This window comes from Actinorectispora metalli (genome assembly GCF_056323685.1).
In genome coordinates this window covers 40,060-153,838 of the sequence record NZ_JBREYE010000002.1, presented here as the reverse complement: position 1 = coordinate 153,838, position 113,779 = coordinate 40,060, and the positions used below count along the sequence as shown (strand labels likewise).

At 69.0% G+C, this 113,779-nt stretch carries 105 protein-coding genes, 1 tRNA gene, 2 pseudogenes and 1 riboswitch (1 of these 109 cut by a window edge); of the genes and pseudogenes, 20 read left to right on the top strand and 88 right to left on the bottom strand.

From position 1 onward, the window contains the following. The 9 genes from ACU6XJ_RS21030 to ACU6XJ_RS20990 form a co-directional block, all read right to left on the bottom strand. Positions 1 to 1,573, bottom strand: the 5' portion of a protein-coding gene (locus ACU6XJ_RS21030) for a class I adenylate-forming enzyme family protein (RefSeq protein ID WP_476314379.1). Its footprint begins 86 nt before the window's first position; only the first 1,573 of its 1,659 coding nucleotides appear in the window; the start codon lies at positions 1,571 to 1,573; its stop codon lies beyond the left edge, outside the window. Between the two features lie 109 nt (positions 1,574 to 1,682). Beyond that, positions 1,683 to 3,167, bottom strand: coding sequence for an aldehyde dehydrogenase family protein (locus ACU6XJ_RS21025; RefSeq protein WP_476314377.1), 1,485 nt, complete (start codon positions 3,165 to 3,167; stop codon positions 1,683 to 1,685). 80 nt (positions 3,168 to 3,247) lie between these two features. Further along, positions 3,248 to 4,918, bottom strand: coding sequence for an NAD(P)/FAD-dependent oxidoreductase (locus ACU6XJ_RS21020; protein WP_476314376.1), 1,671 nt, complete (start codon positions 4,916 to 4,918; stop codon positions 3,248 to 3,250). Positions 4,919 to 4,985: 67 nt separating this feature from the next. Continuing rightward, positions 4,986 to 5,600 carry a flavin reductase family protein gene (locus tag ACU6XJ_RS21015; protein ID WP_476314374.1) on the bottom strand — a complete coding sequence of 205 codons (615 nt, stop codon included), beginning with the start codon at positions 5,598 to 5,600 and terminating at the stop codon, positions 4,986 to 4,988. Between the two features lie 527 nt (positions 5,601 to 6,127). Then, complete coding sequence (locus tag ACU6XJ_RS21010; RefSeq protein WP_476314372.1) at positions 6,128 to 7,276, bottom strand: acyl-CoA dehydrogenase family protein; 1,149 nt, start codon at positions 7,274 to 7,276, stop codon at positions 6,128 to 6,130. Then, positions 7,273 to 8,694 (bottom strand): cation:proton antiporter domain-containing protein, encoded by a 1,422-nt coding sequence (locus tag ACU6XJ_RS21005; RefSeq protein WP_476314370.1) that lies wholly within the window; start codon positions 8,692 to 8,694, stop codon positions 7,273 to 7,275. The genes ACU6XJ_RS21010 and ACU6XJ_RS21005 overlap by 4 nt, the downstream gene beginning before the upstream one ends. 265 nt (positions 8,695 to 8,959) lie before the next feature. Further along, entirely contained in the window at positions 8,960 to 9,424 is a 465-nt protein-coding gene (locus ACU6XJ_RS21000; protein WP_476314368.1) for a hypothetical protein, read from the bottom strand. A gap of 120 nt (positions 9,425 to 9,544) precedes the next feature. Continuing rightward, positions 9,545 to 9,865: a hypothetical protein gene (locus ACU6XJ_RS20995; protein ID WP_476314366.1), complete on the bottom strand. Its 321-nt coding sequence runs from the start codon at positions 9,863 to 9,865 to the stop codon at positions 9,545 to 9,547. Position 9,866: 1 nt separating this feature from the next. Then, complete coding sequence (locus ACU6XJ_RS20990; RefSeq protein WP_476314364.1) at positions 9,867 to 10,718, bottom strand: NmrA family NAD(P)-binding protein; 852 nt, start codon at positions 10,716 to 10,718, stop codon at positions 9,867 to 9,869. Positions 10,719 to 10,800: 82 nt separating this feature from the next. On the opposite strand from ACU6XJ_RS20990, the gene ACU6XJ_RS20985 reads away from it, so the two are divergent. After that, complete coding sequence (locus ACU6XJ_RS20985; protein WP_476314362.1) at positions 10,801 to 11,757, top strand: AraC family transcriptional regulator; 957 nt, start codon at positions 10,801 to 10,803, stop codon at positions 11,755 to 11,757. Positions 11,758 to 12,094: 337 nt separating this feature from the next. On the opposite strand, the gene ACU6XJ_RS20980 is transcribed toward ACU6XJ_RS20985, so the two are convergent. The 6 genes from ACU6XJ_RS20980 to ACU6XJ_RS20955 all read right to left on the bottom strand — a co-directional run bounded on the left by ACU6XJ_RS20980 (position 12,095) and on the right by ACU6XJ_RS20955 (position 17,157). Next, a tRNA-Pro gene (locus ACU6XJ_RS20980) sits at positions 12,095 to 12,168 on the bottom strand. Positions 12,169 to 12,247: 79 nt separating this feature from the next. Next, positions 12,248 to 12,928, bottom strand: coding sequence for a response regulator (locus ACU6XJ_RS20975; RefSeq protein ID WP_476314360.1), 681 nt, complete (start codon positions 12,926 to 12,928; stop codon positions 12,248 to 12,250). A gap of 165 nt (positions 12,929 to 13,093) precedes the next feature. After that, complete coding sequence (gene der / locus ACU6XJ_RS20970) at positions 13,094 to 14,503, bottom strand: ribosome biogenesis GTPase Der (protein WP_476314358.1); 1,410 nt, start codon at positions 14,501 to 14,503, stop codon at positions 13,094 to 13,096. Next, positions 14,500 to 15,186 carry a lysophospholipid acyltransferase family protein gene (locus ACU6XJ_RS20965; RefSeq protein WP_476314356.1) on the bottom strand — a complete coding sequence of 229 codons (687 nt, stop codon included), beginning with the start codon at positions 15,184 to 15,186 and terminating at the stop codon, positions 14,500 to 14,502. The genes der and ACU6XJ_RS20965 overlap by 4 nt, the downstream gene beginning before the upstream one ends. A gap of 15 nt (positions 15,187 to 15,201) precedes the next feature. Beyond that, positions 15,202 to 15,894: a (d)CMP kinase gene (cmk, locus tag ACU6XJ_RS20960; RefSeq protein ID WP_476314354.1), complete on the bottom strand. Its 693-nt coding sequence runs from the start codon at positions 15,892 to 15,894 to the stop codon at positions 15,202 to 15,204. A 90-nt stretch (positions 15,895 to 15,984) separates the two neighbouring features. Beyond that, positions 15,985 to 17,157, bottom strand: coding sequence for a DUF1015 family protein (locus tag ACU6XJ_RS20955; RefSeq protein WP_476314352.1), 1,173 nt, complete (start codon positions 17,155 to 17,157; stop codon positions 15,985 to 15,987). Between the two features lie 89 nt (positions 17,158 to 17,246). Here ACU6XJ_RS20955 and ACU6XJ_RS20950 point away from each other — a divergent pair, with 89 nt between their 5' ends. The 3 genes and pseudogenes from ACU6XJ_RS20950 to ACU6XJ_RS20940 all read left to right on the top strand — a co-directional run. Beyond that, positions 17,247 to 17,729, top strand: a complete 483-nt coding sequence (locus ACU6XJ_RS20950; protein WP_476314351.1) for a cation:proton antiporter regulatory subunit — start codon at positions 17,247 to 17,249, stop codon at positions 17,727 to 17,729. A gap of 13 nt (positions 17,730 to 17,742) precedes the next feature. Then, positions 17,743 to 18,921 carry a cation:proton antiporter gene (locus tag ACU6XJ_RS20945; RefSeq protein ID WP_476314349.1) on the top strand — a complete coding sequence of 393 codons (1,179 nt, stop codon included), beginning with the start codon at positions 17,743 to 17,745 and terminating at the stop codon, positions 18,919 to 18,921. A gap of 152 nt (positions 18,922 to 19,073) precedes the next feature. Further along, positions 19,074 to 19,895 (top strand): annotated as a pseudogene (locus tag ACU6XJ_RS20940) (LysR family transcriptional regulator); the annotation flags it as partial. A 101-nt stretch (positions 19,896 to 19,996) separates the two neighbouring features. Here ACU6XJ_RS20940 and ACU6XJ_RS20935 read toward each other — a convergent pair. The 5 genes from ACU6XJ_RS20935 to ACU6XJ_RS20915 all read right to left on the bottom strand — a co-directional run bounded on the left by ACU6XJ_RS20935 (position 19,997) and on the right by ACU6XJ_RS20915 (position 24,921). Then, the gene (locus tag ACU6XJ_RS20935) at positions 19,997 to 20,494 is read right to left on the bottom strand and encodes a DUF4262 domain-containing protein (protein WP_476314347.1); all 498 of its coding nucleotides are present in this window, start codon (positions 20,492 to 20,494) and stop codon (positions 19,997 to 19,999) included. Positions 20,495 to 20,719: 225 nt separating this feature from the next. Next, positions 20,720 to 21,469 (bottom strand): YebC/PmpR family DNA-binding transcriptional regulator, encoded by a 750-nt coding sequence (locus ACU6XJ_RS20930; protein WP_476314345.1) that lies wholly within the window; start codon positions 21,467 to 21,469, stop codon positions 20,720 to 20,722. 39 nt (positions 21,470 to 21,508) lie between these two features. Beyond that, a complete protein-coding gene (gene pdxT / locus ACU6XJ_RS20925; protein ID WP_476314344.1) occupies positions 21,509 to 22,120 on the bottom strand; it encodes a pyridoxal 5'-phosphate synthase glutaminase subunit PdxT in 612 nt (203 codons plus the stop codon). 69 nt (positions 22,121 to 22,189) lie between these two features. After that, entirely contained in the window at positions 22,190 to 23,542 is a 1,353-nt protein-coding gene (locus tag ACU6XJ_RS20920) for an amino acid permease (protein WP_476318556.1), read from the bottom strand. A gap of 230 nt (positions 23,543 to 23,772) precedes the next feature. After that, complete coding sequence (locus tag ACU6XJ_RS20915; RefSeq protein ID WP_476314342.1) at positions 23,773 to 24,921, bottom strand: trans-sulfuration enzyme family protein; 1,149 nt, start codon at positions 24,919 to 24,921, stop codon at positions 23,773 to 23,775. Positions 24,922 to 25,031: 110 nt separating this feature from the next. Between ACU6XJ_RS20915 and ACU6XJ_RS20910 the strand changes: the two genes are divergently transcribed. Continuing rightward, positions 25,032 to 25,493 (top strand): Lrp/AsnC family transcriptional regulator, encoded by a 462-nt coding sequence (locus ACU6XJ_RS20910; protein ID WP_476314340.1) that lies wholly within the window; start codon positions 25,032 to 25,034, stop codon positions 25,491 to 25,493. A gap of 39 nt (positions 25,494 to 25,532) precedes the next feature. On the opposite strand, the gene ACU6XJ_RS20905 is transcribed toward ACU6XJ_RS20910, so the two are convergent. Further along, a complete protein-coding gene (locus ACU6XJ_RS20905) occupies positions 25,533 to 25,844 on the bottom strand; it encodes an AzlD domain-containing protein (RefSeq protein ID WP_476314338.1) in 312 nt (103 codons plus the stop codon). Further along, positions 25,841 to 26,464: an AzlC family ABC transporter permease gene (locus ACU6XJ_RS20900; protein ID WP_476314337.1), complete on the bottom strand. Its 624-nt coding sequence runs from the start codon at positions 26,462 to 26,464 to the stop codon at positions 25,841 to 25,843. The genes ACU6XJ_RS20905 and ACU6XJ_RS20900 overlap by 4 nt, the downstream gene beginning before the upstream one ends. Positions 26,465 to 26,582: 118 nt before the next feature. On the opposite strand from ACU6XJ_RS20900, the gene ACU6XJ_RS20895 reads away from it, so the two are divergent. Continuing rightward, positions 26,583 to 27,137 (top strand): helix-turn-helix domain-containing protein, encoded by a 555-nt coding sequence (locus ACU6XJ_RS20895; protein WP_476314335.1) that lies wholly within the window; start codon positions 26,583 to 26,585, stop codon positions 27,135 to 27,137. Positions 27,138 to 27,196: 59 nt separating this feature from the next. Here ACU6XJ_RS20895 and ACU6XJ_RS20890 read toward each other — a convergent pair whose 3' ends face one another. The 5 genes from ACU6XJ_RS20890 to ACU6XJ_RS20870 form a co-directional block, all read right to left on the bottom strand. After that, on the bottom strand, positions 27,197 to 28,273 hold the full coding sequence (locus ACU6XJ_RS20890; protein ID WP_476314333.1) for a hypothetical protein: 1,077 nt from the start codon (positions 28,271 to 28,273) through the stop codon (positions 27,197 to 27,199). Positions 28,274 to 28,281: 8 nt separating this feature from the next. Then, the gene (locus ACU6XJ_RS20885; protein WP_476314331.1) at positions 28,282 to 28,725 is read right to left on the bottom strand and encodes a hypothetical protein; all 444 of its coding nucleotides are present in this window, start codon (positions 28,723 to 28,725) and stop codon (positions 28,282 to 28,284) included. 126 nt (positions 28,726 to 28,851) lie between these two features. Next, positions 28,852 to 31,731 carry an AfsR/SARP family transcriptional regulator gene (locus ACU6XJ_RS20880; protein ID WP_476314329.1) on the bottom strand — a complete coding sequence of 960 codons (2,880 nt, stop codon included), beginning with the start codon at positions 31,729 to 31,731 and terminating at the stop codon, positions 28,852 to 28,854. Between the two features lie 287 nt (positions 31,732 to 32,018). Continuing rightward, the gene (pdxS, locus tag ACU6XJ_RS20875; protein ID WP_476314328.1) at positions 32,019 to 32,969 is read right to left on the bottom strand and encodes a pyridoxal 5'-phosphate synthase lyase subunit PdxS; all 951 of its coding nucleotides are present in this window, start codon (positions 32,967 to 32,969) and stop codon (positions 32,019 to 32,021) included. A gap of 184 nt (positions 32,970 to 33,153) precedes the next feature. Further along, the gene (locus tag ACU6XJ_RS20870) at positions 33,154 to 34,362 is read right to left on the bottom strand and encodes an alpha/beta fold hydrolase (RefSeq protein WP_476314326.1); all 1,209 of its coding nucleotides are present in this window, start codon (positions 34,360 to 34,362) and stop codon (positions 33,154 to 33,156) included. 79 nt (positions 34,363 to 34,441) lie between these two features. On the opposite strand from ACU6XJ_RS20870, the gene ACU6XJ_RS20865 reads away from it, so the two are divergent. Beyond that, positions 34,442 to 35,089, top strand: a complete 648-nt coding sequence (locus ACU6XJ_RS20865; RefSeq protein WP_476314324.1) for a TetR/AcrR family transcriptional regulator — start codon at positions 34,442 to 34,444, stop codon at positions 35,087 to 35,089. Here ACU6XJ_RS20865 and ACU6XJ_RS20860 read toward each other — a convergent pair. Beyond that, complete coding sequence (locus tag ACU6XJ_RS20860) at positions 35,086 to 35,583, bottom strand: pyridoxamine 5'-phosphate oxidase family protein (RefSeq protein ID WP_476314322.1); 498 nt, start codon at positions 35,581 to 35,583, stop codon at positions 35,086 to 35,088. The two genes, ACU6XJ_RS20865 and ACU6XJ_RS20860, sit on opposite strands and share 4 nt — an antisense overlap. Before the next feature lie 157 nt (positions 35,584 to 35,740). On the opposite strand from ACU6XJ_RS20860, the gene ACU6XJ_RS20855 reads away from it, so the two are divergent. After that, positions 35,741 to 37,873 carry an elongation factor G-like protein EF-G2 gene (locus tag ACU6XJ_RS20855; RefSeq protein ID WP_476314320.1) on the top strand — a complete coding sequence of 711 codons (2,133 nt, stop codon included), beginning with the start codon at positions 35,741 to 35,743 and terminating at the stop codon, positions 37,871 to 37,873. A gap of 229 nt (positions 37,874 to 38,102) precedes the next feature. Here ACU6XJ_RS20855 and ACU6XJ_RS20850 read toward each other — a convergent pair whose 3' ends face one another. From ACU6XJ_RS20850 to ACU6XJ_RS20805, 10 genes are all read right to left on the bottom strand, one after another. Beyond that, the gene (locus ACU6XJ_RS20850; RefSeq protein WP_476314318.1) at positions 38,103 to 38,618 is read right to left on the bottom strand and encodes an NUDIX hydrolase; all 516 of its coding nucleotides are present in this window, start codon (positions 38,616 to 38,618) and stop codon (positions 38,103 to 38,105) included. Next, on the bottom strand, positions 38,615 to 39,748 hold the full coding sequence (locus ACU6XJ_RS20845; RefSeq protein WP_476314316.1) for a glycosyltransferase family 4 protein: 1,134 nt from the start codon (positions 39,746 to 39,748) through the stop codon (positions 38,615 to 38,617). The genes ACU6XJ_RS20850 and ACU6XJ_RS20845 overlap by 4 nt, the downstream gene beginning before the upstream one ends. Continuing rightward, positions 39,745 to 40,641: a phosphatidylinositol mannoside acyltransferase gene (locus ACU6XJ_RS20840; RefSeq protein WP_476314314.1), complete on the bottom strand. Its 897-nt coding sequence runs from the start codon at positions 40,639 to 40,641 to the stop codon at positions 39,745 to 39,747. The genes ACU6XJ_RS20845 and ACU6XJ_RS20840 overlap by 4 nt, the downstream gene beginning before the upstream one ends. Then, positions 40,638 to 41,246: a phosphatidylinositol phosphate synthase gene (pgsA, locus tag ACU6XJ_RS20835; RefSeq protein ID WP_476318554.1), complete on the bottom strand. Its 609-nt coding sequence runs from the start codon at positions 41,244 to 41,246 to the stop codon at positions 40,638 to 40,640. Before pgsA ends, ACU6XJ_RS20840 begins: the two co-directional genes overlap by 4 nt. 117 nt (positions 41,247 to 41,363) lie before the next feature. Beyond that, positions 41,364 to 41,945, bottom strand: a complete 582-nt coding sequence (locus ACU6XJ_RS20830) for an HIT family protein (protein ID WP_476314312.1) — start codon at positions 41,943 to 41,945, stop codon at positions 41,364 to 41,366. A 42-nt stretch (positions 41,946 to 41,987) separates the two neighbouring features. Then, complete coding sequence (locus ACU6XJ_RS20825; protein ID WP_476314310.1) at positions 41,988 to 43,220, bottom strand: Bcr/CflA family multidrug efflux MFS transporter; 1,233 nt, start codon at positions 43,218 to 43,220, stop codon at positions 41,988 to 41,990. Positions 43,221 to 43,309: 89 nt separating this feature from the next. Then, the gene (gene thrS, locus ACU6XJ_RS20820; RefSeq protein ID WP_476318552.1) at positions 43,310 to 45,319 is read right to left on the bottom strand and encodes a threonine--tRNA ligase; all 2,010 of its coding nucleotides are present in this window, start codon (positions 45,317 to 45,319) and stop codon (positions 43,310 to 43,312) included. A 157-nt stretch (positions 45,320 to 45,476) separates the two neighbouring features. After that, positions 45,477 to 46,406 (bottom strand): pentapeptide repeat-containing protein, encoded by a 930-nt coding sequence (locus tag ACU6XJ_RS20815; RefSeq protein ID WP_476314309.1) that lies wholly within the window; start codon positions 46,404 to 46,406, stop codon positions 45,477 to 45,479. Between the two features lie 160 nt (positions 46,407 to 46,566). Beyond that, on the bottom strand, positions 46,567 to 47,460 hold the full coding sequence (locus ACU6XJ_RS20810; protein ID WP_476314307.1) for an oxygenase MpaB family protein: 894 nt from the start codon (positions 47,458 to 47,460) through the stop codon (positions 46,567 to 46,569). A 10-nt stretch (positions 47,461 to 47,470) separates the two neighbouring features. Next, the gene (locus tag ACU6XJ_RS20805; protein ID WP_476314305.1) at positions 47,471 to 48,622 is read right to left on the bottom strand and encodes a CaiB/BaiF CoA transferase family protein; all 1,152 of its coding nucleotides are present in this window, start codon (positions 48,620 to 48,622) and stop codon (positions 47,471 to 47,473) included. A gap of 128 nt (positions 48,623 to 48,750) precedes the next feature. Here ACU6XJ_RS20805 and ACU6XJ_RS20800 point away from each other — a divergent pair, with 128 nt between their 5' ends. After that, positions 48,751 to 50,091: a cytochrome P450 gene (locus ACU6XJ_RS20800; protein WP_476314303.1), complete on the top strand. Its 1,341-nt coding sequence runs from the start codon at positions 48,751 to 48,753 to the stop codon at positions 50,089 to 50,091. 558 nt (positions 50,092 to 50,649) lie between these two features. Here the strand turns inward: ACU6XJ_RS20800 and ACU6XJ_RS20795 are convergent. Then, positions 50,650 to 52,254, bottom strand: coding sequence for a carboxylesterase/lipase family protein (locus tag ACU6XJ_RS20795; protein WP_476314301.1), 1,605 nt, complete (start codon positions 52,252 to 52,254; stop codon positions 50,650 to 50,652). Between the two features lie 191 nt (positions 52,255 to 52,445). Continuing rightward, the gene (locus ACU6XJ_RS20790) at positions 52,446 to 53,963 is read right to left on the bottom strand and encodes an ArnT family glycosyltransferase (RefSeq protein ID WP_476314299.1); all 1,518 of its coding nucleotides are present in this window, start codon (positions 53,961 to 53,963) and stop codon (positions 52,446 to 52,448) included. Between the two features lie 200 nt (positions 53,964 to 54,163). On the opposite strand from ACU6XJ_RS20790, the gene ACU6XJ_RS20785 reads away from it, so the two are divergent. From ACU6XJ_RS20785 to ACU6XJ_RS20775, 3 genes are read left to right on the top strand one after another with little or no spacing between them, the layout of a single operon-like run. Beyond that, on the top strand, positions 54,164 to 55,378 hold the full coding sequence (locus ACU6XJ_RS20785) for a sensor histidine kinase (protein WP_476314297.1): 1,215 nt from the start codon (positions 54,164 to 54,166) through the stop codon (positions 55,376 to 55,378). Continuing rightward, the gene (locus ACU6XJ_RS20780) at positions 55,375 to 56,598 is read left to right on the top strand and encodes a sensor histidine kinase (RefSeq protein WP_476314295.1); all 1,224 of its coding nucleotides are present in this window, start codon (positions 55,375 to 55,377) and stop codon (positions 56,596 to 56,598) included. Before ACU6XJ_RS20785 ends, ACU6XJ_RS20780 begins: the two co-directional genes overlap by 4 nt. Positions 56,599 to 56,605: 7 nt before the next feature. Continuing rightward, positions 56,606 to 57,256 (top strand): response regulator, encoded by a 651-nt coding sequence (locus ACU6XJ_RS20775; protein WP_476318550.1) that lies wholly within the window; start codon positions 56,606 to 56,608, stop codon positions 57,254 to 57,256. Positions 57,257 to 57,265: 9 nt separating this feature from the next. Here ACU6XJ_RS20775 and ACU6XJ_RS20770 read toward each other — a convergent pair whose 3' ends face one another. The 7 genes from ACU6XJ_RS20770 to nadA form a co-directional block, all read right to left on the bottom strand. Continuing rightward, positions 57,266 to 57,472 (bottom strand): hypothetical protein, encoded by a 207-nt coding sequence (locus tag ACU6XJ_RS20770; RefSeq protein ID WP_476314293.1) that lies wholly within the window; start codon positions 57,470 to 57,472, stop codon positions 57,266 to 57,268. Positions 57,473 to 57,497: 25 nt separating this feature from the next. After that, positions 57,498 to 57,926, bottom strand: coding sequence for a hypothetical protein (locus ACU6XJ_RS20765; protein WP_476314292.1), 429 nt, complete (start codon positions 57,924 to 57,926; stop codon positions 57,498 to 57,500). An 88-nt stretch (positions 57,927 to 58,014) separates the two neighbouring features. Then, positions 58,015 to 58,407, bottom strand: a complete 393-nt coding sequence (locus ACU6XJ_RS20760) for a type III secretion system chaperone family protein (protein ID WP_476314290.1) — start codon at positions 58,405 to 58,407, stop codon at positions 58,015 to 58,017. 91 nt (positions 58,408 to 58,498) lie between these two features. Then, positions 58,499 to 59,146 (bottom strand): NAD(P)H-binding protein, encoded by a 648-nt coding sequence (locus ACU6XJ_RS20755; protein ID WP_476314288.1) that lies wholly within the window; start codon positions 59,144 to 59,146, stop codon positions 58,499 to 58,501. A gap of 81 nt (positions 59,147 to 59,227) precedes the next feature. After that, positions 59,228 to 60,106, bottom strand: coding sequence for a carboxylating nicotinate-nucleotide diphosphorylase (nadC, locus tag ACU6XJ_RS20750; RefSeq protein WP_476314287.1), 879 nt, complete (start codon positions 60,104 to 60,106; stop codon positions 59,228 to 59,230). After that, positions 60,103 to 61,707, bottom strand: coding sequence for an L-aspartate oxidase (locus tag ACU6XJ_RS20745; RefSeq protein WP_476314285.1), 1,605 nt, complete (start codon positions 61,705 to 61,707; stop codon positions 60,103 to 60,105). Before ACU6XJ_RS20745 ends, nadC begins: the two co-directional genes overlap by 4 nt. Further along, the gene (gene nadA / locus ACU6XJ_RS20740; protein WP_476314283.1) at positions 61,704 to 62,744 is read right to left on the bottom strand and encodes a quinolinate synthase NadA; all 1,041 of its coding nucleotides are present in this window, start codon (positions 62,742 to 62,744) and stop codon (positions 61,704 to 61,706) included. The genes ACU6XJ_RS20745 and nadA overlap by 4 nt, the downstream gene beginning before the upstream one ends. Before the next feature lie 175 nt (positions 62,745 to 62,919). On the opposite strand from nadA, the gene ACU6XJ_RS20735 reads away from it, so the two are divergent. Next, positions 62,920 to 63,564: an NUDIX hydrolase gene (locus ACU6XJ_RS20735; RefSeq protein ID WP_476314281.1), complete on the top strand. Its 645-nt coding sequence runs from the start codon at positions 62,920 to 62,922 to the stop codon at positions 63,562 to 63,564. Between the two features lie 52 nt (positions 63,565 to 63,616). Further along, the gene (locus tag ACU6XJ_RS20730; RefSeq protein WP_476314279.1) at positions 63,617 to 64,297 is read left to right on the top strand and encodes an LON peptidase substrate-binding domain-containing protein; all 681 of its coding nucleotides are present in this window, start codon (positions 63,617 to 63,619) and stop codon (positions 64,295 to 64,297) included. A gap of 8 nt (positions 64,298 to 64,305) precedes the next feature. On the opposite strand, the gene ACU6XJ_RS20725 is transcribed toward ACU6XJ_RS20730, so the two are convergent. The 7 genes from ACU6XJ_RS20725 to bioD form a co-directional block, all read right to left on the bottom strand. Beyond that, positions 64,306 to 64,545: a hypothetical protein gene (locus tag ACU6XJ_RS20725; RefSeq protein WP_476314278.1), complete on the bottom strand. Its 240-nt coding sequence runs from the start codon at positions 64,543 to 64,545 to the stop codon at positions 64,306 to 64,308. Beyond that, positions 64,508 to 64,996 (bottom strand): hypothetical protein, encoded by a 489-nt coding sequence (locus ACU6XJ_RS20720; RefSeq protein ID WP_476314276.1) that lies wholly within the window; start codon positions 64,994 to 64,996, stop codon positions 64,508 to 64,510. The genes ACU6XJ_RS20725 and ACU6XJ_RS20720 overlap by 38 nt, the downstream gene beginning before the upstream one ends. Positions 64,997 to 65,110: 114 nt before the next feature. Next, complete coding sequence (locus tag ACU6XJ_RS20715) at positions 65,111 to 65,677, bottom strand: DUF2567 domain-containing protein (RefSeq protein WP_476314274.1); 567 nt, start codon at positions 65,675 to 65,677, stop codon at positions 65,111 to 65,113. Positions 65,678 to 65,734: 57 nt separating this feature from the next. After that, positions 65,735 to 65,923 (bottom strand): biotin synthase auxiliary protein BsaP, encoded by a 189-nt coding sequence (gene bsaP / locus ACU6XJ_RS20710; protein WP_476314272.1) that lies wholly within the window; start codon positions 65,921 to 65,923, stop codon positions 65,735 to 65,737. Continuing rightward, positions 65,920 to 66,945 (bottom strand): biotin synthase BioB, encoded by a 1,026-nt coding sequence (bioB, locus tag ACU6XJ_RS20705; protein ID WP_476314270.1) that lies wholly within the window; start codon positions 66,943 to 66,945, stop codon positions 65,920 to 65,922. The genes bsaP and bioB overlap by 4 nt, the downstream gene beginning before the upstream one ends. A gap of 157 nt (positions 66,946 to 67,102) precedes the next feature. Beyond that, positions 67,103 to 68,083 carry a Ppx/GppA family phosphatase gene (locus tag ACU6XJ_RS20700; protein WP_476314268.1) on the bottom strand — a complete coding sequence of 327 codons (981 nt, stop codon included), beginning with the start codon at positions 68,081 to 68,083 and terminating at the stop codon, positions 67,103 to 67,105. Between the two features lie 80 nt (positions 68,084 to 68,163). Then, positions 68,164 to 68,883: a dethiobiotin synthase gene (bioD, locus tag ACU6XJ_RS20695; protein ID WP_476314266.1), complete on the bottom strand. Its 720-nt coding sequence runs from the start codon at positions 68,881 to 68,883 to the stop codon at positions 68,164 to 68,166. Positions 68,884 to 68,946: 63 nt separating this feature from the next. Between bioD and ACU6XJ_RS20690 the strand changes: the two genes are divergently transcribed. After that, positions 68,947 to 69,198 carry a glutaredoxin family protein gene (locus tag ACU6XJ_RS20690; protein ID WP_476314264.1) on the top strand — a complete coding sequence of 84 codons (252 nt, stop codon included), beginning with the start codon at positions 68,947 to 68,949 and terminating at the stop codon, positions 69,196 to 69,198. Positions 69,199 to 69,228: 30 nt separating this feature from the next. Here ACU6XJ_RS20690 and ACU6XJ_RS20685 read toward each other — a convergent pair whose 3' ends face one another. From ACU6XJ_RS20685 to dnaE, 5 genes are all read right to left on the bottom strand, one after another. After that, the gene (locus tag ACU6XJ_RS20685; protein WP_476314262.1) at positions 69,229 to 70,521 is read right to left on the bottom strand and encodes an adenosylmethionine--8-amino-7-oxononanoate transaminase; all 1,293 of its coding nucleotides are present in this window, start codon (positions 70,519 to 70,521) and stop codon (positions 69,229 to 69,231) included. Positions 70,522 to 70,537: 16 nt separating this feature from the next. After that, complete coding sequence (locus tag ACU6XJ_RS20680) at positions 70,538 to 71,728, bottom strand: cytochrome P450 family protein (protein WP_476314260.1); 1,191 nt, start codon at positions 71,726 to 71,728, stop codon at positions 70,538 to 70,540. 98 nt (positions 71,729 to 71,826) lie between these two features. Further along, entirely contained in the window at positions 71,827 to 72,675 is an 849-nt protein-coding gene (locus tag ACU6XJ_RS20675) for a DUF6346 domain-containing protein (RefSeq protein WP_476314258.1), read from the bottom strand. A 72-nt stretch (positions 72,676 to 72,747) separates the two neighbouring features. Beyond that, on the bottom strand, positions 72,748 to 73,572 hold the full coding sequence (locus tag ACU6XJ_RS20670; protein WP_476314256.1) for a hypothetical protein: 825 nt from the start codon (positions 73,570 to 73,572) through the stop codon (positions 72,748 to 72,750). Next, a complete protein-coding gene (gene dnaE / locus ACU6XJ_RS20665; RefSeq protein WP_476314254.1) occupies positions 73,569 to 77,102 on the bottom strand; it encodes a DNA polymerase III subunit alpha in 3,534 nt (1,177 codons plus the stop codon). Before dnaE ends, ACU6XJ_RS20670 begins: the two co-directional genes overlap by 4 nt. A gap of 278 nt (positions 77,103 to 77,380) precedes the next feature. Here dnaE and ACU6XJ_RS20660 point away from each other — a divergent pair, with 278 nt between their 5' ends. Continuing rightward, the gene (locus ACU6XJ_RS20660; RefSeq protein ID WP_476314253.1) at positions 77,381 to 78,241 is read left to right on the top strand and encodes an AsnC family protein; all 861 of its coding nucleotides are present in this window, start codon (positions 77,381 to 77,383) and stop codon (positions 78,239 to 78,241) included. A 43-nt stretch (positions 78,242 to 78,284) separates the two neighbouring features. Here the strand turns inward: ACU6XJ_RS20660 and ACU6XJ_RS20655 are convergent, their stop codons facing one another. From ACU6XJ_RS20655 to ACU6XJ_RS20605, 11 genes are all read right to left on the bottom strand, one after another. Beyond that, positions 78,285 to 78,872, bottom strand: coding sequence for a hypothetical protein (locus tag ACU6XJ_RS20655; RefSeq protein ID WP_476314251.1), 588 nt, complete (start codon positions 78,870 to 78,872; stop codon positions 78,285 to 78,287). 153 nt (positions 78,873 to 79,025) lie between these two features. After that, positions 79,026 to 79,907: an RluA family pseudouridine synthase gene (locus ACU6XJ_RS20650; protein ID WP_476318548.1), complete on the bottom strand. Its 882-nt coding sequence runs from the start codon at positions 79,905 to 79,907 to the stop codon at positions 79,026 to 79,028. Between the two features lie 41 nt (positions 79,908 to 79,948). Continuing rightward, entirely contained in the window at positions 79,949 to 80,515 is a 567-nt protein-coding gene (gene lspA, locus ACU6XJ_RS20645; protein WP_476314250.1) for a signal peptidase II, read from the bottom strand. Between the two features lie 40 nt (positions 80,516 to 80,555). Then, a complete protein-coding gene (locus ACU6XJ_RS20640; protein ID WP_476314248.1) occupies positions 80,556 to 81,902 on the bottom strand; it encodes an aminotransferase class V-fold PLP-dependent enzyme in 1,347 nt (448 codons plus the stop codon). A gap of 30 nt (positions 81,903 to 81,932) precedes the next feature. Beyond that, positions 81,933 to 82,048: riboswitch (SAM riboswitch) on the bottom strand. A 156-nt stretch (positions 82,049 to 82,204) separates the two neighbouring features. Further along, positions 82,205 to 82,897 (bottom strand): M23 family metallopeptidase, encoded by a 693-nt coding sequence (locus ACU6XJ_RS20635; protein ID WP_476314246.1) that lies wholly within the window; start codon positions 82,895 to 82,897, stop codon positions 82,205 to 82,207. Between the two features lie 134 nt (positions 82,898 to 83,031). After that, on the bottom strand, positions 83,032 to 84,513 hold the full coding sequence (locus tag ACU6XJ_RS20630; protein ID WP_476314244.1) for a potassium/proton antiporter: 1,482 nt from the start codon (positions 84,511 to 84,513) through the stop codon (positions 83,032 to 83,034). A 236-nt stretch (positions 84,514 to 84,749) separates the two neighbouring features. Beyond that, complete coding sequence (locus tag ACU6XJ_RS20625; protein ID WP_476314242.1) at positions 84,750 to 85,037, bottom strand: DUF167 domain-containing protein; 288 nt, start codon at positions 85,035 to 85,037, stop codon at positions 84,750 to 84,752. After that, entirely contained in the window at positions 85,034 to 86,104 is a 1,071-nt protein-coding gene (locus tag ACU6XJ_RS20620; RefSeq protein WP_476314240.1) for a quinone-dependent dihydroorotate dehydrogenase, read from the bottom strand. The genes ACU6XJ_RS20625 and ACU6XJ_RS20620 overlap by 4 nt, the downstream gene beginning before the upstream one ends. Positions 86,105 to 86,119: 15 nt before the next feature. Then, positions 86,120 to 86,731 carry a TetR/AcrR family transcriptional regulator gene (locus ACU6XJ_RS20615; RefSeq protein WP_476314238.1) on the bottom strand — a complete coding sequence of 204 codons (612 nt, stop codon included), beginning with the start codon at positions 86,729 to 86,731 and terminating at the stop codon, positions 86,120 to 86,122. 165 nt (positions 86,732 to 86,896) lie between these two features. After that, entirely contained in the window at positions 86,897 to 90,049 is a 3,153-nt protein-coding gene (gene ileS, locus ACU6XJ_RS20610) for an isoleucine--tRNA ligase (protein WP_476318547.1), read from the bottom strand. A gap of 266 nt (positions 90,050 to 90,315) precedes the next feature. Further along, a complete protein-coding gene (locus tag ACU6XJ_RS20605) occupies positions 90,316 to 91,218 on the bottom strand; it encodes an AurF N-oxygenase family protein (RefSeq protein ID WP_476314237.1) in 903 nt (300 codons plus the stop codon). Between the two features lie 76 nt (positions 91,219 to 91,294). Between ACU6XJ_RS20605 and ACU6XJ_RS20600 the strand changes: the two genes are divergently transcribed. Then, on the top strand, positions 91,295 to 91,948 hold the full coding sequence (locus tag ACU6XJ_RS20600) for a TetR/AcrR family transcriptional regulator (RefSeq protein ID WP_476314235.1): 654 nt from the start codon (positions 91,295 to 91,297) through the stop codon (positions 91,946 to 91,948). A 707-nt stretch (positions 91,949 to 92,655) separates the two neighbouring features. Here the strand turns inward: ACU6XJ_RS20600 and ACU6XJ_RS20595 are convergent. The 6 genes from ACU6XJ_RS20595 to pgeF form a co-directional block, all read right to left on the bottom strand. Beyond that, complete coding sequence (locus tag ACU6XJ_RS20595; RefSeq protein WP_476314233.1) at positions 92,656 to 93,294, bottom strand: hypothetical protein; 639 nt, start codon at positions 93,292 to 93,294, stop codon at positions 92,656 to 92,658. Between the two features lie 71 nt (positions 93,295 to 93,365). Continuing rightward, positions 93,366 to 94,154, bottom strand: coding sequence for a DivIVA-like cell division protein Wag31 (gene wag31 / locus ACU6XJ_RS20590; RefSeq protein WP_476314231.1), 789 nt, complete (start codon positions 94,152 to 94,154; stop codon positions 93,366 to 93,368). A 46-nt stretch (positions 94,155 to 94,200) separates the two neighbouring features. Next, complete coding sequence (locus ACU6XJ_RS20585) at positions 94,201 to 94,491, bottom strand: YggT family protein (protein WP_476314229.1); 291 nt, start codon at positions 94,489 to 94,491, stop codon at positions 94,201 to 94,203. Positions 94,492 to 94,510: 19 nt separating this feature from the next. Beyond that, positions 94,511 to 95,134, bottom strand: coding sequence for a cell division protein SepF (locus ACU6XJ_RS20580; protein WP_476314227.1), 624 nt, complete (start codon positions 95,132 to 95,134; stop codon positions 94,511 to 94,513). Positions 95,135 to 95,193: 59 nt separating this feature from the next. Continuing rightward, on the bottom strand, positions 95,194 to 95,916 hold the full coding sequence (locus ACU6XJ_RS20575; protein WP_476314225.1) for a YggS family pyridoxal phosphate-dependent enzyme: 723 nt from the start codon (positions 95,914 to 95,916) through the stop codon (positions 95,194 to 95,196). A gap of 80 nt (positions 95,917 to 95,996) precedes the next feature. Next, entirely contained in the window at positions 95,997 to 96,701 is a 705-nt protein-coding gene (pgeF, locus tag ACU6XJ_RS20570) for a peptidoglycan editing factor PgeF (protein ID WP_476314223.1), read from the bottom strand. Positions 96,702 to 97,103: 402 nt separating this feature from the next. On the opposite strand from pgeF, the pseudogene ACU6XJ_RS20565 reads away from it, so the two are divergent. Further along, positions 97,104 to 97,222, top strand: a pseudogene (locus tag ACU6XJ_RS20565) (electron transfer flavoprotein subunit alpha/FixB family protein); the annotation flags it as partial. 92 nt (positions 97,223 to 97,314) lie between these two features. Further along, a complete protein-coding gene (locus ACU6XJ_RS20560; protein ID WP_476314221.1) occupies positions 97,315 to 97,467 on the top strand; it encodes a hypothetical protein in 153 nt (50 codons plus the stop codon). Between the two features lie 68 nt (positions 97,468 to 97,535). On the opposite strand, the gene ACU6XJ_RS20555 is transcribed toward ACU6XJ_RS20560, so the two are convergent. The 3 genes from ACU6XJ_RS20555 to ACU6XJ_RS20545 all read right to left on the bottom strand — a co-directional run bounded on the left by ACU6XJ_RS20555 (position 97,536) and on the right by ACU6XJ_RS20545 (position 100,499). Next, positions 97,536 to 98,309: an SDR family NAD(P)-dependent oxidoreductase gene (locus ACU6XJ_RS20555; RefSeq protein WP_476314219.1), complete on the bottom strand. Its 774-nt coding sequence runs from the start codon at positions 98,307 to 98,309 to the stop codon at positions 97,536 to 97,538. 183 nt (positions 98,310 to 98,492) lie between these two features. Further along, entirely contained in the window at positions 98,493 to 99,776 is a 1,284-nt protein-coding gene (gene ftsZ / locus ACU6XJ_RS20550; protein WP_476314218.1) for a cell division protein FtsZ, read from the bottom strand. 225 nt (positions 99,777 to 100,001) lie between these two features. Then, positions 100,002 to 100,499: a DinB family protein gene (locus tag ACU6XJ_RS20545; protein ID WP_476314216.1), complete on the bottom strand. Its 498-nt coding sequence runs from the start codon at positions 100,497 to 100,499 to the stop codon at positions 100,002 to 100,004. A 184-nt stretch (positions 100,500 to 100,683) separates the two neighbouring features. Between ACU6XJ_RS20545 and ACU6XJ_RS20540 the strand changes: the two genes are divergently transcribed. Beyond that, complete coding sequence (locus ACU6XJ_RS20540; RefSeq protein ID WP_476314214.1) at positions 100,684 to 101,391, top strand: AfsR/SARP family transcriptional regulator; 708 nt, start codon at positions 100,684 to 100,686, stop codon at positions 101,389 to 101,391. Here the strand turns inward: ACU6XJ_RS20540 and ACU6XJ_RS20535 are convergent. The 9 genes from ACU6XJ_RS20535 to ACU6XJ_RS20495 all read right to left on the bottom strand — a co-directional run. After that, the gene (locus ACU6XJ_RS20535) at positions 101,388 to 102,173 is read right to left on the bottom strand and encodes a cell division protein FtsQ/DivIB (RefSeq protein ID WP_476314212.1); all 786 of its coding nucleotides are present in this window, start codon (positions 102,171 to 102,173) and stop codon (positions 101,388 to 101,390) included. The two genes, ACU6XJ_RS20540 and ACU6XJ_RS20535, sit on opposite strands and share 4 nt — an antisense overlap. Continuing rightward, on the bottom strand, positions 102,170 to 103,633 hold the full coding sequence (murC, locus tag ACU6XJ_RS20530; protein ID WP_476314211.1) for a UDP-N-acetylmuramate--L-alanine ligase: 1,464 nt from the start codon (positions 103,631 to 103,633) through the stop codon (positions 102,170 to 102,172). The genes ACU6XJ_RS20535 and murC overlap by 4 nt, the downstream gene beginning before the upstream one ends. Then, positions 103,633 to 104,775 (bottom strand): undecaprenyldiphospho-muramoylpentapeptide beta-N-acetylglucosaminyltransferase, encoded by a 1,143-nt coding sequence (murG, locus tag ACU6XJ_RS20525; RefSeq protein WP_476314209.1) that lies wholly within the window; start codon positions 104,773 to 104,775, stop codon positions 103,633 to 103,635. The genes murC and murG overlap by 1 nt, the downstream gene beginning before the upstream one ends. Then, a complete protein-coding gene (gene ftsW, locus ACU6XJ_RS20520; RefSeq protein ID WP_476314207.1) occupies positions 104,772 to 106,214 on the bottom strand; it encodes a putative lipid II flippase FtsW in 1,443 nt (480 codons plus the stop codon). Before ftsW ends, murG begins: the two co-directional genes overlap by 4 nt. A gap of 6 nt (positions 106,215 to 106,220) precedes the next feature. Next, complete coding sequence (murD, locus tag ACU6XJ_RS20515) at positions 106,221 to 107,576, bottom strand: UDP-N-acetylmuramoyl-L-alanine--D-glutamate ligase (protein ID WP_476314205.1); 1,356 nt, start codon at positions 107,574 to 107,576, stop codon at positions 106,221 to 106,223. After that, entirely contained in the window at positions 107,561 to 108,604 is a 1,044-nt protein-coding gene (mraY, locus tag ACU6XJ_RS20510; RefSeq protein ID WP_476318545.1) for a phospho-N-acetylmuramoyl-pentapeptide-transferase, read from the bottom strand. Before mraY ends, murD begins: the two co-directional genes overlap by 16 nt. Positions 108,605 to 108,636: 32 nt before the next feature. Then, positions 108,637 to 110,103, bottom strand: a complete 1,467-nt coding sequence (locus tag ACU6XJ_RS20505; RefSeq protein ID WP_476314203.1) for a UDP-N-acetylmuramoyl-tripeptide--D-alanyl-D-alanine ligase — start codon at positions 110,101 to 110,103, stop codon at positions 108,637 to 108,639. After that, positions 110,100 to 111,635: a UDP-N-acetylmuramoyl-L-alanyl-D-glutamate--2,6-diaminopimelate ligase gene (locus ACU6XJ_RS20500; RefSeq protein ID WP_476318543.1), complete on the bottom strand. Its 1,536-nt coding sequence runs from the start codon at positions 111,633 to 111,635 to the stop codon at positions 110,100 to 110,102. The genes ACU6XJ_RS20505 and ACU6XJ_RS20500 overlap by 4 nt, the downstream gene beginning before the upstream one ends. Before the next feature lie 308 nt (positions 111,636 to 111,943). Next, on the bottom strand, positions 111,944 to 113,779 hold a 1,836-nt coding region (locus ACU6XJ_RS20495), incomplete at its 5' end, for a peptidoglycan D,D-transpeptidase FtsI family protein (RefSeq protein WP_476314201.1).

The window sequence follows — 113,779 nt, the reverse complement described above, 5'->3', positions numbered from 1 at the left end:
AGGGCAGCTGCTCATACCGGCACTGCACCACTGGAGCCATCGTCGGCAGGTCTCGGGTCGCCTCCCGCCAGCGCTCCTCGTCCAGAGGCCGCTCCCCCGTCGTCGCCACCACCGGAATGGGCTCGCCGCGTGTCCCGGCCACGATCACCACTTCACGCAACTCGTCCAGCCTGGACATGAGGATGTCCTCGATCTCCAGGTTGCTTGCCACCGACTCGATCTGGTCGACCTCCCGGTCGCGCAGATGCAGCCTGCCCCACCGGTCCAGGTGGCCCATATCGCCCATCCGCCACCAGCCATCGTGCACCTCCCTGGCGTAGCGCTCCTCCTCGCCGAGGTAGGTCAGGATCTGGCTGGGGCCGCGCACCTCGATATGACCGGGCCTGCCCGCTCGCTGCTTGCGACCGTCGGGGCCGACGATGCGCATCGAGATGAAGCCGAACAGCGGGAAACCGACGCACTGGCCGACGGCGTTGCGGACGCTGCGCCGGGTGTACCAATAGCCGGATACCGGGCCGATTTCCGACTGGCCGTAGAACCGGAAGAACAACGGTTGGGACCGGCGCGACGCATTCAGCATGCGGCTCATCGTCCTCGGGTGGATCGCGTCGAACGCCGCGTTGAAGAAGCCCACGCTGGACAGCGGTGCCCCGGGCGCATCGGCCAGTACCTCCCAGTCGACAAAGGTATTGGGGTGGGTCTCCAGGAATCCCGGCCGTGTCCGGACCAGCAGCGGGCCGATCTTCGCCGGGTCCGGGTCGACCGCCACCACCATCGCGTTCCCCCGGTTCAGGAACATCTCCAGTGCCATGTAGAACCGGGCGTGCACCAGGGTCATGCTCAGCAGGGCCTTCTCCCGGCCGCGGATCGGCCAGGCAATGAGCTTCTGCGGGGCCTGCCGGTGCCAGAAGCCCTCCGGGCAGTGCACGGCGAGCTTGGGCAGTCCGGTGGTGCCCGAACTGTGCGTGATGACCATGGGATCGAGCAGGCCCTGGCGCACCGGCCTGCGCCGAGGTGCACCGGCATGCGAGTCCAGCGAGATCGCGTCCGGCCGCGCCGCTCCCGTGGACAGCAGGATCGCCCGGGTGGTGTCGGCGACCGGCACCTCCCGCAGCTTGCCGTCCAGCGTGTCACCGTCGGTGATCAGCCATGGCCTGCCGATCCGGTCCAGCAGCTTCGCGACAACGTCCCCGTCCAGCGCCGGGGACAGCAGGGCGGGCACGGCACCGATCCGGGCGGCCGCGCAGGCCAGCAGCGCGATGTCGAAGTTGTCGGTCTTGTAGATGGCCACCCGCTCGGCGGGCCGAACCCCCGCCGCCGCGAGCCGCGCGGCCAGTTCCTCGACCAGCCCGGCCAACTGCGTGACCGTGAAGTGCAGCTCGTCCCCGGCAAAGCACTGCAAGGGACGGTCCAGTTCCAAGTCGGTCTCAGGGTGCTTGCGCGCGGCGTCGCTGAAGATCTCGCCGAGCCAGAGTCCTTTTCCGCGGAGAAGCCGCCGAAACATGGCATGCCACAGCCCGCCCAGCCGGATGAATCCGCCTGCCCGGTCGAATCCGTTCTGCTTTGAGTTCATCGCAGGTACTCCTCGAAGGCACAGATGGTGCGACACCGGAAACGTGTCCGGCTCCGTCATAGGTCAGCTTGAGAAATCCGCAGGCCGATGCGTCCGGTCAAGCACAGGGCTAGTCCTCGTCACGCAGTTGCGGGCCGACCAGTTTGGCCGAATGGTCAGGGAATTGAATTGCTTTGAGTTCGCAGAATCCGTCCAACCCTTCGACGCCGCATTCCCGGCCAATGCCGGACTGCTTCATCCCGCCGAACGGTGCCAGGATGTTGAACGCGCCGCCGTTGATGTCCAGTTGTCCGGTGCGCACCCGCCTGGCCACCCGCTGCGCGCGGGCCGACGTACCGGACCAGACCGAGCCATGCAGCCCGTACGGAGTGGCGTTCGCGATCCGGATCGCCTCATCCTCCCCGTCATAGGGCAGCACCGACAGCACCGGACCGAAGATCTCCTCGCGGGCTATCGTCATCGACTCCGTGACATCGCCGAACACCGTCGGCCGCACGTAATAGCCCGCAGGCAGTCCCGCCACCGCTTCCGGTCCCCCTGCCACCAGCCGGGCACCTTCCTCGATGCCTGCGCGGATGTAGCCGCGCACCCGCTCCCGAGCGGCGGAGGAGACCAGCGGGCCAAGGTCGGTGGCGGGATCCCTCGGCGGACCGACCCTGTACTGGCTCGCGGTCTCCGCGGCCAGCTCCAGTGCTTGCTCCTGGAGGTGCGACGGCACCAGCAGCCTGCTCCACTGCAGGCAGGCCTGGCCGGTGTTGAAGCAGACCTGGTCCACCGTGGCGCGCACCGCGAACGCCAGGTCGGCATCGTCGAGCACGATGCTCGCGCTCTTGCCTCCCAGTTCCAGGTGGAGCCGGGTGAACCGCTCCGCGGCCTGCCTGCCGATCTCACGCCCGGCGCGCACCGAACCGGTGAACGACACCAGGTCCACCCCGGGGAGGCCCGCCAGCGCCGCACCCGCCGTCGCGCCGTTGCCGACCACCAGGTTGAACACCCCCGGCGGCAGGTCACATTCGGCGATGACCTCGGCGAGCAGGTAGGAGTTCAAGGGGGCGAGCTCGCTGGGCTTGTGCACCACGGTGCAGCCTGCCATCAGCGCGGGCACGATCTTTTGCAGGCTCAGCAGCAACGGCACGTTCCACGGGGTGATCGTCGCGACCACCCCGGCCGGTTCGCGCACGACCAGCGAGTTACCGACCCGCCGCTCGAACTCGAACTCCGCGGTGATGTCCACAAAGGACTCGGCCATGCCGATGGCAAGGCCGACCTGGGTTCGCCGGGCCACCTTGGTGGGCACCCCGACCTCGGTGACGATGGTGTCGGCGAGTTCATCCGCCCGAGTCTTCAGGCCTGCCACCAGCCGTTCCAGGAAGCGGATCCGCTCCGTCGCGGTGGTTCGCCCCCATGCGTCGGCGGCGGCGCCTGCCGCCGCCACCGCACGCCCCGCATCGGTGGCAGTGCCCGCAGGCACCGTCGCCACCGTGCTTTCATCACTCGGGTCGATGACCGCGATACCGTCCTCGGCGTCGGACGGCGCCCACTCGCCACCAATCCACTGCGAGCTGATCGTCCTGGTGGAGCTGTCCGCGATCATGGCGTCCTCCCGGGTCGCGCAGGCGAATTCGACTCTGAGGTGCGTTCCGTACAAGTGCTCGGCGTAGATCAGGTCCGCGGCTAGTACAGCTTCTTTCCCTTGAGCCGAGCCTTGATCGCCTCCTTGGCGTTGCCGATGGTCAGTTCGCGCAGCTTGGGATCGCCTTCACGCATCGTCCAGCGCAGCGACTTGGCGATCTGGATCGGCGTGGGGCTGATGAAGCGCTGCCCCCGTTCGGTGAAACCGAAGTGCTCTGGGATGAAGGCGGCCGCACGCAGCTGGTCGTAAATCTCGTCGGATGCGTGACGCGGGCTGAGCGTGCCCTCCTCAACCGAGTCGCACAGGCTGACCACGGATTGGAAGAACTTGGCGAAACCGTCATGGTCCGGCCAGTACGACCCCAGATGCGACGGATCCTCCAAGGCCGTGAAGTGCTCGTCGCGGCCGTCCTTGGTGAAGTCGGTGATCGCCTTCTGGAGTCGGTAGCAGCCTGCGTTGGTACCGGCCCCCCAGGTGCGGAACACCGCGGTCCACAGGTCGTAGTCGCACCAGGAGATGAAGGCCGCGTTGACCAGCTCGTCGTTGTAGTCAAGCAGGCCCTGCTGCAACCGGTCGATGTACTCGAAGCGCTCGGCGGAGAAGTCGTCGTCCTTGACGGCGCGTATCAAACGCCAGGACAGGGAGTTCACCGCCTCCGCGGTGTTGGACAGGCCGCGGGAGAACAGCGGGTCGATGAAGCCTGCCGCGTGTGCGAGAAGGCACCACCGGTCACCCACGGTTTTGCTCGAGGAATATTGCAGCCGAGGTGTCGAGACCCATTCCCGCGCGGCCTTGGCGCCCTCGTACTGCCGGGCGATGTCCGGGAACCGAGCGGCATGCCGGTAGAAATCCTCCTCGGGCGTCAGATCGGCGGGCTTGGGATACCGGCGCTCGTCCAGGGTCAGGCCCACACTGCACAGGGGATTGCTCGACACTTTGGTGTTGTCGAAGGCGATGACCCAGAACCAGCCTCGTTCGAACATGTGGTGGACGGTGCCTTCGTACCAGGGCACCGGCGGTTGGTGTTCGCGCGGCCGGTCAAGCACCTTGTCCGTGGGGGTGACGCCGAGCATGTGGGTCCACAGAGACCGGGAATGGTGTTTGAACCGGCAGGGGTCCTCCCGCAGTCCGAACTTCTCCGCGAGGGGAGAACGGAAACCGCTGGCGTCCACCACATAGCGGGCGCGGAACTGCTCGCCGCTGACCGTATCGAGAGTCACGCCCGCATCGTCGAAGTCCACATTGGCCACCCGACAGTTCTGCCGCGCCGTGCAGCCATAGTGGATGGCAACGTGGAACACGTAGGCGTCGGTGTCCTGCCGGTGCAGATGTGCGGCCTGCTCCAGCAGCCCGGGGGTGGCGAACTGGCTGACCTCTCGCGGATCCTGCGGCTCGTTCTCGTGATGCAACAGGAAGCCGAAGTGTTTCTTGACCCCGAAGGTGTTGCCGATGGCACGGCTCGCGTTGGTGAAGGTCGCCAGCGCTTTGATCTCCGGCACGTCATATCGGTCGGCGAGGATCCGCAGGGTGAGCAGAGTGTAGGGAATGGTCGACTCACCGACCGCGAACCGAGGGTGCTGGCCTGCGTCGATAAGCAGCACCTTGACACCGTGACGGGCCAGGATGGCACCGAGCATCGACCCGCCGATACCGGTGCCGAGAATCGCGACATCGTAGGTTTTCTTGCCGTTGCTCTCGCGCTGTGAGATCACCGTTCAACACTCCGTCTGCAATCGTGGTCCCGGTCGAGAAGATGGATAGAGTGACGAGCTGCCGATATCAGGCGATGTTGGCTGTTCTCCCGGTTCCATGTGAACGCCCTGTGTCCGGCCAATTGGAATAGCCGCGGTGCCAATACATGAGAGGCCGGCCGGCGATTCTGGGCTCGCCGCCCACGATCATGCCGACGAGGATGGCGTGATCGCCGACCTCAAGGTCGGCCACGATGCGGCATTCAGCGTGCGCGAGCGTATCCTTGGTGAGCAACGGCAATTTGAGCACGGCGCTCGGCTCCCAGAAGACTTCGGCAAACTTGGTGGCGGAGCGGGAGGCGAACAACTGGGAAACCTGGCTGCGGTTCTCACGCAGTACATTCACCACAAAACCACCGCTGACGCGCAGTGCGTCCAGACTCGCGTTGCGCAAGTTGACACATACCAGTACCAGCGGCGGGTCCTTGGACAGACTGCAGACCGCACTGCACGTCAGCCCGCGCGGTTCGTTGTCCCGGTCATAAGCACTGACCACAGAGACGCCGGTCGGCAGGCTCCCCATAATCGCCATGAAGGTATCGCGGTCGATCGGTTGCACGTCGTCCTCCATCGAGGCCAGCGAGACAGTGCTGGGTCCGATGGGAATAGAAGAATGCCCTGACGGGTCGTCGAGTGCTGGCATGACCCTCCTCTCATGACCTGTCTTCTTCTGCGATGACCGACGGCGGCCGAAGAAGGCAGCTGCACGCCGGCCATCATTTCGAGTACCGCCACGCAGGCTGATGTCGATCTTGATCCCCAGTACAGCGAGCGCTGTTGACAACAAAGAGCAACTCGCCACATCAGGATATCACTCGGGCCGATGAAGACACCCCATTCAGCCCTAAATCAGCCGAAATTTGAAGCAAATATAAATTCACTGACCCTGGAAATATTATTTGCATATCTCCCAGCGTTGACTTTCCACCTGCTCATTCGCTGCGGGCCGATCCTGCTGGCGGACAAGGCTACGCCGCGGAACGGTTCACGCAGTTCAACGAGGCCGTGGAACGGCCACCGCCTGCTACGAACCGTCGGAAAGAAAACCATGCCAACAGCAGCCGAATATTTTGCCGGTGGTCGACTGAGCATTTTGCGCAGTCGACCACCCGACTGCTCTACCGGACCCGCGCGAGCGCTCAAGCCGGATGGGTTCCGGGTTACGGACCACTAACCGACCGGATCCAATCCCAGAGCGACACGGCCGGTGAAGAGATGCTGACGTTTTTCCTGAAGAGGGTGGTACAGACTTCCGTATACATCGCGTAGCAGGCGCTCCAGTCCGACGCTCCGGAAATAGGCACCTCCGCCTGCCACCTCGAGCGCTTTCTCCACAGTCTGGATGCAGGCACTGGCTGCGATGGTCTTGCGGACCCACACGGCGTCGGCGGTCGCGACGGTCGGCGTGAACGCATAGTCGTTACACATTTCCACCAGGTTCTGCACCGTGAGCTGCGCCGTCACCAAGGTGTTTTCCATCTCGCCGATCAGGTACGGCAGACTGGGGTCGAGTCCCCTCTTGCTTTTCTTACGAGCGATGCTGATCGCCATCTCCGAGGCGGTTTCCGCGAGACCGGTGTAAACCGACATGACCAGCGGTTGGGAAATGGTGGCGACGACGGTGAAGAAGACGTGCCACTGACCTTTGGGGCGGCGCTGCCAGATATCACTGTCCGGCACGAAGACATTCTCGAGCAGAATGTCGTTGGAGCCGGTGGCGCGCATCCCCATGGTTCGCCAGTTGTCCAGTACGGTCACACCTTCGGCATCGAGGGGTACTGGAAAGTGCAGCACCGGCAACCCGTCCTCAGGATCCTCACACACAGCGCTGGTGAGAAGCAGCGTGCCTGCTGGAGAACCGCTGCCGAAGATTTTGCGCCCGTTGATGCGGTAGCCGCCCTCGACTTTCGTGGCCGTGCCGGAGGAGTCGATCCAGTCCGAGGCTCCGGTGCCGACCAGGACGATCTCCTCTTGAGCGATCCGTCGCAGCAACGGCTCCACCGGTTCCCCCTGACGCAGGCGCCACAGAACCGTGCCGAGAATGTGAGTGTGCATCGACAGCGCGAGCGCGGTGGAACTGCAGTGCCGGGCCAGCTCGCGCAGCATGGCACTCAGCTCCGGATGTGAGGCACCGCCACCACCCAACTCGGCAGGCACACCGGCGGAGAAGAAACGGTATGCCTTGAGCTCGGCGTAGTTCTCGGCAGCGAATGCATCTTTCTCGTCATAGTCAGCGGCCCGCGCCGCGAATGTCGGCCCGACCTCGCGCGCCAGCGCCACCCAGTCCGTGCGGCGCGACGCCGCCTGCGCTTCGTTCATCGTCGATGAGCCCATGGCCTCTCCAGTCCGTGTGATCGCCCTATGTCTTTGCCGCGGCGCGAGGTGAACAGCTGCATCAGCGGTCCCGTTGTCGCCGTGGTGATCAGTGCCATCAGGACGAGGACGGTGAATCCCAGAGTGCTGATGACCTGAGCCTCCAGGCCGATCGTGGCCACGACGAGTTCGGTGACACCGCGGCAGTTCATCAGGGAGCCCATCTGCAAGGCGTCCCGCGACGGCATTCCCGCCAGCCGGGCGGCACCGGCCGCCCCGGCGAACTTGGTGACCATGGCAACGAGCAGCACCGCGCCGAACAGCAGCCAATGGATCGCGGAGTCACCCAGCAGCCCGATGGACGTGCTCAGGCCCACTCCCGCGAAGAACAGCGGCAACAGGATGAGCACCGTGAATCCGTGCAGCTGTCGACTGATGCGCGTCACCAGGTCGGATCCGCGGGGAACCGCGAGACCAAAAAGGAAAGCCCCGATCACCGCGTGCAGGCCGATGAGATGGGTGGCGGCAGCACACGCGATCGCGCCGGACAACAGCAGCGGAAGCAGAAGCTGGTCGGCGGCCGGGCGCCGCGCCGTGTACCGCAACAGCCAGGCCAGCGTCGGGCGGACGCACAGCACGACAAATGCCGTGAGCGAAGCGGCGATGCCTACCGTGATGATGATCTGTTCGGTGCCGCCCACTCCGGTGGCGGCGAGAATGACAGTCAGGGCCAGCCATGCGATGCCGTCGCCGATCGCCGCGGAGGTCAACGCGACCACACCCAGCTCTTTGCCGTCCAACCGCAGGTCGACCAGGATCCTCGCCAGCACGGGAACCGCCGTGATGGACGTCGCCAGGCCGAAGAACAGCAGATAGCTCACCGAGTGCGAGACCGATCCAGCCAACAGCGGCTGCGCCAGCGCGGCAACGGCCATCCCGCCTGCGAAGGGCAGCGCGATGTTGCCTGCGACGACGAACCCGACGGCCCTGCGGTGAACACGCCCGGAGTGCACCTGAAGCTCACAGCCGAGCACGAACATGAAGGTCACCAGCCCGAGTTGGGCCGCCATCTCCAGTGCTGCCACCACTTCGGGCGGGAACATCAGGGCGCGGCCGCCGGGCCACAGCGCCCCGAACACCGACGGCCCCAGCACGATTCCGCCGAGGATTTCCCCGATCACGCCGGGCTGACCGAGCTTCCGCAGCAGCCCACCCAGCAGGTGGCACAGCAGGACGATCAACGCCAGTGCGATGAAGAACCGCGTGAGCGGGTCGATGCGGGCGACGTCGGCAACCGCCCACGACAGAACCCCGATCGGGATCAGGACTCCCCCGACTATCGCGAGAAGGCGCCGCCCATTACGAGGGCCGCGATTATCGGTCGCGACCTCTTGCCTTGCCGGATCTTGATCGTTTACCAACACGCCGCTGAATCCCCACGTTCGGTGGCGAATGAAATTCAAATCCGTTGCGAATGGCTACTCACCCATACCGTATTCAACCGTGGTTCACGGGTCGAAATTCGCGTCGGAGCCAAAAACCTCGACACGCTCCTCTTCCTTCGAGCGGACACCACCGCATTGAATGGCAAACAGGGAACGAATACTCCCTGCGATTGCGCCCGAGGCGGACACGCTCGTTCGTCAAGCCTTGCCTGCCGGCGGCCAGGCTACGTCGGCTCTCGGACCACTACTCGACGCTCACCTGACCGATGTAGCGCGCCGCTCCCCTCAGTCCTTTCAGATTCCCGGTCGCCTGCAGGTAGCCGGAGGCGCCGGACCATTTTCCGGTGCCGCCGGTGATCTCACAGAGAAAAACAAACTCGCCGTCACTTCCCGGCGCAGTGTTGAGCAGCGAATCCTCGAGACAGGTCAGATCCCCATGCCGGTCATGAATGACGAAGTTTCCATTGATCAACATCATTCCCGGCTGCGAGGTCTCCGCGATGCTGTTCGCGGCGAACTCGGCCGATCCCCGGAGAGTTCCCTTGAAGACAGCGACAAAGCATCTGCCAACGGGCGAATTGCATTCAGGCCCGGTGATGGTCTGACTCGTGATCGTGCCGCCAGCCGAAAGGGTCTTGGAGCCCGCCCCCGCCTGGTCGGCGCGCGCACCCACTCCCACCAGAACAAGAAGAACGACTGTCAATGACACCGAGAGAATCGGATATGCCCGGCGATGGTGTGGCCTTGACATCACAGCTCCCCTCCTCAACCTGGCACAGGTCGGAGTATCGACGCGGTACAGGGATCGGCCCGTGGCCCCTCGCTGCTGCTATGAGCGACCGAGTGTCGGACGAGAGTCCGGCGCATCACGGCTCGCCGGTGACTTGACCTGCGTCACGCGCTTGATCGCATTCGTGACCGCGGGCATCAGCACGTAGACCATGGCGGGCACGAGAACGACGGTCAGGATGAGCGTGCGCAGCGGCAGCGCGAGCTGCGGCAAGCCGAAGCGTTCAAAGATCCACAACACGAGGGTCAGGGCCGGATAGATCGACAACCACATGGCGAGCATCTGCACCAGGCGTTGACGACCGCGGCCGCCGACGGCACTGTCGGGTCCGGTCGAGCTGCCCTTCGGCTTCCCGAACACGTCAGGCTCCACCTCGGGAAGACTCGGTGTCCCACACTCCGGTGGCAGCGGTTTTCCGGGCGTACTCGCCGAAGTCGCGAGGCGGCCTGCCGAGGACGCGCTCGACGGTATCGGTCGCCTGGGACCTGCGGCCGTCGAAGACCTCGACCATGAGACCGGTCAACTGCCTCGCGTACTCCACGGGCACACCTCGGCCGGTCAGCGACGAGATGAACTGCTCGGGCGTAACCGGCACATAGCGGATGTCCCTGCCGGCCGCCTTCGCGATCTCGCCGACGGCTTCGGTGAAGGTGAGCAGCCGCTGCCCGGTCACGTCGTGAATCTGGCCTGCATGGCCGTCCTCGGTCAGCGCCGCGACGGCGACATCCGCGATGTCCTCCGCGTCGGTGAACGGCTCCGTGACATCGCCCGCCGGAAGCGCGACGACACCGGACCGGACCAGCTCCACGAGGAACGCCTCGCTGAAGTTCTGGGTGATGAACCCCGCCCGCACGATGGTCCACTCCGCACCCGAGTCCCGCACCGCCTGTTCGCACCGCTCTGCCTCGGCAGCACCGCGGTCGGCAAGCAGAACCAGGTGCCGCACGCCGCAGGCGACCGCCCGGTCCGCGAAGGCACCCACGGCCTTGGCCGCCCCGGAGAACGCCGCATCCGGGTAGAAGGCCACATAAGCCGCGTCCACGCCTGACAGCGCGGGTTCCCAGGTGGTGTCGTCCTGCCAGTCGAAAGGCGGATCGGCACGCCGCGAACCGATCCGCACCGGCACGTCACGCGCTTCAAGCCCGGACACGACCCGGCTTCCGGTCTTACCGGTCCCCGCGAGGACCAAAGTCGCCGGTTTCCTCATTTCCATGATCTACAGTCAACCGGCCTGCCGGGCTAGGAGCCATCCTCAAGGCTCGCAGCCACATGATGTCGCGTCTTATACTGACAAAGTGGACCCCCTGTCGATCCTGCTCGACGCAGCCAGGGCTAGGGACGCGTTGGCGCTGCGGTCCATTCTGACCCCACCGTGGTCGGTGCAAGTGCGGGACAGAGCCCCACTCAACGTGGTTGCCATCCTGCGAGGACAGCCGTGGGTCGTGCCGAGCACCGGCGATGCGGTGCGACTGGACGCGGGCGACATAGCGATGATGCGTGGCCCGGACGCATTCACCTTCACAGATGATCTCCACACCCCCGTCCAGGTGGTGGTCCAGCCCGGCCCCCGACGCACGAACGCGGCAGGCGCGGAACTGCCCGAGGTCACGGACGCGGGCGTGCGCACCTGGGTCAACAGCATGCAGACCCACCAGGAATGCGCCGACGACTCGTCGATTCTGCTGATCGGCAAGTACCGGGGCCCGGGTGCGATCGCCACCCGACTGCTCAGCGCACTGCCACCGCTGCTGATCATCCCCAGAGCCGCCCACGGCGGATCCGCGCTGGTCTCGCTGCTCGCCGAGGAGATCGTACGAAACGAGCCGGGCCAAGACCTCGTCATCGAACGTCTCCTGGACCTCCTGCTGGTCGTCGCCCTCCGCGAATGGCTGGCCAGGTCCGACACCGATGCACCCGCCTGGTACCGAGCCATCGGCGATCCCGTTGTCGGCCCCGCCCTGCGACTGATACACAGCGACCCGGGCCACCCCTGGGAGGTCGCCGCCCTCGCCCAACGGATCGGGGTGTCCCGAGCGACCCTGGCCCGCCGTTTCACCGACCTCGTCGGCATGTCCCCAATGGCATACCTCTCCAAGTGGCGAATCGACCTGGCCGCCGACCTGCTCCTCGAATCGGACGCCACCATCGACGCCGTAGCCCGCCAAGTCGGCTACGGCAGCGCCTCCGCCTTCAGCGCCGCCTTCAAACGAGCCCGCGGAATCAGCCCCCAACGCCACCGCGACCGAACCTGACCGCAGGCCCCTGCAGCAGTCCTGCCGACGTTCACCACAGCTAGCGGGCCGTTCTTGGTGTTCCTGAGGGGTGCCCCAGGCAGGGCTACATGCAGACGGTCCCGCGTCTGACCAGCGTCGTTCCAGCGGCACAGTGGTGATCGAGGGTAGCTTCCAGGTGGACAACCCCCGGTGGTGACACCTGATGGCCACCGACGGGCACAGCCCGGAGGTCCAGCTTCGACTTAAGCAAGGGAACGTCGCACGGCAGAAGTTCCGGCGGGCCGACAAGCGCACGTCCCAAGAACAACAAAAAGCGGGTCCCTACAGCTCAGAGCTGCGAGGACCCGCTTGGCCGTCGGGCTGACAGGATTTGAACCTGCGACCCCTTGACCCCCAGTCAAGTGCGCTACCAAACTGCGCCACAGCCCGGCCGCACCCGGTGTTTTGGGTGCAGGGGAACTTTACAGGAGGGGTTGGGGCGGGTGTTAATCGGGTGGTCGATCTTGGTTTAGCGGGTGGGTTCGTGGCTGGCTACGCGTTGGGCCAGGAGGGCGGCTTGGACTCGGTTGCTGACGCCCAGTTTGGTGAGGAGGGTGGAGACGTAGCTCTTCACGGTGGCTTCGGTGAGGCGCAGGCGTCTGCCGATGGCGGCGTTGGACCAGCCGTCGGAGAGGAGTTGCAGGACTTGGCGTTCGCGGAGGGAGAGGCCTAGGACCAGGCCCGCTTCTCGGGGGAAGCTGCCTGCGGAGCGGAGTCTTGGCAGGAGGCGGGCGGCGATTCGGGGGTCCAGGACGGCGCCGCCTGCTGCCAGGTCGGATATCGCGCGGACCAGGGAGTCGCGGTCGGCGTCTTTCAGGAGGAAGCCTTGGGCGCCGGCGTCCAGGGCCGCGGAGACGTACTCGTCCAGGTCGAAGGCGGTCAGGATGGCCACGGCGGGGGCGTCTGGGGCGGAGCGGATCAGGCGTAAGGCGTGCAGGCCGTCCATATCGGGGAACTGGAGGTCGGCCAACACCACGTCGGGGTGGTGGTCGGCCACGGCGGTCAGCAGGTCCCGGCCGGTGACGGCCTCGGCGACGACCTTGATGGTGTCGGCGCACTCGAGTACGGCGCGCAGCGGTGCTGGTTCGTGGTCGGCGATGATCAGCCGGACCGGCGAGCCGTCAGTGATGCCAACTTCGATGGTGGACACGTTCACTCCCCGGACAGTCACCCGTTCAGGTGAGGGTAACCCTGGGGATGCGTGACGGAAATGTTATGACAACCAGTCGTCAAGTATGAGCCACTCTGGACGCCAACGGTGGCGCAAATGCGCCAACTTAGGGTGGAGAATCTTAAAGCTAAGCCTTTTTGTTGGTCAACGACGTGGTTTACGCTCGCGGATTCGGACGGAAATCCGTACCGGGGAGCCAATGAAACCAAAGGTCTCACGGAATCTGCGCTCCAGGAACCTTCGGTAGGACGCCTCGAGGAAGCCGGTGGTGAACAGGACGATCGTCGGGGGGCGGGTGGTGGCCTGGGTGGCGAAGAGGATCTTGGGTTGCTTGCCGGAGCGGACCGGGGGCGGGGTCGCGGCGACCAGTTCCGACAGCCAGCCGTTCAGGTGGCCGGTCGAGACGCGCTGGTCCCACGAGGTCAGCGCCGTGCGAATCGCGGGGGCGAGCTTGGCGACCGCGCGGCCGGTGTGCGCGGAGATGTTGACGCGCTCGGCCCAGCGGACCGGCACCAACTCGCGCTCCCACTCCTTGGCCAGGGTGAGCCTGCGGTCCTCGTCGACCAGGTCCCACTTGTTGAAGGCCAGCACGAGGGCGCGGCCCGAATCGACAACCATGGACACCACGCGCAGGTCCTGCTCGCTGATGGGCTCGCTGGCGTCGATCAGCACCACCGCGACCTCGGCGGTCTCGATCGCCGACTTGGTGCGCAGGGACGCGTAGTACTCCATGCCGCTGGCGGTCTTCACCCGCTTGCGCAGGCCCGCGGTGTCGACGAAGCGCCAGACCTCGCCGTCCAGTTCCACGAGCGAGTCGACCGGGTCGACGGTGGTGCCCGCGACCGAGTCGACCACGGCGCGCTGCTCGCCGGTCAGCTTGTTGAGCAGGCTCGACTTGCCCACGTTCGGCTTGCCGACCAGCGCCACCCGGCGGGGGCCGCCCGCGGAGCCCACGGCGTCGCGGGGGGTTTCGGGGAGTGCTTTGAGGATGGCGTCCAGCAGGTCGCCGGAGCCCCGGCCGTGCAGGGCGCTGATCGGGAACGGCTCGCCAAGGCCCAGTGACCACAGGGCGGCGGCGTCGGCTTCGGCGCGCTGGTCGTCGACCTTGTTCGCGGCGAGCAGGACCGGGGTGCCCGAGCGGCGGAGCACCCTGGCGACCGTCTCATCGGTCGTGGTGGCGCCGACGGTGGCGTCGACGACCAGCAGCACGGCATCGGCGGTCTGCATGGCCAGTTCGGCCTGGGCCGCGACGGAGGCCTGGAGGCCGCGGGCGTCGGGTTCCCAGCCGCCGGTGTCGACCAGGGTGAAGCGGCGGCCGTTCCATAGAGCGTCGTAGGCGATGCGGTCCCTGGTCACCCCTGGCACGTCCTGCACGACCGCCTCCCGGCGGCCCAGCAGGCGGTTGACCAGTGTCGACTTGCCGACGTTCGGCCTGCCGACCACGGCGAGGGTGGGCTGTGGGACCGCGCCCGCCGCGTCATCGGCGTGCTCGGCGGCGACCTCGATGGCGTGCCAGTCGGACTCCTCGGACCACACGCCGTCCAGGCTGCTCAACTGGGTTCTCTCCTCAACTGTGTCGGACCGTCGCCGCCGTTGTCACCCGGCGCGCGAAGCCGGTCCAGCTCGGCGACCAATGCGGCGAGCCTGCGGCGGATCAGTTCGGTGGCCTCGGTCAGGCCACGGCGTCCCTTGGTCTGGGGCACCGTGAACGCCTCGCCGAACAACACGTCGACGACCGGGCGGATACCTCGTCCTGGACGGCTCAAGGTACCTCGACACGCCACCGGCAGGATCACCGCATCGGCGGATCGGGCCAGCCAGGCGGCGCCGTCCTGCGCCGCGTCCACATTGCCCTCCCCCCTGGTGCCCTCGGGGAACACGCCGATCATGCCGCCGTTGCGGAGCAGCCGGACACCGGTCAGCAGCGGGGTGCGGTCCGGCTCGCCGCGGCGCACCGGCAACTGGCCGACGCGGCGCAGCAGGAACCCGGCGACACCGCGGAACATCTCGTCCTTGATCAGGAACGACGCGGGCCTGCCCAGCTGGCCAATCAGGATCGGGCCGTCGGAGAACGAGCTGTGGTTGCACACCAGCACCACGGGGCCGGTGGCGGGAATCCTGGTCCGGCCCATCACCCGAAGCCGGTAGCGGCCGCGGAACAACACGACCGAGACCCACTGCGCCAACCGGTTGAGCCAGGACCAGCTGCCCTCGGGCAGCACCGCAGCGGAACCCATGTCGCCTTCCTCAAGCTATGTCGCGCACAACTGCCGCTGGTTGACCAGGTCGAGCATGGCCGCCACGGTGCCCTCAACGTCGAGATCGCTGTTGTCGACCTCGATCGCGTCGACCGCGGGCCGCAGCGGCGAAGCGCTTCGGCCGGAGTCCAGCGCGTCCCGGCGCTGCACGTCGGCCAGGGTGTCGGCGAGGTTGGCGGAGTTCTGCGCCGCCCTGCGCTCGGCGCGGATGCGAGCCGAGGCGGTCAGATACACCTTCAACGCCGCATCGGGCACCACCACGGTGCCGATGTCACGACCCTCCACCACGATGCCACGGCCCGCGGCCAGCGTCTGCTCGATGATCTCATGCTGTCGGGCGACCATCAGCGAGCGGACCTTGGGCACGGCGGACACCGCGGACACCGCGGTGGTGACGGCCGTGCCGCGGATCTCGGTGGCCACGTCCTCGCCGTCGAGGTGGATGGCGGGCAGCTTGGGGTCGGTGCCGACGACGAGCCGCGCCGCGCAGGCGACCTCCCCCACCTTCACGGCATCCTGCGGGTCCACGCCGCGGCGCAGTGCCGCCAGCGTGATGGCCCGGTACATGGCACCGGTGTCCAGATACCGGGCGCCGAGACGGGTGGCGAGCCGCCTGGCCACGGTGGACTTGCCGGTGCCTGCAGGCCCGTCCACCGCGATGACGCCGCGCAGTTCACCGTGAACCACCGTTTCGCCTCCCGTTGACGTATGCGTTATCCGTCATTCTGCCCGGTCGCGAGGCTGGGGCCACCTACCCCCACGTTGGTGTATGCCAGGTCACGCCAGATCGGCCAACACAAGGCCACTTCGCGGCTTCGGCGTGAAATAGGTGCTCTTGCGCGGCATGCGTCCGCCCTGGGCGTGCACCGCGAGCACGTCCGCGTACGGCACCGCCGCGATGATCAACACGGCGTCCGCGCCGTCGGGCAGCGAGTGGGACGGGACCGGGCGAACGTGCTCCCCCGCCGGGTCGACGCCGAGCGCGCGCTCCACCAGCAGTTGCTCCACCACGGAGTGGTCGATGCGCGGCAGCGGCTCCCCCGCGCCGGGCGGGGGCAGCGTCACCTCGTACAGGCCGTCGCGGGAGCGCGCCAGCACCGTGCCCGGCCGCGGTCGGGACGGCTCGGCGCCGAGTGAACGCACCTCGAGCCCGAGTCGCCGCCACGCGGCGGCAAGCCGCTCACCGCTGATGCCGAGGCCGGTGAGCACTCGGTGGATCGGGCCGACCGTCAGCGACGGCCCGCCGGTGACCAGGGCGAGCATGCCCTTCAGCCCCGCCTCGGTGGCGGCAGCGAGGCGGTGGTTGCCGTCGGCCACCAGCAGCGGCGAGGAGGCAGCGTCGGTCAGCAGCCTGCGCTGTTCCGGACCCGCGGGCAGCAGCCACAGCTCGTGGCAGCGGCCCGCCGCATCGGTGCTGCGCAGCCTGGGTTCGCCCAGCGCGGCCATCGCGGCCTCCACACGCTGGGTCAGCAAATCGCCGCCGTCCACCGGGACGAGCAGCGCGGCGCTGGTCGCGCAGCCCAGGCCCGCCAGGACGGCCGCTCGCTCGGCGACCACCGCCGGGTAGACCTCCTCGCTGTGCCGCACCCAGCTCAGGCCGTCGCCGCCGACGGCCACCGGATCGGCCAGGGTCAGCAGGCCGCTGGCCACCCCATCCGGGCCGGTGGCGCGGTACAGCGGGAGCACGTCCTCGTGCGGCTCATAGTCGCGGTCCTTCAGCGCCGCGAGCACCTCGCGGGCCCTGGGCAGCGCCGCGGCGAGGTCGAGACCCGCCTGCCGTGCCTGCGGCGTCCGGTGCGGGTGCTGCACTGCCAGCAGCGAGTCGTCCGCACCGGGTTGCGACAGCGCACGGCTCACCTCTTCCGGCGTGGCGAACTCGTCCACGTCCGGTCCGCTCAGTTCGTCGGCCGCCACCCACGCTCTCGGCAGCGCCGTGATCCACCCAGTCATAGCGCGATAGTGCATGCGAGGCTCCGCGAACTCCAAGTGAACCCGGTCGACCTGCGACCTCGCGTGATCTCACGACTAGACTTGGCGGCGTGAACGTCGAGGTGACTCCGCTTCCGGGTATCGGTACCCGACAGGACTTCGTCATCGCCGAAGGCAGGCGGATCGGGGTCGTCACGCACAGAGACGGCCACTACGAGCTGATCTTTTCGCGCAAGGACGATCCGGACGCCTGCACGGCCTCGATTCCGCTCACCAACGAGGAGTCGAACACGCTGGCGAGCCTGTTGGGCGCCCCCAACCTCGTCGCGCAGCTGTCCGAGCAGCAGCGCGATGTCACGGGCATCACCACCAAGCAGTTCCCCATCGTGGCGGGTTCGCCGTTCGAGGGGAAGACGCTGGGCGACACCGCGATGCGCACCAGGACCGGTGTATCCGTGGTGGCCGTGGTGCGCTCGGGCATCGTCTCGCCATCGCCCGCACCGGACTTCGGGTTCGAGGCCGGGGACTTCGTGGTCGTGGTCGGCACGCCGGATGGGCTGCGGGGGGCGGCCGAACTGCTGAACAACGGATAAGGGGCTCTTTGGCGTGCAGTCGACCGCAATCGCGTTGATCGAACTCGGCGCGGTGTTCTTCGGCCTGGGCATTCTGGGTCGACTGGCATGGAAGATCGGCATTTCTCCGATCCCCCTCTATCTGCTCGGCGGCCTGGCCTTCGGCACCGGCGGCCTGGTGCCGCTGCACGGCATCGAGGAATTCGCCCATCTCGCCTCCGAGATCGGCGTGGTGCTACTGCTGTTGCTGCTCGGGCTGGAATATTCGGCGTCGGAGCTGGTGGTGGGCCTGCGGCGGTCGTGGCTGGCGGGTGTGTTGGATCTGGTGCTCAACGCCGCGCCCGGCGCGGTGGTGGGGTGGCTGCTGGGTTGGGGTGTGGTCGGCGCGCTAGCAATGGGCGGCGTCACCTATATCTCGTCCTCCGGCATCGTGGCCAAAGTGCTCGGCGACCTAGGACGACTGGGCAACCGGGAGACACCGGTGATCCTGTCGATCCTGGTGTTCGAGGACCTCGCGATGGCGGTGTACCTGCCGATCCTCACGGCGGTGCTGGCAGGCGTTGGCCTGGTGGGCGGGTTCACCGCGGTGGGCGTCGCGCTGGCGGCGGTCACCGTGGTGCTGGTGATCGCGCTGCGCTTCGGCCGGTATGTGTCGGCGATCGTGGACAGCCCGGAGCCAGAAGTGTTCCTGCTACGCGTGCTTGGCGCGGCGCTGTTGGTGGCGGGCTTGGCCGCGCAGTTGCAGGTGTCGGCGGCGGTCGGTGCTTTCCTGCTGGGCATCGCGATCTCCGGGTCCACAGCGGAGAACGCGACGCGTCTGCTGGAGCCGCTGCGGGACCTGTTCGCCGCGCTGTTCTTCGTGGTGTTCGGCCTGAACACGGACCCGTACGCGATCCCGCCCGTGCTCGGCATCGCGGTGGCGCTGGCGGTGATCACCACCATCACCAAGGTGGCCACCGGGTGGTTCGCCGCGGCCAAAGCCGGGGTGGGCAAGGCCGGTCGGCTGCGGGCGGGCGCCGCATTGGTGGCTCGGGGCGAGTTCTCCATCGTCATCGCGGGGCTGGCGGTCGCCTCGGGTGCGGTGGACGGTGAACTCGCGGCGTTGGCCACGGCGTACGTGTTGATCATGGCGATCATGGGGCCGGTGGCGGCGCGGGTGGCGGAGCCGATGGGCCGCGCCATGCTGCGGCTGCGGCCCCGCCCCGCAGTGTGATCAGCTAGTCGACTCGGCCGTCGTTGGTTGTGCACTCAGCACCCTGCTGCACTTCGTCCCCCCTGAATGAACCGGTGATCCGAATTCAGCTTGCCGGGCCGCGGCGGCGCCGAGAAGGTACGTCTGCTTAGCCCAGGGGAAAGGAACGCTTCATGCTTGATGAGCGACGACTGCGGGTCTTCGTCACCGTCGCCGAGGCAGGTTCCATCGCCAAGGCCGCCGAACGGATGTCCTTCACCCCGCCCGCGGTGTCCCAGCAGATCGCCGCACTGGAGCGGCAGGTCGGCACGAAGCTGCTGGAACGCGGTTCCCGGGGCGTCCGGCTGACCGAGGCGGGCAAGAGCCTGGTGACGATGTCCAAGGACATCCTGGCGCGGATGGACATCGCCAAGGCGACCATGCGCTCATGGCACGCCGCCCCGCGCGGCACGCTGCGCATTTCCGGGTTCACCACGGCGGGGATGGTGTTGGTGCCGATGGCCATCGCAGGTCTGCGCAGGCGGCAGCCGGACCTCGACGTCGTCTACAGCGACGGCGACATCCCGACATCGCTGGCTCGGCTGCGCGGCGGCGAGGCCGACCTCGCGATCATCTACACCTTCGACGACCTGCCCACCGAATCCGATCAAGCCCTGGAGGCGGAGCAGTTGACCGTGTGCCCGCTGCGGGTCGTGCTGCCCGCGGGGCATCGGCTGGCGGGCCTGCCCCAGGTCCGGCTCGCCGACCTTGCCGACGAGGACTGGATCGCGCCCACCGCGGGCAACGCATGCGCCGATGCGATCGTCCGCCAGTGTCGGGCGGCGGGTTTCGAACCGCGGGTTCGCGCCAACACGGGCAGCTACTCGACGACCTACGGCTTCATCGGCTCAGGGCTCGGCGTCAGCATGCTGCCGAGCCTGGGCTTGGTGAACCTGCCGGAAGACCTGGTGTGGCGACCCGTCGCAGGCCTTGCCGTTCACCAGCGGCTGTGGGCGGTCTACCACCGGTGGGGTTCCGACGACCTCCGGCTGGCCAAGCAGCACGTCGTCGCCGAGTTGCACGCGGCCGCCGAGGTGGTGGCCGCCGCGCATGCGGCTCAGGGGCCGTCTTTGCCGGGGGTCCAGCTCTCCGGACGGCCGCTGTCGGTGAGCACGGGTTGCCAATCGGCGAAGCCTGCCGGGGCGTCGGAGTCCCAGGGCCAGGAGCCGTCCGGGGTGGACACGATCAGCTGAAGCGCCGGGAAGCCTTTGGCGCCGTAGAGCAGGAAGCCGTGGCCGAGCCACTCCGGGTAGAACTGGTGCGCCACATGCTCGAAGGTGACCTTGCAGTTGTCGAAGAACTCACCGTGGCATTCGCCTGCTTCGAACCGCTCCCCTGTCGCCGCACGGGCGATGTAGACGTTGACCACCTCGTGCGCCACGTCGGGCGGCAGGCCGATCACGATCACCTCGGGTTTGCCGAACCGACGCCAGCAGCCGACGGAGAAGGCGAACGGCGCGGTCAGCTCCGTTTCCTCGATCTGGATGACGGCAGCGCCGTGCTGCTCCGCGGTCCGCAGCATCCACTGCCGCAGATCTTCGTCGGTCTGGGTCATCACCAACTCCGCTGCGTCGCCGGTCCGATCCTGGCTGTCGCCAGTCTCGACCCAGTTAACAGGAAGATCGAGCACCGAACGGCGGCATGTCGCGACTCCGCGTGTCCGCACCCCGCCGCTATGGGCATTAATTTCATTTGACACTGAAGTCATCATCGCCACAGACGTGTGTGGGGTATAAGAGAACCCGGCGGGCGGACCCGCCGGGTTCCTCGAAGAGGTGCCTCAGCCGACCTCGGCCATGACCTCGTCGGAGACGTCGAAGTTGGCGTAGACGTTCTGCACGTCGTCGCAGTCTTCGAGGGCGTCGATGAGCTTGAAGATCTTCTTCGCGCCCTCGGCGTCCAGTTCCACGCTCACCGACGGCAGGAAGTTGGCGTCCGCGGAGTCGTAGTCGATGCCCGCGTTCTGCAGCGCGGTGCGGACGGCCACCATGTCACCGGCCTCGGAGACGACCTCGAAGCTGTCGCCGAGGTCGTTGACCTCCTCGGCGCCCGCGTCGAGGACCGCCAGCATCACGTCGTCCTCGGAGAGGCCTTCCTTGGGCAGGATGACCACGCCTTTGCGGGAGAACAGGTAGGCCACCGAGCCGGGGTCGGCCATGTTGCCGCCGTTTCGGGTCATCGCGGTGCGCACCTCGCCCGCGGCCCGGTTGCGGTTGTCGGTCAGGCACTCCACCAGCAGCGCGACGCCGTTGGGGCCGTAGCCCTCGTACATGATCGTCTGCCAGTCGGCGCCGCCCGCCTCCTCGCCGCCGCCGCGCTTGCGGGCGCGCTCGATGTTGTCCAGCGGCACCGAGTTCTTCCGCGCCTTCTGGATGGCGTCGTAGAGCGTCGGGTTGCCATCAGGGTCACCCCCGCCGGTTCGCGCGGCGACCTCGATGTTCTTGATCAGCTTCGCGAACAACTTGCCGCGCTTGGCGTCGAGGGCGGCCTTCTTGTGCTTCGTGGTGGCCCACTTGGAGTGGCCGCTCATCTCTCCTCCGTCTTTCCGAGTGCCCTCTGCTGCGCAGGCTCAGGCCTGGCGCACGAGATCGGTGAACAGCCGGTGCACCCGCCCGTCACCGGTCAGTTCCGGATGGAACGAGGTGGCCAGTACGGGGCCTTGCCGGACCGCAACGATCCTACCCGCGGCCTCACCTGCCTCGGGTGTATCCGGCACGGTAGCGAGTACGTCGACCTCGCCCGACACCGACTCCACCCAGGGCGCCCTGATGAACACGGCGCGAACGGTGCCGTCGATACCGCGCAGGTCCAGGTCCGATTCGAAGGAGTCGACCTGCCTGCCGAAGGCGTTGCGGCGCACCACGATGTCCAGCGCGTCCAAGGTCTGCTGATCGGACCTGCCATCCAGCACCTTGCTCGCGAGCATGATCATCCCGGCGCAGGAGCCGTAGGCGGGCAGGCCGCCGCGCAGCCGCTCCCGCAGCGGCTCCAGCAGCTCGAAGGTCTCCAGCAGCCTGCTCATCGTGGTCGACTCGCCACCGGGCAGGATCAGGCCGTCGACCTCGGCCAACTCCTGCGGCCGACGCACCGGGCGGGCGATGGCGTCGCATTCGGCGAGCGCGACGAGATGCTCCCGGACGTCGCCCTGCAGGGCGAGCACTCCGATGACCGGCTGCGACAAATCGCGACCTCCTGATCAGGGGTCGTGGGCGCCGCGTCGAACGCGGCGCCCACGACCTGTTCTACCTGTTCAGGATAGGTCCTTGGCCGTCGGCACCGGCACGGCGGCTCGCGCCTTGGCCCGCTTGGCCACCTGCCAGCCGATGACCAGCAGCACCGCCAGGACTGGCACCAGCGCCATGGACAGCTGTTGCGTCCAGTCGTCCGAGGCCACCGCGAGCAGCGGCATCAGCACCAGGAAGAACAGCGTGGCCCACGCCGTGTACGGGGCACCCGGCAGCCGGAAGTCGGGCCGCTTCACCTCACCGCGCAGCGACTTCTTGCGCAGCTGGATCTGGCAGTACAGCAGCGTGATCCACGTGGTGAGCACGCCGACGGAGGCCACGTTCACGGCGATGTCGAATGCCTTCGCGGGCAGCACCGCGTTCAGCACGACGCCGAGCAGGTAGACGAAGGCTGTGAGCAGGATGCCGCCGTAGGGCACCTGCCGGGAGCTCATCAGGCCCGCGAAGCGCGGCGCCTCCTGCTTGTTGGCCAGCGAGCGCAGGATGCGACCCGTCGAGTAGAGGCCGGAGTTGCAGGAGGACAGCGCCGCAGTGAGCACCACGGCGTTCATCACGTCACCGGCCATGGGCACGCCGAGGCGGGAGAACACCGTGACGAACGGGCTGACGCCGCCTTCGTAGAAGGTCCAGGGCAGCACCATGACCAGCAGCAGCACCGAGCCGATGTAGAACACGCCGATGCGCCAGACGACGCCGTTGATGGCCTTGGGCAGCACCTTGCGCGGGTTCTGGGTTTCGCCCGCGGCGATGCCGACAAGCTCGATCGCGGAGTACGCGAAGATCACGCCCTGCATGGCCAGCAGCGCGATGGGCAGGCCCGCGGGCAGGAAGCCGCCGTGCGCGGTCAGGTTGGAGACGCCCGCGTGGGCGCCGTCGCCCATATCGGCACCCCACATGACCAGGCCGATCGCCGTGAACAGGAAGACCACGATGGCCAGCACCTTGATCACGGAGAACCAGAACTCCAGCTCACCGAACAGCTTCACCGAGAGCAGGTTGATGGCGAGCAGCACGACGAGTGCGATCAGCGCGCTCAGCCATTGCGGCACGTCGGGGAACCACTTGTGGATGTAGAGCGCGGCGGCGGTGATCTCGGCGATGCCCGTCATCGCCCAGTTCACCCAGTACATCCAGCCGCTGGCGAAACCCGCCCAGGGGCCGACGAACTCACGGGCGTACTCGACGAAGCTGCCCGCGGTGGGGCGGTGCATGACGAGTTCGCCGAGTGCCCGCATCACGAACAGCGCGGCGATACCGCACAGGGCGTAGGTGATGATCAGGCCGGGTCCTGCGGCGGCGATGCGACCGCCCGCCCCCAGGAACAGGCCGACGCCGATCGCCCCGCCGATGGCGATCATCTGGACCTGTCGGTTTGTCAGTGATTTGGCATAGCCCTCGTCGACCTCGGCGCCTGTGTTCGCCGGGGTCGGGGGCTGCGGTTGCAGCGTCGATTCCACGTGGTCAGATCCCTCCCGCTCCCACGTCGGGGCAGGGTTGCGCGCCGACGCGGGAAAGACTCATAGCCGAGGGACCATAACCAGGGTCGAGAGCGTATTCACACTCAGGGCAAGCGTTATCCACGTCACATTCACATGGCGCCGCGGAGTGCCCCGTCTAGATCGGCCCAGATGTCCTCGGCGTTCTCCAAGCCGACGGACAGCCGCAGCAGGTGCGGGGACACGCCACAGGCCTGGCGGGTTTCCGCCGGGACCAGGCGGTGGGTCAGCGAGGCGGGGTGCTGGATCAGGGTATCGGCGGAGCCGAGGCTGACCGCCGGGGTGATCAGCCGCAGCTTGCCGACCACGGTGATCGGGTCGCCGACGGTTTCGAAGGCGAGCATGGCGCCGGGTCCGCGCAATTGAGTGCCGAGCAGACCGTTGGGGTCGGCGAGGCTGGGGTGGCGCACCGAGCGCACCTGCGGATGGTTCGCGAGCATCCGCGCCAGCTTGGTCGCGGTGGCCTGGGCGGCCTCGACCCGCAGTGGCAGGGTCTGCAACCCGCGGTGCAGCAGGTAGCCGGCGAGCGGGTGCAGCACGGAGCCGGTGAGGATGCGGGCTTGGCGCAGCGCGGCGGCGCGTTCGTGGGAGCAGGCGACGACACCGCCGAGCACGTCACCGTGGCCGCCGAGGTACTTCGTTGCGGAGTGCAGCACGTAGGCGGCGCCGTGCCGGGCGGGGTTCTGCAGGACCGGGGTGGCGAAGGTGTTGTCCACCAGTACCGGAGCGTGCTTGGCCTGGCGGACCACCGAGGCGATGTCGATGAGGTCCAGGCAGGGGTTGGTCGGCGACTCCAGGATGACCAGTCCGGTGTCGGGGCGCACGGCGTCGGCCACGCCGTGCGGGTCGACGTAGCTGACCTCCGCGCCGAGCATCCCGCTGGCCAGCAGGTGGTCGGTGCCGCCGTAGAGCGGGCGGACGGCGATCACGTGGCGGCGGCCGGTGGCCAGCAGCACCGCGGTCATGGCGGCCATTCCGCTGGCGAACGCGACGGCGGCGCCGGTGTTCTCCATGGCGGCCAGCGCCTGCTCGAAGCGGGCCACCGTCGGGTTGCCCAGCCGCGCGTACACCGGGGAGGCCGCGGTCTCGGCGCCCTCGGCGAGCATTTGCAGCGCCTCTCCACCCGCGTGCTGATCAGGCAGCGGGTAGGTGCTGGACAGGTCCAGCGGCGGCGCGTGTACGCCGAGTTCGGATAATCCCTGCCGTCCCGAGTGCACCGCCAGCGTGCGAAGACCCGTCATTGCGCCCTCCTTGTTCGCCCTTCCTGACAAATTGCACCCTGATCTGCGGTGATATAGGGTTATTGTCGAATCAAATACCAGTTGATCGGCGGTTTTCCGTGCTTGATTCGGTGGATGCGGCCATCGTCAGGGAGTTGCAGAAGGACGCTCGGCTGCCCAACAAGGATCTGGCCGACGCGGTGTCGGTGGCGCCGTCGACCTGCCTGGTGCGGCACCGGGCGCTGCGTGAGCGCGGGGTGATCACCGGCTACCGCGCTCAGGTGAGCCTGCCCGCGCTGGGTCGGCCGCTGCGGGCCGTGATCGCGGTGCGGGTGCGGCCACACACCAGGGCCATCGTGGCACCGTTCATGGACTACGTGTTGTCGCTGCCGGAGACGGTCTCGGTCTCGCATGTCGCGGGTCCTGACGACTTCCTGGTGCAGGTGGCGGTGGCCGATCCGGATCACCTGCAGCGGTTGGTGCTGGACGGCTTCACCAACCGCCGCGAGGTGACCCAACTGCACACGCAGCTGATGTTCGCGCATGTGGAGAAGGACGTGATTCCGCCTTCGCCACACGTGCTGTCGGACTAGCGGCGCAGGGAACCGCGTTCCGTTCCGCGCGTGCGCCGGTCAGGAGATGCCCAGTGCCCGGAGGCCGGCGGTGGTGCCCGCCGCGAGCAGGACCACGAGGACGAAGGGCGCGCGGCGCCAGGCGGCGATGCCGCCCGCGGCCACGCCCGCGAGGCGGGACCAGCCGCCGAAGCCGCCATCGGAGTCGTAGACGGTGGCGGTGACCACCAGCGCCAGGAGCAGGGTGGTCGCCGCGGTGGTGAACAGCGCGGCGGTCCGGTCGGACAGCTCGATGCGGTCGCGCAGCAGCGGGCCCGCCAGCCGGGTCGCGTAGGTGCCCGCGGCCAGCAATAGGACGGCGTAGACGGTCATGCGCGAGCCTCCTTCGGCGTGCGGATCTGGGTGATCAGGGCGAGCAGCGCGATCAGTACGGGCAGACCGGGTGGCAGCAGCGGCACGGCCGCCACCGCGAGCGCGGCGCCGAGCAGCGGTGTGCGCAGGCCTTGGCGCAGCGCGGGCAGCAGCAGCGCCAGCAGGGCGGCGGGGAAGGCCGCATCCACGCCGAACACCTGCGGGTCACTGACGGCGTTGCCGAGCAGCGCACCGAGTACGGATGCGATGTTCCAGCAGATGAAGATGGCGAGGCCGCTGCCCCAGTAGGCGGCCTTGGCCCGTACCGGATCACGTTGGGCCACGGCGAAGGCGACGCTTTCGTCGAGGAGCAGGTGACTGCCGATGAGGCGGCCTGCGGGCCCGCGGCCGAGCACATCGGTCAGCGCCAGTCCGAACGGCAGGTGCCGCAGGTTGAGCAGCAGTCCGGCGAGCACGGCGGCCAGCGGGGCGCCACCCGCGGCGATCACGCCGACGGCCATGAGCTGGGAGCCGCCCGCGAAGACCAGCAGTGACATCATCATGATCAGGTAAAGCGGTATGTCCGCCGCGGCGGCCATGGCGCCGAAGGAGACCCCCACGAGCCCCACGGCGGCGGCCATGGCGGCGATGTCTCGTTGGAGCGCTTTGTCCGCCCCAAGTGTTCGAAGTATCGAACGAACCATAGTCTATGGTGAACACGCCACGCCCGTGTTCGTCAAGGAGAACGGTTGGATCGATATGTCGAACGACTCTCCCCTGCGGATCATCGCGGCCGCCCTGCGGCGTGAACGGGAGCGCATCGGGGTCTCGTTGAGCGAACTGGCCAAACGTGCCGGCATCGCCAAGTCCACCCTGTCCCAGCTGGAATCGGCGGTGGGGAACCCGAGCGTGGAGACGCTCTGGGCACTGGCCGTCGCCCTCGGGGTGCCGTTCAGCCGCCTTGTCGAACCGCCACGTCCAACCGTCAAGATCGTCCGAGCCGCCGAGCGAGTGGAGCTGAGGTCCGACCAGTCGGAGTTCACCGGAACGCTGGTGGCGTCATTCCCCTCGGGCGCGCGGCATGAGGTGTATCTGATGGAGATGCAGCCCGGTGCGACCCGGCATGCCGAACCGCATATCCCGGGTTCGATGGAGCACGTCGCCGTGGTGCACGGCAGGGTCCGCACCGGCCCGTCGGACGATCCGGTGGAACTGGACGAGGGCGACTACGCCTGCTTCTCCGGCGAAGTCCCCCACCTGTACGAGGCGCTCGCCGAGAACACGGTGGTCGTCTTGATCATGGAACACAGCTGACACACGGGCTGATGCGGATCTGCCTGGCGTCTCGAGGACAGCCACGAACCGCGTGCCGCTCATGGCCGGGCGGTGAACGACACCGTGTCTCGTTGGACCCGTAGGAATCGGTTGTCACGAGTGGCGTACAGGTAGCCAGGCCCGGCGACCTCCTGGATATCAGCCCCCTGCACGACCATGGCGCGTCCTGGAACGCTCAGTAGCACACCGCCGTCGGCGAGATCGGATACCTGCACGATCGCGGAGAAGCTCAGGGTATGCAGTCGGTGTAGTTGGGGGTCGAGTATCGCCACGTCGGTGCGGTCGCCGCTGCTGTCGGACGTCCGCCGCATCAACACGAGGTGCCGATCGGACAGGTGCATATCGCTGAACTCGAGCCTGGCAGCCAGAGACCGAGAGCCACCAGGCTCATGCAGGTGGTACTTCTCGTCGACAGCGGTGACATAGCTGTCGCGGTCGCGCACGAACACCGCCGTGACAGGTTGGCTCGGCCGTTGCTTGCCGGTGATCTCCCATCCCTGGGGACCGCGGGCCGCGGTGACCAGCGTGCCGCGGTCGTAGACCACAGCCGCCTCGCCGTCGGGCGACAGGGCGAAGTTCAGCTCACTCGCGGACAACTGTTCGGTGGCCCCGGTGAAGTGGCCATCGCGTTGCACGCGCAGCGTGGCGACATCACCGTCGGCGGTCACGACCACCCCGCTGCCGATACCGGTCGCGGCCACGACCAGAAACTTGGCGGTGTCTCCACCCGTCGGCCACGGCACGGTGCTCCCGTCTGCCCTTCGAACCTCGGGGACGGCATCACGCGACGAAGCGTCCCGCCAGCCGGTGATGGATGAGGACGACACTTGGGTCGTGCAATCCCCGATGGCCGTGGTAAACCGCTCGGCATCGGCGGTATGCCACCGTTGTGCTCCAGCCGGGTCGTAGGCGCGCATTCCGGGTTGGTCCTGGGTGATCACCACCGCGCCTGAGGCGTCCGCGCACAACGGGAGCGCATTCGGGTCGGCAGTGTCGGGCGCGGCCGCGCACCCGGTGAGCACGAAAGCCGCGAGGAGCGCCGCCCAGGCCGGGCGCCCGCCCGGCACGGTCGATCGACCGTGCCGGACGAGGCCGCTGGTGCGCGGCGTGGTCATCGAACTCATCAGAAGTCGGCGGTCCGCGCCGTGCAGCTGGGGTCGGGGCCGGAGACGTCGAAGATGAACTGGGTCTTGGTGAACAACTTCTTGCTGGCCGGGTACTTCAGCGGTGTCGCCGGGCGGTAGCGGTACGGCGTGTTGTGCTCGGCGTTGTCGTTCCGATACGAGTGGAGGTTCGGGTCGCTGCCGCCTGACCTGTTCTCCTGAAGATTGATCAGGACATTGCTCTCCCCGCCCGTCGTACCTCCCGTGATTTGGTACCTGAACATGACGATGGTCTTCACGCCGCCGCTGTTCGTGTACTCCGTCGAGCTGATCCCGTTGTGCCCCTTGCTGTCGGTGCAATCCTTCTTCGCGTAGGCCGCGCTCGCGGGCGTTGCCATCAGCACACCCCCCGCCAGCATGAGGGCGGTGGCGCCGCCCACCACGAGATTCCTGATCCTGGTCATGCTCGTTACCTCCCTGAACGAGACGGTCTTCGTGCGGGAGCAACGGTCTCGCACAGCTCGCCCAAGCCCCGCCCAGATCTCGCCCAGACACCTCCCGGGTAACGGCCTGCTCGCGAATCCGTCGGGTTACCGAGGGGCGGGTGTCGAAGGGGTCAGTGACGGCAACCGCGCCAGCTGTTCGCGGGCGCGCCAGGCCCATCGGTCGTTGTGGTCGGATTCGACCGCTGAGAGTCCGCTGCGGAGCATGTCCTGGGCCAGTCGATAGTCGCCCCGGGATAGGTGGATCTCACCGAGGACGATCTCGGTGCAGGCTTTGCCGAAACGATCCAGGGTCTGGGAGTAGAGATCGCGGCTGCGGGTGGCGTGGGTGAGTGCGGCGTCCACGTTGCCGGATCGCAGGTGCAGCAGCGCGAGGCTGCGCCAGGCCCCGGCTTCGCGGCGCCGGTCGCCGAGCTCGGCGAACGTGGCGCGGCTGGCGTATAACAGGTTCGCCGCGCCCGCCGTATCGTCCTGTTCCCAGCGAACGATGCCCAGTTCACGCAGCGACGCGGCGAGCCAGCGGTGGTCGCCGAGCTGGGTGAAAACGTCGGCGGCCTTCCGAAGGTATCTTTCGGCTCCCTGCCAGTCGCCGCGGTACCGGTGCAGAACACCGAACTCGCGCATTGTGTAGCCGTACCAGCGGGGTAGGTCGAGCTGTCTCAGCCGTGTCAGGCAGTCGTCGAAACACCGCGCGGCCTCGGGAAGTCTGCTTTGCAGGCGCAGGCCAACACCGACAGCCAGCCGGACCAGCACGTCGAGCCGTGCGTCGTCGGCTTCGGGCAACAGTCGCAGGCACTGCTCGAACAGTTCCGCGCTGTGTGCCAGGTCCCGTCGTTCACGTGCGGCGAAGCCCATCGCGAACAACGCCAACGCTGTCCAGAGGGGGCTGTTTATCCGCCGGGCGGCCAGCAGGGACAGGTGGCCTGCTCGCCGCAGATGGTCCCACTGGGCGCGGAACTCCAAGTAGGCCATGAGATACCCGGTCAGCTGACAGGCGAGCTCGTCCTGTCCGGTGCGCTCGGCGTTTTCCTGGATGGCCAGCAGGACGGGGAGTTCCTCGTCGAACCAGGCAGGCGCGTCGGCGATCAGCTCGTCGAGGAGCCCCGGTGCACCGAGATCCACGACCGGCGGGTGGTGGCGCGCCATCCCACCGAACTCCAAACGCGCGTCAGCATGGCGCGTCACGTGTAGATACGCGGCGTTCAGCCGATGCGCGGCGGCCGCGCGCTCATTCGAGGTGCTGTCCGACCGGACACGTTCCCCGGCGAACAGCCGCAACAAGTCGTGGAAGTGGTACCGCACCCGGCCGGTGGCGCCCCACACGCATTCCACCAGGTTCGCCTCGACCAAGTGGTCAAGGAGCCGCTCCGCAGCGCGCAGGTCGCAACCGCAGACGGCCGCGGCAGCCCACGCGGGGAAGCTCGGGCCCGGGGCCAAGGACAGCAACCGGAACGCCCGCTGGGCAGGCGCGGGCAGGCTTGAGTAGCTGAAGTGGAAGCTCGCACGCAGTCCACGGTCACCACCGACGAGTTCGTCCAGGCGGTGCCGTTCTTCGTCCAGGCGACGCGCCATGCTCGCGGTGCTCAAGTGCGGCAACGAGCGCAGTTTCGTGCCCACGATCCGCAGCGCCAGCGGTAGCCCGCCGCACAACTGCGCCACCCTCATCACCGCGGCCTTGTCCGTGTCCACGGTCCCGGCGAGGCGGTCGAGGAGTCGGACCGCCGTCGCCGGGCCCAGGGCGTCCAGCCGGATACGTGCCGTGGTGTCCAGACCGGTCAGCCGACTGCGACTGGTGATGAGTACCGCGCTGCCAGGGCAGTCCGGCAGCAGTGGCCGGATCTGCGCCTCGGTGGCTGCGTTGTCCAGCACCAGCAACACCCTCCGCTCGGCCAGGTGCGCCCGGAGAAGAGCCGAGCGTTCACGGATTGCCAGGGGTACGTCCACCCCGGCCACCCCGAGATCCCGGAGGAACCGGGCCAGTACGTCGGCCGGTTCTTCCGGGTCGTGATCGGCACCGCGCAGGTTGACCCACAGTTGCCCATCCGGGAACTGTCCGGGCAGCCGATGAGCCACCTGGGCTGCGAAGGCGGTCTTGCCGACACCGGGCGGCCCCGTCGCGATGACGATGGCGCCTGCCCGCAGCAGCGCCTCGGCCTCGGCGAGTTCGGCCGTCCTGCCCAGATAGGGCCGCACGAGCGCGGGGAGCTGACGTGGCAGGCGAGTGACCTCTTGGACCGGGTCATCGGTCAGCAGCTGAGCGTGCAGTTCGCGCAAGGCCGCGCAAGGCGCAACGCCGAGTTCGGTGTCCAGCAGGTGGTAGACCTCCTGATAGGCCAGCAGCGCGTCGGCCCGCCTGCCACTGCCGTGCAGGGCCCGCAGCAGATGCACCCACAGCTGCTCGCGCAGCGGATACTCGGCGACCAGGGTGCGAAGTTCACCAACGAGCTCACCGTGCAGGTCCAGTGTCAGGCGGGAGTCGATATGTCGTTCCAGGACACTCAGTCGCAGCTCGGTGAGCCGGGTGACTTCGGCAGCGAGGGGCGCACCGAAAGCCAAGCCGCCCAACGGACTACCCCGCCACAGCTTCAGGGCACATCCATACTCCTTGGCGGCGAGGCTGACGTCTCCGGCCTGTCGTGCCGCATCCGCGGCGACGATGTGTCGCTCGGCGACGGCCAGATCCAGCTCATCCTCTGCGGCCACGAGCAAGTAACCCCCCGGCCGGGTCTGAATGCGGGCACCTCCGTCGGGCAAGCACTGGCGCAGCCCTGAGATATAGGTCCGCAGATTGGACGCAGGTCTGGCGGGCGGAAGTTCCCAGACCGCCTCGGCGAGATAGTCGACGCCGGCGACGTGATTGGCACGCAGGAGCAACGCCGCCAGGACCGCCTGCTGGCGCGACCCGCCCAGCGGGAAGTCGACGCCGTTGTGGCGCACGGTCAACGGACCCAGAATTCGGAAGTCCATTCACCCACTGTGCCGGATCATTCACATATTGTGTTACTTCATCGAAAGAACGCCAAGTAATGAGAAACCCGCGACAGTTGATAACTCCCAGATGAATTGGCACAAGATCGGCCGGCCTTTGTGCCGACCTACTGATCGAATGTTCACAGCCGAACTCATTCAGTGCGAGTGTCAGCCCGAGGATTTCCGGCAGGTTCCAAGAAATCGATGGAAGACCTCTCGAGCAGTGAACAGCTGTGTGCCGACGGTCCTGGCTGGACCGCCGGCACACCTGAGAGAGAGGCGGATCACCAGCCGCGGCCTGCGTAGCGCTGGGATTCCGGGAGTTCGGTGACGTTGAGGCCGACCATGGCCTCGCCGAGACCCCGGGAGACCTTGGCGATGACGTCGGGGTCGTCGTGGAACGTGGTGGCCTCGACGATGGCCTCGGCGCGCTTGGCGGGGTCACCGGACTTGAAGATTCCGGAACCGACGAACACACCCTCGGCACCCAGCTGCATCATCATCGCGGCGTCGGCCGGGGTGGCGATGCCGCCCGCGGTGAACAGCACCACCGGCAGCTTGCCCAGTTCGGCGATCTCCTTGACCAGCTCGAACGGCGCCCGCAGTTCCTTGGCGGCGGCGAACAGCTCGGTCTCGTCGAGCACGGTGAGCCTGCGGATGTCGGCACGGATCTGACGCATGTGGCGGGTGGCCTCGACCACGTTGCCGGTGCCCGCCTCGCCCTTGGAGCGGATCATGGCCGCGCCTTCTGCGATGCGGCGCAGGGCTTCACCGAGGTTCGTGGCGCCACAGACGAAGGGAACGGTGTAGGCCCACTTGTCGATGTGGTTCGCCTCGTCGGCGGGGGTGAGCACCTCCGACTCGTCGATGTAGTCCACGCCCAGGGACTGAAGGACCTGGGCTTCGACGAAGTGGCCGATGCGGGCTTTGGCCATGACCGGGATGGACACGGCACCGATGATGCCCTCGATCATGTCGGGGTCGCTCATCCTGGCCACGCCGCCCTCGACACGGATATCGGCGGGCACCCGCTCCAGCGCCATGACCGCGACCGCACCGGCGTCTTCGGCGATCTTGGCCTGCTCGGGGGTGACCACGTCCATGATCACTCCGCCCTTGAGCATCTCCGCCATACCGCGCTTTACACGCGCGGTACCGGTGGCGTGGGTGGTCCCGGCCTGTTCGGGGGTGGCCGGGGCAGCGTCGGGAGCAGTCACTCTGGAGCCTTTCCTCATGGGGATCACCACCCGTTCGGTGGTTGCCTGGGGACGCGCGGCGGTTCCGCGCGGTTCCAGAGTACGTCCGGCGTGGCCTGGTCAAGCATGCCAATGTGGCCTACTTCAAGCAGGCCACTTGGCTTGACAGCCCACAAAATGGCCTGCATGTGACGGCAGCGACAGGGGGGTGGTTGACGAGGCTTCAGAGCATGGCAGGGTCGGCGAGAGCCTGGGCTGCGGCGTCGGGGGCGTAGACCGCCAGCAGGGCGATGAGGGTTCGGATGTCGCGGCGGGCTTCGCAGGTGAGTGGAGCGGTGCGGGCGACGTCGAGTTCGTTGGCGATGGTGAGGAGAGCGAAGTCGGTGAGGTCACCTGCGGCCAGGGCGACGACCTCACCGGTGAAGCGGTCGGTGAGCGGGAGCGGTGTCGCGCCGAGGCGGGCGTAGGTCTTGGTCCGGTCGCAGGCGTCGTAGAGGTAGACGAGTGCCTCGGCCTCGTCGCCGATCGCCTCCCGCAGGCGGGCTCGCCGGTCCAACGGCAGCAACGCGGGTGGGAAGCCGTCGGTGCCGTATGCGGCGTGGCAGAGCGCGGCGAGGCGTACGCGTCGGCCTCCACCCCAGTCGACCACCAGTCGGTGCACCCGCTGGAGGTGGTCGAGAAGGTGCCCGCCGGGATGGCCGACCTGACCCGCGTCGAGATCACGCAGGAGCGCCAGCGCAGGCCACTCGGTGGTGACGGCGGCAATGGTCTCGGCCAACGCCGACGGTCGGTCCCGGGCGATGAGGTGTCCGGCATCGCCGATGCGGGTCACCGTGGCGTGCGGAGCCAGGCGCAGCAGTTGGTCGACGTCCTCGTCTTCGACTGGTGACCCGCTGCCGCCGCGGACCAGCAGGAGGGGCAGGTCGAGCTCCGTGGTGGCCTGCCGCAGCCGCGGCACCTGGGCGAGGATGTCGTCGAGGATCTCGGTGTGGGTGTCCTGGAGGCCGATTGCGGCGAGGAAGCGGCGGACCCGCCGGGGCTCGAGGTCGGGTACGACGTCCACCAGCACGAGGCCCGCCACCCTCGTTCGCACCGCCGCATCGCCAAGAGCGGCGATGGCGGCGAGCCCGCCCAGCGAAGCGCCGACGACCACGCATCCCGGTGGCTCGGCGTGGAGCATGGCGGCGACGTCGTCCGCGTAGGGCGCGAGCGCCCGCGGCGAGCCGCCGCTGTCACCGTGGCCGCGCTGATCGAAGGCCACGCACCGGAATCCGGTACCGACAAGGACGTCGATGACCGGCGTCCACACCTGGCGGCGTTCACCACCGGCGTGGAGCAGCAGAACGGTCGGCCCGTCGCCGACCTCCATCCCTCGCAGGACCGCATCCGGGCGGGCGATGCGCCGTTCCCGAAGGACGAGCGGGTCGACCATACTGGCTCCTCGTTACCTTGTGGGGTCAAGGTAGGACGGTAGGGACTCTTGCCTTGGCCTGTCAAGGTAAGGTTGGCGGGTGACACGTTCGCGGGTGCGCCGTCCTCCCGACGAGGCACGGCGCCTGATCCTGGACGCCGCCGAGAGGCTCTTGGCCGAGGGCGGGGTGGCCGCCGTCCAGGTCCGGGCCATCGCCACCCGCGTCGGCATGACCGATGCGGGGGTCAATCACCACTTCGGCACCCGTGACCGTCTACTGGAAGCTCTGCTGCGCCATGGCGGCCGGAAAATCCGGGCTGGCGTGGAGGAGGTGCTGGGGTCCTGGCTCGACCGCGGCGCCGATCTCGGTGAGCTGGTCGAGGCCTTGGCGGACTTCTACCGCCAGGGCTACGGCGAGTTGGCCGCGGCGCTGCACGCCGCCGGATGGCGGGACGAGGGATCGGGGATGCTGGACCCGATCGTCGACGCGCTCCACGCCCTGCGGCCCGACCCCGCAGGCATTCCAGTCGAGGACACCCGACTTGCCGTCGCCGCCCTCCACCAAGCCCTCGCCACCGAGCCCCTGTACGGCCCGGCCTTCCGCCGCAGCGCAGGTCTCACCGGCCAGGCAGCCACCACTTCCGCCTCCCAACTCCGCTGGTGGACCACTCACCTCACCCGCACCCTCGGCCTCCACCAGTCCCCTTCGGGTATCCCGGCCGGAGAGGATCAGGGGAGGCGGGGCTAGGACGCGAATCGCCAGCGGGTGGTGCGTTCGAAGTCGCTGCCCCAGCCGAGGACGCGGAGGGGGCGGACGTGGATTACCGGACCCTGGTTGCCTTCGGTGTCGGCTACTTCAGCGGCGGTGACGTGAAACTGGACGTCGTATTTGGTGTGGAAGGCCGTGACGAATTCGGCCAAGTCGGTGGGGTCGGTGCTGCGGCGGGCGGTGCCTTCGACGATGACCACCTCGTCGGTGCTTTCGGGGTGGACGGTGACGGGGGCATCGGGTGGGAGGTTCTGAATGAGGGAGGAAGCGGTCGAGAACCAGAAACCGGCGGGTGTCCAGATGCCCCAGACCGGGCGGGTGTAGGGGTGGCGTGCGGGGGTGGCGGTGGCGATCCAGTAGCCGCGGGCGGTGTGCAGGAGGTGTTGGGCCCAGGACCAGTCGAGGGGTTGGCCGGTGACAGTGCGGCCTGCGTGCCGGGCGGGTTCGGCTTGGGGTGCGGCAGGCCTGGACATTCGTCCTCCTGGTTGTGAGTTCGCCGATGGGGTTGTGACGTGGCTCATATGGGTGTGGGATCGGCCAAGGCTCAGTTGTACCCAGGCCGGGCGTGGGTGTCGCGCGAAACCCGGAGCTGGCCGACATCGGTTGAACAACTCATGCGGAGGTGGCCCGATGGGGTCGAAGAACACCGAGAACGGTGGTGCCGGAGCCGCGGTCGCTGTATCCGACCCGGCCATGATCAGGAATGTGGTTCTGGTGGGGCCGTCTGGAGCTGGGAAGACGTCGTTGGCCGAGGCGCTTCTCGCTACCGCGGGGGCGATTGGGCGGGCTGGGTCGGTGACCGACGGGACCACGGTGTGCGACCACGATCCGGCGGCTGTCCGGCAGCAGCGGTCGGTGGCACTGGCGGTCGCTCCGCTCGCGTATGAGGGTTACAAGATCAACCTGATCGATACGCCGGGCTACGCCGATTATGTTGGTGAGTTGCGGGCGGGGTTGCGGGCGGCGGATGCCGCGTTGTTCGTCGTCTGCGCGGCGGAGGGTGTCGATCCGGCGACGGTGGCGCTGTGGCAGGAGTGCGCTGCTGTCGGGATGCCGCGAGCTGTCGTGGTTTCCCGGTTGGATCATCACCGGGCGGATGCGAATGCCGAGTTGGCTGCCTGTCAGGACGCCTTTGGCAGCGGGGTGCTGCCGTTGTACTTGCCGGTCACGGGCGCGGACGGCGCGGTGACCGGACTGCTGGGGTTGTTGTCGCAGCAGCTTTTCGACCACAGCACGGGGCCGATTCCCGCGCAGCGTGATCCCGATGCCGGGGACCGGGAGCGGATCACGGCGGCGCGCAATGAGCTTATCGAGGGGATCATCGCGGAGAGCGAAGACGAGTCGTTGATGGAGCGGTATCTGGCCGGTGAGGACATCGACCAGCAGACACTGATCGCCGATCTGGAGAAGGCGGTGGCCCGGGGGGCGTTTCACCCGGTCCTGCCGGTGTGTGCGTTGACCGGGGTCGGCATGGCGGAGCTGTTGGAGTTGATTACCCGCGGTTTTCCGTCGCCGCTGGAGCACCCGCTGCCCGAGGTGACCACGCCGGACGGCAAGGCGGTCGAGCCGCTGCGGGCCGATCCTGCCGGGCCGCTTGCCGCGGAGGTCGTGCGGACGACGGTGGACTCCTATGTCGGGCGGGTGTCGTTGGTGCGGGTGTTCTCCGGGACGCTGCGCCCGGAGGGGTCGGTGCATATCTCCGGTCACGGGCTCGCCGATCGTGGGCATCAGGATCACGACGCCGACGAGCGGGCGGCGCACGTGTACTCGCCGCTGGGCTCGAATTTGCGCGAGGTGGAGTTCTGCGTGGCGGGCGATATCTGCGCGTTGACCAAGCTGACCTCGGCGGAGACCGGGGACACGATCTCGGCGCCGGAACGTCCGCTGCTGATGGCGCCGTGGGATATGCCGGAACCGCTGTTGCCGGTGGCGGTGGTGGCCCGCAGCCGGAGTGACGAGGACACGCTGGCTCGCAACCTGGCTCGGCTCACCGCGGGTGACCCGACGCTGCGGATGGAGCGCAACCCGGAGACGCACCAGCTTGTGTTGTGGTGCATGGGCGAGGCGCATGCCGATGTGGTGCTGCACCGGCTGCGGGCAGGCGGGGCCGAGGTGGATACGGAGAACGTCGAGGTTCCGTTGCGGGAGACGTTCAGCAGCGGGGCCAAGGGCCACGGGCGGCATGTGAAGCAGTCCGGCGGGCATGGGCAATACGCCGTGTGCGACATCCAGGTGGAACCGCTGCCCAGGGGCAGCGGTTTCGAGTTCCTGGTCAAGGTCGTAGGTGGGGCGGTGCCGAACCAGTTCATTCCCAGCGTGGAGAAGGGTGTCCGCGCGCAGATGGAACGCGGGTTGGCCAGTGGTCGGCCGGTGGTGGATCTGCGGGTGACCTTGGTGGATGGCAAGGCGCACAGTGTCGATTCCTCGGACGCCGCGTTCCAGACCGCCGGGTCTCTGGCGCTGAAGGACGCCGCCCAGAACGCGCGGCTCTCGGTGTTGGAGCCGTTGGACGAGGTAGCGGTGAACTGCCCTGATGACCACCTCGGCTCGGTACTGGGCGACCTGTCCAGCCGCCGCGGCCGGGTACTGGGCACCGATCCGGGATCGCCGGGCCGCACGATCGTGCGGGCGGAGGTTCCGGCCACGGAGCTGCTGCGCTACGCGGTCGACCTGCGGGCCCTGACCTCGGGCACCGCGACGTTCACCCGCAAGTTCGTCCGCTACGAACCCATGCCGGAAGCACTGGTCACCAAGGCAACGTGAGGGACTACCTCAACCGCTCGCGTTCGTCCTGACCTGAACGCGAGCGGCTTGGTCTGGCGTGCATGGCAATGCGCCAGCACAGCGATACGCGGCTTGCGAGCGAAACCGCCACCACGAAGCGTCCGATACTTGGCGACGTGTTCGCTGAGCGACCCTGAACTCGATCTCTGCGGTGTCGACGTCCACCAGCGTGGCGGCGAACATGGACCGCATGTAACAGGGAGAAGCCTCAGGCGGAGCGAAGTCCCGGTTCCGGCGGTGGTTCCGCTATTTCGAAGTACGCCGGGCGGGGGGCGGTGCCCGCGAGGTGGAGCCAGCGGACTCGGCGGCGTAGACGCAGATGCAGGGTGTCGCGGACGGCGTCGTTGTAGACGCGGCGGGCCAGCACCACGCGTTGTTCGGCCGCGATGAGCTCGTCGCGCAACGCGATCGGCAGCACTGATCTGTCCACTTCGGACAACTGGGCCGTGAGTTCGTTCTCGGCGGTTTCGCGGTCGGGTCTTGGCGCTGCCTCGGCGCGGTCGGCGGCGGCGCGGAGTGCGTGCAGGCGGGTCAGCCTCGTCAATGGCGACTGGGCAGTGCCTGCGATGAGGCGGGCCACCAGGGCACGCCTGGCCAGCGCTGCGTCCAAGGCGGCCCAGGCGGCATCCGTTCTGATGTGCAGGCGGTCCAAGCGGTTGGCGGTGATCAGGAGCCAGGCGCCGAGCAGGGCGACGACGGCGAGCAGCACCAGCAGGAGGTTCACGCGGCGGGGCCTTCGCGCACCTCGTGGACGGGATGTGCGGCTATCGCGGCCTCGTACACCTGGATCACCTTCGCCGCCACCACGTTCCAGTCGTAGCATTCGCGGACTCGGTGGCCCGCCGCCTCGGTCAGCTTGAGGCGCTGGTCCGGGTCATCGAGCAGAGTGCCCAGGGCGGTGGTCAGCTGCGCCGCGGCGCCGACGGGGGTGAGCACGCCCGCCGCTCCCCCGTCCAGGACGCGTTGGAAGGCGGGCAGATCGCTGGCGATCACGGGGGTGCCTGCTGCCATCGCCTCGGTCAGCACGATGCCGAAGCTCTCACCGCCGATGTTCGGGGCGCAGCAGACCGTGGCGGAACGCAAAGCGGCGGCCTTGGTCGCGTCGTCGGTCTGGCCGAGCAGGACGATCCGATCGGCCAGCGCGCCGCCTGCCTGGCGGCGCAGGGCCGCCGCGTCGCCGCGGCCGACGACGAGCAGGCGCAGGTCGCGGGGTTCGGCGAGCGGGCGGAGGGCTTCGATGAGGACGGGCATGCCCTTGCGGGGCTCGTCGTAGCGGCCGACGAAGACCAGAGTGCGGCCATCCGGTGGGTAGAGGGGGGCGGCGTCGGCGAAGAAGCCGACGTCGACGCCGTTGGGAATCTCCACCGCGTCGCCGCCCAGGTGTTCGACCTGCACTCGGCGAGCCACGGCGGACACGGCGATGCGGGCGGTGATCTTCTCCAGGAATGGTTGCAGTACGCCCTGCATCGCGGCCAGCGCGCGGGACCGCGGGGTGGCGGTGTGGAAGGTGGCGACCACGGGGCCGTCGGCGATGGTGAGGGCGAGCATGGAGAGGCTGGGCGCGTTGGGTTCGTGCAGGTGCAGCACGTCGAAGGAGTGCTCGCGCAGCCAGCGGCGGACGCGGGCGTAGGTGACGGGGCCGAAGGCGAGCCTGGCGACCGAGCCGTTGTAGGGGATGCCCAGGGCGCGGCCCGCGGGGGTGACGAAGTCGGGCAGCATGCTGTCGTCCTCGGCGGGGGCCAGCACCTCCACCCGGTGGCCCCGGGCGCGCAGGGCTGCGGCCAGGTCGAGCACGTGGGATTGCACTCCGCCGGGCACATCGAAGGAGTACGGGCAGACCAGGCCGACCCTCACGACACAGCCTCCAGGCTGGCCCGCGGGGCGCGGTCGGCGAGCCAGATGGGCTGGGTCATGTGCCAATCGGCGGGGTGCTCGGCGATCTCGGCGGCGAAGACGTCGGCTAGTCGCTGGGTCGCCTGGCGCACGCCGTCCCGGCCTGGCGGCACGGATAACGGTGGGTGGATGCGCAGGCCCCAGCCGTTCTCGGTGAACCAGCAGCCCACCGGGAGCAGCGCGGCGCCGGTGCTGCGGGCCAGCCGGGCCGGACCCGAGGGCATGGTGGCGACTTCGCCGAACAGCCGCACCTCGACGCCGCCCGCGGTGAGGTCGAGGTCGGCGAGCAGACAGACCGCGCCGCCGTCGCGCAGGCGGCGGGCCAGGGTGCTGGCGGGGGCTCCGTCGCCGGTCAGCGGGAGCACCTCGAAGCCGAGCGCTTCGCGGTAGGCGACGAAGCGGCGGTACAGCGACTCGGGGTTCAGCTTGGCCGCGACGGTGCTGAACGTGCCGATCCGGCGGGCGAGCCAGACACCCGCGGCGTCCCAGTTGCCGCAGTGCGGCAGTGCCAGCACGATGCCGCGGCCCGCGGCTCTGGCGGCGTCGACGTGCTCGGCGCCCTCGGCCACCGCGTCGATGCGGCGGTGCACCTCGGCCAGGTCCATGGCGGGCATGCGGAAGGCCTCGGCCCAGTAGCGGCCGTAGGACCGCATGCCCTCCTCGGCGAGCGCGTCCGCGTCGGCGTCCGGGCACACCCTGGCCAAGTTGCGGCGCAGTTGGTCCGCTCCCCCGCGGCGGGCGGCCGCGGCGGCGCCGGATTCGAACAGGCGGCGGGTCGCGGTGGCGGGCAGCAGCGGAACGGTGCGCCACGCCGCCGCGTAGCCGAGGTCGAGCAGGCGGTCCCGGGTGGTCATCGCCCGGCGTCCCGCGCGCTGGCGTGCACGGCGGCGAAGCGCTGGCCGATGGTGATCACGGCCAGCACGGCCAGCAGCCACAGCGCGATGTGCAGGGCATAGGGCACGCCGAGGCCGTGCAGGAACATGCCGAGCAGCGCGATGATGAACCGCTCGGCGCGCTCCACCAGGCCGCCGTCGGCCTGCAAGCCGGTGGCCTGTGCTCTGGCGCGGACGTAGGAGATGACCTGGGCGGCGACCAGGCAGATCAGCGCCGCGACGGCCAGCGGGCGCTCGTTGTGGGTGAAGCACCACCAGACCAGCGCGCCGAACAGGGCGCCGTCGGCGATGCGGTCGCAGGTGGCGTCGAGCACGGTGCCGAAGGCGCTTCCGCCGTCGCGGGCCCTGGCCACGGCGCCGTCGATCAGGTCGAACATCGCGAACACGGTGATCGACAGTGAGGCGGCGACCAGCTGGTCGGCGGGCACCAGCCACACCGAACACGCCACCGTGCCCGTCGTCCCGACCACGGTGATGGCATCGGCCGTCACCCCGCGGCGCACCAACCAGGCGCCAACGGGCTCAAGAGCGCGAGAGACCGATTCTCGGGCACGCAGGTTCAACATCGTCTTCTCGGGCACCTACCGGCAGCAGTGGCATCACCGTCGAGCCTAACCGTCCGATGCGGACCCGCCGGTAACGACAGCCCACCCAAAAGATGATCTTTCTTTAGGTTCCCTGTCTCAGGAGACCTTGCGCCAGGCTTCGGCAAGGAGGTCGCGGGTCTCGCCAAGGAGTTGGGGGACGACCTTGGTGTGGCCGACCACCGGCATGAAGTTCGCGTCGCCGCCCCAGCGGGGGACGACGTGCTGGTGCAGGTGGGCGGCGATGCCCGCACCTGCCACCGTGCCCTGGTTCATGCCGATGTTGAAGCCGTGCGGGGCGGCGGCGAAGCGGATGGCGCGCATCGCGCGCTGGGTGAACTCGGCGAACTCCACCGTCTCCTCGGGGGTGAGGTCGGTGTAGTCGGGCACGTGGCGGTACGGCAGCACCATCAGGTGGCCGGGGTTGTACGGGTAGAGGTTGAGCACCGCGTAGACCAGCGCGCCGCGGGCCACCAGCAGCCCGTCGGAGTCGTCCAGCGCGGTGACCGCGCAGAACGGGCAGCCCGCGGACTCGGCGCCCTCGGGTTTGCCCTCGCCCTTGATGTAGGCGAGGCGGTGCGGGGTCCACAGCCGCTGCAGCGGGTCCGGAATGCCGACTCCTTCTTGGCCGACGAATTCCGGTCCCGCCGCGAGGTCCGTGTTCAGGCGTGGCTCACCCATGACCCGATCCTAGAGGTGCGCCGTCACCGGGGGTGATGCCTCTCAGCCCGCGGGCAGCGGGCGTGTCCTGCTGAGCAGCACGTGCAGCGCCACCGCGGCCGCCAGGCACACCGCGATGACCACCGCCATCGGGATGGCGGCGGGTGCGTCGATCAGCCCGACCAGCGGCGCGATCAACGCACCGACGAGGAACTGCGCGACGCCCATCAACGCGGCCGCGGTGCCCGCGGTCTCCCGGTGCGCGGCCAGGCCCAGCGCCGAGGTGTTGGGCGCCACGATGCCGACCATGGCCACGGCCAGGAACAGCGGTGGCAGCAGGAACACCAGGCCCAGCCCGGCGGCCGCCGCGCCCAGCAGGGCGAGGCCCGACACCAGGCTGACGCCGAGGCCGATCACCAGCATGCGCTGCACGTCGACCCGGCCGACCAGCCAGCCGTTGAGCTGGCCTGCCAGCATGATGCCGAGCGCGTTGGCGCCGAAGGCCAGGCTGAACGCCTGCGGGCTCATGCCGTACACCTGCTGCAGCACGAACGGGGAGCCCGCGATGTAGGCGAACATCGCGGCGAGCACCAGCGAGCCGGACAGGGTATAGCCGACGAATCGGCGGTCGGAGAGCAGCATCCGGAACGTGCGCAGCGTCTGACCGAGGCTGCCCGCGCGGCGCCGTTCGACGGGCAGGGTCTCCGGCAGGGCCACCGCGACGGCGACGATCAGCAGCACCGCGTAGACGGCGAGCGCGATGAACAGGCCGGGCCAGGTCGTGATCCGCAGCAGTTGGCCGCCGATCATCGGGGCCAGGATCGGCGCCAGCCCGGTGATCAGCATCAGCATCGAGAAGAACTTGGCCGCCGCGACCCCGTTGTAGCGGTCGGCGACCACGGCGCGGGAGATCACCATGCTCGCCGCGCCCGCCAGGCCCTGGGCGAAACGCAGCACGATGAGCATCTCCACCGACGGGGCCAGCGCGCACAGCACCGTGACCAGGACGTAGGCGGCCAGCCCGATCATCAGCGGCTTACGCCTGCCGTAGGCGTCGCTGAGCGGGCCGGAGATGATCTGGCCCAGCGCCATGCCCACGAGGAACGCGGTCAGGGTGAGCTGCACCTGCGCGGCCTGGGTGTGCAGGTCCAGCGCAAGCTGGGGGAACGCGGGCAGGTACAGGTCGATCGACAGCGGGGTGGACGCCACCAGCGCGCCGAGCAGGACCGCCAGTTTCACCCGCGCCTTCCCGGTGATGGCATCGGGCGCGGTTCGCTGCTCTAGTCCTGCCGTCATCTGCTCCCCCAATTCACCAGGTCATCCGACCAGTGGTGAACCGGGGGGCGCAGTGCGGTCTTCCCGCTCAGCGGCAACTGAGCAGCACGTCACACGGGGAACGTCTCCGCGGTGGGTGAGGTGTTGTCGCGGCGGGCGATCCAGGTGGTGATGGCCTCCACCGCCTGCTCGGCGGGGATTCCGTTGAGTTGGGAGCCGTCGCGGAAGCGGAAGGAGACCGCGCCCGCCTCGACGTCCTTGGCGCCCGCCATCAGCAGGAACGGGACCTTCTGCAAGGTGTGGTTGCGGATCTTCTTCTGCATCCGGTCGTCGCCCGCGTCCACTTCGACCCGCACGCCCTTGGTGCGCAGGGACTTGGCGACCGACTGGAGGTGCTCGACGTGCTCGTCGGCGATCGGGATACCGACCACCTGCACCGGCGCCAGCCACGCGGGGAAGGCACCCGCGTAGTGCTCGGTGAGCACGCCGAAGAAGCGCTCGATGGAGCCGAACAACGCGCGGTGGATCTTGACCGGGCGCTGCCGGGAGCCGTCGGGGGCGGTGTAGGTGAGGTCGAACCGGTCGGGCAGGAAGTAGTCGACCTGGATGGTCGACATCTGCCAGGTGCGGCCCAGCGCGTCCTTGGCCTGCACGGAGATCTTCGGCCCGTAGAACGCCGCGCCGCCCGGGTCGGGCACCAGCTTCAGGCCCGAGGCCTCGGCGGCCTCGCGCAGTGCCTCGGTGGCCTGCTCCCAGCTCTCGTCGTCGCCGACGTACTTCTCCTCGTTGCGGGTGGACAGCTCGAGGTAGAAGTCGTCGAGGCCGTAGTCGCGCAGCAGGTCGAGCACGAAGCCCAGCAGCGACTTCAGCTCGTCCTGAAGCTGCTCGCGGGTGCAGTAGATGTGCGCGTCGTCCTGCGTCATGCCACGCACCCTGGTCAGGCCGTGGATCACGCCGGACTTCTCGTACCGGTACACCGAGCCGAACTCGAACAGCCGCAGCGGAAGCTCGCGGTAGGACCGGCCGCGGGAGCGGTAGATCAGGTTGTGGAACGGGCAGTTCATCGGCTTCAGGTAGTAGTCCTGGCCGGGCTTGCGGACCTTGCCGTCCTCGTCCAGTTCCGCGTCAAGGTGCATGGGCGGGTACATGCCGTCGGCGTACCAGTCCAGGTGGCCGGAGGTCTCGAACAGGGCGCTCTTGGTGATGTGCGGGGAGTACACGAACTCATACCCCGCCTCCTCGTGGCGGCGCCGCGAGTAGTCCTCCATCGCCATCCGCACCACCCCGCCCTTGGGGTGGAACACGGCGAGGCCGGAGCCGATCTCGTCGGGGAAGCTGAACAGGTCAAGCTCGTTGCCCAGCCTGCGGTGGTCGCGGCGCTCGGCCTCGGCCAGCAGCTCGAGGTGCTGCTCCAGGGCCTCCGCGGACTCCCAGGCGGTGCCGTAGATGCGCTGGAGCTGCGGGTTGCGCTGGTCGCCGCGCCAGTACGCGGCGGCGGAGCGCATCAGCTTGAACGCGGGGATGTGCTTGGTGGTGGGCACGTGCGGGCCGCGGCACAGATCGCCCCAGACCTGTTCGCCGCTGCGCGGATCGAGGTTGTCGTAGATGGTCAGCTCGCCGCCGCCGACCTCCATCACCTCGGAGGTGTCCACATCGCCCTTGATGTCGACGAGCTCCAGCTTGTACGGCTCGGCGGACAGCTCGGCCTTGGCCTCATCCAACGAGGAGAACAGGCGGCGGGAGAACCGCTGGGAGCCCTTGATGATCTGCTTCATGCGCTTCTCCAGCGCCTGCAGGTCCTCGGGCGTGAACGGGCGCGGCATGTCGAAGTCGTAGTAGAAGCCGTCCTTGATGGGCGGGCCGATGCCCAGCTTGGCCTCGGGGAACTCCTGCTGCACGGCCTGGGCCAGCACGTGGGCGGCGGAGTGGCGGAGCACGCTGCGCCCGTCGTCGGTGTTCGCGGCGACGGCCTCGACCTCGACGTCCTCGGCGGGCGACCAGGACAGGTCGCGCAGGCGGCCCTCGGGGTCGCGGACCACCAGGATCGCGTCGGAGCCCTTGCCGGGCAGCCCGGCCTCCCGCACCGCGGCGCCCGCGGTAGTCCCGGCGGGCACCTTCACGCGCGAGATCAGCTCGGCGGGGGTACTCGAAGCCTGGGACACGGTCTCTCCTTGCGAAGTGGTGGTCACACGATCGGCCCTGGACGGCCGCAACGCGTCGATGCTAGCCGTCCGGCGCGGTGCGCTTCCTCCCGGTTTCCGCCGCGGGGGTCGCCGCTCAGACGGTGACTCGGCCCAGGGGTGCCCAGCCGTCGCGTTCGGCGGGGAGTTCGCGCCAACCGACCGGCCACCGGCGGACGGTGTTGCCGCTCTTGCGGGTGCGGGCGTCGAACAGCTGGACCGGCAGGCAGTCGGCGAGGTTGACGTCGGCGTGGAACCAGGCCTGTTCGAAATCTGCGGACCGCACGAACCGGGCGCCGTCGAAGTGGGCGGGGCCGAGGAAGCGGGCGCCCGCGAAGGTGGTCTCGTCGGCGAAGTCGGCGCCCGCGAACCACGCCGGGCAGCGGAAGGCGGTCTCGGTGAACCAGGCGGGTCCGCGGAAGGCCGCCCAGTCGACGGCGGCGTGCCCGGTGAAGCGGGCGCCGCTGAAGCTGGTCACGCCGCGGAACTCGGCCTTGGTGAACACCGCGTCGCGCACCGTGCAGCCCGCCAGGTCGAAGTCCATCAGGATGGCCCCGGCCAGGTCGACGTCGATCTCCGGGCCGTCCGGGTCACAGCGGAGCTGACCTGCCAGCACCTGCTGGGCCGCGAGGCGCACCTGCGGCTGGTCCGGCAGCGCGGTGCGCAGGTAGGAGCAGACGATGTTGACCACCGTCTGCCGCAGCCCCGGGTTGTCCGCGGCCAGCCGCTCCAACGCGTAAGGCGCGGCCAGCCGGGGTGCGGAGCCCTCGACGCCGAGTTGGCCCGCGATGGTCGCGCACAGCTGCGCGCCGCGCTGGCGCCGGGCGATGTCTTCCTCCGCGTCGAGTCTGGCCTGCACCACGCGGAGTCGGTGCGCCGCCAGCAGAATCGCGCAGAGCCCTGCCAGGTCGGCGACCAGGCTCGCGGAGATCCCGACCGAGTCGGCCTCGTCATGTGGGGCGACGAGCAGCTGCGTCGTCAACCAGACCAAGGGGATGAGCAGGAGCGAGCCCGCGGCGAGCAGCATCCATCGGATGGGAAGTGCCGTGCGGGCCGGGCGGAGCTGATTCCACACTGAACCAATCACAGAAACGCCTCCCGATCTTGCCCCACGGGGATACGTCCTAGAACGGTTCAGGGTTCACGTCACGGCGCGATCACAAATCGATAACGCGGGCACGCCGCAATCAAGCGTCTCGTTTGCGCCGCAACCATCTTTCGTCGATTCCGCTGGCAGGAGCCGCGCCGAGGTCGGCGGGTGAATATCCATTCGGATAGCCCGGATAGGTACGATTTCCCGGATCGGCCGTCAGCCGGGAGACGCGGCGCGGCGGCATCAGGCGCACGACCCGCGCTCGTGCCAGCAGACCCGCCCGGGCGGCGGGGCCGATCCACGAGGGCACCGCGGGGAAACCGAACGCGGTTCGCATCCGCTCGTCGAGCATGCCCACCGCGGCCTTGGCCACGCCTGGCCGCAGCGGCTTGGGGTACCAGGAGCAGAACAGGTCCAGCGTGTAGCGGCCGATCTCGGCATTCGTTGCGCTGTAATGGAAATTGCGCTGTTCGTAGTCTCGTTTGAATGCCGCGAACCTGTCATAGTCGGCAGGCAGGTCGGTGATGCCCATGCGGGTGCCGACCGCGCGGTAGAAGTAAAACGCGGCGAGCTTCTCCTGCTCGGACAGCGGACGCCAGCCGTAGCGGTCGATCCAGTCGATCGGGTCGTAGATGAACGTGCTCAACACGTACACCATGTCGTCGTTGGAGATGTCGAACTGGTTGTGCATGCGGTTGACCATCCGCAGTGATTCGCGGCCGCGTTCGGAGTCGTAGCCGTGTTCGGCCAGTTCGGCCATGAGCAGCACGGTGTCGTCGTAGCGTTTCTGAGGGCGTTTCGCGAATTCCCCGGTGGCCGACAGCAGCGCCGAAATGGACGGCACACAATAGGTCCGGAACAACGCGAACTCCAGCGCCCTGGTGTAATCCCAGGGGAATTCATAACCCGCGGAAATGCGGTAGATGCGGTGGTGGTCGCGTTCCGGGTCGAGGCGGCGGATCTCCGCCAGCCGGTCGTAGCGTCCCATTATCCGTGCCTCATGACTGGATCACCGCGCCCTTGGCCACCAGGTCCTCCGCGCCCTCGATGCTCCAGTCTGACAGGACTTCGGTGCTGTGCGAACCCGGTGTCGCGGGCGGGGTGCGCAGGCTGCCCGGTGTGGCGGAGAACCGCGGGGCAGGCGCGGGCTGCACGACTCCCCCGTGTTCCACGAAGGTCTGCCGGGCGGCGTTGTGCGGGTGCCGGGGCGCCTCGGCCAGCGACAGCACCGGCGAGACACAGGCGTCGGTGCCCTCGAAGATCTTGGTCCACTCCTCGCGGGTGCGCTCGGCGAACGCGGCGGCGATCCGCTCGCGCAGCGCGGGCCACTCCGGGATGTCGTACTGGAACGGCAGTTCACCCTCGATGCCCAGCAACCGGATGAACTCGGCGTAGAACTGCGGCTCGATCGGGCCGACCGCCATGTGGCCGTCGTCGGCGGTGCGGTAGACGTCGTAGAACGGCGAGCCGCTGTCCAGCAGGTTCTCGCCGCGCCGGTCCTGCCAGATCCCCGCGGCGAACAGGCCGTAGATCATGGTCGCCAGGTGCGCGGTGCCGTCGGTGATCGCGGCGTCCACGACCTGGCCGGTGCCGTCCTGCCGGGCGCGCAGCAGTGCGGCGAGCACGCCGACCACCAGGTACATCGAGCCGCCCGCGTAGTCACCGAGCAGGTTCAGCGGGATCTGCGGCGGACCGCCCGCGCGGCCGATGGCGTGCAGGGCGCCGGTCAGCGCGATGTAGCCGATGTCGTGTCCCGCGGAGTGCGACAGCGGGCCCTGCTGGCCCCAGCCGGTCATCCGGCCGTAGACCAGCTTGGGGTTGCGGGCCAGGCACTGCTCGGGACCGACGCCGAGGCGCTCGGTGACGCCGGGGCGGTATCCCTCCAGCAGGATGTCGGCGCGCTCGACCAGCCGCAGCAGGGTCTCGGGCCCGTCGGCGTTCTTCAGGTCCACCACGATGGAGCGCTTGTTGCGGTTGGTGAGGTCGCCCGCGGGGTCCATGGCGATGGGCCCGGCGCCACCCACCCGGTCGACTCGGACCACGTCGGCACCGAGGTCGGCCAGCAGCATCGCGGCGAACGGGGCCGGTCCGATGCCTGCCAGTTCGACAACCCGCACCCCGGCCAGGGGCCCACCGACGCTGTCTGCCATTCCCGCACCTCGTTCCAACGGCGTCAATTTTGATGTGACAGTAGCAGTGTCATATGGACTGCGGTAGCCCGTCGCAAGTCCACTTCTGGCGGATATACACCGTTTAGTGAACGTCGTACGCTAGCGATATGACCGATCTGCCCCCTTTGGTGTCCGGCGGAAAACCTCTGATCGGCCACGCGGCGGAATTCCTTCGTCGCCCGATGGAAGTATTGGAGCGGGGCAGGCGGGAATGCGGTGAGATCTACCGCCTGAACATGGCAGGGCAACGCGCGATGGTGTTGCTGGGCAGCGAGCACACGCGCTTCTTCTTCAGCGAGACGGACAAGCGGCTGTCCATTCGCGCCGCCTACCCGTTCTTCATCAAGATGTTCGACCCCGACTTCTACTTCTTCGCCGACACCGATGAGTACAAGCGCCAGCGGGCGGTGGTGTTGCCGCGCTTCCAGGGCCGGGTGCTCGACTCATACGTGGAGGACATGGCCAGGGAGGTCGCCGACCTGGAGCGCACCATGGGCGGCCGGGGCGAGTTCGACCTGGTCAAGACGCTGGGTCCGCTGGTGATGCGCATCGCGGCCAGGGCATTCCTCGGCGAGCGGTTCGCCGCCGGACTGGGCAACGGTTTCTTCGAACGCTTCCGCCGTTTCTCCGCGGGCATGGAAATGGTGCTCCCGCAATGGCTTCCGCTACCGCACCTGCTGCGTTCCCGGGCGGCCAAACGGGAACTGCACACGATTCTGGGCGCGGTGATCGCCGACCGTCGGCGGGAGCCGGTGGAACCCGCCGACTTTCTGCAGACGCTGATCGGCGCGCACTATGACGACGGCGAGCCGATTCCCGATAACGTGCTGATCAACATGATTCTGCTGTTCACCTGGGCGGGTCATGAGACGACCACCGGCCATGTCAGCTGGGCGATGATCGACCTGCTGCACAACCCCGCGGAACTGAACCGCGCGGTGGCCGAGGCGCAGTCGGTGCTCGGCGGTGTCGACCAGGTGCGGATGGAACACGTCAAGCGGCTCAACCACCTCGACCGCTGCCTGCACGAGTCGGAACGGCTGCATCCGGTGGCCTACATGATGGTCCGCGAGGCCGCGGCGGACTTCGACTACGCCGGGTACCGAATCGGCAAGGGCGACCGGGTGTTCATCTCCCCCGCGCTCACCCACCGCCTGCCGGACCTGTACCCGGACCCCGAGCGCTTCCATCCCGATCGCTATGTCGCGCAACCGAAGTCGAAGGCGCTGCTGGCGGGCTTCGGCGGCGGTGTGCACCGCTGCCTCGGCGTGCATTTCGCCTACCTGGAGATGAATGTCATCCTGGGCATGCTGTTGCGGGACTACGACTTCGAACTGGTGGACAAGGACCCCGGCCCGGTCCCCGGCACCAAGACCAAGTGGCCCGCCAGCCCCTGCCGGGTCCGCTACACCCGCAAGCAGCCGGTCAGCGGCGCCTCCGCGGCATGAGCCGACGCCTGCTTGCGGGCGCACACAAATGCCTGGTGGAGGCGGTGATCCAGGTTGTGTCCTGAACGGGTGATCAGGGTAGATCACGGAAAAGTCAAGATTGTGTATTGATCAAGGTTGGTAGATCATCTTCTGGTAGCACACAGCGCATGACGTTTGCAGACCGGATGTTCACCACCGACCTTGCGGAGACGGCTTGACAGTCTTCACTGCCATTGAGCTCGGCTGGCCGCTAGTGATCCTTGTGGTCAGCACGACGCTCGGCATCACCTTGCACCGCTGGTTTCACTCGCACCGGGAGAACCGCGAGATCCGCCAGGAGTTCGCCAGATACATGTACCGCCTGGGGTGCAACGTCCGGCTTTCCGGAACCGGAGGAGCACACCGGCTGTGACGACTTCGACCGCGCCCGCCCTCGTCTTCGACCCATTATTACCGGTTCGCGTTCCGCTCCATTCCCCGGGGGTGCCTGCGATTGCGTTGGCACCTCTTGTCTTTCGGTCGCAACGGCGCAGGGGCGCCGACCGTGGTCGACGCCCCTGCGTAGTGCCGTGGTGATCAGCCGAGGCCGGCGAAGAACGCGCAGTTGTGCTCGGCGCCTAAATCGATCGGGCGGATGCCGTCCTGACCGGTGTCCAGACGCAGTGTCTGGAGGGTCTTGCCCTGGCGTGGCCAGTGCGGGCGGTCGTCACCGTTGGGGTTGCCGGTGGCGGCGAACCTCGTCCAGTAGCCGATCATCTGCCGGGACAGGCGCTGCTGCTCAGGTGAGAGCTTGAGGTCCATGCCCTCGATGTCGAAGAGGCTCAGCAGCTCCGAACCGTGGTAGGCGCCCAGCGGCATGTCCGGCGGCGCCGGGAACAGCGGGGGAACCTTGCGGTCGGCGAACTCGTAGCTGAACGCGGGTACCCGCTTGGCGAGGTAGCCGTCCTGCTTGAGCTGGCTGCACGACCAGATCAGGTCGGTGGTCACCGCCGACCAGGCCAACGCGGGCGAGCCGTGGGCGCTGCTCGGGTACTTCGCGGCGACCTTGGCGGCGTCGTCCTTGAAGGCCTTCTTGAGGAAGTCCTGGTAGATCTCCTCGGTGAACGGCTTCGGGTACGTCATCGCGACGAACAGGCGCTGCTCGTCGCGGGTGGTGCCGGACATCACCGGCATCTTGTGGGTGCGGCCCTGCTCGTAGACCTTCACCGGGTTCTCGGGCAGCACCTCGGAGCCGTAGGCGGGTCCGAACTGCACCTGCTGGGACAGCTTGAGCAGCGCCGCCGGGGTCAGCCCGCGCAGGCAGGCCAACTGGTCCGGCTTGTCCGCGCACCCGGTGACCTTGGCGGCCTGCTCGCCGGACTCCTCGGCCACCGAACGAGGCGGGAACAGCGTGCCCGCGGGTGCGCCAGGGACGAACGTGTCATCGAGCCATTCGAACGTGCAAGGCCCGCTTTGGATGATGGCGCGCTGGAACAGACCCGCCGCGGACGGCGAGGTGAGCTGGGCGCAGGTGCTCATCCCGCCCGCGGACTCGCCGAACAGCGTGACCCGGCGCGGGTCGCCGCCGAAGGCGCTCGCGTTGCGCTGCACCCAACGCAGCGCCTCCTGCTGGTCGGCGAGGCCGAACGCGGCTCCGCCGCGCAGGCCGTCCTTGGCGAAGAAGCCGAAGATGCCCAGGCGGTAGTTGATGGTGACGACGATGACATCGCCCTCCTCGGCCAACCGCTTGGCCCCGTACATGCTGCCCGAGCCCGTGGTGAAGCCGCCGCCGTGTGCCCACACCATGACCGGCTTGGGCCTGCCGCGCTCGGCCGAGCGCGGCGTGGTCACGTTGAGGTACAGGCAGTCCTCGGCCTCGCTGGGCACCCCGCCGTTGAACGGGCTGGCCTCCTGAGCGCAGATCGGTCCCGGCTTGGTGGCATCGCGGACCTGCGACCAGGGCTGCGGCCGCTTCGGGTTCTGCCAGCGCAGTTCGCCCACCGGCGGTGCGGCGAACGGGATGCCCTGGAAGCTGCGGTGCTTCTCGGTCACGGTGCCGCGCACCGGACCCAGGTCGGTGCGCACCACGGCGGGGTCGCCGTGGCCCGCCTGCTCGGCGGACGCCGGCACCGCGACCGTTACGGCGGCGGTGGCCAGCGCCAGCGCCCCGAGTAGCGGGCGCCAGGCTTTTCGTACTGTCATGTGCTTGTCCTCCCCTGTGTTCGTACTGCCCGGTGAGCAGGTTGAACAACTCCATTTCCGACTTGGCGCCGCAATGGCATCGCCCCGGCGCTCTGCATTGGTGTTCCCCCAAGTGGTCTACACGTCAGTTCTGGTTGTCCACTGTGGACATCAACCGGGCGTCGGCAGCTGGTGGTGCCCCGACGCCGGGGTCACTGGTACTCCAGCCGGTACAGCCGGGGCCACAGCTGCGACCACGGCAGGCGCGGGTTCTCGCAGCGGAAGATCGGCGTGTGGGTGTTGAGGATTTGCACGCTCGTGGGGTTGTGGACGGTGGTCAGCTGCACGCAGCTGCCGAAGTCGTCGCGCAACCGGTCCGCGGTCCCGCCGACGTAGAGCACGGTGCGGGCGCTGTCCGGCGGGGTGGCCAGGGCGTGGTAGCCGCGGTGCGGGCTGTAGACCGGCGGCAGGCCGGTACCCAGCACCTCCAGCGCGCCCGCGACGAAGTAGCTGTCGCCGATGATGACCGCCGTGCGCTGCTCCTCGGCGGGCAGCGCACGGTATTGCGCGCCAACACCTTCGGCCAGCTCCGGCCAGCCGGTGGAGAACCTGCCGAAGAAGTCGCTCGGCGGGATGTCCTCCTTGGGCAGCACCGGAAGCTGGGTGACCGCGAGCGCCGCGGACACCACGAACACCGGCCAGGTGGGAATCCACCGCCACCAGATCCGCGGCCTGCGGTGCTCGATCTCCACCGCGGCCGCCGCCCACAGCAGCGAGAGCATGCCCGCCGCGTAGTAGAACCGGCCGCTGCTGAGCATGAACACCACGACCAGGATCAACATGGCCCAGCCGAGGAACCGGTAGGGCGCCAGGTCCGGTGAGCGCAGCAGCCGCACCCAGCCGTACACGGTGAGCACCGCGCCGACCAGCAGGCCCGAGGTGATCACGAACAACGGCACGAACAGCAGCCACGGCGGCGGCCCCATCAGCGCCTGCTCCTCGCCGATGATCTTGGCCATGGTCAGCTGCGGCCAACCGTGGCGGTACTGCCACCACAGGCCGGGCGCGGCGGAGACCAGCGCGATGGCCGCGCCCGCCCACAGCATCGGTCGGCGCAACAGTTCACGCGGCCCGCTGACCAGCACCGCCACGCCTATCGCCAGCCAGAGCGCGACGATCAGCCACTTGTTCTGCACGCCCACCGCCGTGACGACACCAGCCCACAGCAGCAGTCGGTCGTTGCGGGTGCGCACCCAGCGGACCAGCAGGAAGGTGATCGCCGTCCAGCAGAAGATGTCCACGATGACCGTGTGCAGGATGTGGCCGAAGACCAGCGTTCCGGGCGAAACCGCCGCGGTCGCCGCCGCCAGCACCTGCGCCTTGCGGCCGCCGCCCAGTTCTCTGGCGATGGCGGCGGTGAGCAGGATCAACCCGAACACCAGCAGCGCCGCGGGTACCCGCAGGGCCGCGACCGACTGCGGGAACATCGCGTCCATCGCCGCGGCGATCAGCGGCACCAATGGCGGCTGGTCGGCATACCCCCAGTCAAGATGCCGTCCAGCCGCCACGAAGTACAGCTCGTCCCCGAAGTAGCCGTACCTCCCGCTCAATGCCAGCAGCAACAGCGTGGCGGCCGATGCGATCATCAGCACCGGCCGCCACGCAGGCGGCGCCGAAGCGCCCCGCTCCCCCGAACGGTCCCGCGTATCGTCAGCAATTTCGGCCAGCATCGCCATTTCCCCCCAGGTCGATCGCCGTGCGGGTCCTATTCGATCGCGATGGGACGCTTGTGCACGAGGGCACAAGGTCGAGAGGCGGTAGGACCAAAGTCCTGACCCCGCACCCCGGCATGCGACTTTCGTATGTTTCTGCTCCTCCGGAGGTTCCACGCCACGCCGGGCCCTGTCCGCTCCTGGCATAACGTGTCCCTGTGCAGCGACCTTTGTGGCGGTCGAGGCGCGAGGCGATGTTCGACGTGACGCTGGTGATCGCGATCGAAGTGCTGCTGATCGCGGCGATCCTCGGCTACGCGCTGACCCTGCCCGACTCGGACTTCAACACGGTGGGCCTGACCCTGGAGCTGGTCCTCGGCCCGATCCTCAACGCCGTGCTGCTGGTGCGCCGCCGGTTCCCGCTGACGGTGCTGTCGGTGATGGTGCTCATCGCGCTCGGCCTGCTGGGCACCACCCTGGCCTATCCGGGGCTGCTGCCGACCACGAACATCGAGGCCAATTCCTGGGCACCGATCGGCACCGCGATCGCCGTCTACAGCGCCACCGTCTACACCGAGGGACGGTGCCGCCGCCTGTCGGCCTTGGCGCTGATCACCACCCTGACGTTGATCATCATGCGGCCGTGGGAACCGCACTACACGGTGGTGGTCGGCGCGCTGCTGTTCGGCGCGGCGCCGGTGCCGCTGGGTCTGTTCGTACGGGCCCGCGGCAGGCTCATCGAGGCCCTCACCGAACGGGCCGATCGGGCCGAACGCGAACAATGTCTGCGCATCGAGCAGGCCAGGGCGCAGGAGCGGATTCGGCTGGCGGGCGAGATGCACGACGTGGTCTCGCACAAGGTCAGTCTGATGGTGTTGCAGGCCGGTGCGCTGTGGACCACCACCGCCGATGCCGAGGTTCGGCGCATCGCCGAGGAACTGCGGGCCACCGGCTGTCAGGCGTTGGAGGAGCTGCGGGACCTGGTCGGCGTGCTGCGGACGGTGCCGCAGGAGCCGGTCGGGCCGCAGGAGCCCGAACCGCTCGGCGCGGAGCTGGCCGAGCTGATCGCCGACGCGAAGTCCATCGGCACGCCGGTGGAGTACGTGGAGCAGGGCGGTGCCACGCTGCTGGCCCCCGCGGTCGCCAGGACGGCCTACCGGGTGGTGCAGGAGGCGCTGACCAACGTGCGCAAACACGCACCCGGGGCCCCGGCGGAGGTGCTGGTGTGCCGCCGTGGGGAGCGGATCGAGGTGACCGTGCGCAACGCGGCCGCCGCCCAGCCGATGCGGGCCGATCTGACGGCTACCGGTTCCGGCAGCGGGCTGCTGGGACTGCGGCAGCGGGTCGAACTGGTCGGCGGCACGTTCGCCGCACGGCCGCGGCAGGACGGATTCGAGGTGACGGCCATGCTGCCGGTGCAGGTGGAGATATGAGGCGCCCCCAGTGGATGGCCGATCCGAAGACGCGTTTCGACGTCTTCCTGGTGTTGGGCGTGGTGGCCTGCGACTGGGTGCTCACCACGGTGCTGTGGTCGGTGGACGAGGCGCGCTGGCCGTGGGAGTGGCGCAACTTCCTGTTCCACCACCTGCTGTTCTGGGCCCTGCTGCTGCGCAGGCGACACCCGCTGACGCTAGGCACGATCATGCTGTTCGCGCTCGGTGTGCAGACCTGGGTGGAGCTGGTCGAACCCGGGGTGCTGGTGTTTCCCGCCGACGCGAACACCACCTGGCTGACGCTGTCCGCGCCGTTCGCGACCTATGCCCTCGGTGCGTATGCGGGCAACAAGCCGCTGGCCTGGACCCAGGTGGGGCTGATGACCGCGGTGACGGCGCGGCCGTGGGACACCTCGGTCGACATCACGATGGGTGCGCTGCTGCTCATCGCGACCCCCGCGCTGGTCGGCCTGTACGTGGGTTCGCGGCGGCGGCTGATCGAGGCGCTGGCCGACCGCGCCGAGCGGGCCGAACGCGAGCAGCACCTGCTGGCCGAGCAGGCCAGGGCCGAGGAGCGGGCGCGGCTGGCGTTCGAGATGCATGACGTGGTGACCCACCAGGTGAGTCTGATGGTGCTGCAGGCGGGCGCGCTGGCCGTGACCGCCGCCGACGAGCCGACCAAGCGGGCCGCCGAGGATTTGCGGGTCGCCGGGTGCCGGGCGCTGGACGAGCTGCGTGACCTGGTCGGCGTGCTGCGCTCGGAGCCGGGCGATGAGCACCTGCCCACCGAGCAGGCGCCGTCGGTGCCCGAACTCGCCGACCTGGTCGCCGAGTCGGAGGCAGGCGGGATGCGCGTCGAACTGGTGGAGAGGGGTGTGCCGACGGCGGTGTCGCCGACGGTGGGCCGGACCGCCTACCGGGTGGTGCAGGAGTCGCTGACCAACGTGCGCAAACACGCGCCAGGCGCGCAGGCCAGGGTGCGGGTGCAATACGGCGGCGACCAGGTGCGACTGGTGATCGACAACGAGGCGGCCTGCTCCCCCGCCGACGCGCAGCTACAGGCGAGCGGTTCCGGTACCGGCCTGCTGGGACTGCGGCAGCGGGTCGAGTTGGTGGGCGGCACGCTGCGAGCCGGACCGCGGCCCGGCGGCGGGTTCAGCGTCGATGCGATACTTCCGGTCTACGTTCCGACGGCGGAGGCACGGCATGGGGGACGCTGATCCAGCGGTGATCCGGGTGCTCGTCGTCGACGACGAGCCCATGGTCTGCGCGCACCTGCGCACGATCCTCGGCGCGGCGCCGGACATCGACGTGGTCGACCAGGCCCACGACGGGGCCGCCGCGGTGGAGGCGGTGATCCGGCACCGGCCGCGGGTGGTGCTGATGGACCTGCGAATGCCCGACGTCGACGGCCTGACCGCGATCGAGCGGATCAACAAGCTGCCCGACCCGCCCGCGGTGGTCGCGCTGACCACCTTCGACGCCGACCAGTTCGTGATGCGCGCGCTGCGTGCGGGCGCGGCGGGCTTTTTGGTGAAGTCGACGCCGCCGGAGGACCTGATCGGCCTGGTCAGGGTGGCGGCGGACGGTCACACGGTGCTCTCGCCCGCAGCGGCGCAGCGGCTGGTGGCGGCGGGTTCGGACGAGCAGTCGGCGCGGGAGAAGGCGCGGGCGCTGGTCGCGGAGTTGACCGAGCGCGAGGCGGAGGTGCTGGCCTGTCTCGGCGAGGGCCTGTCCAACGCCCAGATCGCGGGCCGCCTGCACCTGTCGGAGGCGACTGTGAAGGGCTACGTGTCCCGGATGCTGGTCAAACTGGACTGCGCCAACCGCACCCAAGCAGGCCTGCTCGCCTACGACGCGGGCTTGGTGACCCGCTGAGGAGTGGCGCTAGATAAGGGTGATTCTCAAGTCGACCACAGACAGCTGCCGCTCCGAGTGGCGAATTGTGTAATAAACCCGGTAACCAGGGCCGCGAGCCTCGTGCCGTCGGTGGGCGCCGCACTCGACGTTCGCGGCGAACGCCGCCCGACGATCGATGTCCGCTTTGATCTCGGCACGAATATCGGGCGGAGCGTCGTCCAGCGTCTTCTGCACGATCGGAATGAAGATGACTCTGTAGCTACTCAACCCACACCAGCTCTCGGCCATCCCCATCGAAGACCCGGCGCTCGGCCGGGCGGCGCGCAGCCGCAGCCTCTTCAGGAGTTATGGGCGGCATCGGCTGTGCACCCTCATAGATCCGGTCATCCCCGGCCGCCAGCAGCGCGAGGCGCTCCTGGACACCCTCTGAGTGCAGGTCCAAGGCGAAGAACAACCATGACTCCACGACGAACGTCAGGTCGCGCAACTCGGTGTTCTCCATCGCCTCGGTGAACACGGGCGACAGTTCCGCAGGCAGCAAGCGCCGGATGTCCGCGAGTGTCCACCCCGATTTCTTGCCGTCCAGACCCGGCGGCGTGGGTGGCAGGTCGTAGTCCTTCGCCCACTCGCTCAGGCCATAGGTGGCCGGGAACTTCAGCGGCGGACGGTCCAAGTAGATGTACGGCACGGCCCCCAAGATGGCAGGGAACCGACCGGTAACCAAGCGCAGTCACCCTGCCGGGCAGGTGATTGCGGCCTGCCCGGCGCGGTGGCGGTCAGTACTCGTCGCCGCCGGTGAACATCTCCTCGATGTGATCGGCGGTGCCCGCGAGCATCTCCAGCGGGTCCTCGAACTCGTGCAGGTCCAGGTCGGACAGCGGTAGTGAGTGGCGGAGCACCACGAAGTCGCCCATGATCGCGGCGCCGCAGGCCACCGTGCTCTCGCCGACCTCGGTGAGCAGTGCCTTGAGGTCCACCTCGGCGACCTGCCCGCAGGGAGAGGCGATCTGCACCCAGTCATGCTGGCGGTCCAGCACCTCGTGCGACAGCACGATCACCTGGCTGCGCTCATCGTCGAACTCGTAGAGGATGCGGAGCTGATCGACCTGCTCGTCGACCACCTCGTACTCCTGCTTGACATACTTGATGAGATCTTTCCAGCTGGCCATGCGCGCCCTTTCAGCCAGTGATCGACAGCGCCCGAGCATAGCGGGCGACCCGCTGCGCCGGTTGGCCCAATCCGGTTGCGCGGAACGGGGATCACACGGAGGACAGGGCCTTCTCGATCGGGAGGTCGCCCGCGACCACCTCGAACTGCTTGCGGATGGTGGCCGGTTCGTCCAGGCAAGCCAGCAGGATCGCGGCGACGTCGGCTCGGCTGATCTCGTCGTAGGCGCTCTCCGGTCCGACCGCGACCCGGCCGGTGGGCGGGCCGTCGGACAGCCTGCCGGGCCGCACGATCGTCCAGTCGAGGTCGCGGCCGCGCAGATCGGCGTCGGCCTCGGCCTTGGCGCGCAGGTAGACCTGGAACACGTCCTCGGAGTGCGGGTCCGCTGCGTCCACCCGGAAGGCGGACACCATCAGGTAGCGCCGGACTCCACTGTGGACGGCGGCCTCGGCGAGCAGCGCGGCGGCGTCGCGATCCACGGTGAGTTTGCGGGCGGCGCCGCTGCCCGGTCCGGCGCCCGCCGCGAACACCACGGCGTCCGCCCCGGCCGTCACCGCGGCAAGCTGGTCCACGGTCGCCTGCTCCAGGTCGAGCAGTACCGGGTCGGCGCCCGCCGCGATCAGGTCGTCGCGGTGCTCGGCCCGTCGGATGATGCCGACCGGGGTGTCACCCCGTTCGGACAGCAGCTTTTCCAGCAGCAACGCGATCTGACCATGGCCACCGGCGATGACGACCCGCATGCGTCCTCCTACACGATGTGTGGTTTTCCCTTACCCACGGTTACCACAGTGCGGAGGAATCGAACGGGCATTTCGAGGGGTTCAGAGGTCGAGTCCCAGATCGAGTACCGGTGCGGAGTGGGTGAGGGCCCCGACGGCGAGGTAGTGCACGCCGGTCTCGGCGTAGGCGCGGGCCACGTCCAGGGTGAGGCCGCCGGAGGCCTCCAGCCTGGTCGCGGTGCCCTCGACGCGGCGGACCGCCTCGGCGCAGTCAGCCACGCTGAAGTTGTCCAGCAGCACCAGGTCGGGGCGCAGGGGCAGGAGTTCGTCCAGTTGGTCGAGACTGTCCACCTCGACCTCGCAGAACTTCTCCGGCGCGTGGGCGCGGGCCGCCAGCAGCGCGGCGCCGACCGAGCCCGCGGCGCGGACGTGGTTGTCCTTGATGAGCACCGCGTCCCCCAAGCCGAGGCGGTGGTTGATGCCGCCGCCGCAGCGCACCGCGTACTTCTCCAACTGCCGAAGTCCGGGCAGGGTTTTGCGGGTGTCGCGGATGCCGCAGCCGGTGCCCGCCACCGCGTCCACCCAGGCGGCGGTGGCGGTGGCGATGCCGGAAAGGTGCCCAACGAAGTTCAGCGCGGTGCGTTCGGCGGTGAGCAGCCCCCTGGTGGGCGCCTCGATGCGCAGCGCGACCGAACCGGGGGCGAGCCGGTCCCCGTCGGCGAGCCGTTCGGTGACGGTGTGGTCGTCGAGCACCCGGTCGAAGACGGCTAGCGCCACGGGCAGACCGGCCAGCGTGCCCGGTGTGCGGGCACGCAGTTCGGCGGTGGTGCGTGCAGAGGCGGGCACGGTGGCCTCGGTGGTGGCGTCCGGCCCGTACCGCAGGTCCTCGTCCAAGGCGAGGTCGATCAGCCGAGACAGCTCCGGTACGTCGAGTCCGGCGTCGATGAGCTCGGTGAACACCGGCTGCGAGAACTCGATCACCGCAGTCCTCCCCACGCGCAGACCAGCTCCGACACCTCGGGGCGGCCGTTGGCGCCGAGCCGCAGCGAGATGCTGCGCCGCCAGCGCAGGTCGTCGGTCCGCGGGTGGTCGGTGCGGACATGCGCGCCGCGGCTTTCGGTGCGTGCCTCGGCCGCGGTCAGCACGGCGCGGGCCGCCAGTGTCAACGCGGCGTCCTCCACCGCCTCGGTGGTCTTGAGCGGCCGGTCGGCTGTGCATTCGGCGAGGATGGCCGCCGCGGCGGCCAGGCCGTCGGCGCTGCGTCCGACGCCCGCGTGCCTGCTCATGGCGAGTTGCAGGCTGTCGCGGTCGGCGGCGGGCGCCACCGCCTCTCCCGTCCACACGGGCGCACCGACGGAACCCGCGTCGGAGCGGGCCATGGCGATCGTCGCCGCGGCGCGGCTGCCTACCACCAGGCCTTCCAGCAGGCTGTTGGACGCCAGCCGGTTGGCGCCGTGCAGACCGGTGCGGGCGACCTCGCCCGCGGCGTACAGGCCGGGAACCTCGGTGCGTCCGTACACAGTGGACACGACGCCGCCGCAGGAGTAGTGCGCGGCCGGGGCCACCGGGATCGGGTCGCGGGCCGGGTCGATGCCGACCACGGCGCAGGCCGCGTGCACGGTGGGGAACCTGCGCCGGAAGTCGGCCAGCCCGGTCGCGTCGAGGTAGACGTGGTCGCCGCCGAGTTCGGCCATCCGGCGGGTGATCGCGGCGGCCACCACATCACGCGGCGCCAGGTCCGCCAGAGGGTGGATGCCGGTCATCACGCGGCGGCCCGTCGAGTCGACCAGCACCGCGCCCTCGCCGCGGACCGCTTCGGTGACCAGCGGGCGCCTGCCCCTGGTGCCCGCGACGTAGAGCACCGTGGGGTGGAACTGGATGAACTCCAGGTCGGCCACCTCGGCGCCCGCGCGCATCGCGAACGCCAGCCCGTCGGCGGTGGCGACCGCCGGGTTGGTGGTGGCCGCGTACAGCTGGCCGAGTCCGCCGCTGGCCAGCAGCACGGCGGGTGCGGTGAAGGCTCCCGCTACGCCGTCGGGGTCCAGCACGGACAGCCCCGCGAGGCGGCCGTCGGCCGACCACAGCGGGCTTACCGCGGTGTGGTTCTCCAGCAGCGGGATCCGCGCGTCGCGGCGCGCGGTGAGCAGCGCGCGTTCGATCTCGGCGCCGGTCGCGTCGCCGCCTGCGTGCACCACTCGGAACGCCGAGTGGCCGCCCTCGCGGGTGCGGGCCAGCCGCCCGTCGCGCCCGGGGTCGAACACGGCGCCGTTGCGACGCAGCCACTCCACCGCGCGGGGGCCGTCGGCGATGATCTCGCGGACCGCGGCCTCCTCGCAGAGTCCGGCACCGGCGATCAGGGTGTCTTCGGCGTGCCGCGACACCGTGTCGCCCGCGTCGTGTTCGGTGGGCAGCACGACCGCGACGCCGCCCTGGGCCCACCGCGTGTTGCCTTCGGCGGCATCGGCCTTGGTGACCACCACGACGTCCAGCCCGTAGGAGCGGGCGTGCAGGGCCGCGGTCAGCCCCGCCACGCCCGATCCGACCACGACCAGGTCGGCTTTGGCTTCCCAAGCGGGTCTCATTCGTCGCCGCCAGGCTGGCCGATCTCGATCATGCGCTGCACCGAGGCACGGGCCCGGCGGGCGGTCTCGGCGTCCACGTGGACCTCATCCTTGCCGTGGCGCAGCGCCCGCAGCAGGGCCGCGGGGGTGATCATCTTCATGTACCGGCAGGACGCCCGGTCGTTGACCGCGCGGAAGTCGACGCCCGGCGCCGCGGCGCGAAGCTGGTGCAGCATGCCGATCTCGGTGGCCACCAGCACGGTGCCCGCCGTGGTCTGGCGGGCGGCGTCCACCATGCCGCCGGTGGAGAGGATCTTGACCCGCTCCGCGGGCACCGCACCCGTGCCCGCGAGGTAGAGCGCCGAGGTGGCGCAGCCGCACTCGGGGTGGATGAACAGGTCGGCGTCGGGGTTCGCGGCGGCGCGCTCGGCCAGTTCGGGGCCGTTGATGCCCGCGTGCACGTGGCACTCGCCCGCCCAGATGTGCAGGTTCTCCCGGCCGGTCACCCGCTTGACGTGGGCGCCGAGGAACTGGTCAGGGCAGAACAGGACCTCGCGGTCGGCGGGGATGGAGGCCACCACATCCACGGCGTTGGAGGAGGTGCAGCAGATGTCGGTCTCGGCCTTCACCTCGGCCGTGGTGTTCACGTACGACACGACCACGGCGCCAGGGTGCTGGGCCTTCCACTCGCGAAGCTGCTCGGCGTTGATGGAGTCGGCCAGCGAGCAGCCCGCCCGCGCGTCCGGGATCAGCACCCGCTTGTCGGGGCTCAAGATCTTCGCGGTCTCGGCCATGAAGTGCACGCCGCAGAAGATGATCTCGGTCGCGTCGCTCTCCGCGGCGATGCGGCTCAGCGCCAGCGAGTCGCCGGTGTGGTGAGCGATGTCCTGGATCTCGGGAAGCTGGTAGTTGTGCGCCAGCAGCACCGCGTCCCGCTGCCGCGCCAGCTCCCGGACCTCCTCGGCCCAGGCGGCGTCGGGCACGACGCCCGTGTACGGCGAGAGATCATCGGTCCGCTCCGCCTGTAGTACCCCAGACGTTCCAGCAGTAGCGGCCATAAGTCCTCCTCGTGGTGGCCTCCGGGTGACGATTGGCCATCCGGTGGGTTTTCGCCTTAGAATCGAAAACGTGGTGAATCATAACAGCCGATCGGGCGAAACCGAGCACGAGGTTCTGGCCGCCGTGCTCCAGGTGCGCCCGGCGCCAGCGCAGACCGGACGCGGAAAAACCCGCATGACGCTGCAGGTTTTGCTGTGGCAAAGGGCCATGGAGCCGCATGCGAGACGCTGGTCACTCCCGGGTGGACGGCTGGGGTCCGACGAGGACGTCGAGTCCTCGATCCGACGGCAGCTCGCCGAGAAGGTCGACGTCCGACAACTGGCCCACGTCGAGCAGTTGGCCGTGTTCAGCGCCCCGGACCGGGTGCCGGGCCCGCGGGTGGTGGCCGCCGCGTTCCTCGGGCTGGTGCCATCGGACAACGACCCCGAACTGCCCGAGGACACCGCCTGGCACCCCATCGACGGGCTGCCCGAGACCGCCTTCGACCACGAGGCGATCGTGCGGCGGGCCCGCAACCGGCTGCGGGCGAAGCTGTCGTACACGAACCTGGGCTTCGCGCTGGCGCCGCCGGTGTTCACCGTCTCGGCGCTGCGCGAGCTGTACTCGGCGGCGCTGGGCTACCAGGTGTCGGCCACCAACCTGCAACGCGTGCTGTCCCGCCGCGGCCAGCTGGAGGCCACCGGCGACACCACCCGCTCCGGGCCGTCCGGCGGCAGGCCCGCCGCACTATTCCGGTTCACTGGCAGCGGAATGCTCGTGACAGACCCGTTCGCGGTGCTCAGGCCACCCGCCGGTGGCAAGACGGCGACGGAACGCTGATCAACGTCGAATTCGTTCGGCACGCACGCGTGGACCGTCGTAACGTGAACGGGTGGCCGAGACCCTCCCGCTGTTTCCGCTCAGCACGGTGCTGTTGCCGGGGACCTCGTTGCCGCTGCACATCTTCGAGCCCCGGTACAGGCAGCTTGTGGTGGACCTGATGACCGGTGAACTGCCCGGCAGACGGCTGGGCATCGTGGCGATCCGGCCCGGCTGGGAGTCCGGCGACGCGGTGGGCGAGACCGTGCACACCATCGGCTGCACGGCGGTGCTGGACGATGTGGCGCGGCTGGAGGACGGCCGGTTCGACATCGTGGTCACCGGCGAGGACCGCTTCGAACTGCTGGACGTCGCCGACGCGGCGTCGCCGTACCTGATGGCCAAGGTCGACTTCGTGCCCGACACGACCCCGCCGGCCGACTTGGACGATTTGATTCCGCTGCTGGATACCGCGTCACGAGCGGCACACCGCCGCTACTGCGATACCGCCTGGGAAGACTCCGAGTGGCAGGAACCCGCCGCCGATGTCGCCGCGGGACGGCTCTCCTACCTGCTGGCCGCCGACTGCCTGCTCAGCCTGGAGGACCGCCAAGCCCTCCTCGGCGAACTGTGCCCGGCCCGCCGCCTCCGCCTGATCCGGTTGGTGCTGGCTCGGGAATCCGAAATCCTCCGCACCCTCCGCGCGGTCCCTGTGCCACTGGCCCAGTTCGCGGAGCAGCCGGGACGGAACTAAGAGCGGTCTCAGAAGATGGTGATCTCGATTTCCACCACGTGGAGTTGCTCGTTCATGTGACGCACGCGGTAGGTCGCCCTCCAGCCAGGACCGTCCGTCGAGCGCTCGTAATGCGCGCCGCCCGACATGTTTGAAGCAAAATTCGCCAACTGGTCGAGCTTCTCCTCGATAGCCTTTTGAATGTCGGCAGGCGCCCTACCCAGCTCCAGTTCAGCCTGGGCCGAGTATGTGATCCTGTACTTGCTCATCGTCATCAACCCACACCAGTTCACGACCGTCAAGAAAAAGACGATCTCTCATTTCAGGAGGAGTAGCAGAAATCTGAGCAGCAATCTGAACCAGTTCTTCATCGCTCGGCGGTGGATTTCCCGGTATCACGCCAAGTTCGTCTCCGCGACCTTCCTCGACCATCCTGGTGATTCGCTGGGAGGATCTACTGTGCAGTTTGCGCACAAAGAAGTGCCAACTCTGCCAGACAAAATTGAAGTCAGACGGATCAGTTGTTATCTCTACAGCTTCATTGAAAAGCGGGACGAGTTTCTTTGGCAAGAGGCTACGAATTTCTTCGAGACTAAGCCTTTTCCTGTCTTCCTCGAAGCCTTCCGGCGTAGGCGGTAGGTCATAGTCCCCCGCGTGTTCACTGAGGTAGTAATTGATGGGGAACGGCAGCAGTGGTTTGTCGGAGAAAACGTACGGCACGGCTCATGAGGATGGCAGAGCCGAGCAAGCTGCGTCCATCTTGACCAGGCTGCTTCACCCGAAGGGAATTCGAGTGAAGCGCTTGTGAGGGAAAGCTGTTGCCGCGCTGAAAGGTCAGGTGAGGCGGCGGCCTAGGTCGTCGGTGCCGTTCCAAGCGGCCGCCGCGCCGTAGGAGAAGGCGGCGCCGAGGGGCATGGCGAGCAGTGCCCAGGGGGTGTCCAGGATCGGTGGGCGGGCGAAGACGGTGTCCTTGGCGGGATTCGCGGGCTCCGGGTAAAGCGACTCGGCGAAGGAGACGCCGCTGCGGGTGGCCAGCCAGCCCGCGACGAGGCAGCCGAGCACCATGCCGATCATCACCACCGGGCCGCGCCTGCGGCGCAGCATCCACACGATGGCGCCGACCAGCAGGCCGAGGCCGATGCTGAGCAGCAGGAACAACGCGATGCCGTCGAAGCGGTGGTAGCTCTCGGTGGGCAGCGCGACGATGCCGTCTTCCTTCGCGATCATCCGCTGCGGCGGCGCCAGCCGAGACCACACCCAGGCGAGCGGCAGGCCGAGCAGGGCGATGGTGGACAGCACGCTGATCGCGGGGAGCAGGTCGGCCTTGACCACGACCTTGGGGCGATGGGGTGCGAAGAACAGCAGCGGGTCGATCTCCTGCCGCACCGCCTGATCCGCCACGCCGCCCTCCCCTGTGCCTTGCGGGACACCCGCACCCCCGTGCGCGCCGCGCATAGGTTACCGCGCCTGCGAGGACGAGATTTCGCCGTGGCGGCTGCACCGCGCCAACCACCCGGTCGGGACGATCTGCACGACCATCCGCCGGGCGCATCCCTCGCAGTAGCGGGGCGGGTCGTACTGGCGACGGCGAGCACACGCCTCGTGCTCGCCGTCGGCGGATTCGCCGCACCAGCCGCAGAAGCTCACAGCGAGTCCGCGAGCGCCTTGATCGGCATCTTCAGCTCGTCCAGCATCTGCAGGTCGTCACCGGGGTTGCGGCCCAGGTTGGTCAGGTAGTTGCCGACGATGATCGCGTTGATGCCGCCCAGCATGCCCTGCTTGGTGCCCAGATCGCCGAAGGTCAGCTCGCGTCCGCCGGAGAAGCGCAGGATCGCGGTCGGCATGGCCAGCCGGAACGCGGCCACGGTGCGCAGCGCGTCCTTGCCCTCGACGATCTCGTAGTTCTCATACGGCGTGCCGGGCTGCGGGATGAGGAAGTTCATCGTGCACTCGTCCGGCCCGACCTCGGCAAGCTGGGCGGCGAACTCCGCGCGCTGCTCGATGGTCTCGCCCATGCCGATGATGCCGCCGCAGCAGACCTCCATGCCCGCCTCGCGCACCATGTTCAGGGTCTCCCAGCGCTCCTCCCAGGAGTGCGTGGTGACCACGTTCGGGAAGTGCGAGCGGGCGGTTTCCAGGTTGTGGTTGTACCGGTGCACGCCCATCGCGACCAGTTCGTCGACCTGTTCCTGGGTGAGCATGCCCAGCGAGCAGGCGATCTGGATGTCGTTGCCGTCCTCGCGGATGGCCTTGATGCCCGCCTTCACCTGCGACAGCAGCCGGGCGTCCGGTCCGCGGACCGCGGCGACGATACAGAACTCCGTGGCGCCGGTCTCGCGGGTCTGCCGGGCGGCCTTGACCAGGCCGGGGATGTCCAGCCACGCCGCGCGCACCGGCGTGGGGAACCGTCCCGACTGGGAGCAGAAGTGGCAGTCCTCGGGACAGCCGCCGGTCTTCACCGACACGATGCCCTCGACCTCGACCTCGGGACCGCACCAGCGCATCCGCACCTGGTGGGCCACCTCCAGCAGTTCCTCCAGCCGCTCATCGGGCAGCCGCAGCACCTCCAACACCTGCGCCTCGGTCAACCCCTCGCCCCGCTCCAGCACCTGGTCACGGGCGATGGCCAGCACATCGGTCAGCACTGGGGTCTCCGGAGCTGCGGTCACTGCGCCTCCTCTGATCGCGGTCAATCCGCCCCATCCTGCCTCAGACCGCTCGATGATCGATGCGTCGTTCATCACCACAGATGGGCGTCGAATTTGGAGGTTGCCACCATTGGAGCATCGGCGACACGGTGAGCCCCGATGACCAGAGGTCCGCTCCTTAGGAACCGATGGAGGGAAGCCGAGGAAGAACGGTGACGTGCGGCGAGCCCACCGAGCCGTCCCCGACGAGATCCACCCAGCGGCCTTCGCTGGCGATGGGGTCGACCCAGGTCGCAGACTCCAGGTGCTGGAGCAGCAGCCCTTCCCGCAACGCCCACGGGCAGATGTCCACCGATGCCACGCCGAGCATCTTCATCAGGGTGTGCGCCACGACCGCCCCGGCCAGGGACTGTCGGGCGCGCCCCGGTGAGATGCCGGGGAGTCGGGCGCGGTCCGCGGGTGGAAGCTGCGCCAGCCTGCTGATCCACGGACGCAGGTCGCCGCGGTGCAGCGTGCGGCGGACGAACTCCCCGTCCCGCTGGGGCGCCGCCCCGGCGAGCCTGGCCAGCTGCTGGAACGTCTTGGAGGTGGCCACCACCCGCAGCGGCCGTTCCCAGCGCACCCTGGCCGCGACCTCCCGCAGCTCATCCCGGATGTGGTGGCGCGCCAACGTGATCGAGCGCGTGTCGGGCAGATCGGCGCTCAGGAACTGGCGGGTCAACCGCCCGGCACCCAGCGGCAGGGACACCGCGTAGTCGGGTTCCAGGTCTGCGCCGAAAGCGACCTCGAGCGTGCCGCCGCCGATGTCCAGCATGAGCAGCGGTCCGGCCTGCCAGCCGAACCAGCGCCGCGCCGCGCGGAAGGTCGCGGTGGCCTCTTCCACTCCGGACATCACCTGGAGGCGAACGCCGCTGCGGGCGCGGATCGTGGCGAGCGCCTCCGCCGCGTTCGGCGCGTCCCGGATGGCGGCGGTGGCATAGGGCAGCAACCGCACCACTCCCTTGGCGCGAGCGGTCTGGACCGCGGTGGCCACGGCCGCCGCGACCCCGTGCACGGCGTGCGGCGGCAGGGCGCCCGCGGCATCACAGACCTCGGCGAGCCTGCTGCGCTCCTTCAGCGAGTACACCGGCAGCGGCAGCCCGCCGGACCCGCCATCCACGATGTGCAGGTGAACAGTGTTGGAACCGACGTCGAGAACCCCTAATCGCATCGCCAGGAGATACCCTCCGTTGCTTTTTGTTAATCGTTTGTACGCCTCCCGTTAACCTTCTCATGAGGAGCTCCCTCATGGCGGAGAGTTTCGAAACTCAAACACTTTTCTGACACGGCAAGGAACTCCGAGCGGCTGAGCGCACCGGCGTTCGCGGGCAGTCTGCCGAGCAGCGGGGCGATACCGGCCAGGTCGGTGAGGTTGCAGCGCATCGCAAGGTCCGGCTCCGCCTGCCAGCTGCCGATCACGATGCCCTGCACGGTGATCCCGCGGCGCCGCAACGCCTCCACGGTCAGGGCGGTGTGGTTCAGGGTGCCCAACCCGGATGCCGCGACGACCACCACCGGAGCGGCCAGCGCCTGCGCGAGGTCGGCCAGCGTGCCGCCGTCGGGGTCGAAGCGGACCAGCAGCCCACCCGCACCCTCCACCAGCACCAGGTCGTGTTCCGCTGCCAGTTCCTCGGCGGCCCGCGCCGCCTCGGCCGGGCGCACCGGCGGCAGCCCGCTCACCCGCGCCGCGGCCTCCGGCGACAGCGGATCGGGATAACGCCGCAGTTCGCGGGTGGTGACCTCGCCCGCGAGCCGCACGATGTCGGCGAGGTCGCCCGGCTCGTCCGCGGCGACACCGGTCTGCGCGGGTTTGAGCACGGCCACCCGCAGGCCCGCCGCCCGGGCCTGGGCCGCGATGGCCGCCGTGACGACGGTCTTGCCCACTCCGGTGCCGGTCCCGGTGACGATAAGAATGCACACGAAAAGCCACCTTAAGCTGCCACTCCCCCTGACCGGCGGCCGCGGACCTGCGAGGATTCGGGCATGAGCACAGCAGCGCGGATCGTGGTGTACGGCGCCGAGTGGTGTGGTGACTGCCGCCGGGCCAAGAACTGGTTGGACGGCAACGGGATCACCTACACCTATGTCGATGTCGAGCACGACGAACAGGCCAGGGACCACGCCATCTCGCTGGCCGACGGCAGGCGCAACATCCCGGTGGTTGTCCTGCCGGACGGCACGGTCCTCGTCGAGCCGACCGGCGCCGATCTCGAACGGGCGCTGACCCGGCAGTAGGCATAGCGGTCGCTACCGCACCGGCCGACCTCAGCCCGCGGCGGCGGCAGCCACGGCACCTGCCGCAGTTCGGGCCACTTCGGTGTCGGTGCTGATGTAGGGCGGCATGGTGTAGATCAGATCGCGGAACGGGCGCAGCCACACGCCGTGCCGCAGCGCGGCGTCGGTGGCGGCGGCCAGGTTCACCGGGTGGTCGAGTTGGATGACGCCGATCGCGCCGAGCACCCGGACGTCCGCGACGCCGGGCAGCGCGGCGGCGGGCGCGAGGCCGTGGTGCAGGCCGGTCTCGATGCGCTTGACGTCGTGCCGCCAGTCCCGTGAGGTCAGCAGGTCCAGCGAGGCGCAGGCGACGGCGCTGGCCAGCGGGTTGCCCATGAACGTGGGGCCGTGCGCGAGCACCGGCAGTTCGCCGCGCGAGATGCCCTGGGCGATCTCCGAACTGCACAGTGCGGCGGCCATCGAGAGGTAGCCGCCGGTCAGTGCCTTGCCGACGCACATCACGTCGGGGCTGATCCCGGCGTGGTCGGCGGCGAAGAGCGCGCCGGTGCGGCCGAAGCCGGTCGCGATCTCGTCGAAGATCAGCAGCACATCGTTGGCCAGCGTGAGCTCCCGCAGCACATGCAGGTACCGGGGGTTGTGGAACCGCATGCCGCCCGCGCCCTGCACAACCGGCTCGACGATCACCGCGGCGAGCTCATCGGCGTGCCGCCCAACGAGATCCGCCAGGCTCTGCACGTAGTCGGTGTCGATGGGCGCGTCGAAACCGGCGGGCGGCGGCGCGTCGGCGAAGACCTGGCTTGGCAGGATGCCGTGCCACAGCGAGTGCATCCCGCCGTCGGGGTCGCAGACGCTCATGGTCTCGAAGGTGTCGCCGTGGTAGCCGCCGCGCCAGGTCAGCAGCCGGTGCTTGCCGGGCTTGCCGAGGGACCGCCAGTACTGCAGGCACATCTTGATGCCGACCTCGACGGCCACCGACCCCGAATCGCAGAGGAACACGTGTTGCAGCGGCGCCGGGGTGATCTCCACCAGCTTGGTGGCCAGCCGGATCGCGGGCTCGTGGGTGAGCCCGCCGAACATGACATGGCTCATCCGCCCCAACTGCTCGCGCACCGCGGCGTCCAGCACGGGGTTTCGGTGTCCGTGGATCACCGCCCACCAGGAGGACATGCCGTCGATGACCTCGTGGTGCCCGTGCACAGGCTCGGCTGGCCGCAGCCACACCCCGTTCGCCGACTCGATGAGCAGCGACGGGGCGCCCGGCATCGGACCGTAGGGGTGCCAGACGTGGGCGCGGTCGGCGGCGCGCAGCTCCTCGGGGGTCACATCGCGTGACCGTAATTCACAGGTGCACGGGCAGCGCGGACAGCCCCCGCATGAGTGCGCTCGGCCGCCACTGGAGCTTCTCCACCGGCACCGCGAGCCGCATGTCCGGGTAGTTGTCCAGCAGCGCGGTGAACGCGATCTCCGCCTCCAGCCGCGCCAGCGGCGCCCCGAGGCAGTAGTGCACGCCATGTCCGAAGGCCAGGTGCCCGCGGGCGTCGTTGCCGATGTCGAAGCCCTCGGCGAAGTGCCCGGCATCGCGGTTGGCCGAACCGAGGGCGACGGTGACCATCTCCCCCGCCGGGATGGTGACGCCGCCAAGCTCGATCTCGTCCACTGTGTACCGCGCCGTGGCGCAGTGCACGGGCGCCTCGAAGCGGAGGAACTCCTCGATGGCACCGGGCAGCAGCGACCGATCCGCCCGCAGCCGGGCGAACTGCTCCGGATGGGTCAGCAGCAGCATGGTGCCGGTGCCGATCAGGTTGACCGTCGTCTCGTGTCCGGCGACCAGCAGCAGGAACCCCATGCCGATCAGCTCGGTGTCGCTCAGCGAGTCCTGGTGCACGAGCGAGGCGAACATGTCAGCGTCCGGGCTCTCGGTGCGCTTGAGGTCTATCAACCCCTGCAGGTATCGGGCGAGCTTGGCGGAGGCGGCGCGCATCTCCTCGATGGTCGTGTTCGCCACGATCGCCTGCGAGCAGGCCCGGAACTCGTCGCGGTCGCTGTAGGGCACGCCGAGCAGTTCGGTGATCACCTGGGTCGGGAGCGGGAACGCGAACTCCTCGACGAGGTCGACGGTGCGGCCGTGGCCCATGCCCGCGATCAGTTCGCCGGTGATCTCCTCGATGCGGGGCCGCAGCTGCTCGATGCGTCCCGCGGTGAACGCCTTGTTCACGAGCTTGCGCTGACGGGTGTGATCAGGCGGATCGCTGTTGAGCATGTTGCGCGACAACTGCGCGCTCATCGCCTCCTCCGGCCCGATCTGCGCGGCGATGATCTCGACGAGCCGGGCGTTGTCCTTGCCGACCCTCGGGTCCATCAACGCGGCCTTGACGTCCTCGTACCGCGTGATCAGCCAGCTTCGCAGTCCGTTCGGCATCGTCACCGGACAGACCGGCTGCGACGCGCGCAGTTCCCCGAAAGTCCTGTGTGGATCGACACCGAAGTCGCCCGCGGACAGGTTCAAGCTCTCAAGGTGCTCGGTACCCATACCCGTCCTCCCCCGTGCGGCCACCGCCGATCGCGATGCCCCCTGCTACGTGCTTACTACGCGGCGGGCATAGCGGACAAGCCGCACGGGAATGTTCCTCACTCCTTTCCCGCGAATGCCACGGCGCAGGCCAGCACGAACATCAGGATGAGGAACGCCGCCACGGCCATCGCCACCGCTCGAGCGGGTGACGGGCCGGTGCCGAGCACAGCGACCGCGAGCAGCCCCAGAGCGGGCAGCGCGAGCAGCGGGGCGGCCACCACCAGGCAGCCGGGCCCGGTGCCGTCCCGCAGCGGCAGGCCGAGGCCGAGCAGCACGGTGCCGATGAAGAGTCCCGCCGCGGCGAGGAACAGCGGCCAGCCGCGTTGCGGCTGTTCGAAGACGCCCTGCCACAGCCACCAGACGGCGGGCCCGAGGAACACCGCGATGGCGATGACCAGCAGCGGGATGACGGTCCGCCGCGGCGCGGATGTCCGCGGCCGCGCCCGTTCCCTTGGCCGGGTTCGCCGCAGGAGCACCGATCCGGCGCCGAGCAGGCACAGCAGGGCCAGCAGCCAGTAGGAGACGAGCCCGACGATGCCGGTGACCGGTGACCGTGCGTACTCGGCGGGCACCACCGCGGGATCGTCGTCGAACACCGGCTGGACCTCCGCGATCCGCCGGGTGCCGCGGTCGGCTTGCCCCACGAGCAGTTCGCGGTGCTCCGCCGAGCCGTCCTCCCAGGCGATATCGGCCTCGCAGGCCTCGAACCAGCCAAGGCCGTGGCCGCTGATCGGGCCGATGGTTCGGCAGGACACGGCTGAGGCGGTACCCCAGCGCGTCGACTCGCCGGTGGGTCCGGCCAGCGTGAGCACCGAGAGCCCGACGGCGATCAGCGCCGCGGCCAGTGCGACCAGCACGGCGGCAAGCACGGCCCTGCCCGCCATGCTGTCGTGATCTTGCGCCACAGGTCGACGTTAACAAGGGTATGCAAACTTTTCGCATGCCCGTGGTGTGAATGTTGTCTTTGTGCGGGCCGCTCAGGCCGGGTCTTGAGGTTTGGTGAGTCGCTCCTGGTGGGCGAGCCTGCGGCGTTCGATGATCTCGGCGGCGGTGACGGCGTCCGTCACGGGCAGCCGCCACTGCTGTTTGATCACCTTCAACTCGAGGCCCGGTCCGGGGCTGATGTCCACGACCGCGCTGCGCGTCGATCCGCGCAGCCGGAACTCGCCGGGTTCGGTGAAGTCGGTGGCGGCGACGGCGCGGAGGTGGTGCAGCCCATGGGTCACGCTCACCCGGTGCCGCCCGGTGCTGACGCTCAGCGTGATCGAGTCCACGCCGATGATCAGACGACCGTTGGTGCCGCGCAACGGCACCGGCACGTCGATGGGGGTGTCGGCGAGTTGCGGCGTCAGGGGCCCTAAGGCCATCCGCCGGGCCGCGAACCCGAGTGCCAGGCCGACCGCCGCGCCCACGATCAGGCAACCCGCCACCAGGTTGGAGCCGAACGGGAAGGACAGCGCGAGTCCGCCGAAGGCTCCCGCGCCGAGCCCGACGAGCGCGGCGTTGCGAGGCCAGTCGTCCGGCCGGTCGCGCCGGGTGGAGGCGGCCACGGCACCGGCGACCACCATCGCGGCGGGCATGACCAGGCCCGAGAAGCTCGGGGGCCTGCCGTCCGGGTAAAGGCGCCGGTACCAGTCGGGCAGCGCGAAGCCCAGCAATTCCGGGCGGAACTGAGCGATCAGCACCAGCACCAGGAACACCAGGGCGGGCAGCAGACACGCCACCCACAGCAGCACCCGCGCCCGCCGCAGCCTCACCGCGAGCACCTCGGCGGGATCGGGCTCCTGGAGGTAGAAGGTCATCCGCTGAGGCAGCTTGGTCCGAGGAGTGCCTTCAGATCACCCATCAGCGACGGCGACGGCGTGACCCGGTGGGCGTGACCCAGGCGCAGCGGCGTCGAGCGCCTGCCGTTGACCAGCGTCAGGTGCACCTCGGTGGTGCCGTTGTGGGCGCGCAGCACATCCTTGAGCTTCGCCACGATCTCCGGCGTGCAGCGGGTAACCGGCATGCTGACCTTCATCGGTTTGCCAGAGCCGGTGTCGCTGAGGTCCGGCACCGCGAGGTCGTTGGCGATCAGCGAGACCCGGTCGTCCCGCTTGGCGACCCGCGCCTTGATCAACACGATGGCGTCCTCGGCCACGCTCATACCGTGGATGACGTAGCTTTTGGGGAAGAACAGCACCTCGATGCCACCGGTGAGGTCCTCCAACTGGCAGGACGCCCACGGTTCGCCGTTCTTGTTCACCCGCCGCGTCACCGATGCCAGAATGCCGCCCACCGTGACCTGGGCGCCGTCGGCGACGTTGCCCTCCAGGATGTTCGGGATCGGCGTGTCGACCTGCGCCGACAGGATGTGCTCCACCCCGTCGAGCGGGTGGCCGGAGACGTAGAGCCCCAGCATCTCCCGCTCCAGCGCAAGCTGGTGCTTGGTCTCCCACTTCTCATCCGGCACCTTGACGTCGAAGACGCTGTCGGTCTCCTCGGCGTCCCCGCCGCCGAACAGGTCGAACTGCCCGACCGCCTCGGCGCGCTTGGTGTCCATCACCGCGTCGATGGCCTCCACGTGCACCAGGTGCAGGCCCTTGCGCGGGTGCCCGAGCGAGTCGAACGCCCCGGCCTTGATCAGCGATTCCACGACCTTCTTGTTGCAGGCCTGGGCATCGACCTTGCGCAGGTAGTCGGAGAAGTCGACGAAGGCGCCCTTCTCCTTACGCGACCTGGTGATCGAGTCGACCACGTTGGCACCCACGTTGCGCACCGCGCCGAGACCGAAGCGGATGTCGGTCCCGACCGGGGCGAAGTTCTTCTCCGATTCGTTGACATCCGGCGGCAGCACCGTGATGCCCATCTTGCGGCACTCCGACAGGTAGACCGCGGCCTTGTCTTTGTCGTCGCCGACGCTGGTCAGCAGCGCGGCCATGTACTCGGCCGGGTAGTTCGCCTTGAGGTAGGCAGTCCAATACGAGACCAGCCCGTATCCGGCGGTGTGCGCGCGGTTGAAGGCGTAGTCGGAGAACGGGACCAGGATGTCCCACAGCGTCTTGATCGACTCCGGGGAGAACCCGTTGGCCTTCATGCCCTCGGAGAAGGGCACATACTCCTTGTCGAGGATCTCCTTTTTCTTCTTGCCCATCGCGCGGCGCAGCAGGTCCGCTTGTCCGAGCCGGTAGCCCGCCAGCTTCTGCGCGATCGCCATGACCTGTTCCTGGTAGACGATCAGGCCGAAGGTCTCACCCAGGATTTCCGACAACGCGTCGGCGAGATCCGGGTGGATCGGTTTGATCTCCTCGCGACCGTTCTTGCGGTCGGCGTAGGAGATGTGCGCGTTGGCGCCCATCGGACCCGGCCGGTACAGGGCGAGCACCGCGGAGATGTCCTCGAACGTGGTGGGCACCATGCGCCGCAGCAGATCGCGCATCGGACCGCCGTCAAGCTGGAACACGCCCAGGGTGTCGCCGCGGGCCAACAGCTCGTAGGCGGCCTTGTCGTCCAGCTCCAGGTTCTCGATGTCCAGCGGCGGCTTGCCGTTGATCACGATGTTCTGCAACGCGTCGTCGATGACGGTGAGGTTGCGCAGGCCCAGGAAGTCCATCTTCAGCAGGCCGATGTTCTCGCACGCGCCCATGTCCCACTGGGTGATGATCGCGCCGTCGGACTCGCGCCGCTGGATCGGCAACACGTCGATCAGCGGGTCCTTGGACAGGATCACGCCCGCCGCGTGCACACCCCACTGGCGCTTGAGGCCCTCCAGGTCCCGCGCGGTGTCCAGGATCTCCTTGGCCTGCGGGTCCGTCTCGTAGATCGCGCGGACCTCGGCGGCCTCGGAGTACCGCTTGTGGTCGGGATCGAAGATGCCCGACAGCGGGATGTCCTTGCCCATCACGGCGGGCGGCATGGCCTTGGAGATCTTGTCCGCCACCGCGTAGCCCGGCTGCCCGTAGAGGACGCGGGCGGAGTCCTTGATCGCGGCCTTCGCCTTGATCGTGGAGTAGGTGATGATCTGAGCGACCCGCTCCTCGCCCCACCGCTCGGTCGCGTAGCGGATCATCTCGCCGCGCCGACGTTCGTCGAAGTCCAGGTCGATATCGGGCATCGAGATGCGGTCGGGGTTGAGGAACCGCTCGAAGATCAACTTGTGCTTCAACGGATCGAGGTCTGTGATGCCCATGGCGTAGGCCACCAGGCATCCCGCCGCCGAACCACGCCCTGGACCGACCCGGATGCCGACCTTCTTGGCGTACTGCACCAGGTCGGCGGTCACCAGGAAGTAGCCGGGGAAGCCCATCTGGAGGATCACGTTGAGCTCGTAGTCCGCCTGCTTACGGTGCTCCTCCGGCACGCCGCCGGGGAACCGGTTGGCCAGCCCGCGGTGGACCTCCTTGCGCAGCCAGGTCTCCTCGGTCTCCCCTTCGGGCACCGGGAACGCGGGCATCAGCTTGCGGGAGGCGAAGACCTCTTCGTAGCTGTCGACCATGTCCGCGACAAGCAAGGTGTTCTGGCAGCCTGCGATCCACAGCTTGTCGTCGCTGATGGAGTACATCTCGTCGGCCGACTTGACGTAATAGCCTTCGCCGTCGAACTTGAACCGGTTGGGGTCATGGATCGTCTTGCCGGTTTGCACGCACAGCAACACGCCGTGGCCGTGCGCCTGCTCCTTGTGCGTGTAGTGCAGGTCATTGGTCGCCAACCAGGGCAACTGCAGCTCATCAGCAAGCTTGGCGAGGTCGTCTCGATACTTCTTCTCGATGTGGAGGTTGTGGTCCATCACCTCGGCGAAGAAGTTCTCCGGGCCGAGGATGTCCTGCAACTCGCCCGCCACACGCTTCGCGCCGTCCCAGTCGCCACCCATCAGACGGGTGGGGATCTCGCCGCTGGGGCAGCCGGTGGTGCCGATGATGCCCTCGGAGTACTGGGCGAGGATCTCCCGGTCCATTCGGGGCTTGCGGTAGTAGCCCTCGAGGCTCGCCAGCGAGGACAGGCGGAACAGGTTCCGCAGACCCTCGGCGTTGCGGGCCAGCAGGGTCATGTGGGTGTACGCGCCACCACCGGAGACGTCGGCGTCCTCGTTGATCTCCGCCCAACGGACCTTCTTCTTGACGAAGCGGCTCTCGGGCGCGAAGTAGGCCTCGACCCCGATGATCGGCTTGACCCCGGCGGCGACCGCCTTGTTGTAGAACTCATAGGCGCCGAACATGTTGCCGTGGTCGGTCATGGCCACCGCGGGCATCTCCTGCTTGGCGACCTCATCGAACAGCTGCCCCAACCGGGCGGCACCATCGAGCATCGAGTACTCGGTGTGCACGTGCAGGTGAACGAACGAATCGCCAGCCACAGGTAGGTCGCCTCCCAGGGAACGAGTGGTCGTCGCGAGGCCGCAGAACGCGACCCGTTGATCCTGCTACACCCGAAAAGCCCAGCGGCGCTGTGGTTCGGGTTTTTCACCATGATTCTTTCACGCTCGATAAATCCGCAGGTCAAACAAGTCCACTTCGGACTCGGGGAGCCGGTCGGCGTGTCATATTTCAGTGATGACTGAATCAGCAGAACGCGGCGAACCTAGATCGACAGCCGACAACGCGGGGATTTCGGAGACCCGGTAGCGTGCGGGACGTGGTGGCGCCTGATCCCGTTGACATTCGACTGCTCCAGCTGCTTGCCGAGGTGGGGCGGGCGGCGGTGCAGGATCTTGGCCTCCGGCTGGGTATGGAGCCCAAGGAGGTGGCGGCTCGGCTGACCGCGTTGTCGGCCACGGGGCTGCCGCTGGTGGTGGGCGTGGAGTGCGATCAGCAGCGGATCAGGGCGGCCGTCGCGAACGCGTTGGCCTGGCAGCAGCAGTACGGGGCACCGCAGCCCGGATACGGAGGCAGCGGGCCGGTGCAGGTCGGGCCGCAGAGCGGGCCGTTCCCCGCGCAGCAGCCCGGCTATCCGCCGCCGGGGTATCCGCAGGCGCCGCAGGCCGATCCGGCGACCACGTGGGGGCCGCCGCAGAGCGCGGGCTGGGCCCGTGGGGATCAGCCGCCCGCCCCGGCCGCGCCCGCACCGCCGGGGCCGCGGACCGGCAAGGTGGGTGACTCGCTGGAGCTGACGGGCGGGCCGGGCGAGCGGGTGTCCATCCAGCTGGTCGAGGTGGTCGACCCCGCCGACTTCCTGTTCACCGCCGCGGGCTACCGGCTGCAGGAGGGCGAGCGATCGGTGATCGTGCACACCGAACTGCAGAACAAGGGCACGGTGCCGTTCAACGCGCTGCCCGACCTGTACTTGGTGCTGGTCGCACCCGACGGTCAGACCGTGGCCAAGGCGCCGGTTTCGCTGTCGTCCCGCCCGCCGCACCGGATCGGTGTGCAGCCGGGTGAGACCGCGGGCGGGCATACCGTCTACGTGCTGCCCGAGTCGCAGGAGATCATCACGGTGCGGTGGAGCATCGGTTCCGAACCAGAGGCCCCCCAGCTGACCTGGTCCGTCCTGGACTGAACGTCCCGTGGGCGCCCCTGCCCGGGCGCCCGCGGGTACGCGATTACTTCGGCAGTTGCAGGCCGTTGTCGCCCAGCTTGACCTCGTGGCCTGCCAGTTTGACCGCGACCGCCGGGTTGAAGGTGCCGTTGTCCTCGAACTTTCCGCAGTAGGCGCCCAGGCCGACCAACTCGCCCGCGCCCAGCGTGACGTCGGCGCACATCGCCTTCTGCTCGGGCTTGAGGACCAGGTGCGGCTGGATGGTGGACAGGGGGCCCTTGCCCTTGCCGATCAGACCCACCTGCTCTTGGCCGAGGTGGCCGCACAGGATGGTCTGGCCAAGGTCGAGGCCCGCGAGCCCGCCGGTCACGCCCGCGCAGCTCGCGCCGGGCTGGGTGCCACGAAGCTGCGCCTTCACCTCGGGGCCGTTGGGGAGCTTCGCGGTCGCGCCGAAGCTGCCGTCGGAGGCGTCCTTGTCCAGTTCGATCATTCCCTCGGCGCCACGGTTGCCGAGAGGAATCACCACCTTCTGGGTCGAAACGTCCTCGGGTGCCTTCTCCTGCGGAACCTCGGGGGACGCCTCGGAGGCCTCGGCGCCCGGATTGAAGACGATCGCCGCGGCCGCGGCGAGCAAGCCGGCCCTGAGGGCCATCCGGAATACAGCCATCACGTACCTTTCGCATCCGACAGGCGGTTTCGCAGTGCCATCGAGGGCAGCACTGGCGGGGGTGAAACCGGCCTACAGTCGCAACGAGATACGGACCTAGGCGTTACTCATCAGTGACCTGAAATCTATTCACCTTGGTCAGTAATCGCGGAGGCGGTCCAGGGCCGAGGCGAGGTCCTCCGGGTACTCGCTGGTGAACTCCACCCATCGGCCGTCGGCGGGGTGCTCGAAGCCCAGCGAGTAGGCGTGCAGCCACTGCCGGTTCAAGCCCAGCTTCTGCGCGAGCACCGGGTCGGCGCCATAGGTGAGGTCGCCGACGCAGGGGTGCCGGACGGCGGAGAAGTGCACGCGGATCTGGTGGGTTCGCCCGGTCTCCAGCTTGATGTCCACCAGGGACGCTGCGCGGAATGCCTCGATCACCTCGTAGTGGGTGATGCTCGGCTTGCCGCCCGCGACGACCGCCCACTTGTAGTCGTGACGCGGGTGCCGGTCGATGGGTGCGTCGATGGTGCCACTGGTGGGGTCGGGGTGACCCTGCACGATGGCGCGGTAGCGCTTCTCCACGGTGCGTTCCTTGAACGCCCGCTTCAGCACGGTGTAGGCGTGCTCGCTCTTGGCCACCACCATCGAGCCGGTGGTGCCGACGTCCAGTCGGTGCACGATGCCTTGGCGCTCGGCGGCGCCGCTGGTGGAGATGCGGAGGCCCGCGGCGGCGAGCCCCCCGATCACGGTGGGGCCGCTCCAGCCGGGGCTGGGATGCGCGGCCACGCCGACGGGCTTGTCCACCACCACGATGTCGTCGTCCTGGTACTTCACCACCAGGCCCTCGACGGGGACAGCCTGCACGGTGACCGGCTGCGCCGGGGCGGGCAGCGTGACCTCCAGCCAGGACCCGGCGACCAGGCGGTCGGACTTGCCCGCGGGGCGCCCGTCGAGCAGCACGTCGCCGGACTCGGTCAGCGCGGCCGCCGCGGTGCGGGACAGGCCGAGCAGCTTGGACAGCCCGGCGTCCACCCGCATGCCGTCCAGCCCGTCGGGAACGGGCAGGGTGCGCAGGCCGCTCACTTGGCCCCCTTGACGGTGCGGGTGCCGTCGTACTCCCGGCCCAGCAGGGTGAGCAGCACGATCAACACGCCGCCGCACATGATGCCGGAGTCGGCGACGTTGAAGACGGGCCAGTAGCGGCCGTCGGGGGCGAACAGCGACAGGAAGTCCACCACGTGGCCCTGCAGCGGGCCGGGCGCCCGGAAGAAGCGGTCCACGAGGTTGCCCAGCGCGCCGCCGAGCACCAGGCCGAGGCCGACGGCCCAGCCCGGGGAGCGCAGTTTGCCGGACAGCCGGATGATCACCACGACCACGACGACCGCGATCAGCGTCAGCAGCCACGTCATGCCGGTGGCCAGCGAGAACGCCGCCCCCGGGTTGCGGTACACCGCCAAGTACAGCGCGCCGCCGAACAACTCGACGATCCGCTTTCCCTCCAGGTAGTGCACCACCGCGATCTTGGTCGCCAGGTCGAGCAGCAGCGCGGCGGCGGCGATCACGGCCAACAGCCCCACCCGCCGCGCGGGCAGCGGATCGGACGCGACGACACCGGCCCCGGCGGGCTCTGCACTCTCCTGGCTCACCCCGCCATTCTCCCCTACCCGGCTTGGCGCCCTGAACCCGCTAAGCCTGGGACAGGAACGAGGGCCACTCGCGGGGATCGTTGAGAGGCTGGTGGCGGCCGTCCACGACGTGGTACCCCCAGCGGGGGCCGTGGGTGAGCAGCGTGCGCAGGGCGGTGATCAGGCGGTCCACATGCTCGGTGGTGGTGCCGAGGCCGACGCTGGCGCGCAGGGCCTGGGTGCCGTCGATGCCGTTGCGGCGCAACAGCCTCGCGGTGGCGACGTGGGCGCAGAAGGCGCCGTCGCGGAGGCCGATGCCGTGCTCGGCGGACAGCGCCGCGGCCAGCAGCCCGGGGTCGCTGCCAGCGATGGCGAAGCCGACCACGCCGACGCGGGGGTGGTCTGGGCCGAACAGGTTGAGCTCCACCAACCCGGGGATGGTCGCCAGCCCGGCGCGCAGGCGCTGCACCAACGCCCGCTCGTGGGCGCCGATGGCGTCCCAGCTTGAGAGCACCCGGCAGGCGGTGGCGAGCGCGTGCACGCCCACGACGTTCGGGGAGCCGCCCTCGTGCCGCTCCGCGCCGGGCTGCCAGGACACGGTGAGCGATTCGCCGAGTTCCCCGACGCGGCGGGACGCGCCGCCGCCCGCCAGGTAAGGCGCGGCGGCGCGCAGCCAGTCGGCGCGGCCGACCAGGGCGCCCGCGCCGAACGGCGCGTACAGCTTGTGCCCGGACAGCACCACGTAGTCCACGCCGAGCGCGGCGATGTCGATCGGCCCGTGCGGGGCGAGTTGCGCGGCGTCGAGCACGGTCCTGGCGCCGTGGCGGCGTGCGACGGCGGCGAGTTCGGCGACCGGCAGCAGTTCGCCGGTGACGTTGGAAGCGGCGGTGAGCACGACGAGCCGCGGGCCGACGGGGGCCTCGCACAGGGCGGCGTCGAGCGCGCTCACCGCCGCGGGCGGGGTGGTCGGGGTGCGCAGGCGACGCACCCACGGGCCGCGCCACGGCAGCAGCGCGGCGTGGTGGTCGGTGTCGAAGTGGATCACGGCGGTACCCTTGGGCACGGCCCTGGCCAGCAGGTTCAGCGAATCGGTCGTGTTGCGGGTGAAGACCACCGCGTCCGAGGCGTGGGCGCCGGTGAAGGACCGGAGCACCCCGCGGGCCTGTTCGTAAACCCTGGTGCAGACCTGGGAGGCGAAGCCCGCCCCGCGGTGCACGCTGGCGTACCAGTCGAGCAGTTCGTCCACGGCGTCCTTGACCGGACGCAGACAGGGAGTGCTGGCGGCGTGGTCGAGGTTGGCGTAGCCGATCTGGCCGCCGGTGACCAGCGGCACCCGCAGGTCGGCGCCGACCACCTGGGGCAGCCGGGTCGCCTGGGCGGGGATGGAGTCGACGAGGGCGAATGACACAGGGCGCTCCTGTGATTCCGGGACCTCAGGGGTCCGCGCTTGCCCGTCGCGCTGCTGCGACGGACCAGGTCTTCACCCGGGGCACCCCACCGCGGAAGGAGGGTTGCCGGCCAGCAAACCGGGGTTTGGCACTGGCACTCATGACCTTGCGTGGCAGACGTTAGCCGAGCGCCGCCACGGCGCGGAAGTGATTTCCGCTCACGTCACACACTCGGCGCCATGACATGTCCGGATAACGACAGGCCCCCGCCTGGTGGGGCGGGGGCCTGTCGTGGACTGCGCGGCAGGTTCGCGCGCGGCCTTCAGGAGGTGAAGCGGCCGGGCAGGCTCACGTGTTCGCCGTCGGAGACGTTCTGCAGGCTGCCGGAGTACTGGTTGTCGCCCGCGCGGACCCGCCAGTCGCCGACGACCTGGTTGTCCAGGTCGACGCCCGCGAACTCGCCCATGGCCTCCAGCGCCTCGAAGGACTTGCCTGACCAGTCGCGCTCGGCCGCGGAGACGCCGCCGAGTTGCCAGAGGGTGAAGTGCACGTGGGCGCCGGAGGAGCTTCCGCCGCAGGGCAGTGCGTTGCCGGTGCGGCCCAGCGCGGTTCCGGTGTCGACCTGTTGGCCGTCCTGCACCTGGATGCCCTCCAGGTGGTAGTAGCCGGTGCGCCAGCCGTCGGCGTGGTCGACGGTCACCCACGGCCCGCCATCGCACTGCTGGAGCCGGACGGTGCCGGGCGCGGCGGCCCTGGCCACGCCGTCGGACGGGGAGAAGTCGATGGCGTTCTTGACGCCGGAGGAGCCGTTGTTGGAGTGCACCCCGGCGGAGTAGACCCGCTGGCCGTCGGTGAAGGGCAGGGCCAGTGTCGGCGCGGCCGTGGTCCTGGTGGCGGCTTGGCCGCCGCCGGCGGCGCCCGCGGCGCCCGCACTCTGGAGCACGGCGACCGGGGTGCTCACGACCAGACCGAGGCTCAGCAGCACACCGGCCGCTGTTCTGACTCTGCGCAACATGCGCGCTCCCTTACAGGGGAAGGAGCTGGCGCAGAGGAGCCAAAACGGCCGACTCACGCCACCTGACGCCACGCAAAGTAACCGCTATCCGCCGAATGGGGCAATAGCTGAGCTAAATTTGTTCGTAACCTTCGCTACGGCTTGCCCACTTCGCCCCTCCACCGTGCGTACCGGCCCGCGCGGTCGACGGCCCGCAGCCGCCGTTCGGCAGCCTCTCGCACCTGCTGGGTGGCGACCACCAGCAGCTCGTCGTGCTCCTGCAACCGGGTGTTGTCCGCCGGGGTGAAGCCGTCGCCGCCGCGAACCACCAGGCTCACCGAGGCGCCCGCGGGCAGGCGAAGCTCGGAGAGGTACACGCCGTGCAGCCGCGAGCCCGCGGGGACCTTGACCTGGAGAAGCTCGGCGTTGACGGTGTCCAGCGGGGCGGCGTCGACCTGGATCTCCTCGGGTTCGACAGCCTTGGCCAGCCCGAGCCTGCGCGCCAGTACCCGCAGCGTGCCGCCCTGGATCGCGGTGAGCAGGACGACCAGCACGAACACGACGTCCACCAGCTGCTGCGCGCCTGGCATGCCCGCGGTGAGCGGGACCAGCGCCAGCACGATGGGCACCGCGCCACGCAGGCCCGACCAGCCGAGGAACACCTGATCTCGCCAGGGCACCCGGAACGGCGCCGCCGCCAGCAGAATCGACACCGGCCGGGCCAGCAGCACCAGCACCGCGCCGACGAGCAGCGCGGGCACCAGCACCCCAGGCAGCCGGTCGGGCGAGGCGAACAGGCCGAGCAGCACGAACAGCCCGATCTGCGCCAGCCAGCCCAGGCCCTCGGCGAAGGAGATCGTGTCGGAGCGGTGCGGCAGCCGGGCGTTGCCCAGCGTGAGGCCCGCGACGTAGGTGGCCAGCAGCCCCGAGGCGTGCGCGCCCTGCGCGGCGGCGAAGGCCAGCACACAGACGGCCACCGTGGCCAGCGGGTAGAGGCCGCTGGCGGGCAGCGCGGCGCGGCGGAGGGCGGCGCCGCCGAACCAGCCGAGCAGGATGCCGATCACCGCGCCCGCGGCGAGTTCGTAGAGCACCAGTCCCGGGGTCCACCAGCGCACGGGATCACCGGAGGCCAGCAGCACGACCATGATGTAGGCGGGTGCGTCGTTGAGGCCCGACTCCAGCTCCAGCGCCCCCGCCAGCCGCCGCTTGACGCCCGCCCCGCGCAGCACGCTGAACACCGCGGCGGCGTCGGTGGAGGCGAGCACCGCGCCCCACAGCAGGGCGATCCGCCACTCCAGGTCCAGCAGCAGGTGCAGCGCGCCGCCGGTGATCGCGATGCTGGTCGCGACCGACACAGTGGACAGTGCAACGCCAAGGCCGAGCGAGGGGCGGACCGTCTCCCAGCGGGTGGTGAGACCACCCTCGGCGAGGATCAGCACCAGAGCGGCCAGCCCCAGGGACTGGGTGAGCCCGGCGTCCTCGAACTCGATACCGAAACCGGACTCGCCGAGCAGCAGACCAATGGCCAGGTAGACCAGCAGCGAGGGCAGTCCGAGGCGGACCGAGAAGCGGACCGCCAACGCGGCGAGCAGCAGCACCCCGGCACCGATGCCGAGCACCACCGCCAGCTGGTCCACCGGCAACCTCCTCGTGAGGGATTGGTCTGCATAGTGTGACCCAGGCCTCAGGCTTCCCAGCCAACGGGATCACAACAAAACCGCTGGTAACGGCAGGCTGTGGAGATCGGTTCCTGACGGTCGAGTGGAGCATTCGGGCGGCCTGAGAATACCCGAGTGGCTCACGCGTCCCGCCCGCCGCACGCTCATGGACGGACGGGTCGTCCCGAGGATTTGCTTGGCCCGCAACCCGATTCTCAGGGCCTCTGAAGTGCGGAGAGGCGGGCGGCGGCGTCGGTGGGGGCCGGGTTGAGCTCGACGATCTTGTCGCGGCCGTGGTCGCCGGTGACGATGCTGACGGCTTGGCGGCGGACGCCGAAGGCCTTGGCCAGCAGAGCGCGTACGGCGTCGTTGGCCCTGCCTTCCACCGGCCTGGCCGATACGGACACGACCAGCGCCAGGCCGGTGTCGGCGGGCCAGATGCCGCCGACGGCGTCCCTGCGGGCACCGGGCTTGACCCGGATGGCGAAGCGGAACGCGGTCACCGGCGGGCCAGGTCGCCGACGCCACTGTACCCGGCGGCGCGGAGACGGGCGGCGAGTTCGCGGTTGACGCGGGCGGGCCACAGCGGCCCTTGGTAGATCAGCCCGGTGTAGGCCTGGACCAGCGTGGCGCCCCCGGCGAGACGGTCCCACACGTCGTCGGTGGTCTCGATGCCGCCGACGGAGATCAGCGTGAGTCGATCACCGACGCGGGCGGCGAGCCTGTGCAGCACCTCCAGGCTGCGCGCCCGCAGCGGCGCCCCGGACAGCCCGCCCGTCTCGGCCGCCAGCGGCGGCTCGGTGCGCAGGCCTTGGCGGCCGATCGTGGTGTTGGTGGCGATGATCCCGTCCAACTCCAACTCGACGGCGAGGTCGGCGACGGCGTCGATGTCCTCGTCGGCCAGATCGGGTGCGATCTTGACCAGCAGCGGAATCCTGCGGTCGGTGCCGCGGTCGCAGGCCGCGCGGACGGCGGTGAGCAGCGGGCGAAGCTGTTCGGTGGCCTGCAGGTCGCGCAGGCCCGGGGTGTTCGGTGAGCTGACGTTGACGACCAGGTAGTCGGCGTGCCGCGCCAGCAGTTCCGCACTCGCCACATAGTCGCCTACCGCCTCGGCCTCCGGCACGAGCATGGTCTTGCCGATGTTGACGCCGACGACGTCCTCACCGCGCCGGGCGAGCCTGGCCGCGGCGGCGGTGGCGCCGTGGTTGTTGAAGCCCATGCGGTTGATCAGGGCGCGGTCGGCGGGCAGCCGGAACAGCCGGGGCCGCGGGTTGCCGGGCTGGGGCCGCGCGGTGATCGTGCCGACCTCGACGAACCCGAAGCCCAGCGCGGCCAGCGCGGCGGTGCCGGTGGCGTCCTTGTCGAAGCCCGCGGCCAGGCCCAGCGGGCTGGGGAAGTCGATGCCCAGCGCCCGCACCCGCAGCGCCGGATCACGCGGCGACAGCAGGCGGCGCACCAGCGGCAGCACACCGGGCAGCGTCGCGAGCAGGCGCAGCAGCCCGAAGCTGACCTTGTGCGCCAGTTCGGCGGGCACGCGCGTGAGCACGAGGGAGAACAGCAAGCGGTACACCGGCAACGGTCCTTCTCAGTCGGTCGTCTCTGCCGACGGTCCGGCCAGCAGCACCCGCATGGTCTCTTCGAGATGGAGTCGAAGCGTGCTCCGGGAGCGGGGCAGCACCTCCATCGCACAGTGCGCCAACTGTACGTGCCCGAGGTAGCTGGTGTAGGCCAGCAGGGCGCGTCGGCGTGCCTGCGTCTTGCCGAAGCCAAGCTGGGTGAAGACCCATTCCAGGTAGCTCACCCGGTGCTTGGTCACCCGCTGCAGCACCGCGGTCACCAGCGGATCGGCGGAGGAGGCCAGCAACGCGACCTCGACGGCGTTGCCTTCGGCGTGGGTGGAGACGGAGGAGAACAGCTTGCGCAGCCGGTACTGCGGGTCGACGTCGACCTCGCGCAGGCGGTTGATCGCCTCGACGTGTTCCTGCTCCCAGCGCCGCAGGGTGGCGGTGAGCAGTGCCTCGCGGTTGGGAAAGTGCCAGTACGCACTGCCTTTGGTGGCGCCGAGCCGATTCGCGAGGTTTTCCACTGCCACCGCGGCGACGCCGCCCTCGGCCAGCGACCGAAGCGCCGCCGCCGTCCAGTCGTCCCTGGTCAAACGGCGCCGCGATCGGCGTGGTGAGTCGCCTGTGGCCGCCATGCCGCAATACGCTAATGGTTGGAGGCGCAAATAGTCCGACCGTCCGGACGAATGTCTCCGTCACATCTTCAACATCGCCACGGCCTGATCGACCACCGGGTTTGACGACCGAGACTCCCCGGAACCGGTGTGGCTCAGGGGAGTTTCGGTCGTCAATGCCCGGTTTCAGGCCTTGCGGACTCCCACCAGCACAGTGGAGCCCTCGCCGACGGGGCCGGTGTGGGGGTTGTCACCGGCGTCGCCGAACTCCATCGAGGTGGCCAGGGTTTCGCCCGCGATGAACTCGCGGTGCCGGTCGACGGCGGCGCGCACCTCGTCGTCCACCTGCAAGGTCAGCCGGATGCGGTCGGCCACGTCCAGGCCCGCGTCCCGGCGGGCCTGCTGCACGACCCTGACCACGTCCCTGGCCAGGCCCTCGGCGGCCAGTTCGGCGGTCACCTCGGTGTCGAGCACCACCAGTCCCGCTCCGCCGGGCAGTGCCGCGGCGGCGCCGGGGTCGCTGGAGACCAGCCGCTCGGTGTACTCCTCGGGCAGCAACTCGATGCCCGCGGCGATCACCTGGCCCTCCGGTCCGTGGGTCCACTCCCCCGACTTGACCGCCTTGATCACCTTCTGGGTGTCGGCACCCAGCCGCGGCCCGCAGGCGCGGGCGTTGACGGTCAGCTCGAACCGCCCGTGCGCCGCGACATCGGCGGTGAGTTCGACGGCTTTGACGTTGACCTCGTCGCGGATGATCTCGGTGAACGGCTCCAGCAGCGCGGTGTCCGGGGTGGCCACCACGAGCTTGGCCAGCGGCAGCCGCACGCGCAGTTTGTTGGCCTTGCGCAGCGACAGCGCGGTCGAGCACACCTGGCGCACCTCGTCCATGGCGGCCACCAGGCCGTCGTCGGCGGGCAGGTCGATGGCGTCTGGCCAGTCGGTGAGGTGCACCGACCGGCCGCCGGTCAGCCCGCGCCACACCGCCTCGGTGACCAGCGGCAGCAGCGGCGCCGCCACCCGGCAGGCCACCTCCAGCACGGTGTGCAGGGTGTCGATGGCGTCCTGCTCACCGGCCCAGAACCGGTCCCGGGACCGGCGCACGTACCAGTTGGTCAGCACCTCCAGGAAGTCCCTGACGTGCCCGCACGCACCCGCGAGGTCATAGGAGTCCATGGCCTGCTGCGTCACGGTGATCAGGTCGTGCGTCTTGGCCAGGATGTAGCGGTCCAGCACGTGGGTGCTGTCGGTGCGCCAGCGCCCCTGCACCCCTTCGGCGTTGGCGTAGAGGCCGAGGAAGTAGTAGGAGTTCCACAGCGGCAGGATCGCCTGCCGCACGCCTTCCCGGATGCCGCGCTCGGTGACCGAGAGGTCGCCGCCGCGCAGGATCGGGCTGGCCTGCAGGAACCACCGCATGGCGTCGGCGCCGTCGCGGTCGAAGACCTCGTTGACGCTCGGGTAGTTGCCGGTGGACTTGGACATCTTCAGCCCGTCGTCGCCCAGCACGATGCCGTGCGCGACGCAGTTGCGGAATGCCGGGCGGTCGAACAGCGCCGTGGCCAGCACGTGCATGGTGTAGAACCAGCCGCGGGACTGGGCGATGTACTCCACGATGAAGTCGCCGGGGTAGTGGTGCTCGAACCAGTCGGCGTTCTCGAACGGGTAGTGCACCTGCGCGAACGACATCGAGCCGGACTCGAACCAGCAGTCCAGCACCTCCGGCACCCGGCGCATGGTCGACTTTCCGGTGGGGTCGTCCGGGTTCGGCCTGGTCAGCTCGTCGATGAACGGGCGGTGCAGGTCGGTCGGGCGCACGCCGAAGTCGCGCTCCAACTCGTCCAGCGAGCCGTAGACGTCGGTGCGCGGGTAGTTCGGGTCGTCGGAGACCCACACCGGGATCGGCGAGCCCCAGAACCGGTTGCGGGAGATGTTCCAGTCCCGCGCGTTGGCCAGCCACTTGCCGAACTGCCCGTCCCTGATGTGGCCGGGCACCCAGTTGATCTCCTGGTTGAGCTCCACCATGCGGTCCTTGAACTTGGTGACCGCGAGGAACCAGGACGACACCGCCTTGTAGATCAGCGGGTTGTTGCAGCGCCAGCAGTGCGGGTAGGAGTGGTTGTAGGACTCGTGCCGCAGCACAACGCCGCGCTTCTTGAGCTCGGCGATGATCGGCTTGTTCGCGTCGAACACGTGCTGACCGGCGTAGTCGCCCACCATCGGCTCGAACCGGGCGTGCGAGTCGATGGTCTCGATGATCGGGATGCCGTGCGCGCGGCCGAGCAGGTTGTCGTCCTCACCGAAGGCGGGCGCGATGTGCACGACGCCCGTACCGTCCTCAGTGGACACGAAGTCGCCCGCGAGCACCTGGAACGCGTTCTCGGTGCCGAAGGTTTCGGTGTCGGCCAGGTAGCCGAACAGCGGCTCGTACCGCTTGCCGACCAGGTCGCGGCCCTGCTGACGGGCCAGCACCGTGGGCTCCTCGCCGAGTTCGCGGGCGTAGGCGGGCAGCCGCGACTCGGCCAGGATGTAGCGCTCGCCATCGTGCTCGACGGTCACGTAGTCGACGTCGACACCCACTGCCAGCGCCAGGTTGGACGGCAACGTCCACGGCGTGGTCGTCCAGGCCAGCACGTTCTCGCCGGACTCGAGCCGGAACGCCACCGTCAGCGCCGGGTCCTGGCGATCCTTGTAGACGTCGTCCATCCGGGTCTCGGTGTTGGACAGCGGCGTCTCGCAGCGCCAGCAGTAGGCCAGCGTGCGGTGGCCCTGGTAGATCAGACCCTTGTCCCACAGCGTCTTGATGGCCCACATGACGCTTTCCATGTAGTCCAGGTCGAGCGTCTTGTAGTCGTTGGCGAAGTCCACCCAGCGGGCCTGCCGGGTGACGTATGCCTCCCAGTCCTTCGTGTACTGGAGCACCGAGGTGCGGCAGACCTCGTTGAACTTCTCGATGCCGAGCGCTTCGATGTCGGCCTTGGTGTTGATGCCCAGCAGCTGCTCGGCGCGCACCTCGGCGGGCAGGCCGTGGGTGTCCCAGCCGAACCGGCGCTCCACCCGGCGCCCGCGCATGGTCTGGTAGCGCGGCACGGTGTCCTTGGCGTACCCGGTGAGCAGGTGCCCGTAGTGCGGCAGGCCGTTGGCGAACGGCGGGCCGTCGTAGAAGACGAACTCGTTGTCGCCGTTGTCCCCCGCGGGCCGGTTCTCGACGCTGGCCTGGAAGGTGCGGTCGGCGGCCCAGTAGGACAGCACGTCTTTTTCGATGTTGGGGAAGAACGGTTGCGCCGGGACCCCGGCGTTGCCCGCCGGTTCGGACGATGTCAGCTGGACCTTCGGGTAGGCCATCGGGTACTGCTCCTCGCGTGTCTCGCCTCGCACAGGGCGGTTGCGCCCACGTGCGGGGACGAGACGCTGCCGCGTCCCGCGGTACCACCCCGCTTGCCGGTATGCACCGGCCGCTCGTTCGTCGGCTGTGACGGGCCGGACCCGTCCGGTTCTACTGAGGCTCTCGCCCGTTCTTCCGGAGGCTCCCCGGTGATGGCCGGATCAGCGCCTTGTGGTTTCCAGGGTACTCACCTGGCGCAAATCACTTGCCGACGACCCCGGCTCGGTCAGCGGACGCCGTCCGGGTGGACCCTGGCCAGGCGCCAGAGCATCCTGCTCGGTCCGCGAATGACGCCCTGCTCGTGCAGGAAGGAGCGCAGCTTCTCGAAGGAGTCCGCCCACATCGCGTGCAGGTGCTCGCTCTCGCGGACCGCCTTCCGCGCCTGCCGCACATCCAGCCCGGCTCGCCGGTACACCTCGGGCCGGGTGAGGACGGTCTTGAGCAACAACGCGCCGATGCCCGCCACGATGCGGGAGAACTCGCGCGCCCACCACGGCGCCCGCTGGAGCCTTCGGACGAGGTCCTCGCGGGCGTAGCGGATGTGCCGGGACTCCTCGGTGACGTGGATGCGCATGACCTGCCGCATCAGCGGCTGGATGCGGTCGTCGTTCATGTACTTGCGCTGCGCGGCGTCGAAGATCTCCTCGCCGACCAGCGCGGCCACCCACAGCGAGGGCCCACGCAGCAACAGCGGCACCAGCTTGCCGAGGTTGTGCAGGAAGAACCCCTGGGGATAGGCCCGCCCGCCCACGCGGTCGATGACGCGCCCGAACATGGTCATGTGCCTGCACTCGTCGGCCAGTTCGGTGAGGGCGTAGTGCACGTGGCTGCGGCCGGGGTCCATGTTGTAGGTCATCCGCAGCAGGAGCTGGTTGAGGATGTTCTCGAACCAGATGCCCACGCTCAGGGCGTTGATCATTTCCTGCCGCGACAGCTCGACCCGCTGCTCGGGGCTCATCCCCTCCCACATCGGAGTTCCGTACAGGGACACCGTGACCGGCGGGACATAGAACTTGTCCGCCGCCAGCGGTGCGTCCCAGTCGATGTCCAACTCGGGATCGTAGGAGCGCCGGACCGAACCGCTCAGCAGTCGCTGCGCCGTCTGCTCCCGTTCCCCGACCTTCACCATGACGAACTCCTCACATGTGGGGTCGGCAACAGCAGAACACGTGAAACAAAGAGAGTCAACCTGTAAAGTCTGTAAGATGCGCGTTGTGGCAGGTAACAGCGAAAACCTCCTCCAGCGGGCGCTGGCGACGGACCTCCCGGTGGACGAGACCACCGAGCGGATCATGGGCGCCGCCCTGCAACAGGCGGAGGACTTCGGCCTGCGCCGCTTCACCATCGACGACGTGGCTCGCAGGGTCGGCCTGTCCCGGGTGACGATCTACCGTTACTTCCCCAAAAAGGACCAGCTGCTCAACGCGCTGATCATGCGCGAACTGCGCCGCTTCCTGACCAAGGTGGACAAGGTCATCGCCGACCAGCCCTCCCCCGAGGCGAAGCTGTCCGAGGGCGTCATCTTCTGCCTGACGTTCCTGCGCAACCACCGCCTGCTCAACCGCCTGCTGCGCACCGAACCAGAACTGATCCTCCCCCAACTCACCACCAAGGCAGGCACCCTCCTGGCCGCCTCCCGCGAGTGGATCGCGGGCCACATCCGCGCCGAGATCACCGAAGGCCGCCTGTCCCTCCCCGACGAGGACATCGACGGCGCCGCCGAACTCATCGCCCGCTGCGTCCTGTCCCTGGTCGTCACCCCCGACACGGTCCTCCCCGTGGACTCCCCCGAAGGCCACCGCCGCCTGATGGACCTCTACATCGCCCCCCTCGTCCAAACCCTGCGCCCAAAGGCGTAAGCCAGAGGCCGACGTGGTTCCGGACAATCACAGCAACCGCTGCGCAAGGTCGAGAGGCGCGGGCACCTCCTGGCCCTGGTGATGGACACATGAGTGCGCAGTCCCTTCGAACGGAACTGCGCACTCACGACGTGGACGACCTTTGACCCACGCGAACGGCCGCCGACCCCGCACGGATGCTCCAACGCTGTCGTCCCTGACCACGCTGTACGGGAACGGCCGCATCCACTGTGTTTCTCGGTCCGCACTCAAGATCGTTGCGGAACTGGCCGGACGGGAACGGCCACGTCCACCGTGCGTTTCCCAGTCAGCACTCAAGACCGTTGCGGAACTGACCGGACGGGAACGCCGCGTCCACCGTGTGTTCCTCGGTCAGCACCCAAGATCGCTACGGAACACGTCGATAGGGACGGGGCTGGTCGACCGGGCGCGGGCCAGGCCCGCCGGGCGGCGCCAACCACGAATTTGTCGGTCCGCAGCCCTAGGCTGTGTATCGGGGGCTGCTGCGCCAGATCCCGCCGCAGGGCGTCATCATGATCTCCCAGGGCGTCATGATGTCGACCCAGGGGCGCATGATGACGGTTCAGGGAGCCTTGGCGAGAATCGCCGCCGATCGCGATGTCACACATTCGGTTGATCAGGCGTCCCGGAGAACCGCCGATCACGAAACCTCATCCGCGCATGCGGCTCAGGAGCGAGCGCGGAGATCAGCGTGATGCGGTAGGGCGGTGCGCGGCCGCGGTGACCCGGTCGGGGGTGCAGCGGGCGCAGGGGGTGAAGCCCAAGTGCCGTGCCTCGCGCAGGGGAAGCGGAAGGGCGGGCCTTCCCGCGAGCCAGCCGCAGACGCGGAGGTGGTAGCGGGGGTGCTCGTCGACGACCAGCACCTCATCCGATGCCTCGGAGATCGCGATCAGGTCGGCGGCGTCGGTGTCCTCCTCGGGAGGCTCCAAGTCCAGCGGGCCCGTCGCGGAGGCCTCGCCGTTGCCGAAGACGACCATGGTGTCTTCGGTGTGCCGGTCCCCGCGATTCACGGGGCCGGCACCACCGGAGTGCGCTTGCTGGTCGATGGGTCCGGTGGCGGGCTCCCGGCCGACTTCCCCTTCGGCCTGGGGTCGCTCACCGACTACGGCGGTCTCCTCGGAGTCGGTCACCGCAGGCGTCTCGAGTGCCCCACTCCCTCGGGCACGTTGCTCCCGCCTGCGGAGCACCCACTCCACGGCAAGCACGATGGCGGCGATGACGCTCAGTCCTACCGAGAGCCATGCCCACACCGTGGTCGCCGTACTCAAGGCCACCACGAGCAAACCGAACGACGCCAGTACCAGCAGCAGAACGATCAACAGCACGCGCTACACCTCGCACTGGCTGTACCGCCTCGTCGCGGTACCGCCGCTCAATGCCCGTGACGGACCTGGTTTCAACCTGCCTCGGCCCGAGCGCCGAAGCTGTAGCCCTGCCCGCCTTGTCGGCCTTCCGAAGGCGCCGCCGAACCGCGACCCTCCAGTTCCCGAAGCTGCGACTCCAGGTAGGTCTTGAGGCGAGTACGGTACTCCCGCTCGAAGGTGCGCAGTTCGTCGATCTTCTTCTCGAGCGTGTTCTTCTCCTGGGTGATGGAGCCCATCACCTCGGCATGCTTGCGCTGAGCGTCGCGCTCGAGCGCGGAAGCCTTCTCCCTGGCCTGCCGCTCCAGTGTGTCGGAGCGGGTGCGGGCGTCGTTGAGCATCGTCTCGGCACGCGAGCGCGCCTCGTTGACCATGCTGTCGGACTTGGCCCGCGCCTCGGAGAGCAGCTGCTCGGACTTGGTCCGAGCCTCCGAGAGCATCCCGTCGGCCTCGGCCTTGGCCTCACCGGTGAGCCGGTCGGCCATTTCCTGGGCGAGCCCGAGGACCTTGGCGGCCTGCACGTGGTGATCACCACCCGGCGAGGTCTGCTCCATGGCCGTCGGCGGCGGCACGGGTGCCAGCCTGGGCCGCTCCTCCAGCGCACGGGGCGCCGGCGCGGCGTCGAGGTCGGAGCGGGCGGCGTCCAACTGGGACTCCAACTGCTCCACCTGCTGGCGCAGGTCGTTGTTCTCCTCGATCAACCTGGCCAGCTCGGTCTCGACGAGGTCGAGGAAAGCATCAACCTCGTCCTCGTTGTAGCCGCGCTTGCCTATCGGCGGCTTGCTGAACGCGACGTTATGAACGTCGGCGGGGGTCAACGGCATCGGATCACCTCACGCACTCCTTCGCTGCGGATCCCCGGGTTCCCCGTTACCCAGGAAGAGCAAGCACCACTCGCATCAATATGAACACGACCAGCAACAGCACCATAATCGATAGGTCCAGCCCCACGCCCCCGAATCGAACCATCGGGATGATGCGGCGGACCACTCGAACAGGTGGGTCCGTCACTGTGTAGATGGTCTCCAGCGCCACCGCAACCCCTCCTGCGGGTCGCCAGTCCCTGGCGAAGGCGCGAACAAGCTCGACGACGATGCGCGCTGTCAGCAGAATCCAGAACAGGAACAGCGCGTAGTAGATGACCAGCCAGACCACTTGCACAACACAACTCTGCCATCGTTCAGCTCTGGTTGAAGAACTGGCCCTGTGCGAGGCGCTTCTTGTCCTCGGCCGTAACATCCACGTTCGGCGGTGAGAGCAAGAACACCTTGCTGGTGACCTTGTCGATCGAGCCGCGCATAGCGAAGGCGAGCCCGGCGGCGAAATCCACCAGTCGCTTGGCGTCCGAATCGTCCATCTCGGTCAGGTTCATGATCACCGGGATGCCCTCCCGATAGTGCTCACCGATGGTGCGCGCCTCGTTGTAGGTACGAGGGTGCAGTGTGGTGATCCTGCTGAACGGCAGGGACACCTGTTCGGTCATCGGACGGACTCTGGTGATCGGCTCGCGCTGCGGTTCGACCGCGAGCGCGCCGCGGACCGGTGCCTCTCGGGACCAGTTGCGACGGACGACGGGGCGTTCGGTGTCGGTTTCGTAATCGTCGTCCTCGGTCAGTTCGGCCCGGTAGGAGCCGGGGTAGCTGCCGAAGGAACGCCGCCTGCCGGTCACCCGGTCGGGGAAGGCGTCGTACTCCTCGGCCTCGTACCCGGCTCGGTAGTCGGACCGATAGCCGTCGTCATAACCGTCGGCATCGTCGGCAGGGACCATCCCGAAGTAGGCCTTCAGCTTGTGCATGACGCTCATGGCCAGCCTCTCCTCAAGACTCCCTCGACCACCGCCGGACAGACCGGCGACCTGCTGCCTTATCGACTCTCCGGCGAGGCTAACCGCCTGCTGCCCAGCAGTCCGGTTCCGACACGCACACACGTAGAGCCGTTACTTATTGCGCTTTCCAGATCTCCACTCATACCAGCAGAGATCATGGTCGCGTCCGGATTAACGTCACGGACGCGATCCGCGTTACGCCTTAGGGTGGTAAAAGCCACAGCCGGATCTACGCCAAGCGGGGCAACAGCCATTACGCCACGTAGTCGCAGGCCGGGGCTGTCGTCGACCGCCACGGCGAGGGCGGGTAGTTCTGCCGCCGAACATCCACCTCTTTCGGGGTCTTCGTCCAAGCTGAGCTGCAGCAGAACGCCCAGCGGTTCGCTTCGGGAACCGTCGGCCAGCCGGGCGGTCGCGGCGCTGTCCAGTGCGGTGATCAGACGCAGGCTGTCGACGGCGTGCACCAGGTCGGCCCAGCCGGTGACCGAGCGGGCCTTGTTCCGCTGGAGCCTGCCGACCATGTGCCAGCGCAGGTCCGGCAGGGCGACCTCGGCGATCTTGGCCGCGGCCTCCTGGTCGCGGCTCTCGGCGAGTTCGGTCAGCCCGAGTTCGGCCAGCAACGCGACATCGCTCGCGGGAAAGAACTTGGTGACCGGCAGCAACGTGACCTCGGCCGGGTCCCGGCCCGCCGCCCGGCAGGCCCGGTCAATCCGCCCGCGGATCGTCTCCAACCCGGCCCGCAGCTCCGCCAGCCTGCTCATCGCCCTCCCTTTGTCGCACCGCTTTCCCGCGCAGACATCATCATGCGCGTTCGCGGGCGGTCAGGCAGCTATGGGCGTGATCACGGTTCGAGCCAGGTGAGCGCGGCAAGCCTGCCGGTGGTCCGCTCGCGGCGGTGGCTGAAGAGGGTGTCGTCCTCGATGGTGCAGCGCGGGTCGGCGCCGATCCTGGCCACCCCCGCGTCGGCAAGCTGCCGCCACAGGCCCGCCCGCAGGTCCAGTGCCGGGGTGCCGCCGCGGGTCTTGCCCGCGCTGCCGGGCAGGTGCTGCTCGACCTCGGTCTGCATGGCCTGCGGAACCTCGTAGCACTCGCCGCAGACGGCGGGTCCGAGGAGCACTTCGACGCGGTCGGTGTGGGCGCCGAGCTTCTCCATGGCGGCCAGTGTCGCGGTGGCGACACCGTCACGGGCGCCGACGCGGCCCGCGTGGCAGACGCCGATCACGCCATTGTGGGTGTCGGCCATCAGCACCGGGACGCAGTCCGCGGCGAGCGCCGCGAGCGCGAGGCCCGGCACATTGGTGACCATGCCGTCGGTGTCGGCGACCGGCTCGTCGCGCGGTCCGTCGATGATCTCCACGTTGGCGCTGTGCACCTGCTCCATCCACACGAGGCGGTCGGCGGCAAGGCCAAGCTCGCTGGCCAGCCGCGCGCGGTTGGCCGCCACCGCGGCGGGATCATCGCCGACATTGTGGCTGAGGTTGAACGACTGGTAGGGCGCCTTGGAATGGCCTCCGGCCCGAGTGGTCACGACCCGACGAACACGCACAGTGGCCTCCCAAGCACCCGGCTGCGATGCCATCGGACTCTAACCCCGCCCCCGACAACCACCTCCGCTGCCCCTGGCGTCCGCCCGCGGGCGCTCCGTACGCGGGAATGTCACGCCCACCACGGATCGAATGGCCGAAACCTGTGTATCCATGTCGAAATCCGGACACCAGCCGATGGGAAGGGGTGCGAGAAAGATCACCACGAAATTCACCGCACAGCCCCGACGCCGGGCAGGCGAAACTCCCCGGAACGTCATGATGTCGACCTGCGGCGTCATGATGCGCCCCTGGGGCGACGTCACGACGCCCTGGAGCGAGATCTGGCTGAGCAGCCCCCGATACACAGTCTAGGGCTGGGGTCCGACAAATGCGGCGGCTGAAGACGTAGATGCGGACGGCGGTTGCGGGACGGTGAGATCACGAAGGTCAGCCTCGAACTGCTGACCGCGAGAAGAAGCTGGGCTCGCCGTCGGCCGTCGTGGTCGGCGCCCCCGGCACTGCCGCCAAGCTGAAGGACTCGCGATATTCGCGGCCACGGGTGGACGTCGGGGCAGAGGAGCGCTGACCAGGTCCGGCCGGGCTCGGTGGGGAGTCTGTACCCCGTAGGCCCGGGTGCCGCGCACCACCACGTTCGGCGGCTGCTCGGTGTGGTCGCGCACCACCAGGTTCGGCGACTGGGTCGGGGTGGTCACGCACCGCAGGTTCGGCGACTGGGTCGGGTGGTCGCGCACGCAGGTCGGCGGCGAACGCGGCAGGCGCCGATGACGCGAAGTCGCTTCGGAGGTTCGGGTCGCCGGTGGGGGCTGTGGTCCGTGCGGGTGCTGGGGTGTGGGTCAGGATCTGAGGTGGGAGGCGCCGTTGAGGTCGAGGATGGTGCCCGCGGCCCAGGTGGCGTGTTCGGAGGCCAGGTAGGTGACGGCGGCGGCGATCTCCTCGGGGGTGCCCACTCGGGAGAAGGGGCTTTCGGCGCGGAGGGCGTCGCCGAGGTCTCCGGCCAGGCGGGACTCGGTGCGTTCGGTGGCGACGAAGCCGGGGGCGACGGAGGTGACGGCGATGTTGTGCGGGCCCAGTGCCAGGGCCAGGGACTGGCCGAGGGCGTGCAGGGCGGCCTTGCTGGCGCCGTAGGCGGGGTGGTCGGGTTCGCCGCGGAAGGCGCCGCGGGAGCCGATGTTGATGATGCGGCCGTGGACGCCGCGTTCGACCATGTGGCGGGCCACGCAGTAGGAGACGTTGGCGGCGCCGAGGAGGTTCACCGCGGTGATCTGCTGCCAGGCGCGCTGCCAGTCCTCGTAGGAGGTGGCAGCCACGGGGTGGGCGCTGGCCGCGGAGGTGGCGGAGGCGGCGTTGTTGACCAGGACGTCGATCGCGCCGAGGCTGCCGATGGCGGTGTCGACCAGGCCGCGCACCGATTCGGGGTCGCTGATGTCGGCTTGGATCAGGCGGTGGCCGCGGCCGGGCAGGTCGGCGAGGGTGGCCTCGGCGTCCTCTCGGCGGGTGGAGTAGTGCACCGCCACTCTGGCGCCCTCGCGGGCGAAGGCGGCGGCGATGGCCCGTCCGATTCCTCGGGACGCGCCGGTGACCAGTACTCCCCTGCTTCGATCAGCCACCCTGCCAGCCTAGTGGCCTGAGTTGGAGGTGTGCTGCCCGGATTTCGTGATCCGGATGGTTGCAGGCAAGGCGGCGAAAAACCGCCAGTACCGGGTGTACCAGGGTTTTTCGCCAACGCCGCCTGCGGCCATCTGGGCGCGGAAGACGGGTGACGCACCTCCAACTCAGGCCACTGGTGGGAGCTACCTGCGCATGAAGGGCGGAACGTCGACCTCGTCGTCGGGGTCCTCGGTCACCGGCACCGCCCGGCTGGGCAGCGAGCCGCCGTAGCCGACGGCCTGCTGGGCGGGTGGGGACGGGTGGCGCGGCATCTGCTGCTGTGCGGCCGGGCGCTGCTGCGGGCTGCCGCCGTTGTGGCTCGGCTGCGGGGCCGCCGCGCGGGTCTGGGTCTGCGCGGCGGGCGCGGGCTGCTGCTGAGGGTGCTGCGGAGCCGCGGATTGCGGGTTCACCTGACCCGACTGGGCCGAGGCGACTTTGGAACGGCCAACCGGCGCCGGGTCCAGCTTCTTGTGAGTCGGTTGGCCTCCGTCAAAACCCGCGGCGATCACCGTCACTCTGACCTCGTCGCCGAGGGAGTCGTCGATGACCGTGCCGAAGATGATGTTGGCTTCCTGGTGGGCTTCCTCCTGGACGAGCGAGGCCGCCTCGTTGATCTCGAACAGGCCGAGATCGGAGCCGCCCGCGATGGACAGCAGCACGCCGTGCGCGCCCTCCATGGAGGCCTCCAGCAGCGGCGAGTTGATCGCCTTCTGGGCGGCCTGCACCGCGCGGCCCTCGCCGCGGGCCGAGCCGATGCCCATCAGGGCGCTGCCCGCGCCGGACATGACGCTCTTGACGTCGGCGAAGTCCAGGTTGATCAGACCGGGGGTGGTGATCAGATCGGTGATGCCCTGCACACCGGAGAGCAGCACCTCGTCGGCGGAGCGGAACGCGTCCATCAGCGAGACGCCGACGTCGCCAAGCTGGAGCAGGCGGTCGTTGGGGATCACGATGAGCGTGTCGCACTCGTTGCGGAGATCCTTTATTCCGTCCTCCGCCTGGCCCGCCCTGCGCTTGCCCTCGAAGGAGAACGGCCTGGTCACCACGCCGATGGTGAGCGCGCCGAGCTTGCGGGCCACCGAGGCGATGACGGGCGCGCCGCCGGTGCCGGTGCCACCGCCCTCGCCCGCGGTCACGAAGACCATGTCGGCGCCCTTGAGGACCTCTTCGATCTCTTCCTTGTGGTCCTCGGCTGCCTTGCGGCCGACCTCGGGGTTGGCGCCCGCGCCAAGGCCACGGGTGAGCTCTCGGCCGATGTCGAGCTTCACATCGGCATCGGACATCAGCAGTGCCTGGGCATCGGTGTTGACCGCGATGAACTCGACGCCCTTGAGCCCGACCTCGATCATGCGGTTCACGGCGTTAACGCCGCCGCCACCAATGCCGACGACCTTGATCACCGCAAGGTAGTTGTGCGGGGGAGTCATCGGATCGATCCGCCTTCCTGATTTCGGTCCTTGCTCGTACTGGCGTGGCGCTCGCCGCGCCTGCTCCCTTCCCGAGACTGATCGAGAAGCGGAACCAGCGACCTCAAGCTGAGGTCAAGAGTTTTGTCAACTCCCTATTAGATGGGGACGTTAAGCACCGGCAGCGTTCGGGTCCAGACGCCACGCCGCGTGTTGTCCGAGCTCTTAAACACTGTCCTCGGCTTCTCACGTGCCGGTAACTCCATCGAGTAGTTCACGCACGATGTCCAGATGACCGGCGTGGCGACCGGTTTCCTCGACCATGTGGACCAGCACCCACCGCACCGCGACATTCCCCAGCCTCGGATGGGTCAATTGCCGATTCAGGTCGATCTCCGCCAGCACCTCCCGGCTCACTGCGCATTGTGCCGCATAGTCCGCGAGCACCTCCGCGAGAGCCTGCTCCGGGGGCGGGCGGAAGTCCGCATCGGGGTCGGTCTCGGTCCACGGCGCCCGCAGCTCGCGGCCCGCGACCACCGCCTCCCACCAATAGTGCTCCACCCACCGCAGGTGGGAGACGATTCCGATCGGGGTCATCAGCTTCGACGGCAGCACCGACCGCCGGGCGTCGGTCTCCGACAGCCCTTCGCATTTCACCGCGATGCTCGCGCGCAGGTAGTCGAGGAACCCGTTGAGCATGCCCCGCTCGTCGGCGACGGGCGGCGGTTCGATCCGTGTCGTCATGGCCGCAGTCTGACCGCCCATTGGGAACGCGTCAGGTGAATTTCGTTCGGGGCGAGCCACTGTCCCCGCGTTATGCGTGCATTTGCTCGTCAGCGCACGGCCCTTGCGGCCCAGGGAAATGCCAGCAACCCGGTCTTGTGCCTGGTCGTCTCACTGAAGTGCCGGGAGACAGGGGGATCTGGCAATGGATTTCCGGGTATTGGGCCCCGTCGAGTGTTGGCATGACGGGCGGATTGTCGACCTGGGCACCGCCAAGCAACGCGCCGTCCTCGCCGTGCTGTTGTTCTCCGCGGGGCGGCCGGTTCAGGTCTCCGCTCTTGTCGACGCGGTGTGGGATGACAACCCGCCGCGAGCGGTCAGGGCGGGCGTGTACAGCTATGTGACCCGGCTGCGGAAGATTCTTCAGCCCGCCGGGATATCCGTGGTGCGGCGCTCCGGCGGATACGCCGTCGATGTGCCCGCCGATTGTGTTGACCTGCACGTGTTCCACCAGCTGTCGCGTGATGCGGACCGCCGTGTCGGGGATTTGGATCGGGCGTTGTCACTGTGGCGCGGCGAGGCGTTCGCCGATCTCGATTCGCCGTGGGCCGACGGGGTTCGGATCACCCTTGAGCAGCAACTCGTGTCGACAGCGGTGGAATGGGCGGAGTTGGCGGTGCGAGCGGGTTCGACATCGGCCGCCGTCGAGCGGTTGTCCTGCTTCGCTTCGTGGCGCCCGCTGGACGAAGCCTTGGCGGCCGCCCTGATCTCAGCGCTGTGCGCCGACGGGAGGCCCGCGGAAGCCCTGACCGCCTACGCTCGGATCAAGGGGCGGTTGCGGGACAAGCTCGGCGTCGACCCCGGCAGGCGACTGGCCGCGGTGCACCTTGACGTCCTGCGCAGCGCCGCCTAGGGCGTGATCGTCGGCAGGTCGGGTGTCGAGACGTTGAAGATGCGCCCAGGGCGGGTCATCAGCGGCACCAGGACGCGAGCCTTGCGGTCGGACTGGTCCGCGCTCCCCCACCGGACTTCCCGCCCGCCCGCGAGCAGCAGGCGGACGTTGCCGGGGGTCTCGGCGATGACGGTGAGGATCTCGGGACGCAGCTTCTCCGGCACGGCACGCAACACCGCCAGCGCGGCCTTGGTCGAGGCATCCTCGGGAGCGACCCGGTGCACCTGAAGCTCGGGCAGCCCGGCGGGCGGGGTCGGCACGGTGGCGAAGCCGAACCCGGTGGCGTCCACCAGGACGACACCGTCGGGAGCGCGCAGCATGAGCGCGGGTTGGCGTTCGGTGATCTGCAACCGCACGGTCGACGGCCACTCACGCACCACCGAGACCGCGGAGACCCGGGGCAGCGTGCGGACCCTGGCTTCGATCGCCGGGACCTCCAGCCGGAACATCGGGGTGCCGCGTTCGATGTCCGCCGCCCGGCGGACATCCTCGGCGCTCAGCGCGGTGGTGCCGTCGACCTCGACCGAGCGGACGCCGAGCAGGGGCGTGAAGTAGATCAGGTAGCCGACGCTGACCAGCACGGTGACGATGAGCATCACGCCGACGGGTCGCAGCAGCCAGTGGCGGCGGACCCTGCGGACCGGGCGACGCCGTGGCGGGGCCTGCGGGGCGGGCCTGCTCACCCGCTCCCGCTCGACGTAGCGCGTCGCGCCGCGCCGGGGCGGCCCGCCCGGCCTGGTCATACCCCGCTCAGCGGCTCATCCGCCGCGCCAAGCCGGTCGATCTCCGCGAGGATCTCGGGGCCGAGCATGGTCACATCACCCGCGCCCATCGTCACCACCAGGTCGCCGGGCCTGGTCAGCTCCGCCACCAGCCCCGCGGCCCGGCTGACGGACGGCTCGAACCGGACGGCGCCCTCGGGCAGGTTCACGGCGTCGGCGATCAACGCGCCGGTCACGCCGGGCACCGGCTCCTCGCGGGCGCCGAAGACATCCAGCACCACGACCTCGTCCGCGAGCGCCAAGGCGTCGGCGAACTCCGCGGCGAAGGTCTTGGTGCGCGAGTACAGGTGCGGCTGGAACACCACGACCAGCCTGCCCGCGCCCTGGCCGACCAACGGGCGGCAGGCCCGAAGCTGTGCCGCCACCTCCGTGGGGTGGTGGGCGTAGTCGTCGTAGACCCGCACCCCCGCCGCGGTGCCCTTGTACTCGAAGCGGCGGCGCACCCCGCCGAACGCGGCCAGCCCGCCCAGCAGGCAGTCCAGCGGCGCACCGAGTTCCAGTCCGGCCAGCAGCGCCGCGACCGCGTTGTCCGCCATGTGCTCGCCGGGGGTGGCGACGTTGATCGTCACCTCGCCGTGGTTGGCGCCCTCCAGCACCACCGTCACGGCGCCGCCGGAGTCGGTGGGGCGGTAGTCGACGACCCGCGCGCCCGGGACGCCCTCGGGCACCGTGCGGCCGTAGCGGAGCACGGTCAGGCCCGCCTTCTCCGCGTGGTCGGCCAGCGTCGCCGAGCCGGGGTCGTCTGCGCAGGCGATCAGGGTGCCGCCGGGTTCGATGCGTTCGATGAACTCGTTGAACACCGACACGTAGGCGTCCACGCTGCCGTGGTGGTCGAGGTGATCGGCCTCCACGTTCGTCACGACGGCCACCGAGGGCGCGAAGAACAGGAACGAGCCGTCGCTTTCGTCGGCCTCCGCCACGAAGATGCCGCCGCTGCCGTGGTGGGCGTTGGCGCCGGACTCGTTGAGGTCGCCGCCGATCGCGAAGGACGGGTCCAGCCTGCATTTCTGCAACGCCACGGTCAGCATGGAGGTGGTCGAGGTCTTGCCGTGGGTACCGGCGACGCACGCGACGCGGTGGCCGCTCATCAGCGCCGCCAGCGCCTCCGCCCTGCGCAGCACCGTCAGACCGCGGTCGCGGGCCCCCGCGAGTTCGGGGTTGGTGTCGCGGATCGCGGTGGACACCACGACGGCGGTGGGCTCGCCGTCGAGAAGCTCCAGGTTGGCGGACTCGTGCCCGACCGCCACCTGGGCGCCCTGGGCGCGCAGCGCCAGCACCGTGCGGGAGTCCTTGGCGTCCGAGCCCGACACCGCCGCTCCCCTGGCCAGCAGGATCCGCGCGATGCCGCTCATCCCGGCGCCCCCGATGCCGACCAGGTGGGTCCTGGCCAGCCGGGGGTCCAGTTCGGTGGGTGCCACCATCAGGTCGCCTTCTTGTCGATCAGCTCGAGCACCATGTGGGCGAGCTTGTCGGCGGCCTCGCGGTGGCCGCTGTGCTGCGCGGCGAGGCTCATCTGCGCGAGCCGCTCGCGGTTGGCGATCATCGGGATCACCTCCGAGGTGATGCGCTGCGGGGTCAGCGCCGCGTCCTCGATCAACAGGCCGCCACCGGCGTTGACCACGGGCAGCGCGTTGAGTGCCTGCTCGCCGTTGCCGTGCGGCAGCGGGACGAACACCGCGGGCAGTCCGACCGCGGAGACCTCCGCGACGGTCATCGCGCCGGAGCGGCACAGCACCGCGTCGGCGGCGGCGTAGGCCAGGTCCATGCGCTCCAGATAAGGCACCGTGACGTAGGCGGGTGCGCCGGGAACCTGCTGCACCGCAACGGTGTTCTTCGGGCCGTGGGCGTGCAGCACGCCGATCCCGGCCTCCGCGAAGGCGGTCGCCGCGCCCGCGGCGGCCTCGTTGAGGCTGCGGGCGCCCTGGGAGCCGCCGAAGATCAGCAGCGTGGGCGCGTCCGGGTCGAGGCCGAACTCGGCGCGGGCTTTCGCGCGCAGCGCGGCGCGGTCCAGGCTGGTGATCGACTCGCGCAGCGGGATGCCGATGACCTCGGCCTCCTCCAGGCCGCTGCCGGGAACGGCGGCGGCGACTTTCGCGGCGAACTTGGCGCCCACCTTGTTCGCCAGGCCCGCCCGCGCGTTGGCCTCGTGCACGACGATCGGCAGCCTGCCGCGGGCGGCCAGGTAGGCGGGCAACGCGACGTAGCCGCCGAAGCCGACCACGATGTCGGCGCCGTGGGTTTCGAAGATCTCGCGCGTGCGGCGGATCGCGTCACGCACCTTCAGCGGCAGCTTCAGCAGGTCGGTGGTGGGCTTGCGGGGCAGCGGCACCGGCGGGATGAGCTCCAGCGGGTAGCCCCGCGCGGGGACCAGCTTGTTCTCCAGGCCCCGCTCGGTGCCCAGCGCGACGACCTTGGTGCCGGGTCGGAGCCGCTGGACCGCGTCCGCGAGGGCGAGCGCGGGCTCGATGTGTCCCGCGGTGCCGCCTCCCGCGACGACGACGCACTGCTGCTTGTGTGGCGCGGGTGCGGGCGTCCCGCTGAATCCCGGCTGCCCGGTGGTCACCGATGTCCTCCTTGGGCACTCCGCCACGATCCGCGGCGGCGGTTCTGGTCGCTGGGTGGAGCGCCCCGCCGCTCCCGACGCGAGTCGAGTTGCGACACGGTGCTGCCACGACCTGATATTCCCGTAGTCCGACCGGCGGCTCGCGGCGGGGTCGACGGTCTGGCGGGCCTGCGCCGCGCCGCCGGGTGGTATGGCTCCGGTGCCGGCAGGTGCAGCAGCCGCCCGACCCGACCGGGGCCCTGGGTGCGCAGCGCGGCGACCGCCTCCGGTTCGTGGCGGGCGATGTTGGCCAACACCGCCAACGTGATCATCGTGGTGACCACAGAGGTTCCGCCGGAGGAGATCAGGGGCAGCGGCAGGCCGGTGACCGGGAGCAGCCCGACCACGTAGCCGATGTTCAGCGCGGCCTGGCCGACCGTCCACACCGTCAGCGTCGCGGCCACCATGCGCAGCCACGGGTCGGTGTTGCGGGAGGCGATGCGCAGGCCGACGTATGCCAGGATCGCGAACAGGCTCAATACGACGAAACAGCCGATAAAGCCCAGCTCCTCGCCGATGACGGCGAAGATGAAATCATTGTGGACATTGGGTAGATACTTCCATTTGGCGCTGCCCTGCCCGAGTCCCTTGCCGAGGAAACCGCCGTCGGCCAACGCGTAAAGCGCCTGTCTTGCCTGGTAGCCCTCGGCGGAATTGTCGGCGGCCTGCGGGTTGAGGAACGTGGTGACGCGCTCCCACCGGTAGTTGGCGACCAGCGCCAAAGTGATCACCCCGGTGCCCGCTCCGAGCACCAGCATCGCGAACAGCCGCAGCGGGGCGCCCGCGAACCACAGCAGCGCCAGCAGCACGATGCCGAGCGTGATCGTGCTGCCCAGGTCGGGTTGCAGCATGAGCAGCGCGAACATGATCAACGTCACGGGCACGACCGGCACCAGCAGGTGCCGCCATTGGTTGAGCAGCGCCCGTTTGGTGACCAGCACGTGCGCGCCCCACAGCGCCACCGCGAGTTTCGCGGGCTCGACCGGCTGGAACGACAGGTCGCCCAGTACGAACCAGCTTCGCGCGCCGCCCCGCACGGTGCCGATTCCGGGGACCAGCACCAAGACCAGCAACAGCAGGGAGACCATCACCGCGGTGAAGCTGACCGCCCGCAGTGTCTTGGGCCGGATGCGCAGCAGGATCCAGAACAGACCGAGGCCGATGACGCAGTAGATGATCTGCTTGCGAAACGTCGCGTAGGTGGCGTTGGGCATGGTGCTGGACGCCGAGAGCACCATCACCAGCCCGAACACCGTGAGCAGGCCGGTCAGCGCGAGCACGAGGTGGAACGAGCTCAGCGGGCGGGCCAGCCACGCCGTCAGCGCGGAGCGGAATTGCGCGAGCCGGGACAGCACCCTGCTGCTCGCGGCCGTGTCAGGAGCTTTGCCGCCGCCCGACACCGCCGCTCACCGCGCCTCGGGATAGTGCGCCCGGACGGCTTCGACGAAGGCGTTTCCGCGGTGGGAGTAGTTGTCGAACATGTCCCAGGACGCCGCGGCGGGCGCGAGCAGCACGACATCGCCGGGCCGCGCGAGCCCGGCCGCGGTGCGCACGACCTCCGTCATGGCGCCATGGTCTCCCGCGGACACCTGTCGCACCGGCACATTTGGGGCGTGTCGCGCGAGTGCGGCCGCGATCACTGCGCGATCCTGGCCGATCAGCACCACCGCGCGCAGCCGGTCGGCGGCGTCGGCGACCAGTTCGTCCACCGAGGCGCCTTTGAGCTGGCCGCCCGCGACCCACACGATGTGCGGGTGCGCGCCGAGCGAGGCTGCTGCGGCGTGCGGGTTGGTGGCCTTGGAGTCGTCGATGTAGGTGACCCCGCCGAACTCGCCGACCACGACCGCGCGGTGCGCGGCGGGCTGGTAGGTGCGCAGCCCCTGCGCGATCTCCGCCGGTGTCACCCCCGCCGCCCGCGCCAGCGCGGCGGCGGCCAGCGCGTCGAACCGCCCCGGCGGGCCTGCCGGGCGCACGTCGGCGGCGTCGATCAGCGGTGTGCCCGCGTCGTCGGTGAGCACACCGTCGGAGATCCCGAACTGTCCTGGTGCGGGCGCGCCGAGCGTGATGCCGATCTTGCGGTCGGCGGGCGATTTCGCCAGCAACTCGGCGACAACCGGGTCGTCGGTGCCCGCGACTGCCACGGCGCCACTGAGGATGCCTGCCTTGGCCTGCGCGTAGGCGTCCATGCTGCCGTGCCAGTCGAGGTGGTCCTCGGCGAGGTTGAGCAGCACGCCCGCGTCGGGGCGCACCGAGGGCGACCAGTGCAGTTGGAAGCTGGACAGTTCCACCGCGAGGTCGGTGTAGCCGCCGAGCACCGCGTCCATCGCGGGCAGCCCGATATTGCCGCAGGCCACCGCCTTGCGGCCCGCGGCGAGCAGGATCGACTCCAGCATGCCCACGGTCGTGGTCTTGCCGTTGGTGCCGGTCACGCACAACCAGCGCCGCTCAACGCCGTCCGACTGCGCGACCCGCCAGGCCAGTTCGACCTCGCCGATCACCCCGATGCCCGCCGCGGCGGCGGCTTTGAGCAGCGGCGCGTCAGGTCGCCAGCCGGGACTGGTGACGACCAGGTCGGTGCCCGCGGGCGGTTCGGTGAGGCCCACGGCCGTGTCGAACTTCGTGCAGGCGGTCAGGCGGTCGGCGTTGGCGTCGGTGATGGTGACCTCGGCGCCGAGGGTGCGCAGCGCCTTCGCCGCGGAGACACCGGAAACCCCGGCTCCCGCGACGATGACGTGCTTGCCGCGCACTAGGTGGACAGCCATTCGCTGTAGAACAGACCGATGCCGAACAGGCAGCAGATGCCCGCCATCAGCCAGAAGCGGATGATCACCGTGGTCTCGGCCCAGCCCGCGAGTTCGAAGTGGTGGTGGAAGGGCGCCATCCGGAACAGCCGCTTGCGGGCGGTGCGGAACACCGCGATCTGCAAGCTCACGCTCAGCGCCTCGACCACGAACAGGCCGCCGATGACGACCATCAGCAGTTCGGTGCGGGTCACCATGGACAGACCGGCCACCAGGCCGCCGAGCGCCAGCGAGCCGGTGTCGCCCATGAAGATCTTGGCGGGGGCGGCGTTCCACCACAGGAAGCCGACACAGCCCGCCATGGCCGCGGCGGCGACGATCGAGATGTCCAGCGGGTCGCGCACGAAGTAGCAGTTGGGCGCGGGCACGTTGGCGCTGCACTCGTATCGGAACTGCCAGAACGCGATCAACACGTAGCTGGCGAGCACCATCGCCGAGGAGCCCGCGGCCAGACCGTCGAGGCCGTCGGTGAGGTTCACGGCGTTGGACCAGGCCGACACCGATGCGTAGCAGAAGACGATGAAGCCGACCGTGCCGAAGGACACCGCGGTGATGTCGCGGATGAACGACAGGTTGTCAGAGGCGGGCGTGAGGCCCTTTTCGTCGGTGAATTGCAGGGCCAGCACGGCGAACAGCACCGCGGCGAAAAGCTGGCCGACCAGCTTCGCGGTCTTGTTCAGGCCGAGGTTGCGCTGTTTGCGGATCTTGATGAAGTCGTCGAGGAAGCCGACCAGGCCGAGCGTGGAGGTCAGCAGCAGCACCAGCAGCCCCGACATGGACGGCCCGCTGTAGTTCGGGCTGGTCAGGTAGGAGTACAGGTGGCTGACGCCGTAGCCGACCCACAGCGCCAGCAGGATCGCCACACCGCCCATGGTGGGCGTGCCGCGCTTGCTCTGGTGGTGCTGCGGGCCCTCTTCGCGGATCTCCTGGCCGAAGCCCTGACGGGAGAAGATCCGGATCAGATAGGGCGTGAGCAGGATCGAGACCATCAATGCCACCGCGGCGGCAATGAAGATGCCCTTCACGGGGCTCCTCCGTCTTTCTGTTCCAGCAGTGCGTCAGCCACTCGCCACAGCTCGACTCCGTTGGACGCCTTCACCAGAACGACGTCTCCGGGGCTGAGTTGGTTGCGTAGCAATGTGACGGCGGCATCGGCGTCGGGTACCAGTACCGACTCGTCTGCCCAAGAGCCTTCCAGACACGCCCCCTGGTGCATCGGGCGGGCATCCTCCCCGACGACGACCAGCCGGTTGATGTCCAGCCGCACCGCGAGACGGCCGATCTCGTCATGTGCCGCAACGCTGTTCTCGCCCAGTTCGGCCATGGTGCCGAGCACCGCCCAGCTGCGCCTGCGGGTGGCGCCGCGGCTCATCCCGGCCAGCGTCTTCAGCGCCGCGGCCACGGATTCGGGGTTGGCGTTGTAGGAGTCGTTGATCAACGTCACGCCGTCGGCGCGGTCGGTGACCTGCATGCGGCGAATGGACCGGCTGGTCGCGCCGGAAAGCCATTCGCCGAGCTGTGCGGGCGTCGCACCGAGTTCGAGTGCGACCGCGGCGGCGCACAGGGCGTTGTTCACGTGGTGCGCCCCATACAGCCCGAGTCGCACGTCCGCCTCGCCCCGCGGCGTGACGAGCCGGAAGCTCGCCTGCGCGGCGTCGTTGAGCGTGATATCGACCGCGCGGACGTGGGCGGTGGCGTCCTGGCCCGCCAGCACCACCCGCGCCTTGGTTCGGGAGGCCATGGCACGGACCAGCGGGTCGTCGGCGTTGAGCACCGCGACACCGTCCTCGGGCAGTGCCTCGACCAGTTCGCCCTTGGCCTGGGCGACGCCCTGCCGTGAGCCGAACTCGCCGAGGTGCGCGGAGCCGACGTTGATCACCACACCGATGCGGGGCGGGGCGATCTGGCAGAGCTGGGCGATGTGGCCGGGGCCGCGGGCGGACAGCTCCAGCACAAGGTGCCGGGTGTCGGTGGTGGCGCGCAGCGCGGTCCAGGGATGGCCGAGTTCGTTGTTGAACGAGCCGGGCGGGGCGACGGTGTCCCCCATCGGCTCCAGCAGCTGCGCCAACAGGTCCTTTGTGGACGTTTTGCCCGACGAGCCGGTGATACCGACGACGGTGAGCCCGTCGAGGCTGGTCACCACGTGCCGGGCGAGCCTGCCCAGCGCGGTCAGCACGGCCAGCCCGGAGCCGTCGGTGTCGGCGGCCAGCGCGTAGGCGGCGCTCTTGGGGGCTTCGGCGCGCGGCACGATCACCGCCGGGGCGTCGACCTCCCGCGCCGCCAGCACCGCGGTCGCGCCCTGTGCGACGGCCTTGGCGGCGAAGTCATGGCCGTCGACCCGAGCGCCGGGGACCGCCACGAACAGCCCGCGCTCGGTGACCTTGCGGGAGTCGAACTCCACGGTGCCGGTGACCACCTCGTCACCGGTGGCGTTGTGCACCCGGCCGCCGACCGCCGCGGCGATCTCGGCCAGTGTCAGCGGGATCATCCACCGACCTCCACAGCCGGGCGGCCGCCCTTGGCGAGGTGCGTGCGGATCGCGGCGGCAAGTTCCTCCCGATCGGAGAACGGGTGCACCACCCCGTTGATCTCCTGCCCGGTTTCATGGCCCTTGCCCGCGATGATCACCAGGTCGCCGGGTTCGGCCCGCCGGACCGCCTCGGTGATCGCCTTGCGGCGGTCGCCCTGCTCGACCACTTCACCGCGCTGGTCCGCGGGCACGTCCAAAGCGCCGGTCAGCATCGCGCCCCGGATGGTGGCGGGGTCCTCGGTGCGGGGATTGTCGTCGGTGACGATCAGCAGGTCGGCCCGCCGCGCCGCGGTGTCCCCCATCAGCGGACGCTTGGCGACGTCGCGGTCGCCGCCGCAGCCCAGCACGATGATCACCTTGCCGGTGGCCTGGGCCCGAGCGGCGTCGAGCACCGCGGCCACCGCCCCCGGCTTGTGCGAGTAGTCGACGACCGCCGTGAACTCCTGGCCCAGCGCCACCCGCTCCATGCGGCCCGGCACGTCCACCTCGGCGAGGCCGCGGGCGATGGCGTCGGTGGAGATGCCGACCGCGCGGAGACAGGCCAGCGCCACCAAGGCGTTGCTGACGTTGAACGCACCGGGCAGCCGCAGCCGCAGCGGCAGCCGCAGCCCGTCCGGACCGTTGGCGATGAACGACTGGGTGCCGGTGGGCTCGGCGCGTAGATCGGCGGCGGTCCAGGTGGCGGGTTCCCCGCCGGTGCTCACCGTGATGGTGTCGGGTTTGACCAGCTTGCGGCCCCACTCGGTGTCGGTGCAGACGACCTCGGTGTCGGACCGCCCGTCGAAGAGGCGGGCCTTGGCGGCGAAGTAGTCGTCGAAGTCGGCGTGGAAGTCCAGGTGGTCTTGGGAGAGGTTGGTGAACGCCCCCACCGTGTAGTGGGTGCCCGCGACCCGCCCCAGCGCCAGGGCGTGGCTGGAGACCTCCATCGCCACATGCGTCACGCCGCGCTCGACCATGATCGCGAACAGCGCCTGTAGGTCCGGCGCCTCGGGCGTGGTGAACGCCGAGTCGAGCCGCTCGTCGACGATGCGCGTCTCCACCGTCCCGATGAGCCCCGTCGTGAGGCCGGCGGCCCGGAGGGCGGATTCGATCAAATAGCTGGTGGTGGTCTTGCCCGAGGTGCCGGTGACCCCGATGATCCGCAGCCGGTCGGAGGGGTTGCCGTAGATGTGCGCGGCCAGCCTGCCCAGCACCGAGCGGGGGTCGTCGTGCAGCAGCACGGGGACGATGGCCTCGGAGACCTCTTCGGCGCCCGCCTTGTCGGTCAGGATCGCCGTCGCCCCCGCCTTGATGGCCTGGTCGGCGAAGGCCGCACCATGGGCGCGCGCCCCCGGCAGCGCCGCGAAGATGTCGCCAGGCCTGACGTGCTGGGCGCGGAGCGTGATGCCCGTGGCCGCTCGGTCACTCGGCTCCAGCACGGTGGCGCCTACGAGATCGGCCAGCGTGTCGATCCTCTTGGGCTCGACGCGCTGCGGACGTGGTGGGGCCATGCTGGCCTTGCTTACTCCAGGCACGCCGAGAGGCTACCCGCGCTGCTCCTGATGGCTCACACCTGTCCTCTGTGGCCGGTTCCCCATGCCCGCTGCCCGGCATTTCGGGTCTCGGTTCTGAATTCACCGCACGGTGAAATCACGCTCTGCCAACCCCCGCGTACTTCGTTTGCCCAGCGGCTGCCGATCAATGGCGGATTCTCGATTTGTCAGTCCCCGCAGGGTGTTTCTCTGTATTCTGCGATGAGCTTCGAGGCCTGCATTCCCTCCGCGTCGGAAATGCTTCCTGGCGGGTCCGGCAACCGGTTCTAGCCGACGTTCAACGTCAGCACCGGGGTCTGCTCCTTCGACAGCGGGATGCGGTAGCGCTGCGCGATGTAGTTCGCCACGTCGTGGAACAGCGGGGCGGCGGTGACGCTTTCCGGAGTACCGCCGGAGGGGGCGTCCAAGACGATGCCCACCACGTACTGGGGGTTATCGGCGGGGAGGATGCCCGCGAAGGTGATCCAGTACTTGGAGTTCGAGTAGCAGCCGCAGGCCTTGTCGACCTGCTGGGCCGTGCCTGTCTTGCCTGAGATCTGGTAGCCCGCGACCGCCGCCTGCGGGCCGGTTCCGCGCTGGCCGGGGGCGTCTTGGACCACGCCGCGAAGCATGTCCCGTACGGTTTTCGCCGTGTCGGGGCTGATCACGCGCACGCCTTCCGGGCGGGGCTCGGGGGTGCGTTTGCCGTTGGCGTCCTCGGTGGACTTGATGATTCTCGGCGGGATGCGCATGCCGTCGTTGGCGATCGTCTGGTACATCGCGGTCATCTGCAACGCGGTCATCGACAGGCCTTGGCCGATGGGCAGGTTCGCGAAGGTCGAACCGGACCACTGGGCTCGGGCGGGGACGATGCCGCCGCTTTCACCGGGCAGGCCGAGTTTGGTTTTCTCGCCGAGGCCGAATTTGTCGAGCATTTCGGCGTAGCGCTGTTCGCCGATCTTGTCGGCCGCCATCAGGGTGCCGACGTTGGAGGATCGGGACAGCACGCCGGTGAAGGTCATGTCCAGGGGGCCGTGGTTCCAGGCGTCGTTGATGACGCGGTCGGCGATTTTGATTCGGCCGGGCACGTTCAGCACGCTGTCCGGCTTGAGCAGCCCGTATTCGATGGCTGCGGAGGCCGCTACGACCTTGTTCACCGAGCCCGGCTCGTACGGGGACTGGATCGCGTAGTTGCGCTGGAGGTCCAGTCGGTTCGGGTCGAACTGGTTGGGGTCGAAGCTCGCGCTGTTGGCCATCGCCCTGACCTCGGCGGTCTTGGCGTCCAGCACGACGACGCTGGCGGTGCGGGCGTTGGCCTTGGCGGCGTACTCCTGAAGCATGTTCTGCACGGCGTACTGCATGTCCGCGTCGATGGTGAGCTGGATGCTGGAGCCGTCCACGGCGGGTTCGATCAGGCGCTCGCTGCCGGGGATGATCTGGTTGCTGCCCTGGACGGTGCTGGCGACCCGCTTGCCGTTGCGGCCTGCCAGGAAGTCGTCGCGGTAGTTCTCCAGGCCGATCAGGCCGCCGGTCTTGCGTTCCTCGTCGCGCCAGTTCGCGTAGCCGATGATGTTGGAGGCGACCGGACCGCCGGGATAGTGACGCACGGCCTCGTACTCGGCGCCGATCACCGCGTACTTCTTGGTGATGCGATCGGCCTTGGCCGGGTCGATGGGGCCGGTCAGCTTGGTGTAGCCGCCGCCGGAGTTGAGCTGGTTGAACAGGGTGTTCTCATCGACCGCGTCGCCGAGTTCGTGCTTGATGAACGCGGCGATCTCGCGCTTGTAGACGGCCGGGTCCTTGTTGGTGATGGTCGGCGCCTTGCGCACTTCCTCGTCGATGTTGCGCGGGACCGCGTACAGCCTGCGCGCGTCGGAGCTGAAGGCCAGCAGACGTCCCTCGACGTCGGAGATCGAGCCGCGCTTGGCGTACTGCGTCCGGTGCTCCACCTGCTGCTTGGTGGCGGCCTCCGCCAGCGTGCCCGCGTCGAAGGCCTGCACCTGGAGCAGCTTGAGACCCGCGGCGACGAGCATGGCCACCAGGAAGATGCGGCCCATCACCAACCGGGCGCGGTTGGCGCCCACATCCGCGGGTCGAGGTGCGCGGACTCCGCGCACCTCGAC

Coding starts and splice junctions, on each gene's coding strand:
- ACU6XJ_RS20920 (WP_476318556.1), bottom strand. CDS start 23,542: ATGATCGCCATCGGCGGGGCGATCGGCGTCGGCCTGTTCCTGGGGGCG.
- ACU6XJ_RS20650 (WP_476318548.1), bottom strand. CDS start 79,907: ATGCGGGTGGACGCCGGGCTGTCCAAGCTGCTCGGCCTGTCCCGCACC.
- ACU6XJ_RS20825 (WP_476314310.1), bottom strand. CDS start 43,220: ATGACGGCAGGACTAGAGCAGCGAACCGCGCCCGATGCCATCACCGGG.
- ileS (WP_476318547.1), bottom strand. CDS start 90,049: ATGGCCTACCCGAAGGTCCAGCTGACATCGTCCGAACCGGCGGGCAAC.
- ACU6XJ_RS20990 (WP_476314364.1), bottom strand. CDS start 10,718: ATGGAAATGAGGAAACCGGCGACTTTGGTCCTCGCGGGGACCGGTAAG.
- murD (WP_476314205.1), bottom strand. CDS start 107,576: ATGGCTGTCCACCTAGTGCGCGGCAAGCACGTCATCGTCGCGGGAGCC.
- ACU6XJ_RS20880 (WP_476314329.1), bottom strand. CDS start 31,731: ATGGACTTCCGAATTCTGGGTCCGTTGACCGTGCGCCACAACGGCGTC.
- ACU6XJ_RS20780 (WP_476314295.1), top strand. CDS start 55,375: ATGAGGCGCCCCCAGTGGATGGCCGATCCGAAGACGCGTTTCGACGTC.
- ACU6XJ_RS21015 (WP_476314374.1), bottom strand. CDS start 5,600: ATGCCAGCACTCGACGACCCGTCAGGGCATTCTTCTATTCCCATCGGA.
- ACU6XJ_RS20755 (WP_476314288.1), bottom strand. CDS start 59,146: ATGCGGGTCGTCATCGCCGGTGGCCATGGTCAGATCGCGTTGCTGCTG.
- ACU6XJ_RS20575 (WP_476314225.1), bottom strand. CDS start 95,916: ATGAGCAGGCTGGCGGAGCTGCGGGCCGGGTTGGAGACGATCCGCGGG.
- ACU6XJ_RS20725 (WP_476314278.1), bottom strand. CDS start 64,545: ATGAGCAAGTACAGGATCACATACTCGGCCCAGGCTGAACTGGAGCTG.
- ACU6XJ_RS20935 (WP_476314347.1), bottom strand. CDS start 20,494: ATGACCCAGACCGACGAAGATCTGCGGCAGTGGATGCTGCGGACCGCG.
- ACU6XJ_RS20860 (WP_476314322.1), bottom strand. CDS start 35,583: ATGTCCAGGCCTGCCGCACCCCAAGCCGAACCCGCCCGGCACGCAGGC.
- ACU6XJ_RS20870 (WP_476314326.1), bottom strand. CDS start 34,362: ATGGTCGACCCGCTCGTCCTTCGGGAACGGCGCATCGCCCGCCCGGAT.
- ACU6XJ_RS20545 (WP_476314216.1), bottom strand. CDS start 100,499: ATGACGACACGGATCGAACCGCCGCCCGTCGCCGACGAGCGGGGCATG.
- pgsA (WP_476318554.1), bottom strand. CDS start 41,246: ATGTTGAACCTGCGTGCCCGAGAATCGGTCTCTCGCGCTCTTGAGCCC.
- ACU6XJ_RS20605 (WP_476314237.1), bottom strand. CDS start 91,218: ATGGTGAAGGTCGGGGAACGGGAGCAGACGGCGCAGCGACTGCTGAGC.
- ACU6XJ_RS20840 (WP_476314314.1), bottom strand. CDS start 40,641: ATGACCACCCGGGACCGCCTGCTCGACCTCGGCTACGCGGCGGCGTGG.
- ACU6XJ_RS20535 (WP_476314212.1), bottom strand. CDS start 102,173: ATGACCAGGCCGGGCGGGCCGCCCCGGCGCGGCGCGACGCGCTACGTC.
- ACU6XJ_RS20795 (WP_476314301.1), bottom strand. CDS start 52,254: ATGACAGTACGAAAAGCCTGGCGCCCGCTACTCGGGGCGCTGGCGCTG.
- ACU6XJ_RS21025 (WP_476314377.1), bottom strand. CDS start 3,167: ATGATCGCGGACAGCTCCACCAGGACGATCAGCTCGCAGTGGATTGGT.
- wag31 (WP_476314231.1), bottom strand. CDS start 94,154: ATGCCGTTGACCCCCGCCGACGTTCATAACGTCGCGTTCAGCAAGCCG.
- ACU6XJ_RS20500 (WP_476318543.1), bottom strand. CDS start 111,635: ATGGCCCCACCACGTCCGCAGCGCGTCGAGCCCAAGAGGATCGACACG.
- ACU6XJ_RS20690 (WP_476314264.1), top strand. CDS start 68,947: ATGAGCACAGCAGCGCGGATCGTGGTGTACGGCGCCGAGTGGTGTGGT.
- ACU6XJ_RS20655 (WP_476314251.1), bottom strand. CDS start 78,872: ATGGCCCTCAGGGCCGGCTTGCTCGCCGCGGCCGCGGCGATCGTCTTC.
- ACU6XJ_RS20800 (WP_476314303.1), top strand. CDS start 48,751: ATGACCGATCTGCCCCCTTTGGTGTCCGGCGGAAAACCTCTGATCGGC.
- ACU6XJ_RS20615 (WP_476314238.1), bottom strand. CDS start 86,731: ATGGCGGCCACAGGCGACTCACCACGCCGATCGCGGCGCCGTTTGACC.
- ACU6XJ_RS20580 (WP_476314227.1), bottom strand. CDS start 95,134: ATGAGCGTCATGCACAAGCTGAAGGCCTACTTCGGGATGGTCCCTGCC.
- ACU6XJ_RS20810 (WP_476314307.1), bottom strand. CDS start 47,460: ATGGGACGCTACGACCGGCTGGCGGAGATCCGCCGCCTCGACCCGGAA.
- ACU6XJ_RS20745 (WP_476314285.1), bottom strand. CDS start 61,707: ATGAGACCCGCTTGGGAAGCCAAAGCCGACCTGGTCGTGGTCGGATCG.
- ACU6XJ_RS20505 (WP_476314203.1), bottom strand. CDS start 110,103: ATGATCCCGCTGACACTGGCCGAGATCGCCGCGGCGGTCGGCGGCCGG.
- ACU6XJ_RS20635 (WP_476314246.1), bottom strand. CDS start 82,897: ATGTTGCGCAGAGTCAGAACAGCGGCCGGTGTGCTGCTGAGCCTCGGT.
- ACU6XJ_RS20890 (WP_476314333.1), bottom strand. CDS start 28,273: ATGACCACGCCGCGCACCAGCGGCCTCGTCCGGCACGGTCGATCGACC.
- ACU6XJ_RS20680 (WP_476314260.1), bottom strand. CDS start 71,728: ATGGGTACCGAGCACCTTGAGAGCTTGAACCTGTCCGCGGGCGACTTC.
- ACU6XJ_RS20855 (WP_476314320.1), top strand. CDS start 35,741: ATGGGGTCGAAGAACACCGAGAACGGTGGTGCCGGAGCCGCGGTCGCT.
- ACU6XJ_RS20760 (WP_476314290.1), bottom strand. CDS start 58,407: ATGGCCAGCTGGAAAGATCTCATCAAGTATGTCAAGCAGGAGTACGAG.
- ACU6XJ_RS20815 (WP_476314309.1), bottom strand. CDS start 46,406: ATGCTGCTCGCCGCGGGCTCGCTCCTGCTCATCCCCTTGGTCTGGTTG.
- ACU6XJ_RS20790 (WP_476314299.1), bottom strand. CDS start 53,963: ATGCTGGCCGAAATTGCTGACGATACGCGGGACCGTTCGGGGGAGCGG.
- ACU6XJ_RS20830 (WP_476314312.1), bottom strand. CDS start 41,945: ATGGGTGAGCCACGCCTGAACACGGACCTCGCGGCGGGACCGGAATTC.
- ACU6XJ_RS20540 (WP_476314214.1), top strand. CDS start 100,684: ATGGATTTCCGGGTATTGGGCCCCGTCGAGTGTTGGCATGACGGGCGG.
- ACU6XJ_RS20735 (WP_476314281.1), top strand. CDS start 62,920: ATGACGCTGCAGGTTTTGCTGTGGCAAAGGGCCATGGAGCCGCATGCG.
- mraY (WP_476318545.1), bottom strand. CDS start 108,604: ATGGTCTCGATCCTGCTCACGCCCTATCTGATCCGGATCTTCTCCCGT.
- pdxS (WP_476314328.1), bottom strand. CDS start 32,969: ATGAGGAAAGGCTCCAGAGTGACTGCTCCCGACGCTGCCCCGGCCACC.
- ACU6XJ_RS20670 (WP_476314256.1), bottom strand. CDS start 73,572: ATGACCTTCTACCTCCAGGAGCCCGATCCCGCCGAGGTGCTCGCGGTG.
- ACU6XJ_RS20915 (WP_476314342.1), bottom strand. CDS start 24,921: ATGACGGGTCTTCGCACGCTGGCGGTGCACTCGGGACGGCAGGGATTA.
- ACU6XJ_RS20805 (WP_476314305.1), bottom strand. CDS start 48,622: ATGGCAGACAGCGTCGGTGGGCCCCTGGCCGGGGTGCGGGTTGTCGAA.
- ACU6XJ_RS21010 (WP_476314372.1), bottom strand. CDS start 7,276: ATGAACGAAGCGCAGGCGGCGTCGCGCCGCACGGACTGGGTGGCGCTG.
- ACU6XJ_RS20955 (WP_476314352.1), bottom strand. CDS start 17,157: ATGACTGGGTGGATCACGGCGCTGCCGAGAGCGTGGGTGGCGGCCGAC.
- ACU6XJ_RS20900 (WP_476314337.1), bottom strand. CDS start 26,464: ATGGCCGCCGCCGTGGGGCTCGTGGGGGTCTCCTTCGGCGCCATGGCC.
- ACU6XJ_RS20905 (WP_476314338.1), bottom strand. CDS start 25,844: ATGACCGTCTACGCCGTCCTATTGCTGGCCGCGGGCACCTACGCGACC.
- ACU6XJ_RS20600 (WP_476314235.1), top strand. CDS start 91,295: ATGCGCGTTGTGGCAGGTAACAGCGAAAACCTCCTCCAGCGGGCGCTG.
- ftsZ (WP_476314218.1), bottom strand. CDS start 99,776: ATGACTCCCCCGCACAACTACCTTGCGGTGATCAAGGTCGTCGGCATT.
- ACU6XJ_RS20895 (WP_476314335.1), top strand. CDS start 26,583: ATGTCGAACGACTCTCCCCTGCGGATCATCGCGGCCGCCCTGCGGCGT.
- murC (WP_476314211.1), bottom strand. CDS start 103,633: ATGGTGGCACCCACCGAACTGGACCCCCGGCTGGCCAGGACCCACCTG.
- ACU6XJ_RS20885 (WP_476314331.1), bottom strand. CDS start 28,725: ATGACCAGGATCAGGAATCTCGTGGTGGGCGGCGCCACCGCCCTCATG.
- ACU6XJ_RS20930 (WP_476314345.1), bottom strand. CDS start 21,469: ATGAGCGGCCACTCCAAGTGGGCCACCACGAAGCACAAGAAGGCCGCC.
- ACU6XJ_RS20965 (WP_476314356.1), bottom strand. CDS start 15,186: ATGGGTTCCGCTGCGGTGCTGCCCGAGGGCAGCTGGTCCTGGCTCAAC.
- nadA (WP_476314283.1), bottom strand. CDS start 62,744: ATGGCCGCTACTGCTGGAACGTCTGGGGTACTACAGGCGGAGCGGACC.